Origin of the sequence: Pseudomonas sp. B21-041 (assembly GCF_024748675.1) — a bacterium.
GTDB lineage: Bacteria > Pseudomonadota > Gammaproteobacteria > Pseudomonadales > Pseudomonadaceae > Aquipseudomonas > Aquipseudomonas neuropathica.
Map to the genome: position 1 here is coordinate 2,428,405 of NZ_CP087175.1, position 112,430 is coordinate 2,540,834.

Annotated in this window: 108 protein-coding genes and 1 pseudogene (2 of these 109 only partly in view); 52 read left to right on the forward strand and 57 right to left on the reverse strand. The window is 58.9% G+C overall.

The annotated features are described in order from the left end of the window. Window positions 1-507, forward strand: partial view of a DUF2063 domain-containing protein gene (locus tag LOY43_RS10740; protein WP_258709601.1) — the 3' portion only. 246 nt of this gene lie to the left of the window's left edge; 507 of the gene's 753 nt are visible here — the last part of the coding sequence; its start codon lies off the left edge, out of view; its stop codon occupies window positions 505-507. Between the two features lies 1 nt (window position 508). On the opposite strand, the gene LOY43_RS10745 is transcribed toward LOY43_RS10740, so the two are convergent. From LOY43_RS10745 to LOY43_RS10760, 4 genes are all read right to left on the reverse strand, one after another. Continuing rightward, window positions 509-1,537 carry an NAD(P)/FAD-dependent oxidoreductase gene (locus LOY43_RS10745; protein WP_258709602.1) on the reverse strand — a complete coding sequence of 343 codons (1,029 nt, stop codon included), beginning with the start codon at window positions 1,535-1,537 and terminating at the stop codon, window positions 509-511. Beyond that, entirely contained in the window at window positions 1,524-3,704 is a 2,181-nt protein-coding gene (locus LOY43_RS10750) for a hypothetical protein (protein WP_258709603.1), read from the reverse strand. The genes LOY43_RS10745 and LOY43_RS10750 overlap by 14 nt, the downstream gene beginning before the upstream one ends. A 241-nt stretch (window positions 3,705-3,945) precedes the next feature. Then, a complete protein-coding gene (locus LOY43_RS10755) occupies window positions 3,946-5,253 on the reverse strand; it encodes a HAMP domain-containing sensor histidine kinase (RefSeq protein WP_095047502.1) in 1,308 nt (435 codons plus the stop codon). Continuing rightward, on the reverse strand, window positions 5,250-5,990 hold the full coding sequence (locus LOY43_RS10760) for a response regulator (RefSeq protein ID WP_007919579.1): 741 nt from the start codon (window positions 5,988-5,990) through the stop codon (window positions 5,250-5,252). Before LOY43_RS10760 ends, LOY43_RS10755 begins: the two co-directional genes overlap by 4 nt. A 297-nt stretch (window positions 5,991-6,287) precedes the next feature. On the opposite strand from LOY43_RS10760, the gene LOY43_RS10765 reads away from it, so the two are divergent. The 3 genes from LOY43_RS10765 to LOY43_RS10775 are packed head-to-tail and all read left to right on the forward strand — an operon-like array spanning window position 6,288 to window position 8,101. Then, a complete protein-coding gene (locus tag LOY43_RS10765) occupies window positions 6,288-6,551 on the forward strand; it encodes a DUF2790 domain-containing protein (RefSeq protein WP_236431798.1) in 264 nt (87 codons plus the stop codon). Between the two features lie 46 nt (window positions 6,552-6,597). Further along, window positions 6,598-6,852, forward strand: coding sequence for a hypothetical protein (locus LOY43_RS10770; RefSeq protein WP_095047500.1), 255 nt, complete (start codon window positions 6,598-6,600; stop codon window positions 6,850-6,852). Between the two features lie 37 nt (window positions 6,853-6,889). Next, complete coding sequence (locus tag LOY43_RS10775) at window positions 6,890-8,101, forward strand: cytochrome c biogenesis protein DipZ (protein ID WP_258709604.1); 1,212 nt, start codon at window positions 6,890-6,892, stop codon at window positions 8,099-8,101. A 16-nt stretch (window positions 8,102-8,117) separates the two neighbouring features. Here the strand turns inward: LOY43_RS10775 and LOY43_RS10780 are convergent, their stop codons facing one another. Next, a complete protein-coding gene (locus LOY43_RS10780) occupies window positions 8,118-8,579 on the reverse strand; it encodes a GNAT family N-acetyltransferase (protein ID WP_258709605.1) in 462 nt (153 codons plus the stop codon). A 225-nt stretch (window positions 8,580-8,804) separates the two neighbouring features. On the opposite strand from LOY43_RS10780, the gene LOY43_RS10785 reads away from it, so the two are divergent. Then, window positions 8,805-9,077, forward strand: coding sequence for a DUF4242 domain-containing protein (locus LOY43_RS10785; protein ID WP_095047497.1), 273 nt, complete (start codon window positions 8,805-8,807; stop codon window positions 9,075-9,077). Between the two features lie 33 nt (window positions 9,078-9,110). Next, entirely contained in the window at window positions 9,111-9,923 is an 813-nt protein-coding gene (locus tag LOY43_RS10790) for a class I SAM-dependent methyltransferase (RefSeq protein ID WP_258709606.1), read from the forward strand. 148 nt (window positions 9,924-10,071) lie between these two features. On the opposite strand, the gene pcsA is transcribed toward LOY43_RS10790, so the two are convergent. Continuing rightward, window positions 10,072-10,794, reverse strand: a complete 723-nt coding sequence (gene pcsA, locus LOY43_RS10795; RefSeq protein WP_007919592.1) for a phosphatidylcholine synthase — start codon at window positions 10,792-10,794, stop codon at window positions 10,072-10,074. Window positions 10,795-11,053: 259 nt separating this feature from the next. On the opposite strand from pcsA, the gene LOY43_RS10800 reads away from it, so the two are divergent. The 4 genes from LOY43_RS10800 to ligD all read left to right on the forward strand — a co-directional run bounded on the left by LOY43_RS10800 (window position 11,054) and on the right by ligD (window position 16,937). Next, window positions 11,054-11,824 (forward strand): tellurite resistance TerB family protein, encoded by a 771-nt coding sequence (locus tag LOY43_RS10800; protein ID WP_258709607.1) that lies wholly within the window; start codon window positions 11,054-11,056, stop codon window positions 11,822-11,824. 162 nt (window positions 11,825-11,986) lie between these two features. Continuing rightward, on the forward strand, window positions 11,987-13,363 hold the full coding sequence (locus tag LOY43_RS10805; protein WP_258709608.1) for an iron-containing redox enzyme family protein: 1,377 nt from the start codon (window positions 11,987-11,989) through the stop codon (window positions 13,361-13,363). A gap of 11 nt (window positions 13,364-13,374) precedes the next feature. Then, window positions 13,375-14,328, forward strand: a complete 954-nt coding sequence (locus LOY43_RS10810; RefSeq protein ID WP_258709609.1) for a class I SAM-dependent methyltransferase — start codon at window positions 13,375-13,377, stop codon at window positions 14,326-14,328. A gap of 17 nt (window positions 14,329-14,345) precedes the next feature. After that, window positions 14,346-16,937, forward strand: a complete 2,592-nt coding sequence (ligD, locus tag LOY43_RS10815) for a DNA ligase D (protein WP_258709610.1) — start codon at window positions 14,346-14,348, stop codon at window positions 16,935-16,937. Here ligD and LOY43_RS10820 read toward each other — a convergent pair whose 3' ends face one another. The 3 genes from LOY43_RS10820 to sodC form a co-directional block, all read right to left on the reverse strand. After that, entirely contained in the window at window positions 16,938-17,339 is a 402-nt protein-coding gene (locus LOY43_RS10820; protein ID WP_176471250.1) for a hypothetical protein, read from the reverse strand. Window positions 17,340-17,419: 80 nt separating this feature from the next. Next, complete coding sequence (locus LOY43_RS10825) at window positions 17,420-17,734, reverse strand: DUF2388 domain-containing protein (protein WP_095047491.1); 315 nt, start codon at window positions 17,732-17,734, stop codon at window positions 17,420-17,422. 160 nt (window positions 17,735-17,894) lie between these two features. Next, window positions 17,895-18,416, reverse strand: coding sequence for a superoxide dismutase [Cu-Zn] SodC (gene sodC / locus LOY43_RS10830; RefSeq protein WP_258709611.1), 522 nt, complete (start codon window positions 18,414-18,416; stop codon window positions 17,895-17,897). A 244-nt stretch (window positions 18,417-18,660) separates the two neighbouring features. Here sodC and LOY43_RS28830 point away from each other — a divergent pair. Together LOY43_RS28830 and LOY43_RS28835 are read left to right on the forward strand one after the other, a co-directional pair. Then, window positions 18,661-19,416, forward strand: a pseudogene (locus LOY43_RS28830) (MCP four helix bundle domain-containing protein); the annotation flags it as partial. Window positions 19,417-19,548: 132 nt separating this feature from the next. After that, the gene (locus LOY43_RS28835; RefSeq protein WP_371850956.1) at window positions 19,549-20,274 is read left to right on the forward strand and encodes a methyl-accepting chemotaxis protein; all 726 of its coding nucleotides are present in this window, start codon (window positions 19,549-19,551) and stop codon (window positions 20,272-20,274) included. Window positions 20,275-20,334: 60 nt separating this feature from the next. On the opposite strand, the gene LOY43_RS10840 is transcribed toward LOY43_RS28835, so the two are convergent. From LOY43_RS10840 to LOY43_RS10850, 3 genes are all read right to left on the reverse strand, one after another. Further along, window positions 20,335-20,610 (reverse strand): hypothetical protein, encoded by a 276-nt coding sequence (locus LOY43_RS10840; RefSeq protein ID WP_258709612.1) that lies wholly within the window; start codon window positions 20,608-20,610, stop codon window positions 20,335-20,337. A gap of 79 nt (window positions 20,611-20,689) precedes the next feature. Further along, entirely contained in the window at window positions 20,690-22,063 is a 1,374-nt protein-coding gene (locus tag LOY43_RS10845; RefSeq protein WP_258709613.1) for an ATP-binding protein, read from the reverse strand. Between the two features lie 159 nt (window positions 22,064-22,222). Then, entirely contained in the window at window positions 22,223-22,654 is a 432-nt protein-coding gene (locus tag LOY43_RS10850) for a nuclear transport factor 2 family protein (RefSeq protein WP_038369331.1), read from the reverse strand. 522 nt (window positions 22,655-23,176) lie between these two features. Here LOY43_RS10850 and mqo point away from each other — a divergent pair. Continuing rightward, a complete protein-coding gene (gene mqo / locus LOY43_RS10855) occupies window positions 23,177-24,823 on the forward strand; it encodes a malate dehydrogenase (quinone) (RefSeq protein WP_095047486.1) in 1,647 nt (548 codons plus the stop codon). A gap of 164 nt (window positions 24,824-24,987) precedes the next feature. Here mqo and LOY43_RS10860 read toward each other — a convergent pair whose 3' ends face one another. The 3 genes from LOY43_RS10860 to LOY43_RS10870 form a co-directional block, all read right to left on the reverse strand. Next, window positions 24,988-25,419, reverse strand: coding sequence for a nuclear transport factor 2 family protein (locus tag LOY43_RS10860; protein ID WP_095047485.1), 432 nt, complete (start codon window positions 25,417-25,419; stop codon window positions 24,988-24,990). Window positions 25,420-25,782: 363 nt separating this feature from the next. Further along, window positions 25,783-26,361, reverse strand: a complete 579-nt coding sequence (locus LOY43_RS10865) for a DUF4123 domain-containing protein (protein WP_258709614.1) — start codon at window positions 26,359-26,361, stop codon at window positions 25,783-25,785. Beyond that, the gene (locus tag LOY43_RS10870) at window positions 26,358-28,475 is read right to left on the reverse strand and encodes a type VI secretion system tip protein VgrG (protein ID WP_258709615.1); all 2,118 of its coding nucleotides are present in this window, start codon (window positions 28,473-28,475) and stop codon (window positions 26,358-26,360) included. The genes LOY43_RS10865 and LOY43_RS10870 overlap by 4 nt, the downstream gene beginning before the upstream one ends. Window positions 28,476-28,617: 142 nt before the next feature. Here LOY43_RS10870 and LOY43_RS10875 point away from each other — a divergent pair, with 142 nt between their 5' ends. Then, window positions 28,618-29,829: a helix-turn-helix domain-containing protein gene (locus tag LOY43_RS10875; protein ID WP_095047483.1), complete on the forward strand. Its 1,212-nt coding sequence runs from the start codon at window positions 28,618-28,620 to the stop codon at window positions 29,827-29,829. A 31-nt stretch (window positions 29,830-29,860) separates the two neighbouring features. Continuing rightward, a complete protein-coding gene (locus LOY43_RS10880) occupies window positions 29,861-30,493 on the forward strand; it encodes a PQQ-binding-like beta-propeller repeat protein (RefSeq protein WP_095047482.1) in 633 nt (210 codons plus the stop codon). 121 nt (window positions 30,494-30,614) lie between these two features. Here the strand turns inward: LOY43_RS10880 and LOY43_RS10885 are convergent, their stop codons facing one another. The 9 genes from LOY43_RS10885 to LOY43_RS10925 form a co-directional block, all read right to left on the reverse strand. Further along, complete coding sequence (locus LOY43_RS10885; RefSeq protein WP_095047481.1) at window positions 30,615-30,806, reverse strand: hypothetical protein; 192 nt, start codon at window positions 30,804-30,806, stop codon at window positions 30,615-30,617. 202 nt (window positions 30,807-31,008) lie between these two features. Next, a complete protein-coding gene (locus LOY43_RS10890) occupies window positions 31,009-32,397 on the reverse strand; it encodes an amidohydrolase family protein (protein ID WP_095126641.1) in 1,389 nt (462 codons plus the stop codon). A gap of 13 nt (window positions 32,398-32,410) precedes the next feature. Then, complete coding sequence (locus tag LOY43_RS10895; protein ID WP_095126642.1) at window positions 32,411-33,778, reverse strand: nucleobase:cation symporter-2 family protein; 1,368 nt, start codon at window positions 33,776-33,778, stop codon at window positions 32,411-32,413. A gap of 256 nt (window positions 33,779-34,034) precedes the next feature. After that, complete coding sequence (locus LOY43_RS10900) at window positions 34,035-35,078, reverse strand: GTP-binding protein (RefSeq protein ID WP_095047478.1); 1,044 nt, start codon at window positions 35,076-35,078, stop codon at window positions 34,035-34,037. A gap of 88 nt (window positions 35,079-35,166) precedes the next feature. Beyond that, window positions 35,167-35,796 (reverse strand): UbiX family flavin prenyltransferase, encoded by a 630-nt coding sequence (locus tag LOY43_RS10905; protein ID WP_095047477.1) that lies wholly within the window; start codon window positions 35,794-35,796, stop codon window positions 35,167-35,169. Further along, entirely contained in the window at window positions 35,793-37,178 is a 1,386-nt protein-coding gene (locus LOY43_RS10910; RefSeq protein ID WP_095047476.1) for a UbiD family decarboxylase, read from the reverse strand. Before LOY43_RS10910 ends, LOY43_RS10905 begins: the two co-directional genes overlap by 4 nt. A gap of 246 nt (window positions 37,179-37,424) precedes the next feature. Continuing rightward, window positions 37,425-38,330 carry an amidohydrolase family protein gene (locus LOY43_RS10915; RefSeq protein ID WP_095126645.1) on the reverse strand — a complete coding sequence of 302 codons (906 nt, stop codon included), beginning with the start codon at window positions 38,328-38,330 and terminating at the stop codon, window positions 37,425-37,427. Window positions 38,331-38,334: 4 nt separating this feature from the next. Beyond that, complete coding sequence (locus LOY43_RS10920; RefSeq protein WP_095047475.1) at window positions 38,335-39,264, reverse strand: amidohydrolase family protein; 930 nt, start codon at window positions 39,262-39,264, stop codon at window positions 38,335-38,337. Between the two features lie 422 nt (window positions 39,265-39,686). After that, window positions 39,687-40,592, reverse strand: coding sequence for a LysR substrate-binding domain-containing protein (locus tag LOY43_RS10925; RefSeq protein ID WP_095047474.1), 906 nt, complete (start codon window positions 40,590-40,592; stop codon window positions 39,687-39,689). Between the two features lie 118 nt (window positions 40,593-40,710). Here LOY43_RS10925 and LOY43_RS10930 point away from each other — a divergent pair, with 118 nt between their 5' ends. The 6 genes from LOY43_RS10930 to LOY43_RS10955 all read left to right on the forward strand — a co-directional run bounded on the left by LOY43_RS10930 (window position 40,711) and on the right by LOY43_RS10955 (window position 48,495). Beyond that, window positions 40,711-41,175: a (2Fe-2S)-binding protein gene (locus LOY43_RS10930; RefSeq protein WP_258709616.1), complete on the forward strand. Its 465-nt coding sequence runs from the start codon at window positions 40,711-40,713 to the stop codon at window positions 41,173-41,175. Further along, entirely contained in the window at window positions 41,175-43,388 is a 2,214-nt protein-coding gene (locus tag LOY43_RS10935; RefSeq protein ID WP_258709617.1) for a xanthine dehydrogenase family protein molybdopterin-binding subunit, read from the forward strand. The genes LOY43_RS10930 and LOY43_RS10935 overlap by 1 nt, the downstream gene beginning before the upstream one ends. Window positions 43,389-43,394: 6 nt before the next feature. Beyond that, window positions 43,395-44,285: a LysR substrate-binding domain-containing protein gene (locus tag LOY43_RS10940; protein WP_258709618.1), complete on the forward strand. Its 891-nt coding sequence runs from the start codon at window positions 43,395-43,397 to the stop codon at window positions 44,283-44,285. Window positions 44,286-44,482: 197 nt separating this feature from the next. Continuing rightward, on the forward strand, window positions 44,483-45,979 hold the full coding sequence (locus LOY43_RS10945; protein ID WP_095047470.1) for a helix-turn-helix transcriptional regulator: 1,497 nt from the start codon (window positions 44,483-44,485) through the stop codon (window positions 45,977-45,979). A 136-nt stretch (window positions 45,980-46,115) separates the two neighbouring features. Then, window positions 46,116-46,373, forward strand: a complete 258-nt coding sequence (locus tag LOY43_RS10950; RefSeq protein ID WP_093438847.1) for a DUF1652 domain-containing protein — start codon at window positions 46,116-46,118, stop codon at window positions 46,371-46,373. Window positions 46,374-47,844: 1,471 nt separating this feature from the next. Further along, window positions 47,845-48,495: a trimeric intracellular cation channel family protein gene (locus tag LOY43_RS10955; protein ID WP_256579862.1), complete on the forward strand. Its 651-nt coding sequence runs from the start codon at window positions 47,845-47,847 to the stop codon at window positions 48,493-48,495. A gap of 130 nt (window positions 48,496-48,625) precedes the next feature. Here LOY43_RS10955 and LOY43_RS10960 read toward each other — a convergent pair whose 3' ends face one another. The 6 genes from LOY43_RS10960 to LOY43_RS10985 form a co-directional block, all read right to left on the reverse strand. Next, window positions 48,626-49,393, reverse strand: coding sequence for an SDR family oxidoreductase (locus LOY43_RS10960; RefSeq protein ID WP_034152479.1), 768 nt, complete (start codon window positions 49,391-49,393; stop codon window positions 48,626-48,628). A gap of 22 nt (window positions 49,394-49,415) precedes the next feature. Beyond that, a complete protein-coding gene (locus tag LOY43_RS10965) occupies window positions 49,416-50,483 on the reverse strand; it encodes a phosphotransferase family protein (protein ID WP_095047468.1) in 1,068 nt (355 codons plus the stop codon). A 220-nt stretch (window positions 50,484-50,703) separates the two neighbouring features. Then, window positions 50,704-51,672, reverse strand: coding sequence for a 2-hydroxyacid dehydrogenase (locus LOY43_RS10970; protein ID WP_095047467.1), 969 nt, complete (start codon window positions 51,670-51,672; stop codon window positions 50,704-50,706). Between the two features lie 171 nt (window positions 51,673-51,843). Continuing rightward, on the reverse strand, window positions 51,844-52,272 hold the full coding sequence (locus LOY43_RS10975; protein WP_093437066.1) for a hypothetical protein: 429 nt from the start codon (window positions 52,270-52,272) through the stop codon (window positions 51,844-51,846). 15 nt (window positions 52,273-52,287) lie between these two features. After that, a complete protein-coding gene (locus LOY43_RS10980; RefSeq protein ID WP_095047465.1) occupies window positions 52,288-52,767 on the reverse strand; it encodes a DUF4822 domain-containing protein in 480 nt (159 codons plus the stop codon). A gap of 467 nt (window positions 52,768-53,234) precedes the next feature. Further along, the gene (locus tag LOY43_RS10985) at window positions 53,235-53,618 is read right to left on the reverse strand and encodes a tautomerase family protein (protein WP_095047464.1); all 384 of its coding nucleotides are present in this window, start codon (window positions 53,616-53,618) and stop codon (window positions 53,235-53,237) included. 241 nt (window positions 53,619-53,859) lie between these two features. On the opposite strand from LOY43_RS10985, the gene LOY43_RS10990 reads away from it, so the two are divergent. From LOY43_RS10990 to LOY43_RS11000, 3 genes are all read left to right on the forward strand, one after another. Then, on the forward strand, window positions 53,860-54,054 hold the full coding sequence (locus tag LOY43_RS10990) for a hypothetical protein (protein WP_258709619.1): 195 nt from the start codon (window positions 53,860-53,862) through the stop codon (window positions 54,052-54,054). Between the two features lie 529 nt (window positions 54,055-54,583). Then, entirely contained in the window at window positions 54,584-55,864 is a 1,281-nt protein-coding gene (locus tag LOY43_RS10995; protein ID WP_095047461.1) for an HAAAP family serine/threonine permease, read from the forward strand. Between the two features lie 80 nt (window positions 55,865-55,944). Continuing rightward, window positions 55,945-57,591, forward strand: coding sequence for a SulP family inorganic anion transporter (locus tag LOY43_RS11000; protein WP_258709620.1), 1,647 nt, complete (start codon window positions 55,945-55,947; stop codon window positions 57,589-57,591). Window positions 57,592-57,795: 204 nt separating this feature from the next. Here LOY43_RS11000 and acnB read toward each other — a convergent pair whose 3' ends face one another. Continuing rightward, window positions 57,796-60,405, reverse strand: coding sequence for a bifunctional aconitate hydratase 2/2-methylisocitrate dehydratase (gene acnB / locus LOY43_RS11005; protein WP_095047459.1), 2,610 nt, complete (start codon window positions 60,403-60,405; stop codon window positions 57,796-57,798). 468 nt (window positions 60,406-60,873) lie between these two features. Here acnB and LOY43_RS11010 point away from each other — a divergent pair, with 468 nt between their 5' ends. Further along, window positions 60,874-61,344 (forward strand): DUF1289 domain-containing protein, encoded by a 471-nt coding sequence (locus LOY43_RS11010; protein WP_064117650.1) that lies wholly within the window; start codon window positions 60,874-60,876, stop codon window positions 61,342-61,344. An 87-nt stretch (window positions 61,345-61,431) separates the two neighbouring features. Here the strand turns inward: LOY43_RS11010 and LOY43_RS11015 are convergent, their stop codons facing one another. Continuing rightward, window positions 61,432-62,295 carry a universal stress protein gene (locus LOY43_RS11015; RefSeq protein ID WP_095047458.1) on the reverse strand — a complete coding sequence of 288 codons (864 nt, stop codon included), beginning with the start codon at window positions 62,293-62,295 and terminating at the stop codon, window positions 61,432-61,434. Window positions 62,296-62,454: 159 nt separating this feature from the next. Here LOY43_RS11015 and LOY43_RS11020 point away from each other — a divergent pair, with 159 nt between their 5' ends. The 3 genes from LOY43_RS11020 (at window position 62,455) to LOY43_RS11030 (ending at window position 65,270) form a co-directional block, all read left to right on the forward strand. Further along, on the forward strand, window positions 62,455-63,063 hold the full coding sequence (locus tag LOY43_RS11020) for a tRNA-(ms[2]io[6]A)-hydroxylase (protein WP_095047457.1): 609 nt from the start codon (window positions 62,455-62,457) through the stop codon (window positions 63,061-63,063). A gap of 212 nt (window positions 63,064-63,275) precedes the next feature. Continuing rightward, a complete protein-coding gene (locus tag LOY43_RS11025) occupies window positions 63,276-63,983 on the forward strand; it encodes a winged helix-turn-helix domain-containing protein (protein WP_095125763.1) in 708 nt (235 codons plus the stop codon). Then, window positions 63,984-65,270 (forward strand): ATP-binding protein, encoded by a 1,287-nt coding sequence (locus tag LOY43_RS11030; protein ID WP_095047455.1) that lies wholly within the window; start codon window positions 63,984-63,986, stop codon window positions 65,268-65,270. It abuts the gene before it with no gap. A gap of 162 nt (window positions 65,271-65,432) precedes the next feature. Here the strand turns inward: LOY43_RS11030 and LOY43_RS11035 are convergent, their stop codons facing one another. Continuing rightward, window positions 65,433-65,921, reverse strand: a complete 489-nt coding sequence (locus LOY43_RS11035) for a GFA family protein (RefSeq protein WP_095047454.1) — start codon at window positions 65,919-65,921, stop codon at window positions 65,433-65,435. A 138-nt stretch (window positions 65,922-66,059) separates the two neighbouring features. Between LOY43_RS11035 and glsB the strand changes: the two genes are divergently transcribed. Further along, window positions 66,060-66,968, forward strand: a complete 909-nt coding sequence (gene glsB, locus LOY43_RS11040; protein WP_007911001.1) for a glutaminase B — start codon at window positions 66,060-66,062, stop codon at window positions 66,966-66,968. 199 nt (window positions 66,969-67,167) lie between these two features. After that, window positions 67,168-68,670, forward strand: a complete 1,503-nt coding sequence (locus tag LOY43_RS11045; RefSeq protein WP_258709621.1) for an aldehyde dehydrogenase family protein — start codon at window positions 67,168-67,170, stop codon at window positions 68,668-68,670. A 122-nt stretch (window positions 68,671-68,792) separates the two neighbouring features. On the opposite strand, the gene LOY43_RS11050 is transcribed toward LOY43_RS11045, so the two are convergent. From LOY43_RS11050 to cynS, 3 genes are all read right to left on the reverse strand, one after another. Further along, the gene (locus LOY43_RS11050) at window positions 68,793-69,452 is read right to left on the reverse strand and encodes a carbonic anhydrase (protein ID WP_077573391.1); all 660 of its coding nucleotides are present in this window, start codon (window positions 69,450-69,452) and stop codon (window positions 68,793-68,795) included. A 12-nt stretch (window positions 69,453-69,464) separates the two neighbouring features. Further along, window positions 69,465-69,701, reverse strand: coding sequence for a DUF2790 domain-containing protein (locus tag LOY43_RS11055; protein WP_258709622.1), 237 nt, complete (start codon window positions 69,699-69,701; stop codon window positions 69,465-69,467). Between the two features lie 80 nt (window positions 69,702-69,781). Continuing rightward, window positions 69,782-70,249, reverse strand: coding sequence for a cyanase (gene cynS / locus LOY43_RS11060; RefSeq protein ID WP_093437115.1), 468 nt, complete (start codon window positions 70,247-70,249; stop codon window positions 69,782-69,784). A gap of 120 nt (window positions 70,250-70,369) precedes the next feature. Here cynS and cynR point away from each other — a divergent pair, with 120 nt between their 5' ends. Next, window positions 70,370-71,257, forward strand: a complete 888-nt coding sequence (gene cynR / locus LOY43_RS11065; RefSeq protein WP_258709623.1) for a transcriptional regulator CynR — start codon at window positions 70,370-70,372, stop codon at window positions 71,255-71,257. Between the two features lie 333 nt (window positions 71,258-71,590). Here the strand turns inward: cynR and LOY43_RS11070 are convergent, their stop codons facing one another. The 3 genes from LOY43_RS11070 to LOY43_RS11080 form a co-directional block, all read right to left on the reverse strand. After that, window positions 71,591-71,920 carry a hypothetical protein gene (locus LOY43_RS11070; RefSeq protein WP_093437124.1) on the reverse strand — a complete coding sequence of 110 codons (330 nt, stop codon included), beginning with the start codon at window positions 71,918-71,920 and terminating at the stop codon, window positions 71,591-71,593. Window positions 71,921-72,430: 510 nt separating this feature from the next. Continuing rightward, window positions 72,431-72,934: a GNAT family N-acetyltransferase gene (locus LOY43_RS11075; RefSeq protein ID WP_095047450.1), complete on the reverse strand. Its 504-nt coding sequence runs from the start codon at window positions 72,932-72,934 to the stop codon at window positions 72,431-72,433. A 48-nt stretch (window positions 72,935-72,982) separates the two neighbouring features. Next, entirely contained in the window at window positions 72,983-74,926 is a 1,944-nt protein-coding gene (locus LOY43_RS11080; RefSeq protein ID WP_258709624.1) for a DNA topoisomerase III, read from the reverse strand. 277 nt (window positions 74,927-75,203) lie between these two features. Here LOY43_RS11080 and LOY43_RS11085 point away from each other — a divergent pair, with 277 nt between their 5' ends. Together LOY43_RS11085 and LOY43_RS11090 are read left to right on the forward strand one after the other, a co-directional pair. Next, window positions 75,204-76,610 (forward strand): serralysin family metalloprotease, encoded by a 1,407-nt coding sequence (locus LOY43_RS11085; protein WP_258709625.1) that lies wholly within the window; start codon window positions 75,204-75,206, stop codon window positions 76,608-76,610. 289 nt (window positions 76,611-76,899) lie between these two features. After that, entirely contained in the window at window positions 76,900-77,268 is a 369-nt protein-coding gene (locus LOY43_RS11090) for a DUF427 domain-containing protein (RefSeq protein WP_116255400.1), read from the forward strand. Window positions 77,269-77,323: 55 nt separating this feature from the next. On the opposite strand, the gene LOY43_RS11095 is transcribed toward LOY43_RS11090, so the two are convergent. Beyond that, window positions 77,324-78,946, reverse strand: a complete 1,623-nt coding sequence (locus LOY43_RS11095; protein ID WP_095047447.1) for an MFS transporter — start codon at window positions 78,944-78,946, stop codon at window positions 77,324-77,326. 170 nt (window positions 78,947-79,116) lie between these two features. Then, complete coding sequence (locus LOY43_RS11100; RefSeq protein ID WP_258709626.1) at window positions 79,117-80,763, reverse strand: GMC family oxidoreductase; 1,647 nt, start codon at window positions 80,761-80,763, stop codon at window positions 79,117-79,119. A gap of 133 nt (window positions 80,764-80,896) precedes the next feature. Here LOY43_RS11100 and LOY43_RS11105 point away from each other — a divergent pair, with 133 nt between their 5' ends. The 7 genes from LOY43_RS11105 to arsH all read left to right on the forward strand — a co-directional run bounded on the left by LOY43_RS11105 (window position 80,897) and on the right by arsH (window position 85,757). Beyond that, entirely contained in the window at window positions 80,897-81,802 is a 906-nt protein-coding gene (locus LOY43_RS11105) for a LysR family transcriptional regulator (protein WP_095047445.1), read from the forward strand. A gap of 74 nt (window positions 81,803-81,876) precedes the next feature. Next, window positions 81,877-82,329 carry a GNAT family N-acetyltransferase gene (locus LOY43_RS11110; protein ID WP_095125754.1) on the forward strand — a complete coding sequence of 151 codons (453 nt, stop codon included), beginning with the start codon at window positions 81,877-81,879 and terminating at the stop codon, window positions 82,327-82,329. Next, window positions 82,292-82,750, forward strand: a complete 459-nt coding sequence (locus tag LOY43_RS11115) for a VOC family protein (protein ID WP_258709627.1) — start codon at window positions 82,292-82,294, stop codon at window positions 82,748-82,750. The genes LOY43_RS11110 and LOY43_RS11115 overlap by 38 nt, the downstream gene beginning before the upstream one ends. A 148-nt stretch (window positions 82,751-82,898) precedes the next feature. Continuing rightward, window positions 82,899-83,246, forward strand: a complete 348-nt coding sequence (locus LOY43_RS11120; RefSeq protein WP_095047442.1) for a metalloregulator ArsR/SmtB family transcription factor — start codon at window positions 82,899-82,901, stop codon at window positions 83,244-83,246. Between the two features lie 23 nt (window positions 83,247-83,269). Continuing rightward, window positions 83,270-84,553 carry an arsenic transporter gene (locus LOY43_RS11125; protein ID WP_258709628.1) on the forward strand — a complete coding sequence of 428 codons (1,284 nt, stop codon included), beginning with the start codon at window positions 83,270-83,272 and terminating at the stop codon, window positions 84,551-84,553. Between the two features lie 28 nt (window positions 84,554-84,581). Further along, window positions 84,582-85,052, forward strand: a complete 471-nt coding sequence (locus tag LOY43_RS11130) for an arsenate reductase ArsC (protein WP_095047440.1) — start codon at window positions 84,582-84,584, stop codon at window positions 85,050-85,052. A 9-nt stretch (window positions 85,053-85,061) separates the two neighbouring features. Continuing rightward, window positions 85,062-85,757 carry an arsenical resistance protein ArsH gene (arsH, locus tag LOY43_RS11135; protein WP_095047439.1) on the forward strand — a complete coding sequence of 232 codons (696 nt, stop codon included), beginning with the start codon at window positions 85,062-85,064 and terminating at the stop codon, window positions 85,755-85,757. A 29-nt stretch (window positions 85,758-85,786) separates the two neighbouring features. On the opposite strand, the gene LOY43_RS11140 is transcribed toward arsH, so the two are convergent. Further along, on the reverse strand, window positions 85,787-86,713 hold the full coding sequence (locus LOY43_RS11140) for a universal stress protein (RefSeq protein WP_095047438.1): 927 nt from the start codon (window positions 86,711-86,713) through the stop codon (window positions 85,787-85,789). Between LOY43_RS11140 and LOY43_RS11145 the strand changes: the two genes are divergently transcribed. Both LOY43_RS11145 and LOY43_RS11150 read left to right on the forward strand, forming a co-directional pair. Then, window positions 86,712-86,927 carry a hypothetical protein gene (locus LOY43_RS11145; protein WP_095125752.1) on the forward strand — a complete coding sequence of 72 codons (216 nt, stop codon included), beginning with the start codon at window positions 86,712-86,714 and terminating at the stop codon, window positions 86,925-86,927. The two genes, LOY43_RS11140 and LOY43_RS11145, sit on opposite strands and share 2 nt — an antisense overlap. A gap of 34 nt (window positions 86,928-86,961) precedes the next feature. Then, window positions 86,962-88,035: an NAD(P)-dependent alcohol dehydrogenase gene (locus LOY43_RS11150; RefSeq protein ID WP_134173893.1), complete on the forward strand. Its 1,074-nt coding sequence runs from the start codon at window positions 86,962-86,964 to the stop codon at window positions 88,033-88,035. A gap of 49 nt (window positions 88,036-88,084) precedes the next feature. Here the strand turns inward: LOY43_RS11150 and LOY43_RS11155 are convergent, their stop codons facing one another. The 8 genes from LOY43_RS11155 to LOY43_RS11190 all read right to left on the reverse strand — a co-directional run bounded on the left by LOY43_RS11155 (window position 88,085) and on the right by LOY43_RS11190 (window position 95,145). Beyond that, window positions 88,085-88,648: a GNAT family N-acetyltransferase gene (locus LOY43_RS11155; RefSeq protein WP_095047435.1), complete on the reverse strand. Its 564-nt coding sequence runs from the start codon at window positions 88,646-88,648 to the stop codon at window positions 88,085-88,087. A gap of 154 nt (window positions 88,649-88,802) precedes the next feature. Further along, window positions 88,803-90,218, reverse strand: a complete 1,416-nt coding sequence (locus tag LOY43_RS11160) for an ATP-binding protein (RefSeq protein WP_258709629.1) — start codon at window positions 90,216-90,218, stop codon at window positions 88,803-88,805. Next, window positions 90,215-90,877, reverse strand: coding sequence for a response regulator (locus LOY43_RS11165; RefSeq protein ID WP_007910671.1), 663 nt, complete (start codon window positions 90,875-90,877; stop codon window positions 90,215-90,217). The genes LOY43_RS11160 and LOY43_RS11165 overlap by 4 nt, the downstream gene beginning before the upstream one ends. An 11-nt stretch (window positions 90,878-90,888) precedes the next feature. Then, complete coding sequence (locus tag LOY43_RS11170) at window positions 90,889-91,533, reverse strand: tetratricopeptide repeat protein (protein WP_095125749.1); 645 nt, start codon at window positions 91,531-91,533, stop codon at window positions 90,889-90,891. After that, a complete protein-coding gene (locus LOY43_RS11175; RefSeq protein WP_258709630.1) occupies window positions 91,530-92,339 on the reverse strand; it encodes an SDR family oxidoreductase in 810 nt (269 codons plus the stop codon). Before LOY43_RS11175 ends, LOY43_RS11170 begins: the two co-directional genes overlap by 4 nt. Next, window positions 92,326-93,000 carry a TenA family transcriptional regulator gene (locus LOY43_RS11180; RefSeq protein WP_093437183.1) on the reverse strand — a complete coding sequence of 225 codons (675 nt, stop codon included), beginning with the start codon at window positions 92,998-93,000 and terminating at the stop codon, window positions 92,326-92,328. Before LOY43_RS11180 ends, LOY43_RS11175 begins: the two co-directional genes overlap by 14 nt. After that, on the reverse strand, window positions 92,997-94,478 hold the full coding sequence (locus LOY43_RS11185) for an AMP-binding protein (protein ID WP_258709631.1): 1,482 nt from the start codon (window positions 94,476-94,478) through the stop codon (window positions 92,997-92,999). The genes LOY43_RS11180 and LOY43_RS11185 overlap by 4 nt, the downstream gene beginning before the upstream one ends. Then, complete coding sequence (locus LOY43_RS11190; RefSeq protein ID WP_258709632.1) at window positions 94,468-95,145, reverse strand: thermostable hemolysin; 678 nt, start codon at window positions 95,143-95,145, stop codon at window positions 94,468-94,470. The genes LOY43_RS11185 and LOY43_RS11190 overlap by 11 nt, the downstream gene beginning before the upstream one ends. Before the next feature lie 209 nt (window positions 95,146-95,354). On the opposite strand from LOY43_RS11190, the gene LOY43_RS11195 reads away from it, so the two are divergent. The 7 genes from LOY43_RS11195 to LOY43_RS11225 all read left to right on the forward strand — a co-directional run bounded on the left by LOY43_RS11195 (window position 95,355) and on the right by LOY43_RS11225 (window position 100,871). After that, the gene (locus LOY43_RS11195; protein ID WP_258709633.1) at window positions 95,355-95,903 is read left to right on the forward strand and encodes a cytochrome b; all 549 of its coding nucleotides are present in this window, start codon (window positions 95,355-95,357) and stop codon (window positions 95,901-95,903) included. Window positions 95,904-96,133: 230 nt separating this feature from the next. After that, window positions 96,134-96,346 (forward strand): DUF4287 domain-containing protein, encoded by a 213-nt coding sequence (locus LOY43_RS11200; protein WP_093437198.1) that lies wholly within the window; start codon window positions 96,134-96,136, stop codon window positions 96,344-96,346. A 13-nt stretch (window positions 96,347-96,359) separates the two neighbouring features. Beyond that, window positions 96,360-96,839, forward strand: a complete 480-nt coding sequence (locus LOY43_RS11205) for a GNAT family N-acetyltransferase (protein ID WP_258709634.1) — start codon at window positions 96,360-96,362, stop codon at window positions 96,837-96,839. Window positions 96,840-97,480: 641 nt separating this feature from the next. Beyond that, window positions 97,481-97,843 (forward strand): DUF6124 family protein, encoded by a 363-nt coding sequence (locus LOY43_RS11210; protein ID WP_108226440.1) that lies wholly within the window; start codon window positions 97,481-97,483, stop codon window positions 97,841-97,843. Window positions 97,844-97,982: 139 nt separating this feature from the next. After that, window positions 97,983-99,524 (forward strand): DUF2235 domain-containing protein, encoded by a 1,542-nt coding sequence (locus LOY43_RS11215; RefSeq protein WP_258709635.1) that lies wholly within the window; start codon window positions 97,983-97,985, stop codon window positions 99,522-99,524. Beyond that, entirely contained in the window at window positions 99,524-100,183 is a 660-nt protein-coding gene (locus LOY43_RS11220) for a DUF2931 family protein (protein WP_258709636.1), read from the forward strand. Before LOY43_RS11215 ends, LOY43_RS11220 begins: the two co-directional genes overlap by 1 nt. A gap of 31 nt (window positions 100,184-100,214) precedes the next feature. After that, entirely contained in the window at window positions 100,215-100,871 is a 657-nt protein-coding gene (locus tag LOY43_RS11225; protein WP_212622382.1) for a DUF2931 family protein, read from the forward strand. Between the two features lie 413 nt (window positions 100,872-101,284). Here the strand turns inward: LOY43_RS11225 and LOY43_RS11230 are convergent, their stop codons facing one another. From LOY43_RS11230 to LOY43_RS11260, 7 genes are all read right to left on the reverse strand, one after another. After that, the gene (locus LOY43_RS11230) at window positions 101,285-102,028 is read right to left on the reverse strand and encodes a hypothetical protein (RefSeq protein ID WP_258709637.1); all 744 of its coding nucleotides are present in this window, start codon (window positions 102,026-102,028) and stop codon (window positions 101,285-101,287) included. 110 nt (window positions 102,029-102,138) lie between these two features. Continuing rightward, entirely contained in the window at window positions 102,139-103,104 is a 966-nt protein-coding gene (locus LOY43_RS11235; RefSeq protein ID WP_258709638.1) for a hypothetical protein, read from the reverse strand. 126 nt (window positions 103,105-103,230) lie between these two features. Continuing rightward, window positions 103,231-104,703: a hypothetical protein gene (locus tag LOY43_RS11240; protein ID WP_258709639.1), complete on the reverse strand. Its 1,473-nt coding sequence runs from the start codon at window positions 104,701-104,703 to the stop codon at window positions 103,231-103,233. Between the two features lie 250 nt (window positions 104,704-104,953). Beyond that, the gene (locus tag LOY43_RS11245) at window positions 104,954-106,486 is read right to left on the reverse strand and encodes an SIR2 family protein (protein WP_212622376.1); all 1,533 of its coding nucleotides are present in this window, start codon (window positions 106,484-106,486) and stop codon (window positions 104,954-104,956) included. A gap of 306 nt (window positions 106,487-106,792) precedes the next feature. After that, a complete protein-coding gene (locus tag LOY43_RS11250) occupies window positions 106,793-107,899 on the reverse strand; it encodes a DNA alkylation repair protein (RefSeq protein WP_258709640.1) in 1,107 nt (368 codons plus the stop codon). A gap of 2 nt (window positions 107,900-107,901) precedes the next feature. Then, window positions 107,902-108,507, reverse strand: a complete 606-nt coding sequence (locus LOY43_RS11255; protein WP_258709641.1) for a glutathione S-transferase — start codon at window positions 108,505-108,507, stop codon at window positions 107,902-107,904. Between the two features lie 61 nt (window positions 108,508-108,568). Beyond that, complete coding sequence (locus tag LOY43_RS11260) at window positions 108,569-109,477, reverse strand: MurR/RpiR family transcriptional regulator (protein ID WP_095049993.1); 909 nt, start codon at window positions 109,475-109,477, stop codon at window positions 108,569-108,571. A 401-nt stretch (window positions 109,478-109,878) separates the two neighbouring features. Between LOY43_RS11260 and LOY43_RS11265 the strand changes: the two genes are divergently transcribed. The 3 genes from LOY43_RS11265 to LOY43_RS11275 all read left to right on the forward strand — a co-directional run. Then, on the forward strand, window positions 109,879-110,283 hold the full coding sequence (locus LOY43_RS11265; protein WP_003225981.1) for a TraR/DksA family transcriptional regulator: 405 nt from the start codon (window positions 109,879-109,881) through the stop codon (window positions 110,281-110,283). Window positions 110,284-110,892: 609 nt separating this feature from the next. Beyond that, a complete protein-coding gene (locus tag LOY43_RS11270; protein WP_371917972.1) occupies window positions 110,893-112,116 on the forward strand; it encodes a methyl-accepting chemotaxis protein in 1,224 nt (407 codons plus the stop codon). Between the two features lie 111 nt (window positions 112,117-112,227). Continuing rightward, window positions 112,228-112,430, forward strand: the 5' portion of a protein-coding gene (locus LOY43_RS11275; RefSeq protein ID WP_258709643.1) for a hypothetical protein. Its footprint extends 1 nt past the window's final position; the window shows 203 of its 204 coding nt (coding positions 1-203); its start codon is at window positions 112,228-112,230; only part of the stop codon is in view: it crosses the right edge, with 2 bases visible at window positions 112,429-112,430.

Below are 112,430 nucleotides of genomic sequence, written 5' to 3' on the forward strand. Positions count from 1 at the left end.
GAGATTGCCGAAACGTTTCTCGACTATCTCGCGTCGCCACCGCAGGTGTTGCGCGATGGCGAGTGGCCGGCGTTTCTGCTGGAGCTGGCGCATTACGAATGGGTCGAGATGATCTTGCAGCAGTCCGATGCTCAGGCGCTGCCGCCAAGCGATCCGGCGCTGTTGCTGGAGCGTCCGCTGCAGATCTCGGCACTGGCCTGGCCATTGGCGTATGTGTGGCCGGTGCATGCACTTGATCCGAACCATCAGCCCGCCACACCGCCGGCGCATCCGACCCTGTTGCTGGTGCGGCGCACGGCAGACTGGAATGTGCAGTTTTCCGAGCTGAGCCCGCTGGCCTGGCGCCTGTTACAGCGCATTGAAGCGTTTCCTGACCTTGATGGCCGCCAGCAATTGCAAGATCTGGCAGTAGAAGCAGGGGTGGCCGACACCGAAACGTTCATAGACAGCGGATCGGCGTTGTTGCGGCAGTTTCACCAAGAGGGCGTGCTCGCCAGCGTCCTGTAAGTCATGCCGCAGGCAGCCACGACGGCGGGCAGGGATGCAGACGATAGAAGTCGCGCAGGTGCGCCACATCGCGTGCGAATCCAGCGTTCAGCCATTGGCGATATTGCGCCTGCGCCGCTGTTTGCAAGGCCGGTTGGCGCAGACCATCCGTTACGGCTTGCGCGGCTTGCATACCGCTCATCAACGCTTTGAGCACGCCGTGGGAGGACGCCGGGTCGAGCCGGTTGGCAGCATCGCCCACCAGAAAATAACCAGCACCGGTGACGGCCGGGGTGATGCGCCAGGTTACATCGGCGCCGCGTATCCGCCCTACGGCTGGCAATGCTTGCAGGGCCTCGGGAAGCCTCGTCGATCGCCTGTTGTTCTCGAACGTCAGGTGCGTCCAGTGCAGCAACTGCGGCTCGACCTGGGCGATCCAGGTCCATCCGTCAGGATCGGCCAGCAAGTGCGCGGTTGTTGCATAGGTTGCGCTGTGACCTTGCAAATAGCCGTAACGCGCCACCAGCGGCGGTGAACAGTGGCGAACCGGCAGACCGAGTTGGCGAGCGAGCCAGTCGCAAGCGCCACTGGCATCGATCAGGCAGGTCGCGTAAAGGCGTGCGCTGTCGGTCTCCACGCCGATCACCCGACTGGCCTGAGTCAGCACTCGCCGTGCCCGGCAGGGCTGACTGATCTCCACCCCCAACGTCGCCGCTTGCGCCAGTAACGTCGCGTCCAGTTGCGCCCGCTCCAAATGAAAGCCCTGCCAGGCGCCGCGATCATCGGCGCCAAAGGCATTGAAGCGCGGCACACCGTTCCAGTGCACCCAGTGGCCGTCAAAGCGCCGTGCCGCGCGGCCACATAGCTGCTCGGCGACCCCCAGTTGTCGTAGCAGCGGTTCGATGCCCGGATGCAGGCTTTCGCCGGGGCGAAACCGGGGGAACGCCTGCCGTTCGATCAAGGCCACGCGCAGCCCGTGACGGGCGCAACTGATTGCCGTTGCGCAGCCCGCAGGGCCGGCGCCGACGACCACAACATCAAAATGTTTCATGGGCGACCCGCCATGGCAGGGTGTCGCGTTTGATCAGGATTGCATCGGCGCTGAGCAGCAAGATCACCAGCTCTTCGACTTCGACGTGGCGCAACCTGAAATCACTTGCAGGGATCTGCACGGCGCCGCGCTTGTACAGCAAAAAGCGCTGCACCCAGCCGTCGAGGAGCTGCCCTGCTTGCGCCTGCGCGCTGTCCAGTTCCGCGTTCGGCCGCTGCACGTCAACGAACGACAACAGTGGCCAGGCATTGCGCATGGGTTTATCGCTGGCGGCGCCGAGCGCACGGTACACGCGATACATCGAGCGCACGCGCTGCTGATACACGGTTTGCGCCGTGTGGCCGGTCGTGCTCAGGGAGAACTGGCCATCGAGGGCCACCTGTGTGTAATCGGCATGGGCGTACGCGTGGTACTGGACGATCAGCCGATCGTCTTGAGTGATGAGTTGAGGGCCGCGCTGATTATCCCAGGCCAGGCCGCCCATGCCGATTTCTTCATCGGTCAGGGGAATGATGCTGTGCAGCGTCGAGCGCGGCTCAAATACCCGTGCCGAATCCGGTGCCACGCCGGGCCAGAAAGAACCTAGCGCTGCGCAGATCTTCGCATCCTCGGGAAACGGGCTGGCCATCTGATAGCCGGCGAGGACGTTGATCCACTCGTCGTCTGCCGTGCGCTGGCGAACCCAGCCGACCTCCCAGCCAGGCCCGAACACCCCGGCGGCGCCGTCGGGCAGCGAGGTCGGCCGCGATGACGGTGGTAGCGGGGCAGTGGATTGCACCGTGTCGGTTTGATCGGCGAGGGCAACGATGGCGCTCACCCCTCGGTCAGTCGGGGAGAACAGTTGATCCTGCAGATCGAGGTTGGCGCAGTAGCGTACGTTGGAGAGCGCTTCAAGTCGGGCGTGCCAGAGACCGGCACTTGGTAACGCTGGTTCGTCGCTGACCCAGTGCAACAGCTTGCGTTGACTGCATAACGGATAGAAGTCCGGGGGGCCGATCAGCGAATAGGCCGCGACGGCCGGCAAATGGTTTTCCAGCATCGGGCAGCGTGGCAACACCCAGCCATCGGCAGTGCCGTCCTGATAATGCAAGGCGCGATAACCGCCCTGACGCACCAACGCCTCGACACCTTCATGCTCGTTCAGGTCTTCGATGCTGCCATCCGCTTCGACCCGATGACGTCCGTGCACCATGCCGCCGGTATTGGCCGGCAGCATAAAGGACAAGGGCTGCCCCTGATATTCGACGGGCGCCACCAGCCGGGCTCTGGCTTCAGGCACCAGCAGACCGGGGCCGAGATCTACAGTCGAGGCCCAATGCGCAAGATTTTCCGTGACGACGAAGGGTGGCTGGCTGATCTGCGGTTCCTGCCAACCGGTGCCGCTGTGGCGCAAATGGACATGCCGCAGTTTTTCGTTGATCTGGTGGTTGCCCAGCGTCACCGTCAGGTTCAGACCCTCCAGGCACTGCGAACCATTGAACAGCTTGTGCACGGGCACCCAGAAATCCAGTCCGGGGTCGAGGTCCATCTGAAAATCCATCGGTCCGAAGCGCTCGGCATCGCCCTTGAGTTGCACGGCAATGTAGGCGCTGTAGCGCACTGGCATCACCCGGATGCCGTGCGGATCATCGTCGACGAAGGGCAGGAAACTGCGCAGCGTTGCGTCATAGCACGGGGGGGCGGTGCCGACGCGGGCGATTCCGGTACGCGAGAAGCACAGGTCGGCATGCCGGCCATGCACGGTGTCGGCGGCGCAGCGATATTCACTGGCAAACGCGACCACCGCCAACGGCGCGCCCCGGGCTTTGTGGCGCAGGCTGTCGAGCGTGGGCGGACTGACGCTGTAGACATAGTCGAGCACGGTCTCGATCTCGGCGGCAGTGGGGAACAGCTGTAATGTCTGGCCGTTTTCATCGCTGAGCACGTTTGGCGAGGCCAGCGCGTGATACAGCAGGCTGTGCGCCGGTGCGCCTGCCTCGATCGCCCGCCTGCCGGTCGTTGCGAAATCAGTAAATCCGGGTATTGACCGGTCGATTTTCAGGGGCTTGTGCAGTTCCGCCGCCAGCGGTTCAGCCAGCAAGTCCAGGCCGTGGGCGAGCATCAGTGAATGCCAGCCGCCAGGCGCCAGGCGCGTACACACGTGGGTAACGGATTCGAGCAGAGTCATGTTGCGCCTCGACAGGTTGGGCCAATTGTCATGGAACCGTAGCCCGGCGCTGACTTGCTACTGTCAGATCTGACAGTGGCGACCAATGGTGAACAGTGCGAAACGGGCAACACAACCATAAGCGCATCAGCCAAGGCGCACAGTCAGTGGATTCTGATGAAGTTGTAGGCATTGGCGCGGCGGTGTGCAGGCTACCGACCGGTATTGGTGCGTAGCGTTTAAACAGGCGCCGTTAAAGCGTTTATGGATGCAGCGGCAGCTTCAGTTCAGCGCACAGCCCGCCACCCTCGCGATTGCTCAACGTCAGCGAACCACCGAGCGCCATGGCCAGTTGCTGGGCGATCGCCAGTCCCAGCCCGGTGCCGCCGGTATCGCGATTGCGCGAGTTTTCCACGCGGTAGAACGGTTGCAGCACCTGCGCCAGTTCGGCGTCGGCGATGCCCGGGCCGCGGTCCATGACGGTGATCGCCAGGTTGCCTTTGTTGGCTTCGACCCAGACTTCGGCGGCGCCGGCGAATTTCAGTGCGTTGTCGGTCAGGTTCACCAGCACCCGGCGCAACGCATGAGGACGGGTGTCGATGACCGCCGCACTCTTGCCGACCAGTTGCACCTGCTTGCCCATGTCCTGATAGTCGAACACCAGGCTTTCGAGGAAGGAATCCATGTTGGTGCGGCGGCTTTCTTCGGTCGAACCATGGATGCTGCGCGCATACGCCACGCCTTCGCGCACCAGGTGTTCCATCTCGCTGAGGTCATTCCACAGTTTGTCTTTCTCGGTGCAATCGTCCATGAGTTCGGCGCGCAGTTTCATCCGCGTGATCGGGGTTTGCAGGTCATGGGAAATCGCCGCCAGCAGTTGCATGCGTTCCTTGAGATAAGCGGCAATGCGCGCCTGCATCGTGTTGAACGCCCGTGCTGCGTAGACCACTTCGTTCGGGCCGCTTTCGTCGAGGTTGATCGGGTGGGCGTTGGGGTCGAGTGTTTCCACCGCGTTAGCCAGCCGGGTCAGGGGGCGAACCGCAATGCGCACCGCCAGCCAGGTGCAGACGAGCATCAGCGCCAATTGGCCGAGCAGTACTACCGGCAACCAGGGTGACAACGGGACCATGGCGGGGCGCACGTCGATGGTCACCGGGCTGCCGTCGCTCAGGCGCAGATGACCCTGAAAGTGTTTCTTCGGCCCGGGAATATCGGTGAAGGTCAGCGGATAGCGTTCACCAATGGCTTCGGTGATCGAGGTGACCGCCACCGGCACATCACTGGCCTCGATCGGTGTGCCCGGTTCGCCTTCGCTCAACAGGTAGCCATAATTTTTTCGCGCCAGACGCTCGAGCCAGGCAGGGCGCTCTTCGGCAGGCAAGCGATCAAGGATCGCAATCGAGGTCGAGACGTCGGTTTCCAGATTGCCGAGCATGGTGTTCTTGGCGCTTTGGTAACGCTCGTAATACTGCGCACCGAACGACAGCGCCTGAGCGAGCAACAGGCCGATCAGGAAAATCAGCGACAGGCGCGAGGCGAGGGTGCGCGGCCAGTGCAGATTGACGCTCATGCCGGGGCCCCGAGAATCTCGACCGGCAGTGAGAACACGTAACCTTCGCTGCGCACGGTCTTTATGTAGGCCGGCTCGCGCGCATCATCCAGCAGGCGCTGACGCAAACGGCTAACCAGCAAGTCGATCGAGCGGTCAAACAGATCGGCATCACGACCCTGGGTCAGATTGAGCAGTTGGTCGCGGCTGAGCACCCGTTGTGGGTGATCGAGAAACACCCGCAGCAATCGATATTCGGCGCCGCTGAGGGCGACCATGGTGCCGTCCTTGTCGAGCAGGTGACGGGCCGAGGTGTCCAGTTGCCAACGACCGAAGGCCAGCAAGCGACCGGCCTCGGTGACCACCAGATTCGGCGGCAGCATGCGCGTGCGGCGCAGCACGGCGTTGATCCGCGCGAGCAATTCGCGGGCGGCGAATGGTTTGGTCAGGTAGTCGTCGGCGCCCATTTCGAGGCCGATGATGCGGTCGGTTTCATCGTTGCGCGCGGTCAGCATCAATACTGGCGTGGCCTTGTGTTTGCCCACCCGCAATTCGCGGCACAGCTGCAGGCCATCGTCGCCGGGCATCATGATGTCGAGCACGATCAGGTCGACGGTGTTGGCCTCGAGAAAGCTGCGCATCTGCCGGCCATCGGCGACCACCGTGGTGCGCAGGCCGTTTTTCTTCAGGTAGTTGCCCACCAGTTCACGGATCTCGCGGTCGTCGTCGACGATGAGAATGTGATCGACATGATCCATCGGTGCAAACCTCTATCAAAAGGGACTGCCGTGCAGTGTATCGAGCCTGCGGTGGCCCGCCTGCCTGCCTTTGTATTGCAGTGTATCTGCCGTATCGGCGGATACACGGGAACGCAAAAACGCGATTTTTCCAGGGTTTTGTATCGCTGTGTATCCCCCGATGGCAAAGATACACAGCGATTGAAACGCGCCAGTTCCTGACACAGACGCGATACCTCGCGAGCCTCAAATAGGCTCCATCGAGGCCCACACAGATCGCCTCGGCTCAAACCCCACTGAAGCCTTGAGGAACACGCCATGAACAACAAATCCGTAATCGCCGCCTGCCTGTTTGCCGCCCTGAACATCTGCACGCTCTCGGCCCGGGCCGAAGCCGCTGTTACCGCGCAAACCTACACCTACGGCACCCACCTGGATATCCAGAAAGTGATCTCGCTGAAACAGGACAACTCGGTGTCCTGCGGCATCGTCGAGGCGCGCATGACCTACCTCGATTCTGCAGGCAAAACCCGCGTACTCGATTACAGCAAATTTGCCGACGGCTGCAACAACGACAACTGAGTCATCAACGGCAACCAAGCCAACTCTTTATAGAAGGAACAACACCATGAACAACGTCGCGCGCTTTTTCACCGCCATCGCTTTCTCCCTGGCCGGCGTCGCCGCCCATGCCAACGCTGCGGTTGAACAGCATAGCTGCCACAGCAGCACCTGCTTCCAACTGACGCCGGGGGCCCAGCAGGGCAGCGACGGCCTGATTGCAGCGGACGGCTCCAGCCGCACGCCACAAGGGCAGATGTTCGCCGAGAACGGCGCCAGCCGTACGCCGCAGAGCCAATGGCTGGAAAGCCAGAGCGTCTGAACGGCTCGCCACAATCATTGATCAAGGGTGACTCACTATGTACCTCATCGCATTTCTCGGCGGTCTGCTGACCGTGCTCAGCCCCTGCATCCTGCCGGTGGTGCCGTTTCTGTTTGCCGGCGCCCAACGCAGTCGCGCTTCGATACTGTTGACCCTCGGCGGCATGGCCCTGACCTTCGCGCTGATCTCCAGCCTTGCCGTGGTCAGCAGCGAATGGGTGATCCAGGCCAGCAACAGTGGCCGTTACGTTGCGCTGATCGTGATGAGCGTGTTCGCCCTGTCGCTGATCTCGGCGCGCATCGGCGGCTGGCTGACACGCCCCTTCGTGATGCTCGGCAATCGTCTGGACCCGGACACCCGGAAAAAGGCCGGGCCGATGGGTTCGGTCATGCTCGGCGTGGCCACTGGACTGCTTTGGGCACCGTGCGCGGGACCGATTCTCGGGGTGATTCTCACCGGTGCCATGCTGCAAGGCGCCAACGCGCAGACCAGCCTGTTGCTGCTGGCCTACGGCGCCGGCAGTGCATTGTCGCTGGGCACGTTGATCTTCACCGGGCGCGGGTTGGTCAACCGTTTGAAACCGTCGATCCCGTTCACCGGTTGGTTGCGTCGTGGTGCCGGGGTTGCGGTACTGGCGACGACAGCGGTGATTGCCACCGGCTTCGATAAAACCTTGTTGGCCAACACCTCCTCCGAAGGCGTCGCCAGTGTCGAAAAACGCGTGTTGGAAAACGTGCCGAAAGTGGTCGACTACTTTGTCAGCAAAGTCCGCGCGGACTCGCCGATGGAGGAGGGCAAAGGCGCGATGCCGTCACTCGCTGGCGCCGTGCAATGGTTGAATTCGCCCGAGCTGAGCGCTGAAGCCCTGCGCGGCAAAGTGGTGCTTGTGGACTTTTGGACCTACGACTGCATCAACTGCCAGCACACCCTGCCGTACGTCAAGGACTGGGCGAAGAAGTACGAGAAGGACGGCCTCGTGGTGATCGGCGTGCACACCCCGGAATACGGCTACGAGCGGATCATCGAGAACGTCAAGGATCAGGTGAAAAAGCTCGGCATCACCTACCCGGTGGCCATCGACAACAACTACGCGATCTGGCGCAACTTCGACAACCAGTACTGGCCGGCGCATTACCTGATCGACGCCAAGGGGCAGGTGCGTTACAGCCACTTCGGCGAAGGTCGCTACGAGGCGCAGGAGCAGATGATCCAGCATTTGCTGGAGGAGGCTAAGGCGCCTGCGGCGTGATCAGCAAACCACTGGCTCAGAGGTCGCGGACCATGAGCCATTGTTCATTGCCCCAGGCGCGAAAACGCTCCAGGACTTGCCAGCCGCGTTTGGCGTAGTAGTCCTGCTTGGTCTGCGTATGCAGATACAAACGCGCAAAGCCGCAGTCTTTTGCCTCCTGACAAATCCCTGCAATCAAGCGTTCCGCCAACCCTTGCCCGCGTGCTTCAGGGCTGACGAACACGCAGGCCAGCCAAGGTCCGAGATTGGGGCGCAAGGCGAGGTCATCGCGTGCTAGCGCCGCGCCGCCGACCAGATGTTCACCGTCCATGGCGATCAGGCAAGACCAGTCGCCATTGCCTTGGCCCTCGGCAAATTCACGCTGCCATTCAGCCAACGGTTGGTCGATGTATTCGTAGGGGAATTGCTGATGGATCCATTGAGCATAACGGTCGCTGTGGTGCATGTGATGCGCGAGCCAATCGAGTTTCAGTGACATCGGTAGAGTCCGTTCCAGAAGCGAGCGGGCATCAGAAACCAATCCTCGAACGTTGGCAATCTTCCAGGTGTTCCAGACGCTTTACAGATTTCCACCGCTCATCGGCAAACCCCCGGTTTTACGGGGTTGCCAGACGATTGGCAGGGACGCCGAGCGGTCTCGGCGCGATAGTGCTTGAGCAGGGTCACTGCCGGCCTTGCCCCATAACAAGAGCGCGAGGTTGCCATGCCGAAATTCGTGATTGAACGCGAGATTCCAGGGGCCGGGAAGCTGTCGGAAGCAGAACTCAAAGCTGTGTCGAAAACGTCCTGTGATGTCTTGCGCGAACTCGGTCCGCAAGTGCAGTGGCTGCAGAGTTATGTCACCGCTGACAAGATCTATTGCGTGTACATCGCGCCTGACGAAGAGCAGGTACGCGAACACGCCAGGCTTGGAGGATTTCCTGCCAACAGTGTGGCGCGAGTGATGACGGTCATCGATCCGACGACGGCCGAATGATCACCGACCCCACCCGCAGCGGAGTTCACTCTTATGAGTACCCCGATTGATTTGACTGCCTTGAAAGAACGCCAGAAAGTCGCCTGGGCCAGTGGCGACTACGCCGTGATTGGTACGACGTTACAAATCGTCGGCGAAAACCTTGCCGAAGCCTGTGACCTGCGTTGCGATGAAGAGGTGCTGGATGTCGCTGCCGGCAACGGTAATGCGACGCTGGCGGCGGCGCGCCGTGGCTGCCAGGTCACCTCGACCGACTACGTTGCGGCTTTGTTGGAGCGCGGCCAGGATCGGGCCCGAGCAGAGCATCTGGACGTGACGTTTCAGGTTGCCGATGCTGAGGCACTGCCGTTCGCCGATGAGAGTTACGACGCTGTGCTGTCGACCTTTGGTGTGATGTTCGCGCCGGATCAGGACACGGCTGCGGCCGAGCTGGGGCGGGTTTGTCGCCGTGGTGGGCGGATAGGTCTGGCCAACTGGACGCCGGAAGGTTTTGTTGGGCAGATGTTCAAGACGCTCAGCCGTCATCTGCCGCCGCCTGCCGGCGCCCAGCCGCCCTCGAATTGGGGCTCCGATGCCTGGCTGCACAAACATTTCGATGACCGTGATTTTCTGCTGCGTGTGACACGGCGCGATTTCAATTTTCGCTATCGCTCGGCCGCGCATTTTATTGATATTTTCCGCCATTGGTATGGGCCGGTGCACAAGGCCTTCGCGGCATTACCGCCGGAGAGCGGGCAGGCGCTGGAGAGTGATCTGGCGGATTTGCTAAATCGGTTGAATCGGGCGGGAGAGGATTCGCTGGTGGTGCCGAGCGAGTATCTGGAGGTGGTGATCACCAAGCGCTGATTCACCCCCGACTTTCGAATCTATTGCGACCCCTGTAGGAGTGAGCCTGCTCGCGAAAGCGCTGTGTCATTCAACAAAAATGTTGTCTGACACTCCGTCTTCGCGAGCAGGCTCGCTCCCACAGGGGTAGGTATTTTGGTAGTTGAGCCTATTTCACCTGCGGCCGATCAAACCACTCCAGCGCCGTGCGCCAGATGCAGATCCCCAGAAAGTACGCCGACATCAGCAACCACAACCCCATCACCAACGGGTTGATCACCGGATGGTTGAGCACCAGCGACAGACTGCATAGCAGCCAGATCGCCGTCACTGCAATGTTGATCGGCATGAACCGGCGTACCCGAAACGGGTGCAGGAACTTCATCCGCGTCACGGTCAACAGCGCCAAACCGATAACCGTCAGAAAAGTGATCCACGGTCCCGGTCCGATGATGTACAGGCACAGGGCGACCACATTCCACGCCGCCGGAAACCCGACAAAGTAGTTGTCCTTGCTCTTCATATTGACGTTGCAGAAGCAGAACAACGACGACACCAGAATCAGCGACACGGTCAGCAGCAGGGTGTAATCCGGCAGCGGAATGTAGCGATAGATGAACAGCGCCGGGATGAACACGTATGTCAGGTAATCGATCACCAGATCGAGGATCGAACCGTCGAAGCTCGGCAGCACCGATTGCACGTTGACCTTGCGCGCCAGTGCGCCGTCGAGGCCGTCGACAATCAGCGCCACGCCCAGCCACATCAGGCAATGGGTCGGCTGGTTTTCCAGCAGGGCGAGGGTGGCCAGGAAGGCTGTGACCACGCCAGTCGCGGTAAAACCATGGGCGCCCCATGCTTTGAGCCTGGCGATGTGTACGGTCGATATCACGGGGGCGTTCTCCAGAAAGTGAAGCAAGCCGGGTATCACCCTTGAGTAGCAGGGCGCCGGCAAACCGGGTCGGGGTTGCAGCTATCGACCGGTCTGGCCGGGATAAGGTTCACCACTGATCAATCTTAGCTGGCCGGCGAAAAAATACGCGGGCGAAATCCGTCAGGGCTTCGAGCGTCAGCCAAACGGTGCTGGCGCTATGGCTTAAGGGGTCTATCGTTGCCAGACGCAGTCACTGCCAATGCCTGAGGATAACGTCATGAACACCAGCGATTTGCTCGAAAAACTGCTGCGAGGCCAGGCCTCGACCGGCCAACAATCTTCAGCGTCTGCCGGCGATGGTTTGGGTGGTTTGGGTGGGTTGCTGGGTGGACTGCTCGGTGGCGGCTCGGGCGCGGCCAGCGGCGGCGGATCTGCCGGTGGACTTGGCGGCTTGGGCGGCTTGCTCGGTGGTTTGCTCGGCGGCGGTGCCGGTGGTGGTCTTGGCGGCGCTTTGGGTGGGGCGCTGGGCGGCGCGGGCAGTACGCAAAGTCGTTCCGGCGGGACCAATTATGCGGCGCTGGCGTCGCTGGGCATGATGGCGTTCCAGGCGTATCAGGCGTGGCAACGCAGCCAGGCGAGTTCGGCACCGCAACAAACGCCGCAAACAGCTAACCTCCTGGCCGGCCCGGAGATTGAAGAACACAGCCACGCGGTGCTGCGCGCTTTGATCGCCGCTGCCAGGGCTGATGGGCGTATCGATGATGCCGAGAAACACCTGATCAGCAGCGAAATCGGCAAACACACCGATGATCCACAGTTACAGCAATGGCTTGACGATGAAGTTGCCAAGCCGCTGGATCCCGCCGAAGTGGCGCAGTCGGCGAACGGTGACCCAGCTGTTGCCGCCGAAATGTACCTGGCCAGCGTGATGCTGGTAGATGACCAGCAGGACGCCGAGCGTCGTTATCTGGATGAACTGGCAGCAGCCTTGCGGATCGACCCGGATTTGCAGGTGCATCTGGAGCAGCAGGCCAAAGGCCAGGCCTGATGTAACGGCAAAAAATCATAACCACCCGCAGCTCCGTCAAGGAGCTGCTTCGCCGTCCGTCCGGGCAATTTTCACGTCGATTGAATTTTTCGCAGGCGCCGCCTCTCTGCTGCTGTAGAGGCGTGTGGAACAGCGCCCTGCCAACCGACCGAGAATTTTGCCATGACTGTCCTGACACCTCTGCAAGCCGCGCCTGCCCAACCGCACCTGATGAACGCCGCTGGGAACATGCGGCAGGTCTATGAAGCGTTGTTGCGCAATGACGATTCCCAGGACCTTGCGCAGGCGTTTTTGCAGGAGCAACTGCAACACGCCGCGCAACTTACCGATTCGTTGCCTGAAGACCCGGCAACGTGGCACGCCTGGGTGGCCGAACATTGCGCCGATGTCGCCCGGCAATACGCCGACTATCTCCAGCAGCGCAAGGCCGGCGGGCCTCGGCAATTCTTCCGTGGCAAGGCGCAGGCGCTGTATTTCCTGCAAGCGGTGGCACCGACCAAACTGGTCGACGGCGCTTGGCTCTATGGTCTATTGCCGCGCTGGCAAGACCCGCGTTTCCAAGGGCTGCTGCGAACCTTTCTGGAAGAGCTGGGCGAAGGCAATCCGGCGCAGAACCACGTGGTGATTTACCAGAAATTGCTCGCCGAGCACGATCTGCAGGACAGCAGCGCCATCGACGATGAACGCTACCTGCAAGGCGCGATACAACTGGCCCTCGGTGTCTGTGGTGCTGACTATCTGCCCGAGGTGATCGGCTACAACCTCGGCTATGAACAACTGCCCTTGCACCTGTTGATCAGCAGTTACGAACTCAGTGAACTGGGGATCGATCCGTACTATTTCACCCTCCATGTGACCATCGACAACGCCAGCACCGGCCATGCGCAAAAAGCCGTGCAGGCGGCGCTTGACCTGCTGCCGCTTGAGGCCGATCGCGCTGAGTTTCTGCGCCGGGTAGCGCTGGGCTATCGGCTCAACGATCTGGGGCAGGGCAGCCGCGCAATCATTGAAGGCTTCGACCTTGAGCAGCAATTGCTGGCGATGCTCGAGCGCAAGTGCCCATTCGCCCAACACATGCATTCTGATTACTGCCGTTTCGAAGGGCAGACCGTCAATCAGTGGCTGGCTGCACCCGAGCAATTGCCCGGTTTCCTCCAAGCGTTGCAGAACAAGGGCTGGATCAAGCGCCACGAAGACCCGCAGGCCAGTCGTTTTTGGCAACTGATCGCGGGCGACGGTGCGGCGATGTTTGGTGTGTTCAATGCCTACGAAAAACAACTGGTGCACGACTGGATTGCGGGTGACTGGACCTCTTCGGATAAGACGAAACCCGCTCGACGGCACAGTCAGACCGCAGCGGCCATCGAAGGGCTTGAACAGGATCCCGACGTACAGGCGCTCAACGCGGCGCTGCAAGGCCAGGACGAACTGGCGCAGATCGCGACTCTGATCCCGTGGCTTGCTCCGGCACGCCATGCACACCCCGCCGGACTGCTCGCCACCCGGCGCTTTATCGAACTCAAATCCCGCTTGCCTTAAGGACATCACCGATGAATCAGGAAGAACAACTCTGCCCCAACGACCTCGTGCTGCTGCAATTGGGCCGGCGCTTGTTGGCAGACGGATATCGGTTCACCACGCCGACGCCGTTGACCCATCAACGGGTCAACCAGCGTGACGAAGGCCAGATGGCCGACTCTTTGCGTGATGTGTTCGGCTGGTCGCGTCCGTTCGCGCCGGGATTGTTGTCCGCCGATGAACAGCGACAACTGCAAGACGCACAGATCATTGATACCTACGAAGGTGAGCTGAAGAGTCGGGTGCGCTGGTCGAGCCTGGATGATTTGCTGTTCGTCCATTCGGCATTTCCCACCGAGGCCGCTGACGCGGTGTTTTTCGGCCCCGACACCTACCGTTTTGCGCAACTGATCCACGCCCACCTGCAGCAGAACTTCGCGCCGATTCATCGCGCGGTGGACATCGGCTGTGGCGCTGGCGTCGGTGCGATTCTGATCGGCCGCGCCCGTCGCGAGGCAGAGGTGCTGGCGCTGGACATCAACCCTGCGGCGTTGCGTCTGACTGCGATCAATGCGGCACTGGCGGAAGTCGCCAACGTTGAAGTGCGCGCCAGTGATCTGTTGCAGGGCGTCGACGGCGAGTTCGACCTGATCGTCGCCAACCCGCCGTACATGGCCGACCCGGCGGAGCGCGCCTATCGCCACGGTGGCGGGACGCTGGGGGCAGGACTGTCACTGCGCATCGTCGAACAGGCCTTGAATCGATTGGCGCCTGGTGGCTCGCTGCTGCTCTACACCGGTGTGGCGATGGTCGATGGTCGTGATCCGTTTCTCGACACCGTGCTGCCGCGCCTCGATGAAAAACGCTTCGGCTGGACGTACCGCGAACTCGACCCGGATGTTTTTGGCGAAGAACTGCTCAACCCCGGCTATCAACGGGTCGACCGCATCGCAGTGGTGGCGCTGACCGTGACCCGAATGGGCTGAAACAAGGCAGGTGCACGATGAACAGGAACCTCGACGACTACAACCGCATGCGCGATTTTTCGGCGACCTCGGAACCGGCTGCCGTCAAGCGCTCGGGACGTAAAACCGCTGCCGAGCATGCTTTGCAGTTCTGCATCCAGAAGCACGACGCTTCACACCTGCATTACGACTTTCGCCTGGAACTCGATGGCGCCTTGAAAAGCTGGGCGGTGCCGAAAGGGCCGTCACTCGACCCCAAGGTCAAGCGGCTGGCGGTGCATGTCGAGGATCATCCGCTGGATTACGCGACATTTGAAGGCAGCATTCCCGAAGGGCATTACGGCGCCGGGGATGTGATCGTCTGGGATCGTGGCGTGTGGATTCCGCTGGAGGATCCGCACAAGGCCTACGAAAAGGGCAAACTCAAGTTCGAGCTGCAAGGCGAAAAGCTCGGCGGTGTCTGGAATCTGGTGCGCACGCACATGCCGGGCAAGAAGGAACAATGGTTTCTGATCAAGCATCAGGACGATGCCGCGCGGCCGCAGGATGATTACGACGTGCTGCTGGCCGAGCCGGACAGTGTCCTGAGCGAACGCACGATAGTGGGCAAACCCAAACTGGCCGCCGAGCAAAGCAAACCGCTGAAGAAACCTGCGGCGAAAACCCGCAAGCCCGCGAGCGGCAAGCTCACCGGCGCGCACAAGGCCAAATTGCCGACGCAACTCAAGCCGGAACTGGCCACGCTGGTCGACAGCGCGCCGGAAGGGCAGTGGAGCTACGAGATCAAGTTCGACGGCTACCGGATCATGGCGCGCATCGATCATGATCAGGTGCAACTGTTCACCCGCAACGGACATGACTGGACGCACAAGTTGCCGCAACAAGCCAAAGCAGTGGCCGCGCTGGGGCTGGAATCCGCATGGCTGGACGGTGAAATGGTCGTCGCCAACGAACAGGGTGTGCCGGACTTTCAGGCCCTGCAAAATGCTTTCGAAGCCGGACGCAGCGGCAACATTCTCTACTACTTGTTCGACCTGCCTTATCTCAACGGTGTCGACCTGCGTGAAGTGCCAGTTGAAGAGCGGCGCGCCGCGCTGGCCACGGTGCTCGGCAGTCATGAGCAACCCTTGTTGCGTTTCTCCGAAGCCTTCGACGAAACCCCGGATGCACTGCTCAACAGCGCCTGCCAGATGCAGATGGAAGGCCTGATCGGCAAACGCCTCGGCTCGCCGTATGTGTCGCGGCGCAGCAGTGACTGGATCAAGCTCAAGTGCAAACACCGTCAGGAGTTTGTGATCGTCGGTTACACCGATCCGAAAGGTTCGCGCAGTGCCTTCGGCGCGTTGTTGCTGGGGCTGCATGACCGCGACAGCGGTGAATTGCGCTATGCCGGCAAGGTCGGCACCGGTTTCAACGAATCGACGTTGAAAAGCATTCTGGCCCAACTCAAGCCCTTGCAGGTGAAGAAGGCGGCGGTGGTCAATCCACCCAGCGGCTTCGAGGTCAAAGGCGTGCACTGGCTCAAGCCGAAACTGCTGGCGGAAGTCGCATTCGCCGAAATGACCAAGGACGGTTCGGTACGCCACGCCGTGTTCCATGGCTTGCGCGACGACAAACCGGCCAAGGGCATCACAGAGGAGCGAGCGAAACCGGTGAAGACTGCAGCGAAGAAACCAGCCACGAAAAAACCGCCGCAAAAAGCCCCGGCGAGCAATCCGGATACCGCGCCGTCACAGCTCGGACTGGCCAACGGCAAGGTGCGCATCACGCACCCGGATCGGGTGATCGACGCGGTCAGCGGCACCACCAAGATGCAGCTGGCCGAGTATTACGCCAGCGTCGCCGAATGGATCCTGCCGCAGCTCAAGGATCGCCCGGTGGCTCTGGTGCGCGCTCCAGACGGTATTGCCGGCGAGTTGTTCTTCCAGAAAAACGCCGAGCGCCTGGCAATACCCGGCATCACCACGCTGGACAAAGATCTCACCGGGCAACCGGTGATGCTGATCAATAACGCCGAAGCGCTGATCGGCGCGGTGCAGATGAGCACGGTCGAACTGCACACCTGGAACGCCACCACGGTCGATCTGGACAAGCCCGATCGCTTCGTCCTCGACCTTGACCCGGATCCGGCGCTGCCGTGGAAAAGCATGGTCGAAGCGACGGCGCTGACATTGACCGTGCTTGATGAATTGGGGTTGAAAGCATTCCTGAAAACCAGTGGCGGCAAGGGGATTCATCTGGTGGTGCCGCTGACCCGCAAACTTGGCTGGGACGAGGTCAAGGACTTTAGCCACGCCATCGTCAGTCATATCGCCAAACTTTTGCCGGACCGTTTTTCGGCGGTGTCGGGGCCGAAGAATCGCGTCGGGCGGATCTTCATCGATTACCTGCGCAACGGTCTGGGCGCCACCACCATCTGCGCTTACGCCGCGCGCACCCGCGAAGGTCTGCCGGTGTCGGTGCCGCTGTTTCGCGAGGAAGTCGCCGAGATCAAGGGCGGCAATCAGTGGAATGTGCATAACGTTCACCAGCGACTGGTTGAAGTCGGTGACGAACCGTGGGCCGACATGAAGAAAACCCGGCAAAGCATTACCGTCGAGATGCGTAAACGCTTGGGGTTGAAAAAGTGATCAGGTGTCGCGCAGCAAGTCGTGGGCGTTGAGCAGTTCGAAAGCGATCTCCGGGCGATTTTCCAGTCCGCGGCGAATGGCCGCCGGAATCGCTGCGCGGGTCTTGCGGCACAGGCCCGGCAACTCGTCGATCTGAATGGCAATGCCGCGCATTGTGCGCACTTCGTTGAAACCGGGGGCGACGTCGACGCGAACGCCCAGTTGCTCGAACATGCGCTGTTGCAGGTGTTTGAGGTCATTCAGGTCTTTGAGCATTTCGAGGCGAGCGAGCAGGCGTTTTTCTTCCTCTCGGGTCAGACGCAGGATGCGCAAATCCGCGCCGGGCGTCTCCAGCAACGGATCGCGCCCGCAAATGCAGGCGCCGGGCGGGCAGGGGGAGCGCAAGGGCACAGAAGTCGTCATGGCCTCCATCATAGAGGCCGTCGGACAGTTTTGCCTATGCGCCTTCAGCAGCCATCCATCGGCTGCGTTTTCCGTGACGGCTACTGATTCAGGCCTTCGTAATGCACCAGAATCGCGTTGGCCAGATCTTCATCACTGGCATTGAGTCCAGGATTTTCCTGGCGAGCCTGTTGCAGCACCGATTCAAGATAAACCCCACGAATGGCCCCGCCACTGGCGACAAATGCAGACAAGTCGTCACGGGCCGGAATCACCATTTTGTGATCCTTGAAGGTCGAGTACAGCGACGCGGAGACACCGGCCGAAGTGGCGACATCTCCGGCATCGACTTTGGCCAGAGCGGAACCAACGGGCAGGCATAGGAGTAAAGAAGAAACGAGCACTAACTTGCGCATGACGGTGTTCCTCCACAAGCGCGAAGCAAAAAGGGAAGGATTACATAATGTGAGAGGGGCGCGCGCGGCGGGAGTTCCGTGGCGCAGCAAAGTCTGCGTTATTGCAAAACAGACGCGGGCAACGCCATGGCGGGTTGCCCGTCTTTCACGCTGGAATGAGTCAGATCACCCCGCAGGCCATACGATCACCGCCACCGCCCAGTGGTTTGGGCATATCGGCGTGGTTGTCGCCGCCGGCGTGGATCATCAGGGCGTGGCCCTTGATCTCGGAGATCTTTTTCAGGCGCGGCGCCAATACCGGGTAGTTGGCGATGCCGTCCGCCGTCACGTAAACCGCCGGAAGATCACCCAAATGGCCGTCGGCGTAAGGGCCGAGGTGCTTGGCGGTTTTTTGCGGATCGAAATGCCCGCCCGCCGCCAGTGCGGCGCCTTTCACGCCATCCTTCATGCCGGCCTCGCAGCTGGCGTTTTCATGCACGTGGAAACCGTGCACGCCGGCCGGCAGAGATTTCAAGTCAGGCGTGAACAACAGGCCATACGCCGTTTCACTGATGGTGACCGAGCCGATCGCCTGCGGCGCGCCGTCAGCGCTGACCAGATTGATCGCGACTTTTTCCGTCGCCGCGTGTGCGGTACCGATGGCGAACGTGCCGAGCAAACCCAACCACAATGCGCGTTTCATAGCGTTTCCTTTTGCTGCATGAGAATTCAGAACGACGGACTCAATAGCCTGCCGGCATTAACCGGTGATGAAGGCGTTGGCCGTGCGCGTTGAAAAGTGAGACTTGCCGCGCAATCCGAAAGTTTTGCTGCCTTTGGCCAGCACGCCGACACCGGCTGACACGCTCTGGCGCGGCAGACCTGCGCAAATAGGCTTAACTGAAGGCTGACAAGCGCTTACGGGCGTAACGAGAGAGGAAAATCCGGTGTCGATCAAACTGCGTTTAGTGTTGCTGATTGTGACAAGTCTGCTGACAGCCTTGATCGTGAGTCTGGTCAGTTACGTCGGCAATCAGCGGATGGCCTCGGCGGTCAGCGATAACGCGGTCAGCATGAGCGCGCTGCGCAACCACATGGAAGCCGACATGATGCACGACGCCCTGCGCGCCGATGTCTACTCGGCGATGCTGGTCGGGCTGGGCAAAAGCACCAGCACGGCAAGCGAGGTACGCGAATCGATCAACGAGCATGCCGGGCATTTTCATGAAGTGCTCGAGGAAAACCTCAAATTGCCGATCAATCCGGCATTGCGCACGGCCCTGGAGCAGATCAAACCGAGCCTCGATACCTACATCAGCGCGGGCGAACGGATTGTCGGGCTGGCGCTGGACAACCCTGATGCGGCTCAACAGGAACTGGGCACCTTCAACACGGCGTTTGGTCAGCTTGAAGAGCAAATGGCCGCGTTAAGCGAGTTGATCGAGTCCAATACGCTGCAGACCAGCGCAGGCACCGAGTCAGCCATCCGCAGCGCCAACATCGCGCTCGGCGTGGTGTTGATCGCCAGTCTTGTGCTGCTCTTGATCCAGGGGCGCTGGGTCATTCTGAGCATCATGGCGCCGTTGAAGACCGCCAGTCGCATCGCCGAAAGCATCGCCCACGGCAACCTCAGCGAGCCGATCGCCGAGCCATCCGGCAAGGACGAAGCCAGTACTCTGATACGCACACTGGCAACCATGCAGCGCGACTTGCGCAACATGATCGATGTGGTGCGGCGCAATGCTCACGGCGTCAGTGGCATGAGCGAACAACTCAGCCACGGCTGCCATCAGGTCGCCGACAGCAGTCAGCAACAAAGCGTCGCTGCCGGCACCATGGCCGCTGCCGCCAGCCAGATGACCGCGAGCATCGAGGAAATCACCCGCCACGCCGAACGAGCCCTGAGCATGGCCAGTCAGGCCGAAACCCTGGCCAAGGAGGGCGGCGGTGTCATTCATCAAGTGGTCAGCGACATGGACGATATCGCCCGATCAGCACAACAGTCGGCGCAGGTGATCCGCACGCTGGATCAGGAATCCGAAGCCATTTTCAACATCATTCAGGTGATCAAGAGCATTGCCGACCAGACCAATCTGCTGGCGCTCAATGCCGCCATTGAAGCGGCCCGTGCCGGTGAGCAGGGTCGGGGTTTTGCGGTGGTCGCGGACGAAGTGCGCAGTCTGGCGGCGCGCACCAGCGCCTCAACCCAGGAAATCGCCGCGATGGTCGCGCGCATTCAACACAGCACCCGCGAGGCGGTCAGCAGCATGGAGGCGGGTGTCGCGCAGGTCGACAAGGGCATGGCGGTGACGGCGGATGTCGAGCGGGCCATCCGCGAAATCCTCGAGGCGACGTTGAGCACGACGCAACTGGTCAACGACATCACTCGCACGATTGGCGAGCAAAGCCAGGCCAGTAACGAGATCGCCCATCAGGTGGAAATGATTGCCGGGATGTCCGAAGGCAACAGCCGGGTGATCGGGCAAACGGCGAATACCACCGATGAGTTGTCGAGCCTGGCGGGGCAGTTGGCGCAGTCGGTGGATCGGTTTCGGTTGTGAAAGCGGGGGAATGACCCGAACCTGAGTTGAATGTCAGGCAAATAGGTAACAGGAATGCTTTCAGACGATAAGTACCGTCGTTTGTATGTCCAGTTTGAATTTATATGTTCTGAAGAAATGTTGTTTTTTATCTGTTTCAATGGTGACAAAGGGCTTTTTCTTGCGATTGCAAACGAACGCTTTTTTAGGACTGAAGTTATCCAGATACTCCTCACCATGCGTTGTCTGCAGAAATTGAATTGTCGACTCGAGCTGCTCAATCGCATGATTTTTCCATGCGCTACCGCCTCTTTCTTTCAACTCGACCAAGTAAAGCTGCTTATTTGTGGTCAGCATGCAGTCACATCGACCTCGCCCCGGTTCTTCAGTGTCACCAATCACGCATTTGTCGATGGCTGTGAAAAGGACCGCTTTACTATCCGGGTTTTTGACTGTGGCGATCCAGGTCTCTTCTGACTCTGGATCGGCGTAGGCGACAGGACGCGATGTGTTGTCGCACAGGCCAAACCGTTCTTGGTGGTAAGGGCCACTTTGACATTGAGCATTGAGGAAATTCACGCCTCCAATGCCTCCTCGATATCGAGAAGTTGATCGAACAAATCATTACCTTCACGAAGTGATTCGTTGAGGTAGTTATGGTCCGACGGAATGCCTCCCGACATGGGCAATTTTCGATGCTTCCAGTTGTTTCATCGGCTTGATAAATCGCCAGTTCATTAGCGTCTACCAACGCGTGCAGGGGAATTACTTTGGCGAGGCTGGTTAGCAGGGCCTCTGCGCGCTTCTCCAATATACTGTCGTGCAGATGTTTGCCCTGCACAGCGATCGTCAGATAACTCACCACATAAGGGCTATGAGTTGTCAGTACCAGACGGTTGTTTTGCCCTTGGTTATTGAACTGAAGAAGGCTTTGCAGAACGCTCCATTGTGATCGTGGGTAAAGGTTCTGTTCGGGTTCTTCAACAATGTTTATAAAAGCAGTTTTGTTAAACCTGGCTGACAATGCAGAGAGAGCAATACGGCGTTGTTCCTCTGTCAGTGAGTCGATGGAAAAAATCTCCACAACCTCCTTTCTGAAACGCTCCAGCTCTTCGGTACTCATGGTTTCCTGCCGCTCTTCACTTCGCTCTTGAACGGTGTTGGCTAAGTAGTGGCTCACGAGATGTAGCGGTACAGCTGATTGAAAACCACTGGACGCATCAGCCAATCTCAGTTTGTAGTCTGATTCGCGGATGTTGAGTATGTCATTCAGTTTGTCGTATTCGAGTTCCGCCTGATTGATCGGTAGGCGTAGTGCCCCCTTCATATTGGCTTTCGCCGCGTCGAACTCAGTCAAAAACTCTTTCAGCGAATCAGAAGAAAGCTTCAATTCCCGGGGGTGCCGGACGTAGGCGATGAAATTGCGTTCTGCAGGCACATACATAATTTGAGGCAGGTGATATTTTCTGCCTTTCAATTCACTGACATGCAGCTGTCCGCGCAAATAATGGATTACGTAGGCTTCACCTTCGTATTCGATCTCAGTATCCGCAGAAAGATAATTTTCGAGCCTGTGATACATGAGGTAGGGCTTGATGAATTTATTTTTTCGTTCAAACCATTTTGCGTCGTAGTCGCCGCGCACCAGTGCCTTTTCAATCCACGAGAAGGTTGAATACAGTTTGGCCAATGTGCTCTTCCCCGAGCCCTGATTGCCCACAAATACGGTCACACGTTTGAACTCTATCCAGCCATTGTTCTTCACACCGTTACGGATAGGGCCAAAATGCTTGACGCGTAGTCGGGTCATTGATTACTCCATAGAGACGAGCTGATGCGGTATAGCGGTGCAGCATATCAGGGCGGGATGGAAACAGGAGTGGGAAATGCGACGACTCAGGTATAGCGCCAGTTTTTTGTGGGAAAGGACTCTGCCTCTACTCATTTCAGGCGGAGTCCTTTTTATCAATCAGAACTTGAACGCCTGCCGCCCCACCAACAACCACTTGCCGTCCTGCTTCTGCCAGATCTGAAAGTTTTCGATCTCGGTCGGCACCACCTCGGTTCCCTTCAACGCCTGCGCGGAAAAGTGGTGGCGGACCAGCGCGGTGTCGCCGGACAGGGTGATGGTCTGGTTCTGCATTTCCAGGGTCTTGAACGCGCTCTTGCCGGTTTCGATGTCGGCGATGAACTCCTTCTTGTCCTGGATCTTGCCGCTGGAATGGCCATAAGTCAGGTTGGGCGCGGTGAGCGCGTTCAGTTCGGCGATGTCCTTGTGCAGCATCGCCTGGGTCAGATGGTCCACCGCTTGGGCAACGTCTTTTTCCGCCGGGGCAGAGGCGGCCATCGCGTAACCGTTGAAGGCACAGAGAAAGCCGATCAGGAGTCGGGTCTTGGTCATTGAGGTTGTTTCCTTGTTGTTATGGGGTTGACGACTAATTTGTCAGTCGTCGTACAACGTAGCAGATAATGCTTGAGCAAGGCACTGCCCAAAAGTGCTCAATCTCTGGGCAACTACACTTGAATGCAGGATGGTTTGCGTCGACGCACTCATCAGAGGGTCATGTTCAGCGACTGGCGGCCGATAAGTCCCTGAGTGGAAAAAGACTCTCAAGTCGGGAACAGACGCGCGGGTTTGCCCTGACGTGATATTCTTCGCGCCAACTTGGTTTGACCTTATTCGGTTTGCCTGCCTTCGGGCGGGCCGACGGAATCCCTGTCGCTCAAGTAGCTGAGCCAATAATGATAAGAAGTCAGTTCAGAAGGGACATTAACTGAGGTCGATGCAGCATGTCGGCCTTGTGTGCCCACCCGTCAAAATTGAAGTGTGCCGGAATCTGCGACGCTAGCCTGAGCGTCATCAAAGCGGATCGCATACAGATAACAGCGGCGGGCGGAAGGCGTTTTATCATAGGTGCAACAGATGTTTAAGAAAGTGAACACAGCCCTGCTGGGTCTGGCTTTGGCGATGGGGATGACATCCGCCAATGCTGACGAAGCAAAGAAAGTCGACGTCCTGCTGATCGGCGGCGGCATCATGAGCACCACCCTCGGTGTGTGGATCAATGAGCTGGAGCCAAGCTGGTCGATGGAAATGGTCGAGCGCCTCGACGGCGTCGCCCTGGAAAGCTCCAACGGCTGGAACAACGCCGGTACCGGTCACTCGGCGCTCGCTGAGCTGAACTACACCCCGGAAGACGACAAAGGCAACGTGACGATCCCGAAAGCCGTCGAGATCAACGAAGCGTTCCAGGTCTCCCGTCAGTTCTGGGCCTGGCAGGTTCAGCAAGGCGTTCTGAAGAACCCTCGCTCGTTCATCAACACCACGCCGCACATGAGCTTCGTGTGGGGCGATGACAACATCAAGTTCCTGAAAAAGCGCTACGAAGCCCTGCAAGCGAGCCCGCTGTTCGCCGGCATGCAGTACTCCGAAGATCCGGCTGTGATCAAGAAGTGGGTCCCGCTGATGATGGAAGGGCGTGACCCGAACCAGAAAATCGCGGCCACCTGGAGCCCGCTGGGTACCGACATGAACTTCGGCGAAATCACCCGCCAGTTCGCGACGTACCTGCAGACCAAGCCTAACTTCGATCTGAAACTGTCGAGCGAAGTCCAGGACATCACCAAGAATGCCGACGGCACTTGGCGCGTCAGCTACAAAAACCTGAAAGACGGCACCAAAACCGAAACCGACGCCAAGTTCGTCTTCATCGGCGCGGGCGGCGGTGCACTGCACCTGCTGCAGAAGTCGGGTATTCCTGAAGCCAAGGAATACGCTGGCTTCCCGGTTGGTGGTTCGTTCCTGGTGACCGATAACCCGGCCATCGCTGAACAGCACCTGGCCAAGGCCTACGGTAAAGCATCGGTTGGCGCACCACCGATGTCCGTTCCGCACCTGGACACCCGTGTCCTGGACGGCAAGCGCGTCATCCTGTTTGGCCCGTTCGCGACCTTCAGCACCAAGTTCCTGAAGGAAGGCTCGTACCTGGACCTGCTGACCAGCACCACCACCCACAACATCTGGCCTATGACCAAGGTCGGCATCAAGGAATACCCGCTGGTCGAGTACCTGGCTGGCCAACTGATGCTGTCGGATGAAGACCGTCTGAACGCGCTGAAGGAATACTTCCCGAACGCCAAAGCCGAAGACTGGCGCCTGTGGCAAGCCGGCCAACGCGTGCAAATCATCAAGCGTGATGAAGCCGCTGGTGGCGTGCTGAAACTGGGCACCGAAATCGTTGCTGCACAAGACGGCTCCATCGCCGGCCTGTTGGGCGCATCGCCAGGCGCGTCGACCGCTGCACCGATCATGCTGAGCGTGCTGCAGAAAGTCTTCAAAGACAAAGTCGCGACCCCAGAGTGGCAAACCAAGCTGCACCAGATCGTTCCAAGCTACGGCACTCAGCTGAACAACGATCCAGCCAAAGTGGCTGCAGAGTGGGCTTACACCGCCAAGATCCTCGAACTGCCGACACCTCCAGTGATCGGTCAGGCTGCTGCCCCGGCCGCACCTGCAGCTGAAAAAGCTGAAGCTCCGAAGGAAAACGCTGCACGTGACATGGCGCTGTAACTAGACGCCAGACGCACAAAGCCCACTGAACCGGCGACGGTCAGTGGGCTTTTTTGTGGCAAAGCGTTTTGTAGGAGCTGTCGAGTGAAACGAGGCTGCGATCTTTTGATCTTGATCTTGCTTTTGAAAGATCAAGATCAACAGATCGCAGCCTGCGGCAGCTCCTACATGGCTTTGGCGGACGCCAGATAAGCACCCAGTCGCCGCCCCATCTCTTCGCCCAAGGCCTGCAATCCACTGAGTGGCCGCACCATCACTTCAAACTCGACAATCTTCCCTCTTTCATCAAAGCGAATCATGTCGATACCTTTCAGCTCCTTCGAACCCACCTTGGCGCTGAACTCCAGAATCACATTCAGGCCATCGGCAGTCGCCAGTTCACGGTGATAGCGGAAATCCTCAAACACCTCGAATACGGTGTTGAGAATCATCGACACCACCGGTGCGCCCGGATAAGGCGTGTGGGCCATCGGCGAGCGGAACACGGCTTGCGGATCAAGCAGACCGGGCAGGGCGCTGAGGTTGCCGGTGCGGATCATTTCGTGCCACTGCTTCAGGGATTCGGCGACGCTGGGTTGCAGGTTCAGGTCAGTCATGTTCACTCCGGGATTTTTGTTGTTGTACTCGCGACGGCAATGACTCTAGTTCAATCGCTCGGAAAGTGAACCCTTGTGCGGCGATCTGAATGTCGGCCAATGGCTCAAGCGGTTCAGATGCGCATCTGATCCGTATTTTTTCGCTGGATCTGCCTCTGTTACCGGTTCAGTCATCCGCTCAAAATAGCCCCACAGTTCGGTCACTCGCGACGAGCCTTCATCCCGAAGCATCCGGTGCACCGCAAGCTGAGCATTGAGGAGAGCAACATGAACAAGATGGCGATTTTCCTGGGTGGTTTTCTGGCTCTCACTATTTTGATCGGCTTGCTGGCAACGATTTCTCCAGTCTGAAGAACCGCAGACTCAGCCCAGCGCTTGCGCCGAGGGCCAGCCACTGACCCGCGCCGCCGGGCCGCCCGCAGGATCTGCCGGGTAAACAATCAATGACTGGCCAGTTCTGGTTTCGGCGATCAGCTTGCTCGCCGGGCCGAATATTGCAGCGCGCTCCGGGGGCGTGCAGGTCGGCAGGTAAACGCGCAGGACTCTGGGGTCGTAGAAGCGGAACACCAGCAGGTTGCCATCCGGGTCACTTACACGCAGCAACGTGCGAAAGTGGCCGCGTAATTCGTCCAGGGAAACCTGCGCAGGGGCGATGACGAAAATGCCCCAACTCTGTCCCCAACTGTCTTCCAATAATCGCCAGGTGTAGGCCTGCTGCGGATCCAGGTGCAGCAGATAAGGTGCGGCCGCCGACAGGCTAGGGGCGAGTTCGCCTGCGTACAGGCAGGAGAATTCAGCGCCGCTGGTCCGCACCAGCGGTTCGATGCGTGGGTCGCGGGCGCCGTCGAGCAAGGCGTAGACCTTGGCGGCGCCCGGGCGCGAACCCAGGGGCCAGAGTTCGGCGGTCAACCATTCGTTGAGGCTGGGACGAAACTGGCTCATTGGTTGCAGATCTGGCAGAAGGCCTTGCCGGTTTCTGAGGCGGTCACCAATGTTTGCGCCTGCATGTTTTGCTGTACGAGCCGGAAGTCTGCAGTGGTCGCCGATGTTGGTGCTGCAAGCGGTGCCGCTGTTGGTGGTGCATTGATGGGGGCTGCACTGAGGGTTTTGCCGGCCGTGTCGGCATCTGCGGGTGTCAATGCGATCGGCAGTTTGATTGCGATGCCGGTTCCTGATCCCGGAGATCCGCCGGAGTTGGTTTTCACTTGCGCACCGCTGATGGTCACGCCACCGACATCGACTTTGACAAAACTGCCGCCAGCCTTGGCGGTAAGTTCCATGCCTCCCTCGACTACCACTTTGTCACCGGCGTAATAGTGGATTTCGGACCCGGCTTCAACAAACAGTGCAGTGCCGACCTTCAAGTGCCGGGTGGCACCGACGGTCAAATGGTCATCGGCCCGCGCTTCGGTCTTGCGATCGAGACTGGTGATCCGGTGTTCTTCAACTTTGAACTCGCTGAGGGCGTTGGCTTCAACGGTGTCGTGCCGTTCATTGCCGACGCGAATCTTCTGATCGTGCTCAATGTTCTCGTCCCAATCGCGCTGGGTGTGGATGTAGATCTGCTCGACGCCTTTCTTGTCTTCAATGCGGAATTCGTTGTAGCCCTTGCCGCCCGGTGAACTCAGGGTTTTGAAGGTGCTGCGGGTCTTGTTGGCCGGCAGGTCGTAGGGGACGACGTTTTCCTTGTGGTACAGGCAACCCGTGACCAGCGGCTGGTCGGGATCGCCTTCAAGGAAGGTAACGAGGACTTCCATGCCGATGCGTGGGATGGCGATGCCGCCGTAGGCTGCGCCGGCCCAGCCGCTGGCGACGCGCATCCAGCAGGTGGTTTTGTCGTTGGACTGACCGTCGCGATCCCAGTGGAATTGCACTTTGATGCGGCCGTATTGGTCGCAGTGGATTTCTTCGCCTGCGGGGCCGGTGACGACGGCGGTCTGGCTGCCGAGGACTTTCGGTTTCGGGTGTTCAAGGGCAGGGCGGTAGTGCGCGTCCCACGGGGTGGCGAGGAAGCTGTTGCGGTAGCCCTGGTGGAAATCGCTTTTGTTGTCGGTGACGTCGCTGGTGACGTTTTCGCCGAGCACTTGCGGTTGTTTGCCTTCGTGGAAAACTTCCAGCAGCAGCCACAGTTCATTCCACTCGGCGCGCGGGTGTTCAGCGAGGGTGAGGAAATGGCCGCTGGTGAGGGTTGGTTCGTCACCTTTGCCTTCGGCGAGTTTGTAGTCGCTGCGATGGCGTTCCAGCGCGCGGGTGGAAAGGAACTTGCCGCGCTCGCGGGTGGTGAAGCGGCCGGGGTAGTCGTAGTCCTCGAGGTCCGGGGCGAACTCGGTTTTGACCGCGCCTTCGGGGAGGATCTTCGGTTTTTCGAAGTCGTAATCGCGGCGGCTGACGCGGGTGGTGCGGGTTTCCAGGCGCAGGTTGAAGCGTTTGATCACCGGTTTGTCGGCGGCCATGCCGGAGTCTTGCTGGTAGCTCACCGGTTTCAGCTTGCGGAACACGGTCTGGTCGTCGCCGAACACCAGTTTGTGGCCGCTGCTGCTGTGCTGGAAGTGAAAGTGGATACCTTCTTCCTCGCACAGGCGCTGGATGAAATGCAGGTCGGATTCGTCGTACTGCACGCAGTAGTCGCGTTGCGGGTACTCGGCGCCGAGCTGGAAGCTGTAGGCGTCGGCAAGTATGCCGCGATCTTCCAGCACCTGAGCGATGATCTTCGGTACGGTCAGTTGCTGGAAGATCTGCTGATCATGGTTGTGCCGCAGGTAGGCCAGTTGTGGTACCAGGCTGAGGCTGTAACGGGTCAGGGTCTTGCCGGAATCGCCTTGCTCGATGCGATAGACCAGGCCGTGGATCTTGCCTGCACCGGTGGGGCCGAAGGTCAGGACGCCGGGCTTGTGCAACAGCTCTTCGAGTTTGAGGTCGGGGCGCGCGCTGATCATTTCGAGGTCGAAACGGAAGGGCTGGTTGATGGCTTCACGACCAACAAAGCTCAGCACCTGCAGGTCGCAGGAACTGCCTTCAAGGGAAAAGGTAATGTGGGTAGCGTTTGCGTCCAGCATGCCTGACTCCTTCCGTGGAAAAGCTTGGCTGATGGTGCAGCAATACCAAAGTGCTATCAAGGGATTTTAAACACGCTTGAACCCCTGCATTAAACTCGATCTCAAAGCACTGTACCGAGGTGTCTGCCGGGATGAATTCACCATGGACTCGTTGATTACTGCCGCTGGTCGGGCGCTGAGCGCTGGTGATCCGCTGGGTGCGTTGAACTACGTTGCTTTGCGTGAAGACCCGCCTGCGCTGGCGTTACGTGGCATTGCCATGGCCCAGCTCGGTGATCTGCCCCGCGCCAAAGCGTTGTTGCAGCGCGCGGTGAAAGCCTTTGGCAGCAACGAACCGCTGTCGCGGGCGCGTTGCGTGGTGGCCGAGGCGGAAGTGGCGCTGGCGACGCGGAACCTGGGCTGGCCGGTGAAGGCGCTGGAGACCGCCCGGCAATTACTGCTCAGCCACGGTGACCGGTTGAACGCAGCGCACGCGCGATACTTGCAGATTCGCCGCCTGCTGCTGATTGGTGAACTGGATGCGGCCGAAGCGCTGCTTGCCGAAGTGGACCGCGCACCATTGCCGCCGGCGCTGCATGCCGCCCATGAACTGACGGCCGCCGGGATTGCCCTGCGCCGGGTACAGGCGCACAAGGCCAGCGCCGCACTTGCCCGGGCGCAGCTAGCGGCACAACAAGCGGGCATCGCGAGCCTGATGGCAGAGGTCGATCATGCCATACGAGTCCTCAATGCGCCGGCCGCGCGGTTGACCAGCGCGGGGCACGCGCAAGCGGTGAATCTGGCGCAGGTTGAAGCGTTGTTCGCGTCGTCAAGCCTGGTGATCGATGCCACGCGCTACAGCGTGCGCGGAGCCGGGATGACCGTGGCACTGGCAACCCGGCCGGTGCTGTTCAACCTTGCCCGATTGCTTGCGCAAGCCTGGCCGGGCGATGTGTCTCGGGAGCAACTGATTGCGACGGCATTCCGCCTGCAGCTCAGTGATGAAAGCCACCGCGCTCGGTTGCGTGTCGAAATCGGTCGGCTGCGATCAGCGTTGCAACCGTTGGCGAATATCACCGCCACTTCGCGCGGCTTTGCACTGGTAGCGGCCGATGTGGCGTTGCTCACGCTGCCGATTGAAGACAGACAGGCACAGTTGTTGGCCTTGCTGGCTGACGGTGAGGCCTGGTCGAGTTCAGCCTTGGCGCTGGCGTTGGGGCGCAGCCAGCGACAGGTGCAGCGGGCACTGGAGGCCCTGGCAGTGGAGGACAAGGTGCAGGCTTTTGGCGTGGGCCGGGCGCGGCGCTGGATGACGCCACCGCTAACGGGTTTCGCGACGATCTTGTTACTCCCGGTGTCGTTGGGCAATGGTTAGGCTGGACCCACACATCCATGAGGAAGCCGACATGAAACAGGCAAACGCAGAAATCCTTCGCGAGTACGGTCCTTTTGACGACATCAAAGGCGTTCACGGCGTGACCTTCGATGGCCAGCAGGTCTGGTTCGCCAGCGACGGCCAGCTCAATGCACTCGACCCGGTCAGCGGCGAAACCGTGCGCACGATCAAGGTTGGCGCTGATGGTGGCACCGCGTTCGATGGCCAACATCTGTATCAGATCGCCGATCGCCACATCCACAAGATCGATCCAGCCACCGGCCGCGTGCTCCACACCATCCCGGCACCGGGCAATGGCGGTGATTCAGGCATGGCCTGGGCGGACGGCTCGTTATGGGTGGGGCAGTATCGCGAGCGCAAGATTCATCAGATCAATCCGCAGACCGGCAAGATCCTGCGCACGCTGGAGTCGAACCGTTTTGTCACCGGGGTGACCTGGGTGGATGGCGGGTTGTGGCATGGCACTTGGGAAGGGGATGAGAGTGAACTGCGGCATATCGATGCGCAGAACGGTGAAGTCATCGCGGCGTTGAAGATGCCCGAGGGCTCGGGTGTTTCGGGGCTGGAAGCCGACGGGGCCGATCGATTCTATTGCGGTGGTGGCGACAGTGGCCGGGTGAGGGCGGTGCGTCGGCCCAAATGATGGAGGCGTCTACACGGCCTCTTCGCGAGCAGGCTCGCTCCCACAGTGATTGCGGGTGAACACAAGCTTTGTGAGTTACCCAAAACCCTGTAGGAGCGAGCCTGCTCGCGAAAGCGCAGTATCAGCCACCGCTGTTGCGACGACGTTCAATACCCTCCGGGCCGCCGATGTCCAGCAACCTTCTTTCCACCAGAACATTCTCAAGTGCCTGGCGCTCGACCGGCGCCATTTGGTGCTCACGCTTTTTCAGCTCCAGCAGAATCGGGCTGGACCAAGTACGGTAGGTCTGTTCGATGTTGCGACGCGACGTCATCAGTCTCTCCTTGAAAAAGAGCCGGGTGTTGCGGGCAGGGACTCTATCCGATGAGGTAATAACGTTAGTCGAGAAAGCCAATACGCGCTAATCCACACGCCGGATGTAGGAGCTGCCGCAGGCTGCGATCTTTTGACTTTGTTTTTTAAAAGACAAGATCAAAAGATCGCAGCCTGCGGCAGCTCCTACAGGGGGGGCGAGGTTAGTCGTCGACGTCCATCAGTTGCTGCACACCTTCCCACGCTTCGGCGCGCATGCGTTCAATGTCCAGGCCCGGAATCACGCCGTTCTCCACGACCACGCGGCCGCCGACCAGACTGTATTTGACGCTAATCGGCTCACCCGCCACCACGGGCGCGACGGCGCTGTCGTGGAAGCCATAGAACCGCGGGTGGTCGAGGCTGTAGATCACCAGATCTGCCGCCTGACCGACTTCAAGTGTGCCAACTGCGCCGAGTCCGAGGACTTGCGCGCCGCCTGCCGTGCCCCAGTGGATGACATCTTCCGCCGTGGTCGCCGAGGCGCCTTGTTCAGCGCGGTGGATCAGCCATGCGGTGTTGGCTTCGCCGACCATGCTTCCGGACTCGTTCGAGGCTACGCCATCCACCCCCAGGGAAACCGGCACGCCGGCCTCATACATCTGCGGCACAGGCGCCACGCCGCTGCCCAGCCGAGCGTTGCTCACCGGGCAGTGGGAGACGCCAGTGCCGGTCTGCGCGAGCATGCGGATTTCGCCGGGTTGCAGGTGTACGGCGTGGGCGAACCAGACGTCCGGGCCGAGCCACTCGTGTTCAGCGACGAATTCCACCGGCAGGCAGTTGTACTTGTCGCGGCAGAAATTCACGTAGTTCTGTGTCTCCGACAAGTGCGTGTGCAGGCGCAAGCCGAGGCCACGGGCGGTGTGCGCCAGTTCGCGCAGCAGCGTCGGTGGCAGCGAGAACGTCGGTGTAGTCGGGGCGACCACCACGCGGCGCATCGCGTCCGGGGTGTCCTGGTGGTACAGCGATTTCAACCGTTCGATATCGCCGACCATTTGCTCAAGGCTTTCCGGTTGCAGCGCGGTTTTCGAGAAGCCCGGATGGGCGCTGGCCGATTCCAGCGCGCCGCCACGGCACAGGACAAAGCGCAGGCCAAACTCATCCGCCAGATCGAACAGCAGATCACCGGTCTCGGTGCTGCCGTGGGCGTGGTAGAGATAATGGTGATCAGCGCACGTCGTCACGCCAGACAGCAACAATTCGACCATGCCCAGCCGTGCAGCGATTCGCGCCAGTTGCGGGGTAAACCGGTTCAGACGCGGGTAGGGCACGCTGGCCAGCCAGCCTTGCAGATCCTGATTCAAGCCTGCGGGTACGGCTTTGAGCAGGTTCTGGAACAGATGGTGGTGAGTGTTGATCCAGCCCGGATAGACCACGCAGTTTCGCGCGTCGATCACCCGTTCACCGGGTTGTGCTTGCAGGTCGGCGGCCATCGCGGCGATGCGCCCGTTGACCACGCGGATGTCCACGGCGCCGGCCCGCGCGCGGGGGCCGCGCAGGCCGGTCATCACCGCAACCGGGTTCTTGATCAGGATGTTCTGAAGTTGAGTCATGGGCAGCTCCAAACTAAAGGATGTGCGAGGCGGATTTGTTGGCGGTGGTTTCCGGCACGCTGACGCCATTCAGCGCGGCGTTGAGCAGCACCGACACCAGGCAGGCGATGACCACGCTGCTGTGCAGGAACGGCTGCGACCACTCGGGAAGTTGTTTGAACAGGGTTGGCGCGAGCACCGGTACCAGCGCGGCGGCGATGGTGAAACCGACGATCAGCACGTTGTAGCGATTGCGCTCGTAGTCGACTTTGGCGAGGGTCTGAATGCCTGCCGCTGCGACCACGCCGAACATGGCGATGCCAGCGCCACCGAGGGCAGCGGTCGGCATCGAGGCGATGATCGCGCCGGCCTTTGGCACCAAGGCAATCGAGCACATCAGCAAACCGCTGACCGCGACCACCCAACGGCTGCGCACGCCGGTGAGGATCACCAGGCCGACGTTTTCCATGAAGGCGATAAACGGAAACGCGGCGAACATCCCGGCGATGGTGCTGGCCAGGCCGTTGGCGCGCAGGCCATTGATGACCTGTTTGTCTTCCACCGGTTTTTCGACGATGTCGCCGATGGCCACGAACAGCCCCATCGACTCGACCATCTGCACGATCATCACCACCACCATGGTCGCGATGGGGATCAGGCTGAAAGTCGGCAGACCGAAATAGAACGGATAGGGAACGGTTAGCCACGGCGCCTCTTCGACGCTGTGAAAGCTGCCCATGCCGAGGCCATACGCGAGGCCTGCACCGATCAGCATGCCGATCAACACCGCCATGTTGCGCAGTAGCGGGCTGCCGTAGCGGTTGACCAGCAGAATCGTCAGCAACACCACCACCGCCACACCGAGAAACGCCGGGGCGCCGAAGTTGCTCGCGTTGCGCCCACCTCCGACCCATTCATAGGCAATCGGGAACAGCTGCAAGCCGATCACGGTGACGATGCAACCGGTCACCACCGGCGGAAAAAATCGCCGCAATCGACCCACGAACGGCGCTATCAGCATGGTGAAAATCCCCGCGCCGATCACCGCCCCGCAGACCCCGGCAAAGCCCACCTCCGGGTTGCTGCCGATGGCGATCACGGGGCCGACGCTACTGAACGCCACGCCTTGCAGAATTGGCAGGCGCACGCCGAATTTCCAGAAACCGACGGTTTGCAACAGGGTGGCAATGCCTGAACAGAACAGCGTGGTGCTGATCAGCACCACCGTGTCGGCATGGGACATTTTCAAGGCACTGGCGACAATCAACGGCACGGCAATGGCGCCGATGTACGACACGGCCATGTGTTGCAGGCCGAGGGTGAGCATCTGTCGCACCGGTAAAATGCGGTCGACGGGATGCACGGTGGCGGCGGATTGCGTTGGAGATGGGGCTGACGACATGGGGAAACACCTCTGGCTGTTTTTATGCGGTAGAGAGGGGTATTCGTCTGATGCCGATCAGCTCAAGAACACAGTGGAACCCTGTGGGAGCTGGCTTGCCAGCGATGGCGATTTAGCAGTCATCATTTTTATAAACTGACAGTCCGCTATCGCTGGCAAGCCAGCTCCCACAAGTTTTGTGTTGTGTAAAAAACTGGCATCAGTCATTCGTACACATGTGCCCGAAGCCGCCATCCACCGGCTCCGATGCCTTGTTTCAGCCTGCTAGGCAGGCGGCGAAGCCCTGGTTCAGCGCCGCGCGGTCGAGGTCGCGGCCGATGAATACGATCTTGCTCGAGCGGGGCTCCGTGCCCCACGCGGTCGAGGCGCGGAATTCCACCAGGCTGTGCACGCCTTGCAGCACGTAGCGCTGATCTTCGTTGGCGACGGCGAGCACACCTTTCATGCGGTACAGGTTGTCGGCCTGGGAAGAGCGCAGTCCGCTGATCCAGCGGTGGAACGCCATCAGATTGACCTCGCCGTCCACGGCGATGCCCACCGATGACACGCTTGGATCGTGTTCGTGATCGGGCGCTTCGTGATGATGATCGTGGTGGTCGTGGTGCTCAGGTTCAGCACCGATTTCCATGAGCTTCTGCGTGCATTCGAATGCGCCGATGCCGAGGATTTTCGTCAGGTCGATTTGCGCATGGGTCGAGGTCACCAGATCCGCTGTGGCGTTCAAGCCACGGATCTTGCCGCGCAGAACGTCCACCTCGTCGCTGCTGACCAGATCGACCTTGTTGATGACGATCCGGTCGGCGCAGACAATCTGATCCACCGCCTGATTGTCGACGCCATCGAGTTGCAGATCCTCCAGATGCTGAGCGATGTGTTTGGCGTCGACCATGGTTACGATCGCGTCGAGTTCGACTTCTTCGGCGATCGGGTCATTGATGAAGAAGCTCTGTGCCACCGGATACGGATCGGCCAGGCCACTGGTTTCGATGAGGATGTGATCGAGGCGCACCGGCCGCGCCACCAGTTCGCGGACGATGCGCACCAGGTCCTCACGAACCTCGGCAGTGCAGCACACGCAGCCGTTGACCATCTCGTAGATTTCTTCGGTCTCGGAGCTGAGGACGAGGTCGCCGTCGATACCGACTTCGCCGAACTCGTTTTCGATCACGGCGATCTTGCGGCCGTGGTTTTCCTTGAGGATGTAATTGAGCAGGGTGGTTTTACCCGCGCCGAGGAAGCCGGTGAGGATGGTCACGGGGATTTTCGTGTTGCGGGTTGGGGCGTTGAATGGGGTGTTCATGGTGAGGCTCCTTTGATTGACCGGTGCACACTGAATTCGGGTGATGCTGCTTCATTGTGGGAGCGAGCCTGCTCGCGAAGGCGGTGTGTCATTTAGCAGTGATGGCGACTGATCCATCGCATTCGCGAGCAAGCTCGCTCCCACAGGGTTTTTGGTGTTCTTGCCAGCGGGTGGCAACGCCCGCATCGAGACCAAACAGGTCGAGCACGCGGCCGAGGCTGTGGTCGACCATTTGCGCCAGGTTCTCCGGGCGGGCGTAGAAGGCGGGCACCGGCGGGGCGATGATCCCGCCCATCTCGGTGACGGCGGTCATGTTGCGCAAATGGGCGAGGGTCAGCGGCGTTTCCCGGGCCATCAACACCAGCGTGCGGCGCTCCTTCAGCGTGACGTCAGCGGCACGACCGATCAGCCCCGAGGACGTGCCGGTGGCAATCTCCGCCAACGTCCTCATCGAGCACGGCGCAACCACCATCCCGAGGCAGCGAAACGATCCGCTGGCGATCCCGGCGGCGACGTCATCGGCGCGGTGGTAATGACTGGCCAGCGCAGTCACGTCGGCGAGTTTGTAGTCGGTTTCGTGGGCCATGGTCAGCAGCGCGGCGCGGCTGACGATCAGGTGACTTTCGATGTTCAACTCGGCGAGCAATTGCAGGAGTCGCACGCCATAGATAAACCCGGACGCACCGCTGATGCCGACCACCAGCCGTTGCCGGTTCACGATTGCAGACCTTTGAGCAAAACCCGCGCGCGCTCCAGAACTTCCTGATCGAGCTGCGCCTTGATCCCGTCAAAACCCGAACCGCGTGTGGCATCCAGGCCCATCCGCGACGTGGTGCCATTGACCGACGATGAAGGATCGAGCGGACTGCCCGGCAAACCATCAATAGTGAAAATATCCAGGTGCGGCTGGAAGTGCGTGGCCAGTGCCCACAACACCTGGCTGTCATCGCTGATGTCGATATCGCTGTCCACTGCGATCACTGTTTTCAGGTACGGATCCCAGCCGAGCAGCGCCAGCATGATCTGCCGCGCCTCGCCGTCACGGCTTTGGTCCAGCGCGACGTAGCAGTGAAAATGCGTGCCGGAATTGGGGTAATGCACGGCAGTGACCGCGGGGAACCGCGCTTTCAGCTTCTCGCTCATTTCCGCTTCGCGCGGCAGGCGGGCAAGGGTCAGGTGTTCGGCGTAGCGGCCGCCCATGACGTCGACCAGCCAAGCGTCTTTGCGCTTTAACAGCGTATCCACGCGCAGCACGTTGTTGGTCGAACGATCCGAGGAGTAACCGCTGAATTCACCGAACGGACCTTCCTCGGCATACGCCGCCGGGTCAATCGCGCCTTCCAGAACAAACTCGGCATACGCCGGCACACCGATGCCGTAGCGTGGGGTTTTCACCAGTTCCAGCGGCGCGCCGAACAGCCCGCCAGCGACGGCACGCTCATCGGCGCCATAAGGCAAGCGCGCAGCAGCGGCGAGCATGAACAACGGATGCGCACCGACGACCATTGCCACGCGCAACTCTTCGCCACGCTCGCGAGCGGTCTGCAACATTCGCCACAGGTGCCCGCGTGAATGCAGACTGGTCGCAAGCGCTTGGCGGGCGTGGCGCATCGAGCGGTGATAGCTCATGTTGGCGATGCCGGTCAGCGGGTCTTCGGCGATGATGATTGCGTTAGTGATGTATGGGCCGCGATCGCTGGCGAAATGCTTGAGCATCGGCAGCAGCGCCAGGTCCAGCGCTTCGCCTTCGAAGACCTCATCGAGGATCGGACCGCTCTCCACATAGCGTGGTGCGATGGGCTGGTTGGCGCGGGTCTGGAAGGTTTCGTGCAGTTGCGCCGCAGTGACGCCGAACAGCCGGGCAATGCGGGTACGGGATGCAAACAGATTGGTCGCCACCGGCACACCGAGGTTGCCGACGTGTTCGCAGATCAGCAGTGGATCGCGGCCTTGGGCGGCGAGGGCATCGACCAGGGCGGTGACGTCCTGATCGGCGGAAATCGCTGGGGTGACAGTCAGCACATCGTCCGGGTACTCACGGCGATAGGCGTCGATGAACACGTGAAAGTCCTGAGAATCGCCGAGCGTCGAACGGGTCATGGTGTCACCTCGTAAAAAGCAGGCACGCAGGGGTGAGAGGGCGATCGCGCGGCCAGCCGTTGGCCTGCCGGTCGAACGAACGCCGGGTCATCTTCGTGCCTGTAAAGTCGCTGTGTGCCTGGGTTGAACACTGATCCCCTGTAGGGGTGAGCCTGCTCGCGATAGCGGTGTATCAGTCACTATCACCGCTAAATGACACTCCGCTATCGCGAGCAGGCTCACTCCTACAGTGGGATATGTGTGTGGCTACAAGTACGTGGTGGTCAGGCGTATGTCGGCCTCGACCAGATCCTTGGGCGGTGGCGTCGGTTCGATCCCGCACAACCGGGCGATGTTGTTGCCCAAGTAGTCCTCGAGATGATCCTCATTGATGCCCAAACCCTGCGGCGCCGGTGAGCACAACACCTCAAGTTCGCGCAGCCACATACCCGGTTCGTTCGGCGGCGAATCCGTACCGAACACGATCTTGTTGCGCGGCAGTTCCTTGGCGAATTCGACGATCCGCGACTGGAAGCACCAGCCCGATTCGCAGTACACGTTCGGCGTGTCCATGGCCATCCAGAACGCCTCGAACGAGTAGTTGCCGCCGGTCTGGATGCCGAAGTGGCCGATGATGAAATTGACCATCGGGAACTCGCGGATGATCGGGTAGAACATCGTCGGAATCGTGTACGGGCCGTCGCCAGTGTGGATCAGCACAACGATGTTGTACTTGGCGCAAACCTTCATCGCCGGGCGCAACCAGTCGAGTGCGCGATCCGGGCGATAGCCGTGCATGTTGGCGTGCAGCTTGAGCATCTTGAAGCCGTATTCCTTGATGTGGAATTCCAGCTCCGCCGCACCGTTTTCCGGTCCCCAGCGCGGGTTGAAATTGAAGTTGCCGATGAAGCGATCTGGGTACTTCACGCAGAGTTCAGCGACGTAGGACATGTAGTCCCGCACGCCCTCGCGGCCCCGGCGGTTGCCGTCGCGATAACCGGTGTTGCCCGGTGGCGGCTGGATGAAACCCATGTCGATGCGGCGCGGTTTGCCGTTGATCATGTACGGGCCGTCCATCAACTTGAGCATGCGCTCACCGGTGAACGGTTCGCCGGTGTGGCGCCAGGCCTCGTCGACCAGATTGGTGGGGTGCAGATGGGTGTCGATGATCATCGGTTCAGCTCCTGGCCAGTTGAGTGGTGACGGGACGCTTGAGTTGCGCCTCTGCTTCGGAAACGGAACGCGGTGGCGGGGTTGGCTCAAGGCCGATCATCCGCGCGGTGTTGTTGCCCAGATACTCTTCGAGGGTGTCCTCGTCGAGGTTCAGGCCTTGCGGCGGCTCGTGGCAAAGCACTTCGAGCAGGCGCAGCCACATGCCCGGTTCGTTCGGCGGGGTGTCGGTGCCGAAGAGGATCTTGTGCGTCGGCAAGACCTTGGCGAATTCGACGATCCGCGATTGCAGGCACCAGCCGGATTCGCAGTAGACGTTGGGCAACTCCATCGCCCATTGCATCGGTTCGAACACATAGACGCCGCCGGTCTGCACGCCGAAGTGGGCCATGATGAAATCGACGTTGGGAAACTCCTTGATCATTGGCACCCATTCCGACGGGATGCTGTACGGCCCGTCGCCCGTGTGCAGCTTGACCGGAATGCCCAGCTCGGCGCATTTCTCGAAGCATGGGCGCACCCAGTCAAGTGCACGGTCAGGCCGGTAGGCATGCATGTTGGCCTGCATCTGGACCATCTTGAAGCCGTGTTCCTTGACGTAGCGCTCGATCGCCTCGACGCCGTTTTCCACGCCGCAGCGCGGGTTGTAGACGAAGCAGCCGATGAAGCGGTCCGGGTAGGTCTGGACCATTTTCAGGGTGTAGGCCATGTAGGCGTCGATGGATTCGCGGCCCGAGAGTTCGCCGTCGGTCCAGGTGTAAATCGTGTTGCCCTGCGGTGGCTGGATGAAGGCTTTGTCGATACGGCGCGGCTTGCCGTTGACCATGTACGGGCCATCCATCATCTCCAGCAGACGCTCGCCGGTGAACGGGTCACCGTCATGCCTCCAGGCGAGGTCCACGAGATCCGTGGGATAGCAGCTGATATCGATGATCATTGCAGTCGATCTCCTGATAGCGGGGGAAGGGAGCCTTGCGGCTCTCGGCATCCACGTCCCGGGCAATCGGCCGTTGCTATGCGCAAGACACGCGCATTCCCTCGCCTGTTCGCATCCGGCCCGGGTGGGTGGTTGCTGAGGGCGAGTATTGGAAGGCGGGGTTGGGTTCGTACAATATTAATTGGGCGCGGTGGTGATACTTGGGCGATATGGGCAGATCAAGAGCTACCCTCACCCCAGCCCTCCCGAAACGTCGGACCGCCCGTAGGGAGAGGGGGCCGACCGAGGTGTTTTTCGCGATGCATCGACCTGAAAGATCGAGTCGATTATGGATTCAAGGCTGATCTTTCAAGTCGGCGTAATTCGTCAATATCCCCCAATCAGTCCCCTCTACCTCTGGGCGGTCCGACGTTTCGGGAGGGCTAGGGTGAGGGCTGGATTTCAAGCGTACGCAAAGCCAACTGTTTGATCACCTCAACCACCGGCGCCACACGTTCGGCCTGCCCATGCGGCCACACCGCATAAAGGTTGTAATGCGCCGCAATCTGCGCCTCGTTCAACGCCACCAATCGCCCACTGCGCAACGCATCAGCCGCCAGTAATCCACGCACCAACCCCGCACCAACGCCAGCCTCAGCCGCCGCAATCAAATTCGCCGCATTATCAAAAATCACCCGCGTCGACGGTTCGGTCGGTGTCATCCCAGCGGCATCCAGCCATGGAATCCACGAGCGCCGCGTATACCCCAACAAAGGCAATTGAAGAATCTGCGCGGGACTCAACGGCGCCTGCAAACCATAGCGTTCCAGCAATTCGGGCGAAGCCACCGCCAACACCCGATCGCCACAAATCTGCGTCATCTCGCAGTCGTCCCAATCGCCATAGCCATAACGCAACGCCAGATCCACTCGCTCAAACGTACTGCGATCACTGCGCGGCATCGACAGCAGCGTCACCTCGTAATCCGGCAGCTCATCGAGCAGCTGCGGCAGGCGCGGATTGAGCCAGCTCTGTGCCAGTTCACTGTCGACATCCAGGGTCAAACGTTGCGCCATGCTGCGGTTTTTCACCGACGAAATCGCCCGATCAATCTGCGCCAGACCGTCCGACAGCACACTGGCAAACAACTGCCCGGCGTCGGTCAGATTGCTGCCGCCACCTTCACGCACGAACAGCGGCTGGCCGATGAAATCTTCCAGCGCGCGGATCTGCTGACTGATCGCACTGTGCGTGAGGTCGAGCTTGCGCGCAGCACTGGAGAAACTGCCGCTGCGCGCCGCGTGGATAAACGCGCTCATGGACTGCACCGACGGGTATCGCTTGTACATGTTGTTAGTCCTGCTTACAGCGGTTGGCAGAAATCGTCGCTGGCCGCGTTTTGCCCGGGGTTCCAATAATCGGTCACCAGGCCCGCACAAAGACGGGCCGCTCTTTTGGAGCCTGACAATGATTGCATTCACGGTTAACGGCGAACGACGCGAGCTGGATGAAGCGTCCTCCTCCATGCCCTTGTTATGGGTACTGCGTGATCAACTGAAACTCACCGGCACCAAGTTCGGTTGCGGCATGGGCCTGTGCGGTGCCTGCACCGTGCACCTGGACGGCGTCGCGGTGCGTTCCTGCCAATTGCCGGCGGCCGCCGTCGCGGGCCACCGCATCACCACCATCGAAGGCTTGTCACCGACGCAAAACCACCCGTTGCAATTGGCCTGGATCGCCGAAGATGTGCCGCAATGCGGTTACTGTCAATCCGGGCAGATCATGTCCGCCGCCGCGTTGCTCAACACCGGTGCGGCGGTGACCGATGACTCGATCCGCAATGCGATGTCCGGGAATATCTGCCGCTGCGGCACTTACGGGCGCATCAGCAAAGCGATCAAACGCGCGGCGAATGCGCCGAAGGAGGCGTGATGAGCCTTATCGACGACAGTCGCACAGAATTGCCGCGCCGAGTGTTTCTCAAGCAAGCGGCGACGGTTGCTTCGGGCCTGGCGATTGCCCTTTATCTGCCGAGTGGCATGGCGGCTACTGACCCAAAAGCGCCAGCACCGGCGAGTGAATTCGAGCCGAATGCCTGGGTGCGCATCTTTCCCGACGGCACGGTGAAACTGGTGGTGCACAAGCACGATTCCGGCACCGGCACGCAAACAGCGCTGGCCGCGTGCGTGGCGGAAGAACTGGACGTCAATCCGATGACCGTGCAGGTCATCACCCCGGAAGATCCGTTCTTCGAGACCTACATTCATCCGGTCTGGAAGGTCTTTTCCACTGGCGGCAGCACCAGTGTTTCCCTGGAATACGAGCGCCTGCGCATGGCCGGTGCCATGGCGCGGGCGCTACTGATCACGGCAGCCGCCAAGCAGTGGAAAGTCAGCCCTGACAGTTGCACCACGGAAGAAGGTCGGGTCGTTCACATTGCGAACAAACGAAGCCTCGGTTACGGCGAACTGGTCGGCGTCGCGGCGAATCTGCCAGCCCCGACAAACGTCAAGCTGAAGGATCCGGCGCAGTTCAAATACATCGGCAAACTGCGCCACAAACGTGATGCGGCAGCCAAGGTCTGCGGGCAATTCAAGTACAGCATCGACGTGCAACTGCCAGACATGCTGGTCGCCGTGATTCAGCGCGCGCCGGTGGTTGGATCGACAGTGCTCAGCGTCGACTCAGCGGCCGCATTGCAGGTGCCGGGCGTGCGCAAAGTGCTGGCGATTGCGGGGCGCCCTGATGTGCTCGGCGGCAATCAGGAAGGCGTCGCTGTGTTGGCGGATACGTTCTGGGCCGCGCAGCAGGGGCGCAATCTGCTGGCGATCAAGTGGAGCGATTCGCCGTTGGCCGGGTTCGACAGCGAGCAACTGTCCAGCGCGCAAGCCAAGGCCATCGGCGACCCGCAAGCACAAACCGTCAAAGCCATGGCCCAGGGTGATGTCACCGGGCAATGGTCAGGCGCGGCGAAGCTGATCGAAGCCGATTACACCATGCCCTACAAGGTGCAAAACCCGCTGGAACCGATCTGCATCACCGCACACGTCAAGGACAAAGCGATCACTTACTGGGGCGGTGTGCAGGTGCCGTCCTCGGCACTGGAAGCGGCGCAAACCGTGTGCGGCATCGACAAGGCCAACGTGACCATTCATGAATTGGTCTCCGGCGGCAGTTTCGGCGCGCGGGAGGCTAAGTACTGGTTGTTCGAAGTCGCGTATCTGGCGCAGAAAACCGGCGTGCCGGTGAAACTGCTCAACAGTCGCGAGGACGAAATGCACGCGCTGTTCAATCACCCAGCGACCTTGCATCGAGTCAAAGGCGCGCTCGACGCCCAGGGCAAACTCACCGCGCTGCAACTGCACGCGGTGTCGCCGGCCTCGCCGGAGCAGTGGGAACCGGGTTACTTCGAACGGCCGGACCATATGGATTACAGCACCACCGAGGCGATCACCGCGTGGGACTTCGCTTACCGTCCGCCGCACCTGGAGCTGAACTGGGTCAAGCATGAAAGCCACGTGCCCAGTGGCTGGTATCGCTCGGTGAGCTTCATCCCCAACGTGTTCGCCGTGGAAAGCTTCATGGATGAACTGGCCCACGCCGCAGGCGAAGATCCATTGGCATTCCGGTTGGCCAATATGCAGGAGCGGCCACGGCATGTGGCCGTGCTCAAGCAGGCTGCCGAGCGCGCCGGTTGGGGCAAACCGTTGCCGCCGGACACGGCGCTGGGGATCGCGACCAATCAGGGTTACACCAGTTTTATTGCGGTGGTCGCGCGACTGGCAACGGTTGATGGCAAGGCCCAGGTCGAGAAGCTCACCTGTGTGGTCGATTGCGGTCTGGCGGTTTCGCCGGGCGGTGTCGAGGAGCAGATCTACGGGGGTCTGATGTGGGGACTTGGCCATGCGTTGTTCGATCGGCTCGACATCAAACAGGGCCGGGTGGTGCAGAGCAATTTCCACGATTATCGGGTGATGCGCATGTCCGACATGCCGGCCACCGACATCGTCGTGTTGAATGGCGAGCCGAGTAAGCCCGGTGGCGTCGGCGAGTTGGGCAGCCCTTCGGTAGTGCCGGCCATCGCCAATGCCTTGTTCGCGCTGACCGGCGTACGCCAGCGTTCGACGCCGCTGAGTCTGGGGTAAGCCGCCATGGACTTGCGTCTGCTGCGGTATTTCATGACGTTGGCCGATGAGCTGCACTTCGGTCGCGCCGCCGAGCGCCTGCATATCTGCCAGCCGCCGCTGAGCCAGCAGATTCGTTTGCTGGAGGAAGAACTCGGTACGCCGTTGTTCGAGCGCAGCCATCATCGGGTCGAACTCACGGCGGCGGGGCAGATGCTCAAGGAGCAGGCGCCGCTGGTGTTTGAACAACTTGAGCGGGCGCTGGACCTGACGCGGCAGACCGGGCGCGGACAACTTGGTGAGCTGGAAATCGGCATGATCAGTTCGGTGATGGTCGGCGTGCTGCCCAAGGCCTTGCACCTGTTTCGCGAGCGTTATCCGCAGGTCAACTGGCGTTTGCATGAAATGACCCCGGCGGCGCAGGTCAAGGCGTTGAAGGAGAAACGCATCGACGCTTGTGTGTTTCGCGTCGGCTATGACGATCCGCTGTTGCGCAATGAATTGCTGATCTATGAGCCGATCCATGTGGTGATGCCGGCGGATCACCCGTTGGCTGACCGCGAGGTGCTGGCGCCGGCGGATCTGGCGCAGGAGCCGTTTGTGGCGCTGGAATTGAAACAGTCGCGGTTCGCTCATTTTCTGTTTCAGTGCTGCATTCAGGCCGGGTTCACGCCGCAGATTCGTCAACAAGTGATCGAGGTGCAGACCTTGCTGAGTCTGGTGCGCGCCGGGTTTGGCGTGGCGCTGTTGCCGGCGTCCATTGAGCAACTGGCCCCGGCGGGGTTGGTGTTCCGGCGCCTGACCCCGGCGTTGCCGGAGGTGCCGCTGTATGCCACTTATCGGGCGGATGATGCTTCGCCGGTGCTCAAGCTGTTTCTCGACACCCTCCGGGAACTCAAGACGCAAAATTCGAACTGAAATCCAATCCCCTGTAGGCCTTCGCCTGCTCGCGATAGTGATGTGTCATTCAACGGATCTGCTGGCTGACACACCGCTATCGCGAGCAGGCGAAGGCCTACAAAGGGATTTGTGCCGTTGCGAACATTTATGCTCGGCACGATCAGAGGTGGCTGCGGTCGTACTCTTCACATGGGCGTATCACTTGTGGAGATCCAATGAGCCAGGAAGTCCTGACCACCGAAACCAACCGCCGCCAGTTGCAGCAGATCATCGCCGGGCTGTCCGACGGGGTGATCCTGTTGGAGCTGGATCAGAGCATTCTCTGGGCCAACGAAGCCGCGCTGGCCATGCACGGTGTCAAGCGGATCACCGATCTGGGCCACAATGCCGACGAATACGCCAAGAAATTCAACCTGCGCTATCGCAATAATCACTCGATCACCGCCGAAAACTACCCGATCAGCCGAGTAGCGCGCTGTGAGAGTTTCAATGACGTACTGATCGAAGTGTCGCCGAGCGACGACCCGGAACGCATCTGGGTGCACAGCGTACGCAGTATGATTCTCACGGACCGCGAAGGGCAGCCCGAGTCGCTGGTGCTGATCATGAGCGATGTCACCGATTGGGCCAACGCCGAGCAGCGCTTCGAAAGGACGTTTAATGCCAACCCGGCACCGGCGGTGATCTGCCGGCTCAGTGATCTGCGTTACATCAAGGTCAATCCGGGGTTTCTGGAAATGACCGGGTACACCCGTGAGCAGGTGATTGGCACGACCTCTTATGAAATCGACATTTTCGAGCAGGCCGAACACCGCGACCTGGCTATTCAGCGCCTGCGTGACGTTGCGACCATCCCGCAGATGCAAGCCGAGCTGCGCCTGCCCGATGGCAGCAGCAAGCAGGTGATCGTGGCCGGCCAGCCGCTTACGCTCAACGATGAGGATTGCATGCTGTTCTCCTTTGTCGACATGGAGCTGCGGCACAAGGCCGAGGTGGCGCTGCGTCAGAGTGAGGAGCGTTTTGCCAAGGCGTTTCGCCTGACGCCGGTGCCGATCCTGATTTGCAGTGCCGACGAACAGCAGGTGATCGACGTCAATCAGGCGTTCCTCGAAACCCTGGCTTATGACAGCGACGACGTGCTCGGCAAAACCGTGCCGCAGCTGGACTTTATCGATGACAGCGGCGCGCGCACGCGGTTGCTGGCGGCGCTGGCGAAAAACGGGCGGGTGGATCGGGTGGATGTGCGGGTGCGCAAGAAAGATGCGGATCTGCTCGAGTGCGCGCTGTCCGCTGACACCGTGAATATTCAGGACACACCGTGTTATTTGCTGGTGTTGATGGACATCACCGAGCGCAAGCGTACCGAGCTTGAGTTGGTGGCGGCGATTGAGGAGGTGATGAAAGATGCTTCCTGGTTCAGTCGTACGTTGATCGAGAAACTGGCCAATGTGAAAAAGGTCAACTCGCCGCAACTGCCTAGCGTTTCGTTCACCGATCTGACGGCGCGTGAGCGCGATGTGCTGGGGTTGATCTGCGAAGGGCTGGCGGACAAGGAGATCGCGGCGCGGCTGAAACTGGCGCCGAACACGGTGCGTAATCATGTCGCCACGGTGTATTCCAAGCTCGATGTGCACAGTCGCAGCGAGGCGATTGTCTGGGCGCGCGAGCGTGGATTGTTTTCCGGGGAGTGGGGCGCCAAGGGCCAGCGCTGAGGTGCAAATGCACTAGTTCATCAGGTGCATATTGAGGTGTTGGCGGTCGACGGCTGTTCTTAGTCTGGCGGGGTGCGATACGAGTTTTTTCTGGCTCGGGATCGCGGCCCTTCGCAGTCGTTATAGGAACAGTCTGATGATGAATCTTGCGCAGTTGCGCACGCAGCTTGAACGCAGTTTTTCGCCGCTGGCGTGTGAGTGTCTGGTGGATGGCGATCATTCGCTGACGGTGAAGCTTTATCACCCGGTGTCGGGGCAGGTGGATCTGGTGATCAGTGGGTTGAAGCTTGATGCGCTACGGACGCCGGAGTCGGTTGAGGCTTTGATTGAAGAATTGCGGTATGAGTTGGAGAGCAACACTTTGCGTTCTTTTCGGGATCCTGATTTGGCTTAGGGCTTTTAGGCTTGGCGGCCTTTGGGCCGACCATGCTCTTGGGGGGTGGGTGTATATCCGTTTATTTGGGTGCTGCGGCTGGCGGTTCCGCTCTTACAGCGGGTCACTTTTGCAGACGCCCAAAAGTAACCAAAACGCTGGGCCCCGGCGTTCGGCCCACTCGCTAAAGCTCGGGGTTCCTTCGCTCCGGGATCGATCCGGGGGCAGCGCCTACGGTTTGCTTCGCTGCACCTCCTCTCGCTGTGTTTGGCTTCGCCAAACGGTCGCTGCGCTCCCACCCCCGGATCAATCCCTCCACTCAGCCTGCCGAAGGGGCCAGCACGGCAAGATCAAGAGCTGCAGCCGAGCTAACGCTCATCCTGTTGAGTGGTGAGAAGCACAAGCGATGCGCGATTTGTGCTGTTTTGCTTTGGCTGTTCTGTGGGAGCGAGCTTGCTCGCGAAGGCGGCCTGACAGCCGACCAATCTCTGCCAGATGTACTCTGTTCAATTGTAGGAGCGAGCCTGCTCGCGAAGGCGGCCTGAAGCCGACCAATCTCTGCCAGATGTACTCTGTTCAATTGTAGGAGCGAGCCTGCTCGCGAAGGCGGTCTGACAGCCGACCAATCTCTGCCAGATGTACTCTGTTCAATTGTAGGAGCGAGCCTGCTCGCGAAGGCGGCCTGAAGCCGACCAATCTCTGCCAGATGTACTCTGTTCAATTGTAGGAGCGAGCCTGCTCGCGAAGGCGGCCTGAAGCCGACCAATCTCTGCCAGATGTACTCTGTTCAATTGTAGGAGCGAGCCTGCTCGCGAAGGCGGCCTGACAGCCGACCAATCTCTGCCAGATGTACTCTGTTCAATTGTAGGAGCGAGCCTGCTCGCGAAGGCGGCCTGACAGCCGACCAATCTCTGCCAGATGTACTCTGTTCAATTGTAGGAGCGAGCCTGCTCGCGAAGGCGGCCTGACAGCCGACCAATCTCTGCCAGATGTACTCTGTTCAATTGTAGGAGCGAGCCTGCTCGCGAAGGCGGCCTGACAGCCGACCAATCTCTGCCAGATGTACTCTGTTCAATTGTAGGAGTGAGCCTGCTCGCGATGAGGCTCTATCAGGCAAAGCACATTTCAATTTGGCAATCCTCTCGAATCCGAACGCAAAATCGACAGCCACTTCCTCCCGATCCGGCCGATTCACTGGCGCTTGCGGGGGGCTCGGCTATAAAGAATGAGTGGTCAGGTCTTCCGTGGTCGGTTCGGTCGCGGGAGTTGCTCTTCCATTTGTCGCGGGTCGTCCTATGAACAATCTTGGGAAACGCGTGTTGCCGTTGGCTTTCTTTACAGTGTTGTTGGCGGGTTGCGCCAGTCCTCCACCCCCTCCACCGGCAGCGCCGCCGCCACCGCCGGAGCGTACGTGTCAGGTGCTCGAAAACACTGAGGTCGCCGGTGACGTGTACGCCGACGGGCAGGTTACTCGACACATCACGACCACCCGTTGCGTCACGCAATAGCGCCGGCGGGGCGGCAGTCCCGGGTTGAGCGGATTGTGCTGGTAGCCGACCTGGCCGGCACTGCGGTGTTTGCCGTGGAAGGCGCTATTGCGGCGATGCGCAGTCAGCTCGACTTGCTCGGTGTGATGGTGATTGCGTTTATCGTCGCCCTCGGTGGCGGGGTGACTCGTGACTTGTTGATCGGTGCGACGCCACCCAATGCCGTGGCCGATTGGCGCTACCCGGCACTGGCGTTTTTCATGGGCGGGCTGGCGTTTGCCTTTCATGAGCAGGTGCTGGGCTGGTCCGGTTCAACCTTGATTGTGCTGGACGCTGCAGGCTTGGCGCTGTTTGCTGTGGCCGGTGCGCAGAAAGCGTTGAATTTCGCGATTACGCCGTTTGTGGCGATGCTGATGGGCACCATTACCGGCGTCGGTGGCGGGGTGATACGCGACATTGTGCTGGCGCGGATACCGGTGGTGTTGCAGGCGGATTTGTATGCGAGTTCGGCGTTTGTCGGTGCGGCGGTGTTGATCATCGGCCGCAGGCTGGGCGTTTCACCGGTAGCGGCGGCGTTGCTGGCGGGGGCGGCGTGTTTGCTGTTGCGTTTGCTGTCGGTGCATTTCGGTTGGCAGTTACCGAAAGTCATTGCCTGATACACAAAAACCTGTAGGCGCTGCGGAAGGCTGCGATCTTTTGATTTTGATTTTTTTACAAATAAGATCAAAAGATCGCAGCCTTCGGCAGCTCCTACAGGGACAAGATCAGTTCAAGTCCCGAGTCGAATCAGGACAGAAACCCACCGTCCACATTCAGCGCAACCCCGGTGGTGTAGCTCGACGCATCGCTCGCCAGGTACAGCACCGCACCGGCCATTTCGCTTGGATCAGCCACACGCTTGAGCGGGATCTGCGTCAGCGCTTGCTTGAGAATCGCATCATTCTTCACCAGTGCCGAGGCAAATTTGGTGTCGGTCAAACCCGGCAGCAGCGCGTTGCAGCGGATGCCGAACTGCGCGCACTCCTTGGCGAAGACCTTGGTCATGTTGATCACCGCCGCTTTGGTCACCGAGTAGATGCCCTGGAAGATCCCCGGCGAAATGCCGTTGATCGACGCGACGTTGATGATGCTGCCGCCACCGTTTTCGCGCATCAGCTTGCCGGCTTCGACCGACATGAAGAAGTAGCCACGGATGTTCACGTCAACGGTTTTCTGGAACGCACTCAGATCGGTGTCCAGCACATTGCAGAATTGCGGGTTGGTCGCGGCGTTGTTGACCAGAATATCGAGGCGGCCGAACTGTTCCTTGATCCCGGCGAACACCTGGCTGATCTGTTCCATTTCACCGATGTGGCAGGCCACGGCCGTGGCTTTGCCGCCGGCGGCGATGATCGCGTCGGCGACGTGCTGGCAGCCGTCGAGCTTGCGGCTCGACACGATCACATGGGCGCCTTGCTGGGCCAGCAGTTTAGCGATGGCTTCACCGATGCCACGGCTGGCGCCGGAAACGAAAGCAATTTTACCGTCGAGGTCGAACAACTGAGTCTTGGACATAAGGGTTCCTGGGTGTGGGCCGTCAGAGGCTCGATTTCGCAATGACCTGCAAGCTCATCTGCTCCAGCAGTTTGTTCATGTGAATGAACTGCGCGAAGCGTTTGTCCTGGGTCTGGCCGTGGTAGAAGCGGTAGTAGATCTGCTGCACGATGCCGGCCAGACGGAACAGGCCGTAGGTGTAGTAAAAGTCGAAATTGTCGATCTGGATGCCCGAACGTTCGGCGTAGTAATCGACGAACTCGCGGCGGGTGAGCATGCCCGGCGCGTGGCTTGGCTGGCGGCGCATCAGTTGCACCGGCGCCGGATCGTCCGCCTGAATCCAATAGGCAAGGGTGTTGCCCAGATCCATTAACGGATCGCCGAGGGTGGTCAGTTCCCAGTCGAGCACGCCAATGATCTGCATCGGGTTGTGCGGGTCGAGGATGACGTTGTCGAAGCGGTAGTCGTTGTGGACGATACTTGAGGTCGGGTGGTCGGCCGGCATCTTGTCGTTGAGCCAGGCTTTCACTGCTTCCCAATGCGGCGCATCCGGGGTCAGGGCTTTTTCGTAGCGCTCGCTCCAGCCTTTGATCTGACGGGCGACGTAGCCTTCCGGTTTGCCCAGATCGCCCAGGCCGCAGGCGTTGTAGTCGACGCGGTGCAGTTCGACGAAGCGCTCGATAAAGCTTTTGCACAGGGCTTCGGTCTTTGCCGAATCAAGGCCCAGCTCCGGCGGCAGCTCCGAGCGCAGGATGATCCCTTTGACTCGTTCCATGACGTAGAACTCGGCGCCGATCACCGATTCGTCGGTGCAGTGCACGTAGGCTTTCGGGCAATACGGAAAACCGTCGCGCAATTGATTGAGGATGCGGAATTCACGGCCCATGTCGTGGGCGGACTTGGCCTTGTGGCCGAACGGCGGACGGCGCAGGACGAATTCCTGTTCCGGGTATTCCAGCAGGTAGGTCAGGTTCGACGCACCGCCAGGAAACTGGCTGATCGCAGGTGTGCCGCTCAGGCCGGGAATGTGCGCCTTGAGGTACGGATCGATCAGGCTGGCATCGAGTTCTTCGCCAGAGCGGATACGGGTGGACTGGTCAGTAAGCGCCATGCTTATCCCTTCTGCTTATTTTGGAGGCCAGACATCATTGGCTAATCTAATAGCGCGCTCGGGTCGCCACAAGCGCGAGTCGGTCTTATAGGCTAGCGTGTTGCCCGATAATCACCTTTGGGAATGTGCGCGAAAGGTCGCGGTGAACCAAGGTTTAGCGGATATGCCGTGGCCGAAAAGGAGGGCTGGGACGAGCGCTCGACACGTCGTCCGGTGTGCTTCAGTGCACGCGCTGGTTGTTGAGTTTCGGAGGCAAGGCAATGGGCGTCAGTACCGGTTCGCCCGAAAAAAACGCCACGAGATTTTTGCCCACCAACTCCACCGTGCCTTGAGTGGCTTCCGGTGACAGACCGGCGACGTGTGGCGTCAGAAGCACGTTGCTCAGGGTTTTCAGCGCATCCGGCACTTGCGGCTCGTGGTCGAACACATCCAGTGCGGCGCCGGCAATTTTGCGTTGCTCAAGCGCCGTGATCAGATCCGCCGTGGCGATCACACTGGCGCGGGCGATGTTGACGATAAAGCCTTTCGGCCCAAGCGCATCGAGCACCGGGCGAGTCACCAGATGCTGTGTACCGATGCCGCCAGGCGTGGCGATGATCAGGAAATCCGAGGCCCGTGCCAGTTCGGTTGGCGTCGAGCAGAATGTGTAAGGCACATCGCTGCGCATCTGGCGGCTGTGATAGCTGATCTCCATGTCGAAGCCAAGGTGGGCGCGTTTGGCTATCGCCATGCCCACGGCGCCCAGTCCGAGAATCCCCAGGCGTTTGCCGGCCAGCGACGGGCGCATGATCTTCGGCCATTCACCGCGGCGTACCGCCGCGTCACAACGGGGTATATCCCGGACCAGCGCCAGCAGCATCGCCATCGCATGGTCGGCCACCGACGAGGCATTGACCCCGGCGCCGTTGGTGACGGTAATGCCACGGTTACTGGCGGCTTGCAGGTCGACCTGCTCGTAACCGGCGCCGATTACCGTGATGATTTTCAGCGCCGGCAGGGCGGTGATTTCATCGGAGGTCAGGCCCAGCGGGCCGCGGGTCAGCACCGCGTCGATGCGGCTGCCGTGAGTGGCGATGGCTTGCGCACGCTCGGCCGGCGTGGGGGCGAGGATCAGGTGAAAACCCTGATGTTCGAGGATCGGCAAATAGTCATTGATGGTTTCAACCAGTACCAGAACGGTTGCGGGCATTGCGCGGCTCCTGTGAACGTCGGCGGGTCGGTCGCGAAAGTCGTTTCAGAGTGCTGAATCCGCAGCGGCTTGGCAATCGTTGTCATTCGCGCAGTGGTGCTTTGATTCTGGACGGCTTCGGGCAAGAAGCAAGGGTAGGCAGCACACCGGTGATCCGGTGTGCTGTCGGCATCATTGGGCTGCTTGGGCTTTGGTTTGTTCTGCGAGGGCAATCGGCTTGAAATCATAGGTTGGATAAAACTCGGTTCGGTAACTGCCCCATGCGGTGTTTTCCAGGGCAAGGTTCACTTCTGCCAGCCGTGAGGCGGGGAAGCGTACGGTCACCACTTGGCCAATGCCCATCATGATGTTCCAGCTCACCACTTCGACCCCGGCAGGGGGGAAGGTCTTGTAGAAGCCTTGTTGTGTGAGCTGGGCCTTGAGTTCGCTCAGCGGGCGGGTCTGATCATGTTTCAGAAATACGGTCAGCATCATTGCATTGTCGGCGGTGGCAACAGTATTTGTGGCGGGTTGGGTGGCGGCTTGCGCACTGACTCCGGCGCAATACACCGTGGAGGCCAGCAACGTCGACATCAGCAGGGTTTTGACTGTCTTTTGCATGTTGAACTCCAGGTTTTATTGTTTGATGGCGGATTTGGTTTCTACGGTGCCGGTATACGGCGCGTGAACGACATGAATACGTACAAGTGGATTGTTGTCGATCATGTCGCGGGGGACTTCCCGAGAGTAAGTGAATTCACTGTTGTTCAGTGTTTCCAGGCGCCTGACAATTGTTTTGGTCGGACCGACATCGGGTACCAGAATGTGCTGTTTCTGGTTACCGGTGACAAAGAAATAACCGCCTCCGCCTTTGTTGTACTTTGACTCGCCCGTGTCGGTGTAAAAGAACTCGTATCGATTACTCTCGGGATCCCAGGTCGATATACCTACGACGCCGGGATACTTCGCCTTGACGTCTGTTTCAGGAGCGCCATCGATGTAGACCTTGGTAGTCAGCCATCGCGGCGAAGAAGCCAGCTCGCGGACATCAGCGCTGGCAAGCGGGGTGAAAAGCAGTCCGGTCAACAGCAGGCCGGTGATCGTGCGCTTTTGCATGCTTTTTCCTCTTTATCAAACTTCGAAGGTCGTTTGCGATTGGTCTTTCGTCATTCAGGGCGTGAAAAATATAGGCCTGAAAAAGAGGAATGTTCAATGGCTGCGTAGTTGCTTGTAACAAATGACTGTTATTCGGATTTCGGTAATATTTCGTCGTGGTTTTATTAGGTGTTTTTGGTTGTAGGAGTATTCTGAAGTATCGATAAGCGAAGGGCTTTTTATTGGTGTTTTCTGTAATTCATAGCGCAGATGACATTAGAGAAGTACACGCAGTTGTAGGACGGAGGATAAGGTTACAAATTCGTGATTGACGCAACCGCAGACAGCGAAGTTGCGTCAATTTCAAGGAGCGTTTCTTTTAAAACCTGAAATGAGCACTGTCGATTACTCGTGCGAAGGCAGCGCCGAGGGTTGCGTTGTGATGTTTGATGATCGCTTCGGCCGGTAGCTGGCTGTCAATTGCGTGGTCAGGTGACGTACTGGGCAATGCCATTGCCGAATGACCAGTTCTCTTTTTTTACCTCGACCAGATTGATGAACACGTCTTCCAGGCGCACCGCCAACTGCGCGTGCAGGCGCTCGGCGATGGTTTTGAACAGCAATTGCTTTTTCTCCACCGTGCGCCCTTCGCTGATGGTGATCTGAATGAATACCACGCCGTCGCTGCGCTGGATCCCCAGGTATTGCGGGTCGTAGACCAGGTGCTGGCCATCGTGCTCGGTCAGGATCTGAAAGTTGTCGTGCTCGGGCACATCGATACAACTGCGCAGGGCGGCGTAGATCTGCTCGCCGATGCGTTTGGCGAAGTTGGGGTCGGGGTTTTGTCTGATGTCGACGCGAACCAATGGCATGGGAAGGCTCCGCAGGGCAGGGGGACTCATTTCACGCTAGATCATGTGGGCCAAATTGAAAGGCACGGGTACTTGATCGCGAGGTGTTTTCTGAAAGGTCTCTGTATGAGGCTGCCTACCTGACTCGCGGATTTTGCCTACGAATTCGACAGATCCGTCCGCTATCGGGCAGTTGATGAATGCGAAATCATGAGGGCACAAAGCAGCCCGGGCACTCAGTGCTAAACGCCAAGGAAGGCACATGGTTCAGAATGATCGAGAAAACCTGGAACTCGAAAGACTACAAAACGAATCCCGCAAGCTCATTGTCGAGAGGCGCAAGCTCATGGCTGAGGAAAACAAACTCAAGCGAGAAAGGTTCTGGTACCCGGTGGCCGTAGGCACGGGACTGCTAACTGCGATTACGGCTGTATTCGGGATATTGACCAAGCTTTGAATGAAACGCTGCAAGCATCATGGTTTGCGATCAGGCGTATCGGATGCTCAACAACGATTTGCATAGCAGATTGATCTCTTGACTTCGCAAAGGACAATAAACATGTACACAGAAGATCCCAAGGCCAGAGTCGAACGACTTCGACGAGAGGACGCCGAGTTCGCTGAAGAGGCGAAAGGACTGTCCCCCGCGGAGATTCGCTCTGAATTATTCAGGTTCGCCATGGGGGCAATATTTGCGCTGGTCGTCATCACAATCGGAACCCTGGTTCTTCGTTTGGTCTGAAATGTGTTCTTGAACTCGCACGGTCATACTAAAAACGACATTCGGCGTGTCTTTGTACGACAGCCATTTTTCCGAAAACGACACTCGACTGATCTGCTCCGCACAACCATTCCTCAGCTAAGTCTTTGCTTCTGCTCATTTATCGCGGAGAATCGCGCCCCTGTTTCGGCCGGAGCATGTCTGTCGGTTTTTTCCGACGCGTCTGACCGAGTGGCAAGTGACCGGAATGCGGAGATCCGACCGGATGAATGATCAGGCCAATAGCGTCGAAGAACGCTTTGATGCAGCAGCACCCGCTGAACTTTCGAGCTGGAATCGCCAGGACACCACCTGGATGTTGGGGTTGTTTGGGACGGCCATCGGCGCCGGTACCCTGTTTTTGCCGATCAACGCAGGACTGGGTGGCTTCTGGCCGCTGGTGGTCCTTGCGCTGCTGGCCTTCCCGATGACGTTCTACGCGCACCGTGGTCTGACCCGCTTTGTGCTTTCCGGTCGTGAAGGCGCCGACATCACTGAAGTGGTCGAGCAGCATTTCGGCATCAAGGCCGGCGCGCTGATCACCTTGCTGTACTTTTTCGCGATCTTCCCGATCCTGCTGATCTATAGCGTCGGTCTGACCAACACGGTCGCCAGTTTTCTCGAACATCAACTGCACATCACGCCGCCACCGCGCGCTCTGCTGTCGTTCGTGCTGATCCTCGGTCTGCTGGCCGTGGTGCGTTGCGGTGAGCAGGCGATCGTCAAGGCGATGAGCCTGATGGTGTATCCGTTTATCGTTGCGCTGCTGTTCCTCGCCGTTTACCTGATTCCACACTGGAACGGCGGCATTCTCGCCACGGCTTCGCAGGTGCCGGCACCGTCTGCGTTGCTGCACACGCTGTGGCTGGCGATTCCGGTGATGGTGTTCTCCTTCAACCACTCGCCGATCATCTCGGCGTTTGCGGTCGATCAGAAGCGTCGTTACGGCGTCCACGCTGAAGAGCGCAGCTCGCAGATCCTGTCCCGCGCACACCTGTTGATGGTGGCGATGGTGCTGTTCTTCGTCTTCAGCTGTGTGCTGACCCTGTCGCCGGCACAACTGGCCGAGGCCAAAGCGCAGAATCTGTCGATCCTGTCGTACCTGGCCAATCATTTCAGCAATCCGACCATCGCTTTCGCAGCACCGTTGATTGCGTTTGTGGCGATCTCCAAGTCGTTCCTCGGTCACTACATCGGTGCCAGCGAAGGTCTCAAAGGCCTGATTATCAAGAGCGGCAAACGCCCGGGCGCCAAGGCGCTGGATCGCATCGTGGCGGCCTTCATGTTGGTGGTTTGCTGGATCGTGGCAACCCTGAACCCGAGCATTCTGGGCATGATCGAAACCATCGGCGGCCCGGTGATCGCGGCGATTCTGTTCCTGATGCCGATGTACGCAATCCGTAAAGTGCCAGCGATGGCCCGCTATCGCGGCCAGGCGTCGAACGTGTTTGTAACGGCTGTCGGCCTGGTAGCGATTTCGGCGTTGATTTATTCGCTGACCGCGTAAGCTACAACTCCAGATACTCAGCTACAGTGGCCGCTGCATACGACGTATGCAGCGGCTTTTTTTCGTCTGGAGACAGTGGATTGTCGAGCGCCCCGCAACCTGTAGAGCAACGCAATCGCTGGCGGGATGTACTCGCCGGTCTATCGATAGCCGGTCTCTTGCTGCCCGAAGCGGTGGCGTATTCGACCATTGCCGCGCTGGCGCCACAGGCCGGGGTAATCGCGCTGTTTGCTGGGCTGTTCTGCTACGGGGTGTTCGGTACGAGTCGCTTTGCGATTGTCTCGGCGACGTCTTCTTCGGCGGCTGTGCTGGCGGCGGCGACGGCGACACTGGCCAATGGTGATCCGCAATTGCGCTCCGCTTTGGCGGCCGGTCTGGTGCTCATCACCGGTGCGCTGTTTTTGCTGGCCGGGGTGTTTCGTCTGGGCAGTGTCACGTCCTTCATCGCCAAACCGGTTTTGCGCGGATTCGCCTTCGGCCTGGCGCTGACCATCATTCTCAAGCAGGTCGCCACTGTGGTGGGCGTGCATCTGACCGAGGCCAATCTGGTGCGCTTCGCCCCGCAACTGCTAGAACAACTGCCGCATTGGAACTGGATGGCCGCGGCTGTTGCGGCCGTCGCGCTGGTGTTGCTCGCGGTGTTTTCACGATTCCCGCGGGTGCCCGGTGGCTTGCTGGTTGTAGTGATCGGCATCGCCGCCGGGCAATGGTTGAATCTGTCGGCGTACGGCGTGCCGATGATCGGCATTATCGACCTGAGCCTGGAAGTTCCTAACCTGCCGGTGCTGCCATTCGCCGACTGGCTACGGCTGGGGGAGGTGGGTTTTGCGCTGGTGATGATTCTGTATGCGGAGTCTTACGGGTCGATCAGTGCGTATGCGCTCAAGCATGGCGATCGCGTCACCTCAAACCGTGATCTGTTGGCGTTAGGCGCATCGAATCTGCTCTCCGGATTGTTTCATGGCATGCCGGCCGGGGCAGGGTACTCGGCGACCTCGGCGAATGAAGCAGCAGGTGCGACGTCACGCTGGGCCGGCGGTGTGGCGGCGTTGGTGGTGTTAATCATCGTGCTGACGGTGTTGCCGTGGATCGCCCTGACCCCGGAGCCGATCCTCGCCGCGATTGTCATGCATGCGCTAGGTCGCGGTTTGAGTCTGCAGCCGCTGGGCCGCTACTTCATCTGGCGCCGGGATCGTGTGCTGGTGATCTGCGCGGTTTCGGCCGTGTTGGTATTGGGCGTGCTGGACGGTCTGCTGGTTTCGGTGGCGATCAGTGTGCTGCTGATGCTCAAGCAGATGTCAGCCGCGGACATTCAAGTGCTCGGGCGGATTGATGGCGGGCACGATTTTGTCGATGTGCAGCGTCATCCCGTTGCGCGAACGGAGCCTGGCGTACTGATCATTCGGCCCAGTGAGGCGTTGTTCTTTGCCAACGTTGAGCGGATTCTGGGCGCGGCGTTACGGCTGATCCGCCATGCAGAAATGCCGGTGCATACGGTGATTCTGAGTCTCGAGGAGACGCCGGATCTGGATGGCACCAGCATTGAGGCGATGCAGGAGTTCTTTGTGCGGGTGCATCAGGAAGGCAAGCGTTTGATTCTGGCGCGGCTCAAGCATGAGGCGCTGGCGGTGCTGGAGGCGTTGCCCGAAGTGCAAGCCAACGCTGTGATCCTCAGCGGTTTGAGCGTCGATGGCGCCGTGCAGAAAGCCCTCAAGCTCAACCCGTAACCCTATCGGGAAATGCAGGTCTCTTGTCTGGTAAGAATCAAACGTGGGAGCGAGCCTGCTCGCGAAAGCGATTCATCATCCAATAGTTACATCGACTGACACACCGCTTTCGCGAGCAGGCTCGCTTCCACAGGGTCTATGTGTGAGGCATAAAAAAACGCCGCTCATCTCACGATGGGCGGCGTTTTTCAGTGCGTTGTAACGTTAGGCTTGAACGACCGGGATATTGGCGTTCGCAGCAGCTTCACGGAACTCGGCGATCTGGTCGAAGGACAGGTAGCGGTAGATATCAGCCGCCATGCTGTCGATCTTGCCAGCGTATTCCATGTACTCCTCGACGGTCGGCAGGCGACCCAGGATCGAAGCCACGGACGCCAGCTCGGCCGAAGCCAGGTAGACGTTCGCGCCGTCGCCCAGACGGTTCGGGAAGTTACGGGTCGACGTCGACACCACGGTGCTGTTCGGCTCAACGCGTGCCTGGTTACCCATGCACAGCGAGCAGCCTGGCATTTCCATGCGCGCGCCAGCCTTGCCGTAGATGCCGTAGTAGCCTTCTTCGGTCAGTTGGTGAGCGTCCATTTTGGTCGGCGGCGACAGCCACAGACGGGTTGGCAGCTGACCCTTGACCTGATCCAGCAGTTTACCGGCAGCGCGGAAGTGACCGATGTTGGTCATGCACGAACCGATGAACACTTCGTCGATCTTCTCGCCAGCAACGCTGGACAGCAGACGGGCATCGTCCGGATCGTTCGGCGCGCACAGTACCGGCTCGTTGATGTCGGCCAGATCGATTTCGATGACTTCGGCGTATTCGGCGTCGGCATCGGCTTCCATCAGTTCCGGGTTGGCAACCCAGGCTTCCATCGCTTGGGCGCGACGTTCCAGGGTGCGCGCATCGCCGTAACCTTCACCGATCATCCAGCGCAGCAGGGTGATGTTGGAGTTCAGGTACTCGGTGATCGACTCTTTCGACAGCTTGATGGTGCAACCGGCAGCCGAACGTTCGGCCGAGGCGTCGGACAGTTCGAACGCCTGCTCCAGGGTCAGACCTTCCAGACCTTCGATTTCCAGGATGCGGCCGGAGAAGGCGTTTTTCTTGCCTTTCTTCTCGACGGTCAGCAGACCGTTCTGGATAGCGAAGTAAGGAATGGCATGAACCAGGTCACGCAGGGTGATGCCAGGTTTCATTTTGCCTTTGAAGCGCACCAGGATCGATTCCGGCATGTCCAGCGGCATAACGCCGGTGGCTGCGGCAAACGCAACCAGACCGGAACCGGCCGGGAACGAGATGCCCATCGGGAAACGGGTGTGGGAGTCACCACCGGTACCCACGGTGTCTGGCAGCAGCATGCGGTTCAGCCACGAGTGGATGATGCCGTCGCCCGGACGCAGGGAAACGCCGCCGCGGGTCATGATGAAGTCAGGCAGGGTGTGGTGGGTGGTCACGTCGATCGGCTTTGGATACGCCGCGGTGTGGCAGAAGGACTGCATCACCAGGTCAGCCGAGAAGCCCAGGCACGCCAGGTCTTTCAGTTCGTCACGGGTCATTGGACCGGTGGTGTCCTGAGAACCCACGGTGGTCATCTTCGGTTCGCAGTAGGTGCCAGGACGAACGCCTTGGCCTTCTGCCAGACCGCAAGCCTTGCCGACCATTTTCTGCGCCAGGGTGAAACCCTTGGTGCTTTCAGCTGGTGCTTCTGGCTTCTTGAACAGGTCGAACGGTGGCAGACCCAGTTCGGCGCGAGCCTTCTCGGTCAGGCCACGGCCGATGATCAGCGGGATACGGCCGCCAGCACGGACTTCGTCCAACAGCACCGGAGTCTTCATTTCGAAGGTGGTCAGGACTTCGTCGGTGCCGTGTTTGCAGACTTTGCCAGCATGCGGGTACAGGTCGATCACGTCGCCCATGTTCATGTTGGAAACGTCGAACTCGATTGGCAGTGCGCCGGCATCTTCCATGGTGTTGTAGAAGATCGGAGCGATTTTGCTGCCGAAGCAGAAACCGCCAGCACGCTTGTTCGGCACGTAAGGAACGTCGTCGCCGAAGAACCACAGCACCGAGTTGGTGGCCGATTTACGCGACGAACCGGTACCGACCACGTCACCGACGTAGGCGATCGGGAAGCCTTGACCGCGCATTTCTTCGATCTGCTTCATCGGGCCGATGGCGCCCTGCTGATCAGGAACGATGCCGTCGCGGGCCATTTTCAGCATGGCCAGGGCGTGCAGCGGGATGTCTGGACGCGACCAGGCATCAGGAGCAGGGGAGAGGTCGTCGGTGTTGGTTTCGCCGGTTACCTTGAACACGCGCAGGCTGATCTTGTCGGCCAGGGTCGGACGGTTTTTGAACCACTCGCCGTCAGCCCAGGATTGCAGCACGGCTTTAGCGTGAGCGTTACCGTTCTTGGCTTTTTCCGCGACGTCGTGGAACGCATCGAACATCAGCAGGGTGTGCTTGAGTTGCGCGGCAGCGACCGGCGCCAGCTCGGCGTCGTCCAGCAGGTCAACCAGAGTGACGATGTTGTAGCCGCCCTGCATGGTGCCGAGCAGTTCTACAGCGCGTTTTTTGTCCAGCAGAGGGGAGGAAACTTCGCCCTTGGCCAGTGCAGACAGGAAGCCGGCTTTGACATAGGCCGCTTCGTCCACGCCTGGTGGAATGCGATTGGTGATCAGGTCAACGAGAAATTCTTCTTCGCCAGCCGGAGGGTTTTTCAGCAGCTCGACCAGGCCTGCTGTTTGTTCGGCGTTAAGCGGCTGGGGAACGATACCCAGGGCTGCACGCTCTTCGATATGTTTGCGGTAGGCTTCAAGCACAGTTATTACCCTCATCAGTGGTCCCAAATGGGTGTCCGGGACGCTCATCCCGAAATTGCCGTACTCATGCTCCTCACGACGTTGTGGGTCGTTCGGCCAGAATTACCGGCAATTCCTTACAGAAGCTGCTTTCAAAGTTTTACGCCTGCAGAACGGGGAGCTGATGAGGGTTGGCGCTGGATTTTTCCCCGCTGGAAAAATCCCTCGCCAACACCGCTCTGAAGGAACGACTGTGCTCGTGACGCTTTGAAAACAGCTTCTAACGGACATTGGCGCCTTAAAAGGCTGGCTGATTCTACGGCAAAAAAAATTTAAAGGTAAGTCGGGCTCTATTGGACTTTCGTGGCAATGCGCGTGGCCAGGGCAAACGCCGCGCGTGGCTGTGACCCTGAAGTTTGAGGGGTGATCAATGCCCGACAAAGGGCTAACATGCCGACCTGTTCCGCGTTTCAGTGTTTTACCTATCTTATGCCCAATCAGACCATCAAGACCCCTTGCGTCGGCCTCTGCTCCACTGTTTACGGTGATCTGGTGTGCCGTGGCTGTAAGCGTTTCCACCACGAAGTGATCCACTGGAATGGCTACAACGAGGAAGAAAAACGTGCGGTATGGTTGCGTCTGGAGCAATTGCTGTCACAAGTGATGGCGGCCAAGGTCGAGATTTTCGATTCGGCGCGCCTGCGCGAGCAACTCGAGCAGCGCAAGATCCGCTTCGTGCCGCATCAGTCGGAATATTGCTGGGCGTATCAGCTGATTGCCCGTGGGGCGCGGGTGATCATTAATCTGGAAGCGTACGGGATGGTGTTGCTGCCGGAGTTTCGCGACTGGAACCTGCCGGAATTGCGCGATGCCATTGATCGGGAATTCTTCCTGCTGTCGGAAGCGCACTATCAGCGTTACATCGCCCCCGGATTTCTCAAAGACGCCTTTGGCGCCTGAAGGTCAAAAGATCGCAGCGTGCCGCAGCTCCTACATGGGAATGCGTTCTACCTGTAGGAGCTGCCGAAGGCTGCGATCTTTTGATCTTTAATGTTTCACCGCCAACTCCACCAGATGATCCTCAACCTCCTGCGGTTTGAGCACCAACACATCACTTTCCAGCGCATCCAGCACCACTTCCGCGGTATTGCCGATCAGCGCCCCTGATAACCCGGTGCGCGCCACCGTGCCAATCACGGTCACCGCCGCTTGCAGCTTGTGCGCCATGAACGGAATCAAAACGTCCGCCGGGCCTTCCTCGATGTGCAGATGCTCATCATCGACATCGAATTCCGCCTGAAACGCTCGACATTGCTCGCGATAACGCGCCTCGATGGTTTCGCTCAGTTGCAGCGTCGGGTCTGCAGCCGACAGCATCGGTGATGGATGCGCAGCGATCACATGCAGATGCGCCTTGGCCAGGCTGGCGATGTCGTAGCCATGATCAATGATCGTCGTGTGCAAATGCCGATGTTCACCATCGGCATTGCCCACGTCCACGGCTGCCAGAATCACCTTGTCCTTCCACGAACCGGCGGTTTTCACCAGCAGCACCGGGGTAGGGCAGTGGCGCAGGAGCTTCCAGTCCGCCGGGGTCAGCAGGGCTTTTTTCAGTGAGCTGTCGGGGAAATGCTGCTTGATCACCAAACCGCAGCCCTCGGCCTGCTGCACCTCGATGATGGTTTCATGCAGGCTCTCGTTCCACGCCTGTTCGGTGGTCACGCTGTAGCCGTCGGCCACTAGTGCGGCTTTGAGCACACCGAGCATGCCGGCGTGGTCGTGCTTCTTGTCGCACACCAGCAGGTGCAGATGGGCCTGGGTTACGCCGGCGATCAATTTGGCGCGCTTGAGCGCCAGGCTTTCCGAATGTTCGGGTTCGATGACCACCAGAATGCTGCGAATGGCTTGCATGAGCGGAGTCTCCAGCAAAGAAAAGGCACGGCGTTGCACAACTATAGTTGCTGTCCGATCGTGCGCGACTTGATGCATATCAACGCCAGCCGCTGGTGGTCTGCGGACAGGCCGGTATAATCGGCGCCCTTCGCTCGAACACCTTTTACCGTGAGCCCCATGATCCTTCCCGAAATCCACGAATTCCTTGGCTGCCGCACCCCCGACGCCTGGGTTCAGGCTGCACTGGCCGATCAGGAAACCCTGCTGATCGACCACAAGAACTGTGAGTTCAAGGCTGCCAGCACCGCCCTGAGCCTGATTGCCAAGTACCATTCCCACGTCGACCTGATCAACATGATGTCGCGTCTGGCCCGGGAAGAACTGGTGCACCACGAGCAGGTCATGCGCATCATGAAGCGGCGCAAGATCGAACTGCGCCAGCTCCACGCCGGTCGTTACGCTTCGGGCTTGCGCAAGGTAGTGCGCAGCCACGAGCCGGTGAAGCTGGTGGATACGCTGGTGGTCGGCGCGTTTATCGAAGCACGCAGTTGCGAGCGTTTCGAAGCACTGGTGCCGCATTTGGACGAAGAACTCGGCAAGTTCTACTTTGGCCTGCTGAAAAGCGAGGCGCGGCATTTTCAGGGTTATCTGAAACTGGCCTATCAATACGGCGATGCGAAGGATATTGCTCAGGTCATCGAGAAAGTCCGCGCCGCCGAGCAGGAACTGATCGAGTCGCCGGATGAAGAATTCCGCTTCCACAGCGGTGTGCCTGTCGCGGCATAACCCTGTTCGAAAAAACAACGTCAAAAGATCGCAGCCTCCGGCAGCTCCTACATTTGGAATGCGTTTCCCTGTAGGAGCTGCCGAAGGCTGCGATCTTTTGCGTTTGAATGTTAAAAACTCTTAAGAGTATGAAACATTACCGATAACGGACCTCCGCCTGCGATTGCCGCCATAATGCCGACCACTTCACACATGGGCGGCAGACGGTCGTTATGGAAAACCTGGGTTTTGGCAAACTCCTGCTGGTGGAAGACGATGAGCGCCTCGCCGCGCTGATCGCCCACTTTCTCGAACAACACGGCTACGAGGTGCGCACGGTGCATCGCGGTGATCTGGCCGTGGCTGCCTTTCTCGAGTTCAAACCGAAAGTCGTGGTGCTCGACCTGATGTTGCCGGGGCAGAGCGGTTTGCACGTGTGCCGCGAGATTCGCAGTGTATCGGACACGCCGATCGTGATTCTGACGGCCAAGGAAGATGACCTCGACCATATCCTCGGTCTGGAGTCCGGCGCCGATGACTACGTGATCAAACCGATCAAGCCACCGGTATTGCTGGCCCGGCTGCGAGCGCTGCAGCGGCGGCAGGTGCCGGATAGCAATGTCGTCAGTTTTCTGGAGTTCGGCCAGTTGAGCGTCGACCGCAGTTGCCGTGAAGTGCGGCTGGCGGGCGAGGTCATTGAAATGACCACCATGGAATTCGAGCTGCTGTGGTTGCTGGCCAGCGCGGCGGGCAAGGTGCTGTCGCGGGATGACATTCTCAATCGCATGCGCGGGATTGCCTTCGACGGGCTCAATCGCAGCGTCGACGTGTACATCAGCAAATTGCGCAACAAGCTCAAAGACAATCCCCGCGAGCCGATGTGCATCAAAACCGTGTGGGGCAAGGGGTATCTGTTCAATCCGTTCGCGTGGGAGCTGTAGATGCTGCGGTTATTTCTCGGGCTGTTTCTGGTCATGACGATAGGTCTGGTGCTGGCGCTGCAAACGGTCGAGCGTACTTTTGATGCCTTGCTCGATTATCAGATGCAGGACTACAACCGTGAGGCCGTGCGCGGCCAGGCCTGGACGTTGGGCCAGCAGCTGCGCGACCTCGACAGACCGGCCCGGGAGCAACAGCTGGAAACGATCCGCCCGCATTACGGTTTGGGGCTGACGCTGGTCGACGCCTCTGAACTGGCCCTGAGCAACGAGGAAAAAGCCGAGCTGGCCAAAGGGCTGCTGGTGATCCGCGACAAGTACAACCAGTACATTTCTGCGATTGACGAGGGGCCGCAGTTGCTCAGCATTCGCTTGCCGGCCGAGCCGAGCCTGATGCCGTTCTACATCGCCAGTGCCTACCTGATGATTGCCGTGTTGATCGGCATCGTCCTGTTTTTCTGGGTGCGCCCGCACTGGCGCGATCTGGAAAAACTGCGCCTGGCCGCCGAGCGTTTCGGCGATAACGACCTGTCGGTGCGCATTCAATTGTCGAAACGCTCGAACATTCGCGATCTGGCCGAACACTTCAATCTGATGGCGGCGCGCATCGAAGGGCTGATCGCCAATCAGCGTGAGCTGACCAATGCCGTGTCTCACGAACTGCGCACGCCGATTGCGCGGCTGTCGTTTGAACTCGACCAGCTTAAGCAACAGCCGGACGCCAGCCAGAACCGCGAGCTGATTGCCGACATGTACGCCGACCTTGGTGAACTGGAGGAGATGGTGTCCGAGCTGCTGACCTACGCCAGCCTTGAGCGCGGCGCGACGGTGATCAAGCGCGAAAACATCCAGGCTGCCAATTGGCTTGATAGCGTGGTTGGCAGCGTGGCGCTGGAGGCCGAAGCGGCGGGGGTGCAGTTGCTGATCGCGGATTGCCGGATCGACACAGTGCGCATCGAACCGCGATTCATGGCGCGGGCGGTGATCAATCTGCTGCGCAACGCGATTCGTTATGCCGAACAGCGGGTGGAAGTGACGCTGGAACGCACGGGCGATTATTACCAGGTGCGGGTTAACGACGATGGGCCGGGGGTGCCGGTGGACGGGCGCGAGAAAATCTTTGAACCGTTTTCGCGGCTGGATGCCAGTCGCGATCGCCGCACCGGCGGGTTTGGTTTGGGCCTGGCGTTGGTGCGACGGGTCTCGCAATCCCATGGCGGGCAGGTTGAGGTGGGCGATTCGCCCTGGGGTGGGGCGTCGTTTCGCATGACCTGGGCGCATCTGGATTGAATGCGTTGCCCTGTGCCGCCCCCTTCGCGAGCAGGCTCGCTCCCACAAATGGAATGCGTTCTCCTGTGGGAGCGAGCATGCTCGCGAAAGCGTCGGGTCAGTCAGCATGGGTGTGCCTATCCACCGCTATCGCGAGCAGACTCACTCCTATAGGGGCACTGTTCAGCGGGTCAAGCCGAGGCGCTCATGCCACTGGGCAATCGATTCTTCGGGATATTCGTCAAATTGCTGGTCCTTGGGTTTCACCTCGACTTCCACCCAGGTTGCTTTCGAACCGAGCATCAGATGCGTATGTTCCGGCGGCACCGGCAACGGCGTGTCGATGGCCGAGGCAAACGGGTGGATCAGTTCCGGCCATTCCGGGCTGAACAGCCACAAGCCGCTGCCGCACAGTGAACAGAAATGTCGTTCGGCGCTGCTGCGATGGGCGCGCTGGTCGCCTTCGTCTTTCATCTTCGCGTGGTAAATGCTGATGTGTTTGCGCCCGCGCACCTTGAGGCTGGTCGCGTCGCCGCCAAGGTTGATCGCACAACCGCCACCGCCCTGAGTCTTGCGACAGATCGAGCAATAGCAGCGTTGATAAGGGTAGGGATGGGCGCTGGTGAGACTGAACGTGACCTCGCCACAATGGCAGGAGCCTTCGAGTTGCATGGTTGCTCTCCCGTTTTTGAATGTGCGGTTGAGCCTAGAACATTCAGTACGATGGCGGCCGGTGTGATTCGACGGGCGGGCGCAGCGTCTAGCCCCAGTGTCCCCGCAATCCCATGGGGCGAGACTTCGGAACCCGGCATGCAAGCGCTGTTGAACGAGATTCTTGACGCTGTCCGCCCGTTGATCGGGCAGGGCAAGGTGGCTGACTACATTCCTGCCCTCGGCACCGTGCCGGCCAATCAGCTGGGCATCGCCGTGTACGGCAACGACGGCGAGATGTATTGCGCCGGTGACGCCGAGACGCCGTTCTCGGTGCAGAGCATTTCCAAGGTGTTCAGCCTGGTGCAGGCGATCGATCATTCCGGCGAAGCGATCTGGGAACGCCTCGGACACGAGCCGTCCGGGCAACCGTTCAACTCGCTGGTGCAACTGGAATTCGAGCGCGGTCGGCCACGCAACCCGTTCATCAATGCCGGCGCGCTGGTGATCTGCGACATCAACCAGTCGCGCTTTGCTGCACCAACCCTGTCGATGCGCGATTTCGTCCGCCGACTGTCGGGCAATCCGCAGATCATGATCGACGGCAAAGTCGCCGACTCCGAATATCAACACCGTGCGCGCAATGCAGCGATGGCGTATCTGATGCAGTCGTTCGGCAACTTCCACAACGACGTCGAAGCGGTGTTGCGCAGCTATTTCAGCCACTGCGCGTTGCGCATGAACTGCATTGATCTGGCCCGGGCTTTCTGCTTTCTGGCCAACGACGGTTTCTGCAAACACAGCGGCGAACAGATTCTCACGCGTCGGCAAACCCAACAGGTCAACTCGATCATGGCTACCAGCGGCTTGTATGACGAAGCGGGCAACTTCGCTTATCGCGTTGGCTTGCCGGGCAAGAGCGGTGTCGGCGGCGGGATTGTCGCGGTGGTGCCGGGGCAGTTCACGGTGTGCGTGTGGTCGCCAGAATTGAATGCGGCGGGGAATTCGTTGGCGGGCATGGCGGCGCTGGAGATGCTTAGCGCGCGGATTGGTTGGTCAGTCTTCTGACCCGATCACACAGACACCACAAAACCCTGTGGGAGCTGGCTTGCCAGCGATGAGGGTCTGTCAGTCACTATAAATTGACTGAACCACCGCTATCGCTGGCAAGCCAGCTCTCACAGGTTTCTTAAGTGTTTGAAGAGGTGTATTTCATCGAGTAATCCGCTACATTTTCCGGCCGCTCCCTGCATGGTGAATCCGCTTCATGTCTCTCGCGCTCGAACGTCTAGTCGCTGGCACGCCGATCCCTTTCGCTGGTAACCGCGTCACCGTGGTCAGCCCCGAACTGGCCGCGCGCTTTCAGCCCGGAGACCATCTGCTGGTGGAGCAGGTCAGTGGCGAGTTGCTGTTGATTCCCGTGGCGGATCAGCAAGCGGCGTCCGTGGCGATCGAGCGTGCGGCAGCGGCATTCACTGCGTTGTCGGCGGTGTCCGATGAGGCCATCAGCCAGTTTTTCGACCTGTTTGCGCAACGTCTGGAAACCCCTGCGTGCTGGGCACACATCGAAACCGCCAACCGCGCGGACATCGAACGGGCCAAGGCGCGCGGTCGTTCCACCACCCGATTGCTCGCCGATGAGCGCATGCGTGGCGACATGATCGCCGGCCTGCGCGCCTGGCGAGATGCCGCAGCCACGCGCGGCAAAGTCATCAGCAGCGTTGAGCATGATGGCTGGAAGGTCGAGCAAGTGGTTTCGCCGTTGGGCATCGTCGCGTTTGTCTTTGAAGGCCGGCCGAACGTGTTCGCCGACGCAGCCGGTGTCTTGCGCACTGGCAACACCGCCGTTTTGCGCATTGGCAGCGATGCGTTGGGCACCGCGCAGGCCATCGTCACTCATGCGTTGAACCCGGCACTGTCCGATGCCGGTCTGCCGGCTGGTGCGGTGTCGTTGGTGGAAAGTGTCAATCATGCCGCCGGTTGGGCGATGTTCGCTGACCGGCGTTTGTCGCTGGCCGTCGCGCGTGGTTCGGGTCGTGCGGTCAGTCAACTGGGCAGCATTGCCCAGCAGGCCGGCACCGCCGTCAGCCTGCACGGCACGGGAGGTGCGTGGTTGATCGCTGATCGTGATGCGGATGCCCAACGTTTCGCCGCCGTGGTGCGCAACTCGCTGGATCGCAAAGTCTGCAATACGTTGAACGTCTGCCTGATCCAGCGTGATCGCGCGGCGGAACTGGTGCCGTTGTTTCTTGAGGCATTGCAACAGGCCGGCACCGCGCGTGGTCAGGGTTGCAAACTGCACATCGTCGAAGGCAGCGAAAGTTGCTTGCCGAGCGAGTGGCAGAACGCGACGGTCGAGGTCTATCGCGCCGAGGGCTATCAGACCGAAGCACTGGCCGAACCCTTGGCAGAGTCCGAGTTGGGCCGCGAGTGGGAGTGGGAAGAAACCCCGGAAGTCAGCCTGATGATCGTTGACGATCTGGATCATGCGATTGCGCTGTTCAACCGCTACAGTCCGCAATTTACCGTGTCGTTGATCAGCGAGGATGCGCAGGTTCAGGAGCGCTTTTACAACGCGGTCAACGCGCCGTTCGTGGGCAACGGCATTACTCGTTGGGTCGATGGGCAGTACGCGCTCAACAAACCAGAGTTGGGGCTTTCGAACTGGGAGAGTGGGCGCTTGTTTGCGCGCAGTGCGATTCTTTCGGGGGATGGCGTGTTCACTGTTCGTAGCCGCATGACCCAAGTAGACCTCACGGTAAAACGCTGATCTGGCGGACAATGATCGTTCCCACGCTCCAGCGTGGGAACGCAGCCCGTGACGCTCCGCGTCACTGGACGCAGAGCGTCCCCTGAGGCATTCCCACGCAGAGCGTGGGCACGAACAGATGCTCAGGCGGCGTGGGTGGTTTGTGCGTGGATCGCGCAAGTCGCCGGCTGTTCAGCCAGCGGCACAAACGTGCGGCGGTCGGCGGACAGCGCATCGATCGAGCCGGTCTCGATGTCATACACCCAGCCATGCAGATTCAGCAGGCCTTTCTCCTGAGCCAGACGTACGCTCGGGTGGGTCTGAATGTTTGCCAGTTGCGCGATCACGTTTTCGCGCACCATCGAACTCAACTTCGCCGCGTCATTGGCATGCGGCCGCGCTTCATTCACCACTTTTGCCGACTCGGCATGCTGCAGCCAGCCACTGACGGCGGGCAGGTGATCCATGCATTTGCACTGGGCAATCGCGGTCATCGCGCCGCAGTCCGAATGGCCGCAGATCACAATGTCGGTCACGCCGAGCACCGCCACCGCATATTCCACCGTTGCCGAAACCCCGCCCGGATGCGGGCTGTAGGACGGCACGATATTGCCGGCATTACGGATCACGAACAGCTCGCCGGGTTCTTGTTGAGTCAATAATTCTGGCACTACACGGCTGTCGGAACAGGTGATGAACAAGGTGCCGGGCTGTTGCGTGGTCGCCAGGTGTTTGAACAGTTCGGTGCGTTGCGGAAACGCTTCGTTCTGGAATTTCAGGAAGCCATCAATCAGGTTTTTCATGGTGTTGTCCTCTTAGTTCGAGCAACCGCTGCCGAATTCGCTGTATTGAAGAACGTGTTTGCCACCGTGGCTGTCCAGATACGTCATCTCCACCGGCACCACGCCACACACATCGGCAACCGGGGTAATGCTCAGCACTTGGGCGATATCCAGCTGCATGCCGTAGCGGTAGGCAACGGCCTCGTCAGCGGCAAATGCCTGGACGGAAAAGCCGCCGAGCAGGGCCAGGATCAGTAGAATTTTTTGCATGGGGCAGCCTCCAGACGCAGTGGTGACGGGTAACCATTTGGGGTGGGTTGGCCCGCACGCAGGGTGCGGGCCGGTGCGGATCAGAACGGACGCAGGGGCAGGAACTTGCCGTCGAGGGTGACCACAGCGCGGGAGCCGCCTTCCGGGTCTTCAACTTTCTTGATGTCGAGCTTGAAGTTGATCGCGCTGATGATGCCGTCGCCGAACTGTTCGTGAACCAGGGCCTTGAGGGTGGTGCCGTAGATCTGGATCATCTCGTGGAAGCGGTAGATGGTCGGGTCGGTCGGCACGCCGCTGAGGCTGCCACGCAGCGGGATGATCTGCATTGCCGCGACGTCTTCAGCGCTCAGTTCCAGCTTGTCACCGACCACTTGGGCGGCGTTTTCCGGCAGCGGGTGCTGACCGAGCAGGGCAGCGGTGACGTACGCCAGGCTCAGGCCGGTGTCGTCGGCGAGATCCTGCCACGACAGATCTTTGCGTGCCTTGGCGTCGAGAATGCGGGTGGTCAGGGCCAGGCTGGTGTCGTTGTAGGCGTGGGACTGTTGCATGGTGTCACTCCTTTCAGGGGTTGGCTTGCTGTGTGGGATTGATCTTCTGCCGATTCATCCATAGCGTCCAAGACCGATATACAATGCTTGGCATAAGTCCTGCCTATAGATGGTGTTCCCATGCTGCTGCGACATTTGCGTTACCTGCTGGCCGTTGCCGATCACGGCGGCTTTACCCGTGCCGCCGAGGCATTGCATGTTTCACAGCCGACCTTGTCGCAGCAGATTCGCCAACTGGAAGAGACACTGGGGGTCAATCTGTTTGATCGCACCTCGCGGACGGTCAAACCCACCGATGCTGGCGAGGCCTACATCGAATGCGCGCGACGGGTGCTGGTGGAGCTGGAGGCGGGCAAGCGCGCGTTGCATGACGTGAAGGATTTGTCTCGCGGGACGTTGCGTCTGGCGATGACACCGACGTTCATGGCGTACCTGGTCGGGCCGTTGGTGCGCGACTTTGCCGCGCGCTATCCGGGAATTCATTTGCAGATTTTCGAGCTGTCGATGGACGACATCGAGGCGGGGTTAGCGGATGACTCGCTGGATATTGCGATTGCGTTTACGCCGGTGCGCAATGCTGATATCGAATGCATTCCGGCGTTTACCGAAACGTTGGGGATCATGGTCGGGCGTGAGCATCCGCTGTATCACAGCCACTCGTTACTGACGTCGGAAGATATTGCTTCACTGGATTTCGCCTTGTTGGCGCCGGACTTCATCACGCGGTTATCGGTGGATGAATATTTCCGTCAGCACGCAATTACGCCGCAGGTGCGGATTGAGGTGAATTCGGTGAGTACGTTGCTGGAAGTGGTGCGGCACTCACCGCTGGCGACGATGCTGCCGCAGGCGATTGCGACGGAGGATCGGGCATTGCGCCGGTTGCGCGTGGAGAGCGAGGCGCCGCAGCGTGGAGCGGCGTTGTTGCGGCGGCGCAATAATTATCACAGTGCGGCGGCGGTGGCGTTTGTGGAATTGGTGTTGGGCATGGGAAGCCCCTCACCCTAACCCTCTCCCAGTGGGAGAGGGAACTGACCGAGTTGCTTGGGCGATTTACGCCGACCTGAGAAACCTGAGCCGAACTCTGGTTCTGAAAGCACCATAAATCGGCTCCCTCTCCCTCGGCAGAGGGGACTGACCGAGGTGTTTGTGCGATTTACGCCGACCTGAAAGTTTTGAGCCGAACTAAAATTTTGAGCGCAGCACAAATCGGCTCCCTCTCCCTCGGGAGAGGGCTGGGGTGAGGGGCTACAATTCCAGTCACGCCAAATCAATGCAAGCGAACAAAAAAAGGCCTGCTTCCTTTAAGGAAGCAGGCCTTTCAATTATTTAATTACTAGCTCAGCAGAACCGATCAATCACCCGAACTTCATTCTTATTCTGCATCGAATCCCACGCCTGTTTCAGCGTTTGCAGAACATTCCCGATGAAGTCCTTGTCGGCCGCGGCTTTCTTGCCAACATAACCGTGGCCGCGGCGGTACATCTTCAAGCGGGCCAGCAGGTTCTGATGATTGCGGTCGAACTCGTCTTCGTCAGCATGGGTCGCCAGGCAGTCGATATGCACCTGACCCGACTTGCTGATCCAGAGAATATGGCTGTCATGGCTGTCTTTCTGCGCAGCGAACATACGAGCCAGTTCTTCGATAGTAGGTTGATTGTTCAGATTCATGATATTGCCCCTTGACCAGTCTGGTGATCTTTCAAAGTTGATTCGCTAATACAGGTAGCCCATCGGTTAGTTGATCCCTGGCACCGAAACCAGGACGTCAGCGCTCGCCCGTGTGAAGTACGGGGTCGTGCATCTGTTGCATGTAGTCGTGTTGAATAACTGCTACGCAATAGCGTCACAACGAGGAGAAGCAGCGAAAACCGGGAGGCTCCTTGACGACATTTACCGTGTCGACCACAAGCGTCTTGAGAATTTTCGCCAGCGCTTCTCGTCCTTGTACTGGACGTTCAGGCCAGGTCAGCTTCTTCAATCTGCCTTGTGGGCAGCGTGTATCCGGAAAAAACAACTCGGCGGTCAGACGAGTTTGCTCAAGCGTGTTACCGATGTTCCCGATCGGGGAACGTCTTCATCATGCAAAAGCAAAACGACGCCGTCAACGGTTTTGTAGTGATTATTTTTGCTCACTACATATTGTCGGACAAAGCTGTTTTGGAATGAGAAAGAATCCGTTCAGGCAACGGAAAAAGGCGTTCGCAGCACGTAGAAGGTGCACGGATAGCCGTCCACTTCACGCTGCTGCAGGGTGAAGTGGCCGTCGCTCAATAAAGGAATCAGCCTGGCCCAGAAGCGCTGTGCCGGCAGGTTGGCGTCGATATGGAAAATCTGCCATTGACCGGGGATGCGGCTCAAGAGGGCAGAGACGACAAACTGCGCGACGCCTTGGCCACGAAAGCGTCGGGCGATGAAGAAGTAGCCGATGTTGTGTTCGGCCCCGGCGATGTGGATTTCGTTATCGACGGTCACGAAACCGGCGAGTTCGCCATTGACGCGAATCAGGAACGGTTGGGTGGTCGGGTGACGCCAATAGCCGATTTTCGGCTGGATCGAGAAAAAGCCGTGCTCGGCGAGCTTCAGCGGCAGCCATTCGCTGAAGTCGTACATGTAGAACTGCATGAGGTTTTCGATGATATCCAGCTCATCGCGCTGAGCGGGGTGCAGTTCGATATTGGCCATGCGCAGGGTTCCTGAAAGTGCTGAGCCTTGCAGAAACACTAGCGGGTTTTATTTGCCTGACGGTTTCGCTGTGCGTTTTGTCGTACCCGTGGTTTTGCTGCGGGTCGATTTGCGTTTTTTCTTCCACGGGGCCGCCGCTTTACCGGCTGGTGGCGGGCCGCTGATGGTCAGGCTGAGACTGGAACAGCGCGTCACCTGTTTGCTCATCCACGCTGCCTGTTTGGTGACGAACTCTTCCAGACTCATTTCGCCACTTTGCACCATGTCCAGCGCCTGCTCCCAGATGGCCGTGGTGCCGGGGTCGGCAATTGCGCGGGGCACCGCGTCGATCAGGCTGAACGCCGCCGGGGTAGCGGCGAGGGCCTTGCCGTTTTTCACCAGATAGCCACGGTCAAGCAAGCCCTGAATGATCGAGGCGCGGGTCGCTTCTGTGCCGATCCCGGTGGTGTCCTTGAGCTTCTGTTTGAGCAGCGGATCTTCCACCAGTTTGGCGACGTTTTTCATCGCCTTGATCAGATCGCCTTCGGTGTAGGGTTTGGGCGGTTGCGTCCACAGATCCTTGAACTTGACGTCAGCCACCGCGCACTCAACGCCTTGCGTAAGTGCCGGCAAGGTTTGCGGTACCGGTGCCTCGCGGCCCTTGGCCGCTGCCAGCGCCTCGGGCAGTGCGCGTTTCCAGCCCGGTTCGATGATCTGCTTGCCGACCGCACGCAACGCTTCACCAGCGCAATCGAAATCGGCCTGGGTGCGATCGTATTCGTGATTGGGCAGGAACTGCGCCAGATAGCGCGCACGTATCAGTGTGTAGACCGCGCGGTGTTTGCCGGTCAGGCGCTCTAGATTCTTCGCTGCAGCGGTGGGAATGATGCCGTGGTGCGCGCTGACCTTGGCGTCGTTCCACGCGCGGGATTTGCGTTGCGGCTCCAGAAACCCGTTGAGCGCCTCAAGGCCCGGATCGGCCTGACGCAGCGCGGCGAGAATCCCCGGCGCCTCACTGTGCTGGCTCAGCGGCAAATAACCGCAATCACTGCGTGGATACGTGACGACTTTGTAGGTTTCGTAGAGAGCCTGGGCGATGTCGAGGGTTTCCTGCGCGCCGAGGCCGAGTTTCTTCGAGCAGACTTCCTGCAAAGTGCCGAGATCGAAGGGCAGGGGCGCCACCTCGCGCAGGCGCTCGGTTTTCAGCTTGATCACCCGGGCACTCGCAGCGCTGCTGATCGCAGCCGCCGCTTGCTGGGCCAACGCCTGATTCAGGCAGCGATCCTGATCGTCACAGGTATCCGACGGCGCACGCCACTGCGCAGTAAACGGTATGCCGTTGTGCAGCAGATCGACATCAATCGCCCAGAACGGCACTGGCACGAAATCGGCGATGCTGCGGTCACGATCCACCACCAGGCGCAAGGTCGGCGTCTGCACCCGGCCCACCGGCAACACGCCCTGATAACCCGATTGCCGACCCAGCAGCGTGAATAGCCGGCTCATGTTCATGCCGATCAGCCAGTCCGCCCGCGAGCGGCCCAGCGCCGAGTGATACAGGCTGAAGGTTTCGGCCCCCGGCTTCAATGCCGCCAGGGCTTTGCGGATCGAAGCTTCGTCCAGCGCCGACAGCCACAAACGCCGGATCGGCCCGCGATAGCGACAGTGCTCGACCAGTTCCCGGGCGATCATCTCGCCCTCACGGTCGGCGTCGGTGGCGATGATCAGCTCGCTGGCTTCACCGAGCAGGCGTTTGACCGCTTTGTACTGGCTGGCGGTGCGCGGTTTGACGGTCATTTTCCACTTGTCCGGGATGATCGGCAGATCGGCCAGGACCCAGCGCTTGTAGCGGGGGTCGTAGGCGTCCGGCGGGGCGGTTTCGAGCAAGTGGCCGATGCACCATGTCACCGTGACGTCTGTTCCCAGCCAGCAGCCGTCACCCCGACGCCTGGCGCCGAGCACGGCCGCAATGTCTTTGGCCTGAGAAGGTTTTTCACAGAGGTACAACCGCATAACCACCCACGTCGATCAAGGTCCGCACAGGTGCACAGAATGGCCGGACTTGGCGTCAGCGGCAACTTTTATCTGTATGGATATACAGATAAAAAGCATTGCAGCACATGACGGGTAATACAGGGACGCAGCCCGGGCTATCGAGAAATTGATTAGCCTGCGGTTTACACCTGTGTCAGGTTTTTCAGCGATTCAAACACGCGAGTGACAGGACGATCTCGCCAGAAGATCGCCGTGGTCTGTCGACACTGACTACTCAGAAACAAGGAAGTCCACCATGGCTCAAGCCAAATCCAAAACCACCAGCGCCTTCGACGAAATCGATACGTTCAGCCACCTGTATGACCGTGGTGTCGGGCTGGTCAATGGCAAACCCTCATTTACCGCTGACCAGGCCGCTGATGAAATCCTGCGTAAAGGCCTGTCGTGGGGCGACAAGAATGCTGATGGCAAGATCGACCTCAGCTACAGCTTTCTGACCGACAAACCGGCGAACTACAACGTCAAGCTGGGCAACTTCAGCGAGTTCAGCGCCCAGCAAAAAGCCCAGGCTGTGCTGGCCATGCAATCCTGGGCCGACGTCGCCAACGTCACCTTTAGCGAAGGCAAGGGCGGCGATGGCCACATGACGTTCGGCAACTACGACGTCAGCACCGGTGGTGCGGCATTCGCTTATCTGCCCAGCGGCGGTGGCTATGACGGCCAGTCGTGGTACCTGATCAACGATCAATATCAGGTCAACAAAACTCCGGACACCAACAACTACGGGCGCCAGACCCTGACCCACGAGATCGGTCACACCCTCGGCCTGTCGCACCCGGGTGCGTACAACGCCGGCAACGGCAACCCGACTTACAACGATGCCAAGTACGCTGAAGACACCCGTGGCTACAGCCTGATGAGCTATTGGAACGAAGCCAATACCGATCAGAATTTCAGCAAGGACGGCAGCGGCGCATACGCCTCGGCGCCGTTGCTGGACGATATCGTTGCGGTGCAAAAACTCTACGGCGCCAACTACGCGACCCGCGCCGATGACACCACGTACGGTTTCAATTCCAATGCCGAGCGCGATTTTTACAGTGCCACTTCGACATCTTCCAAAGTGGTGTTTTCGGTGTGGGACGGCGGCGGCAACGATACGCTGGACTTCTCCGGCTTCAATCAGAACCAGAAGATCAACCTCAATGAAGGTTCGTTCTCCGATGTTGGTGGCTTGGTGGGCAACGTCTCCATCGCTCACGGCGTGACCGTGGAAAATGCCATCAGTGGCTCAGGCAATGACCTGCTGATCGGCAACGCCGTTGCCAACGAGCTGGTCGGCGGTGCCGGTAATGACATCATTTACGGTGGTGGCGGTGGCGACACCTTGTGGGGTGGTGAAGGTGCGGATACTTTCGTGTTCGGTGCTGCCAGCGATTCAACTATGACTGCGCCGGACTGGATCATGGATTTCACCAGCGGCCTGGACAAGATCGACCTGTCGGGGATCGCCGGTTTCGCCACGGGCGCGGCGTCGCTGAATTTTGTCAGCGGTTTCACCGGGCATGCCGGCGATGCGATCCTGACTTACTTCGCGCAGACCAATCAGACCAGCCTGATGGTTGATCTGACGGGGCAGGGTTCGGTGGACTTTGCTGTGGGTGTGGTGGGGCAAGCGGTGGCGACTGATATTGTTGCGTGATGCCTGAAAGCGGCCCTCACCCTAACCCTCTCCCAGTGGGAGAGGGGACTGATTGGGGGATGCTACAGAAATACATCGACCTGATAGCGCGATGCCGAATCCATAATCGACACTGCAATATCAGGTCGATGTAGAACGAAAGACACCCAAGTAGGCTCCCTCTCCCTCTGGGAGAGGGCTGGGGTGAGGGGCTTTTGATGTTGAAGGGCCGTTCGGCTGCAAACCCACCCCAACCAGAACCAATGAGCTATACCTGAACCGGTCTCTTCGCCGTATCCAGGAGAACCCCATGAAAAGCTCCGGCCCTAGTCCCGTCATTGCCCTCGAACAACTTCCCGGCTGCCTGATAGTGAAATTCCACGGCATCCAGGTCGCGGCCTCGTCCCACGTACTGATCCTCAACGAAGCCAACTACCCGCCGGTCTATTACATCCCCCGCGAAGACATCGACGAAAAGTACTTCGCCCGCACCGACCACACCAGTTATTGCCCGTACAAGGGCGACGCCAATTACTTCAGTCTGCAAGTGCCGGGGCATGAAGGGGCGAATGCGGTGTGGACTTATGAGAAACCGAAAATCTCGGTTGGTCCGATCAAGGACTACGTGGCGTTTTATCCGGATCAGGTGAAGTTCGAAGTGATCAAGGCTGATGCCTGAGCAAAAAAAACGGCGAGGGTCAAAGCCCTCGCCGATTGAGTTGTCAGGTTGAGTTTCAGTTCTTGTCGAGATCTATATTCTTCGTCTCACGCAAACAGATCATCCCCACCACCAAGCTCACCCCGGTAATCAGCACTGGATACCACAGCCCATAAAAGATGTCCCCGGTGTACACCACCAGCGCAAACGACACCGTTGGCAGAAACCCGCCAAACCAGCCGTTGCCGATGTGGTATGGCAGCGACATCGAGGTGTAGCGAATGCGTGTCGGGAACAGTTCGACCATCAGCGCCGCGAGCGGGCCGTAGCACATGGCCGAGATGATGATCAGCGCCACGATCAGGGCAACGATCATTGGCTTGTTGATCTGCTGCAAATCGGCCTGTTGCGGGTAGCCGGCCAGGGTGATCGCGCCGCGCAGTGCGGCCTCGTCGAAGCCATCGAGTTTGACGTCGCCGACGCTCACTTGCACGGCGCTGCCGGCCGGGGCGGCGGCGCTGGAGTAGGGCAGGCCCTGTTTGACCAGGAAGGTTTTGACCTTGTCGCACGGGCTGTCGAATTTGGCTTTGCCCACCGGGTCGAACTGAAAGGTGCAGGTCGCCGGATCCGCCAGTACGGTGATCGGTGCCTGACGGCTGGCCTGATCGATCGCCGGGTTGGCGTAGTGCGCGAGGGATTTGAAGATCGGGAAGTACAGCGCCGTGGCCAGCAGCAAGCCGAGCATCAGCACTGGTTTACGGCCGACCTTGTCCGACAGCCAGCCGAAAAAGATGAAGAACGGCGCGCCGATCACCACGCTGATGATCAGCAAGGTGTTGGCCACCGCCGGGTCCATTTTCAGGAACTGGGTGAGGAAGAACAGTACGTAGAACTGCGCCGCGTAGAAGGTCACCGCTTGCCCGGCGTTGATGCTGAACAGGGCGATCAACACGACTTTGAGGTTTTCCCATTTGCCGAAGGATTCGCGGATCGGCGCTTTCGAGGTTTTGCCTTCCTCTTTCATTTTCAGATACGCCGGCGACTCGTGCAGGCTCAGGCGGATCCAGGTGGAAATGCCCAGCAGCACGATCGACAGCAGGAACGGAATACGCCAGCCCCACACCTCAAACTGATCGCCGGTGAAGTAGCGGCAACCGAGCACCACCAGCAGCGACAGCAACAGGCCGAGAGTGGCGGTGGACTGAATCCAGCTGGTGTGGAAACCGCGTTTGCCGATTGGCGCGTGTTCTGCCACATAAGTCGCAGCACCGCCGTATTCACCGCCGAGGGCTAGGCCCTGAAGCATGCGCAGCACCACCAGAATGATCGGTGCGGCGATGCCAATGCTGGCGTAGGTCGGCAGCAGGCCGACGCAGAAGGTCGCCACGCCCATCAGAATGATCGTCGCCAGAAAGGTGTATTTGCGCCCGATCATGTCCCCCAACCGACCGAACACCAGCGCCCCGAATGGCCGCACGATAAAGCCGGCGGCGAAGGCCATCAGCGCAAAGATGAACGCCGTGGTGTCGTTGACCCCGGCGAAAAACTGCTTGCTGATCACCGCCGCGAGGGCGCCATAGAGGAAGAAGTCATACCACTCGAACACCGTACCGAGTGATGAAGCGAAGATGACTTTGCGTGTATCCGGGCTGGTCTCCGCGCTGCGCACGGCGTCCAGCGGCTGAACGTGTTCTGACATATCGGTATCCCTCACAGTGATTGTTTTTGTTGTTCCACTGGTGTTGCGTGTCCGGGTGATGCCTTGAATTAAACGCGGTCCCTTGTAGGAGCTGCCGCAGGCTGCGATCTTTTGATCTTGCTTTTGATCTGGAAAATCCAAAGTCAAAAGATCGCAGCCTTCGGCAGCTCCTACAGGGTTTGGGCCAGCTCCAATTTCGGGGTGCTGCTCCTGGTGTTGGGGTTGAGGATCAGTTGTGCCGCTTTCTCGGCAATCATCAGCGTAGGCGAACAGGTGTTGCCCGAGGTAATGCGCGGCATGATCGACGCATCGGCGATGCGCAAACCGGGCACGCCGTGGACGCGCAGTTGCGCATCGACCACCGCATCGCCGTCATTGCCCATGCGGCAGGTACCGACTGGATGGAAAATCGTCGTGCCGATCGTCGCCGCTGCTTGCTGCAATTGTTCTTCACTTTGCAGGTTGGCGCCGGGTAGGTACTCCACCGGTTTGTACGCTTGCAGGGCAGGGGCGCTGACGATGCGCCGGGTCAGGCGAATCGCATCAGCCGCGACGCGCAAATCCTCTGGATGACTGAGGTAGTTGGGCTGAATCAACGGCGCCTCCTGCGGATCCGCCGAACGAATGTCGATGCGTCCACGACTCTGCGGACGCAAATCACACACCGACGCGGTAAACGCCGGAAAGCTGTGCAACGGCTCGCCAAAACGCTCGAGCGACAGAGGCTGCACGTGATATTCCAGATTCGCCGAAGTCTGCTCCGGCCCCGACCGCGCGAACGCGCCCAACTGACTCGGCGCCATCGACAGCGGCCCGCTGCGGTCATACAGATAACGCAGGCCCATGCCCATCTTGCCCCACACGCTGCCAGCGATCTGATTTAGCGTGCGCGCATTTTCCAGTTTGTAGATCAGGCGCAGCTGGAGGTGATCCTGAAGATTGCCGCCGACGCCCGGCAGCTCATGAATCACGCCGATTCCCAAGCGTTCGAGCAGCGGCCGAGGACCAATCCCGGAGCGTTGCAGAATGCTCGGCGATCCAACGGCACCGGCGCACAAGATGATCTCCTTGCGTGCCTTGAACTGTTTGATTTGACCTTCGTGACGCGCGCTGACTTTCGAGGCGCGACCGTCTTCGAGCAGCACCCGATCCACCTCAACCCCGGTCAGCACTGTCAGATTCGCCCGGTCGCGCACCGGTTTCAAAAATGCCTTCGCTGCGTTCCAGCGTACGCCGGATTTCTGATTGACCTGAAAGTAGCCGCAACCCTCGTTGTCGCCCTGATTGAAGTCATCGATGCTGGCGATGCCGCTTTGCTCAGCCGCACTGCGAAAGGCATCCAGAATCGGCCACGACAGACGCTGCTGCTCGACCCGCCACTCACCCTTGGCGCCGTGAAATTCAGCCGCACCGGCAAAGTGGTTTTCGCTTTGTTTGAACAGCGGCAGCACGTCGTTCCAGGCCCAACCCGGGTTGCCCTCGGCCGCCCAGCCATCGTAGTCGTTGGCCTGGCCGCGCATGTAGATCATGCCGTTGATGGACGAACAACCGCCCAGCACTTTACCGCGCGGATAGCTCAGCGCGCGGCCGTTGAGGCCCGGTTGTTCTTCGGTCTTGAAGCACCAGTCGGTGCGCGGGTTACCGATGCAGAACAGGTAACCGACAGGAATGTGAATCCACGCATAGTTGTCGCGCCCGCCGGCTTCGAGCAACAGCACGCTCTGCTGCGGATCTGCCGACAGCCGATTGGCCAGCAAACACCCGGCAGGGCCGGCGCCGACCACGATGTAGTCGTATTCATCGAGGGAAGTCTGCATTCCCTGACCTCGCTTTTTGTTTTTATTGTCGGACACTCTAGTTGTTAGCTTTCGTTAAAAGAATGTTAGTTTTTGCGCAGCCGCTGTGCGTTTTCAAACAGCGTGCATTGACCATAGCCGACAAGGACACGCCATGTTCGACTGGAACGACCTGCGGTTTTTTCTCGAGCTGCAACGCAGCGGCCGCCTGCTCACCGCCGCCCGCCGCCTCAACACCACCCACGCCACCGTCGCCCGCCATATCGAAGCCATCGAAAAAAGCCTCGGCACCGCGCTGTTCGTCCAGCACGCCCAAGGCTACGAAATGACCCCGGCGGGGGAGGCGCTGCTTAAACATGCTGAAGCGATGGAAAACGTTGCGTTGCTGGCGCAGGAGGAAATCACCCAATCCACTGCGCCGTTGGGCAAGATTCGTGTTGGCGTCACCGAAGGGCTAGGCATCAAGTTTCTCGCCAGCCGCATGATCGGCTTGTTCGAGCGCTATCCGGGATTGGAAGTGGAACTGGTCGCGGTGCCGCGCTTTGTCAGCATCCTCAACCGTGAAGCGGAAATCAGCATTCACCTGGAGCGCCCGGCGGCGGACATGCTGGTCACGCGCAAGCTCACGGACTATCGCTTGGCGCTGTACGCCAGCCAGCGCTATCTCGATAAAGCCCCGCCCCTGCACAGCCGCGAGGACCTTGGGCGGCATGCGTGGATCGGTTATGTCGACGATTTGCTGTTCAGCCAGGAATTGATGTTTCTCAACAGTTTCTGTCGCAGCCCTCGGGTTGTGTTTCACAGCACCAGCGTCATCGCGCAGCAGGAGGCGGCGCGGTCGGGATTGGGCATTGCGGTGTTGCCTTGCTACATGGCCGAGTCGGATCCCGATCTGGTGCCGTTGCTGCCGGATGAAAGCATCGAGCGCAGCTACTGGATCAGTACGCGGCGCGAGTTGCACAAGTCGGTGCGGCTGCGGGTGGTCTGGGATTATGTGGTGGGGTTATGTGAAGCGGAGCAGGGGTTGTTGCTGGGCAGATCGCAGGCCGGCATCCGTTAATCCTTTTGGCTGTGCTGCTGTTGGCGCCGCTTTTGCTTGAATAGCTTCAAAGCCTTTGGCAATGGAGAGCAGCAATGAGGGAATGGCTTAGCGTTCGCGACATCAATGCGGACACCTTGAAGGCCATCAGTGACGGCGTCTTACGGCATGGCCGAGCCTTGTCTGAGGCTCGCGGCGGGCACGCTGAAGCCATCGCCTGTGCGCTGATGGAGGAGGGAACACTGATCGGCGGCGCTACCGGCAGAACCGAATTCCGGCGCCTGTTTGTCAATTACCTGTGGATCGACGTGCAATGGCGCGGAACCGGGCTGGGTACTCAGGCGTTGCACAAGCTTGAGGCGCTGGCCGTTGAAAGGGCGTGCGTGGATGCCTTGATCGAAACGCTGGATGACGACGTCGCCCGTTGGTACACCCGCTGCGGCTACCGATTGATCGCGCACGTGCCTGAGTACTGCGGCCCGTGGAGTCGTCATACGCTGTTGAAAACCCTTGGCGCAACCCAAGGAAATGCCGCCGATGACCAATAGCGATCTGGGCAGTACACCCAAAACCGGCAGGCTTCATCACGTTGAAATCAACGTCTCATCGCTGGAAGTCTCGCTGCGCTTTTGGCAGCCGTTGCTCTTGATGCTGGGTTATACGCAGCATCAAAACTGGCCCGCCGGGCGCAGCTTTATTCTCAACGGCACCTACCTGGTGTTCGTTCAGGCAAGCGATCTGCAACAGGGCTTTAACCGCCGGGGCGTGGGCTTGAATCATCTGGCGTTCCAGGCGGGTTCACAGGCGCAAGTGGATGAAATGGCGGATTGGCTGCGAACGTCCGGTTTTCGTCTTCTCTACGAGAGCGCCTATCCGCACGCCGGCGGCCCGGAGCACTACGCCCTCTACTGTGAGGATCCGGACAAGATCAAAGTAGAGATCGTCGCGCCGGTGGACACGCACCTGTAGTCCCGTTTGCAGGGCTGGCACGAATGACGTTGCGTGCGGCATTGAAGACTGTGCCTTCTACAGCGCTTTGGCAAAAAGGAAATTCTTGGGGTTGATTAATATATGGATATCCGTATATTCGAATTTCCATATGTGCAGAGCCCATTCCATGATCACTCCCACCGAAGTCTTCAAGAGCCTCGCTGACGAAACCCGTGTCCGCGCCATGCTGCTCATTTCCGATCAAGGTGAACTCTGCGTCTGCGAGCTGATGTGTGCGCTCGACGACAGCCAACCGAAAATCAGCCGCCACCTCGCGCAACTGCGCAGCAATGGCTTGCTGCTCGATCGCCGTCAGGGCCAGTGGGTCTATTACCGGCTCAATCCGGAGCTGCCGGCGTGGGTGCGCGAGATTCTGCAAGTGACGTCCAAAGCCAACGCCGATTGGCTCAAGGACAACGCCGCCCGCCTGCAGAACATGGACGGGCGTCCGGTGCGCGAAGCCGCCTGCTGCTGAATCCGGATTTAGAGAGTTCTGACATGTTGCTGGCTTTCGCTGTTTTCGTCTTCACCCTCGTACTCGTCATCTGGCAACCCAAAGGATTAGGCGTCGGTTGGAGCGCCACGTTCGGTGCCCTGATCGCCCTGGCTGTCGGTGCCGTTTCGCTGCAGGACATTCCCACAGTGTGGGCCATCGTCTGGAACGCCACCGCCACGTTTATCGCGGTGATCATCATCAGCCTGCTGCTGGATGAAGCCGGCTTCTTTGAATGGGCGGCACTCCACGTTGCACGATGGGCAAAGGGCAGTGGTTATCGATTGTTCGCGTTCTGCGTGTTGCTCGGCGCGGCGGTGGCGGCGGTGTTCGCCAACGACGGTGCGGCGCTGATCCTCACACCCATTGTCATGTCGATGTTGCTGGCGCTGCGCTTTTCACCGGCGGCGACGTTGGCATTCGTCATGGCCGCCGGGTTTATTGCCGACACGGCCAGCCTGCCGCTGGTGGTATCAAATCTGGTCAACATCGTCTCCGCCGACTACTTCGGCTTGGGCTTTGCCGAATACGCATCAGTGATGGTGCCGGTGAGTCTGGTCAGTGTCGCGGCGACGTTGCTGGTGCTGTTTGTGTACTTCCGGCGCGATGTGCCACAGCGCTACCCGGTTGAGGCGCTTCAGGAACCCAAAGCAGCGATTCGCGACCACGCCACCTTCGTGGTCGGCGGCTGGACACTGCTGATACTGCTGGTCGGACTGTTCGCACTGGAACCGCTGGGGATTCCTGTCAGTGCCGTCGCGGCAGTGTGTGCGGCGATCCTTTTTGCGGTCGCTGCCAAGGGCCACAAGATCGCTACCCGACGGGTTTTGCGCGATGCACCGTGGCAGATCGTGGTGTTCTCGCTGGGCATGTATCTGGTGGTGTATGGCCTGAAGAATGCCGGGTTGACTGACCTGCTGGCCGTCGTCCTCGACCGCTTGGCCGAGCAAGGTTTGTGGAGCGCCACCCTCGGCACTGGCCTGCTGTCCGCGCTGTTGTCATCGGTGATGAACAACATGCCCAGCGTGCTGATCGGTGCGCTGTCGATCCAGGCCAGCGACGCCCAAGGGCTCGTTCGCGAAGCGATGATCTACGCCACCATCATTGGCTGCGACCTCGGCCCGAAAATCACCCCCATCGGTAGCCTCGCCACGTTGCTCTGGCTGCATGTGCTGGAACGCAAAGGTCTGCGCATCACCTGGGGCTACTACTTCAAGGTCGGCATTCTGCTGACCCTTCCGGTTCTGTTGATCACTCTTTCGGCCCTGGCACTGCGCCTGAGCCTTTGATGTCCCCCAAAAGCGGTAGGAGCAATCCATGCGAGTTTTGTTCATGTGCACGGCCAACAGCTGCCGCAGCATCCTCTCTGAAGCCATGTTCAATCATCTGGCGCCAGCGGGATTCGAAGCGGTGAGTGCCGGCAGTTTTCCCAAAGGTCAGGTCTTGCCGCGCAGCCTGTCGACGCTGCAACAGGCCGGCATCGCCATTGATGGTTTGCACAGCAAAGGCAACGACGCTTTTGAAAGCAACCCGCCAGATATCGTCATCACCGTGTGCGACAAAGCCGCTGGCGAGACTTGCCCGGTGTATTTCGGCCCGGCGCTGAAATCCCACTGGGGGCTGGAAGATCCGTCCGAAGTGAAGGGCGACGAAGCCACTGTCGACGCGGCTTTTCACGCCACCCTTATGCGCATCGGCCAACGCTGTCAGGCCTTCCTCGATCTGCCTTTCCACTCGCTCAGCCGCGATCAACTCAAGGCTGAGCTCGACCGCGTCGGCACGCTTTAAGGAGGATTTATGTCCGAACTGCCCAACCTCGATCTCAATCTGTTCGATAACGCCAAACCGTCGCAAGCGGGCGCGCACAAACCGCGCATCCTGCTGCTCTACGGCTCGACCCGCGAACGCTCCTTCAGCCGTTTGCTGGTAGAGGAGGCCGCACGTCTGCTCGAACACTTCGGCGCCGAAACGCGCATCTTCAACCCATCCGGTCTGCCACTGCCCGACGACGTTCCAGTCGACCATCCCAAGGTGCAGGAACTGCGCGAGCTGGTGCTGTGGTCGGAAGGCCAGGTCTGGTGTTCGCCAGAACGGCACGGCGCGATGTCCGCCGTGTTCAAGGCGCAGATCGACTGGATCCCGCTGGAACTCGGCGCCGTGCGCCCGACTCAGGGTAAAACCCTGGCCGTAATGCAAGTCTGCGGTGGCTCGCAGTCGTTTAACGTGGTCAACCAGTTGCGCGTGTTGGGCCGCTGGATGCGCATGTTCACCATCCCCAACCAATCCTCGGTGCCGAAGGCCTACATGGAGTTCGACGACACCGGGCGGATGAAAGCGTCGCCGTTCTACGATCGTGTGGTGGATGTAATGGAAGAACTGGTGAAGTTCACCGTGCTGCTGCGTGATCAACAGGCGCATCTGGTCGACCGTTACTCCGAGCGCAAGGAAAGTGCCGAGCAATTGATGGCGCGGGTCAATCAGCGCTCGATCTGAGGCCGTCCCTCGGCGAGGGACGGCTGCGTTCAGTCGACCAGTACTTGCGGTGACACCACCCAGACGCTGCAGGGCATTTTGTACAGCAACTGTTCCACCGTGCTACCGATCAACCGACCGAGGCCGCGATGACCGATCCGGCCCATGACGATCACGTCGATGTCATAGGCATCGGCGTAGCTGCACAGCACTTTGGCCGGATTGCCCATGATCATGTGCTGGCGTTCCGGCGCGATGCCGTTGCGCTCGGCCAGTTCGCGGAATGCATCACCTTGCGCATCGAACAGGGTTTTCGCCTTGCCCGGGGTAAAAAACGTCGAGGCGTTGCCAAAACCGAACTCGTCGGCGCTGATCGATGACAGGTCGTAGGCGTAGATCACATCCAGTTCGGCATCGCAGAGGCTGGCCAGTTTCGCGGCCTCGCGCAGGATGCGGTCGTTGAAGTCAGCGTATTGCTCGTCGCGATGAAACGGATCAATCGCCGCGACGATCCGCCGAGGCCGGGCATGCTGAACATGGCTGACAAAGTGCAGCGGCACCCGGCATTCGCGCAGCAAATGAACATCGAGCGGGGTGAACATCAATCGCGACATGAACGAGGCGTGCTGCAGATCCTTGATCAGCAGGGCCATCGGCTGCTCCTTGAGGTGAATCTGGATTTCACGCAACGGATTGTCGACCCACACCACTTCCGTGGTCACGGTCACGCCGAGGTGGCGCATGGGCCGGGCCTGGTCCTCCAGCCATTGGCGGTGGCGCTCGACATAACCCAGGCGCATCTGTTCCAGGGCCTGCTCGTTGACCAATCCGGCGGTCGCCAGCCCTTCGAGGTAATCGAATGCCACGATATGCAGCGCCGCACCCGATGCCTTGGCCAGGGCAGCGGCCCGATCGAACGCAGGGCTGTGTTTCATCAGCGGTGAAGCTACCAGCATGAAACGTGCTTGCTCGGACATGACGAATCTCCTGTGGGTAGCGGCATTGGCCGGCCAGACGCAACGGCGTCAGTTCATGTTGCTCCGTGCCGCCGGGCGCGGCTTGATCTTTGTCAATGACGCAGCCGAGCAACGCCCGCGCCCGACGGGCGGTAACGGCGGGCGCAATCCTGCATTGATTGATCGTTATCAACCTTGTGTCGGTCAGTTCGGCGCAGCCTTGGAAAGGTGCTGAACTCACTGCAAACACCTGCACAGGAGTCTTGATCATGGCCATGATGAAAGCGGCGATATTCGTCGAAAAGAATCGCATCGTGCTGGATGACAAACCGATCCCCGAGGTTGGCCCGCTGGACGCACTGGTGCGTATCACCACCACGACGATCTGCGGCACCGACGTGCATATCCTGCGTGGCGAGTATCCGGTGGCCAAAGGTTTGACCGTCGGTCACGAACCGGTGGGCGTGATCGAGAAACTCGGCTCACAGGTGCGCGGATTTTTCGAAGGCCAACGGGTGATTGCCGGCGCCATCACCCCCAGCGGCCAAAGCTACGCCTGCCTGTGTGGCTGCGGCTCCCAGGACGGGCCGGACACTCGCCACGGCTTTCGCGCCACCGGCGGCTGGAAATTCGGCAACATTATCGATGGCTGCCAGGCGGAGTACGTCTTGGTGCCCGATGCCTTGGCCAACCTGTGCCCGATCCCCGACGGGCTGAGTGACGAACAAGTGCTGATGTGCCCGGACATCATGTCCACCGGATTCTCCGGCGCCGAACGTGGTGAAGTCAGTATCGGCGACAGCGTTGCGGTGTTCGCGCTGGGGCCGATCGGCCTGTGTGCGGTGGCCGGGGCGCGGCTCAAGGGCGCGAGCGTGATCATTGGCGTCGACGCGGTGGCCGAGCGCATGAGCGTCGCGCGGCAGTTGGGTGCGACCCATGTGGTCAACTTCAAGGATGGCGACGTGGTCGAGCAAATCATGGCGTTGACCGACGGGCGCGGCGTGGATGTGTCCATCGAAGCCTTGGGCACCCAAGGCACGTTCGAGTCTGCCTTGCGGGTGTTACGCCCGGGCGGACGCTTGTCGAGCCTTGGGGTTTACGCGTCGGACCTGCGCATTCCCTACGATGCCTTCGCGGCGGGGCTGGGCGATTACAGCATCGTCAGCACCCTGTGCCCCGGCGGCAAGGAGCGCATGCGCCGGTTGATGGCGGTGGTGCAAAGCGGTGGTGTCGATCTGTCGCCGCTGGTGACCCACCACTTCAAACTGGACGATATCGAAGCCGCCTATGAACTGTTCGCGCATCAGCGCGATGGGGTGATGAAGGTGGCGATCACGCCTTGATTGGCAATGCGCCCCGTACTGTTTACTGGTGCAGGGCGCAGGAATGGCGCTACAGACTCAGGCGATGAATGACCTGATGGGGATCATCAGGATCGCTGTGGGTTTCAAAGCCCAGTGATCGGGCGAGGTCGCGCATGGCCGTGTTGCTGGCCGAATCCACCGAATACAGATGTTTGAAACCGTTGAGCCGGGCGGCTTTGATCAGGTGCTCCATCAGCAACGTGGCCAGGCCCAGGTGCATCCATTCATCGGCGACCGTCACAGCGCATTCGCAGTCCTGTTCGCCCGTGGCGGCGTAGCGGCTGATGCCGATCTCGATCAATTCGCCATTTTCGTGAACCAGTGCGATGAAGGCCGCGCGTTGTTTGTAATCGACGTCCATCAACTGATCGAGCAACGCGGTGCCCGGCTCACTCATCTGCGCGAGAAAACGCAGGTGTCGGGACTCGGGCGACAAGCGCTTGATAAACGCGTACTCGCGTTCGCGATCCTTGGCGGCCAGTGCGCGGATCAAGACGTGGCGGCCATCCTTGAGCGACTCGATCCAGTATTCACCTTGGTGCGCGGCATAGGCCGGCGCCGCGCGGTCATTGTGGTCTTTGACAGTGAGCATGAGATGAGCCTCCATCGGGGCTGAACGAGCAACGCGCAGGAGAGTGCGCTGAGTCTGTTCTACACCGATGTCAGCCCCGGAAGCTGATCTGGATCAGATTCCGACGCGCGGCCACTGTTTTTTAGCGGGCGATGCTTTTGTTTCCGCAACAGGCTCAGCCCTGAGGTGGTTCGCGGGTGCTGCGTTGCGATGCGGGGCGCGGTTGCCCGTCGGGAATCGACAAGGTCGCACGAAGGCCGCCCTCAGCGCGGTTGACCAAAGTGATCCGTCCGCCCAACTGCGTGGCAATGGTGTTGACGATGGTTAGCCCCAGCCCCGCGCCGTGGGCATTGCCGCGACTGTAGAAGCGTTCGAACAAGCGCGCCCGGTCGGCTTCATCGATGCCCGGCCCCTGATCTTCAACGCTCAAGTGATAGAAACCCTCAGCCTGGCTGAGCAGCACGGTGATCACGCCGTGTTCCGGGGAGAAGTTCGCAGCATTGGTGATCAGGTTGTTCAGGGCAATGTCGATCGTGCCGGGGCTGGCCATGATGTTGAGCGGCTGGGCGCTGTCTTCAAAGGCCAGTTCCAGGTGTTTGCTCAGCAACCATGGCGTCAATTGCACCAGGCTGTTGCGCACGGTTTCGCTGAGGTCGATGGGTTGCAGCGGCGGCGGATTGGGTTTCGGCTCCAGACGCGCCATGGTCAGCAACTGGTTGACCAGGCGACTGGTGCGGTCGACCCCGGCGATCAGAAACGCCAGCGATTCGCGGCGTTCCTGTTCGGTGCCGGCCTCCTGCAGGTTCTGCGCATGCACCCGCAGCACCGCCAGCGGCGTACGCATTTCGTGGGCGGCGTCGGCGATAAAGCGCCGCTCGCGGCCGAGCACTTCCTGGATCTGCGCGAGCATACGGTTGAGCGCCGCCTGCATCGGTTCCAGCTCACTGGGCAGCGGCGCCAATTGCAACGGTTCCAGCGAACCGCTGTGGCGGGCGCGCAAGGTTTCGGCCATGTTCGCCAAAGGTTTGAGGCCCCAGCCAATCGCCAGCCAGACCATCGCTGCCAGCAGCAGGCTGCCGACCACGTTCGGCCACAGCGTGTGACGGACGATGCGGTCGACCAGATCGGCGCGCACATCGTCGCGCTCACCGACCCAGATGCGCAGGCCGTTCTGTTTGTCTTCAAGGAGAAAGGCGCGCCAGTGCCGATTGTTCAGATCCACCACATCGCTGAAACCGGGCTGAGTCGGCGGCGCCTTGAAGGACGGTGCGCTGGCGGTGTGCACCAACACATCACCGGCAGGATTCCACACCTGAAAGGCGATTTTGCGTTCGTAAGGATGACCCTCGCCGCGCGGCACCGCTTCGCCCAGCGCCGAGTTAAACGCCTGGTAAAGCTCTGCGTGCTGTTTGCTGGCCAGGGGCATGCGCATCACCCCTTGCAACAAGCGCGCGTTCTGCGCCAATTGTGCGTCGTAGACTTCGGCGATTTCGTGGTTGCTGTCGTGCAGGTTGAAGGTGCTGAGCACCGCGAGGCCGGCCAGCAACAGGCCGATGATCAAGGTCAGCGTGCGGCGGCGGATCGAGGTCATCGACGCTCCTCCACCAGATAACCCACGCCGCGAATGGTGCGGATCAGGTCGGTGGAAAACTTCTTGCGCAGGTGATGGATGTGCACTTCGAGGGTGTTGCTTTCGGCTTCTTCATTCCAGCCGTAAAGCAGCTGCATCAACTGATCGCGGGTCATCACCCGGCCAGGTGGCGACAGCAGTTCGTGGAGCAACTGATATTCCTTGGGCGTCAGGGCCACAGGCTGGCCCTGATAGCTGACTTGCTGGGTGCCGGGGTTAAGGCTGATGCCGGCATGCTCGATCAACGCCTGGGCGCGCCCGGCACTGCGCCGCAACAAGGCGCGCAAGCGTGCCTTGAGTTCATCCAGGTCGAACGGTTTGATCAGGTAGTCGTCGGCCCCGGCGTCGAGCCCGGCGATGCGGTCTTCAGTAGCGTCGCGGGCAGTCAGAATCAGCACCGGCAGATTCGAACCGCTATCGCGTAGGCGGCGCAGCACTTGCAGGCCGTCCATGCGTGGCAGACCGAGATCGAGCACGGCGACATCGAAGGTTTCACTGAGCAGCGCATGCAACGCGCTGCTGCCGTCCTTGAGCCAGTCGACGGTGTAACCCTCGCGGCCCAGCGCCTGATGAATGCCTTCACCCAGCGCCACGTCATCCTCAACCAGTAATAAACGCACGCGGACTCCTGTCAGTCGAGTTTCTTGTTCACGTCCACCAGAAGGGCGGCGATCTCTTTGCGACGCCCGGCATCGGCACTTTCCCGGCCCGGACGCGGCGCGGCTTGTTGGGCTTTGAGCAGGGCTGCTTTGGCTTCAGCGTAGCGCTTCTGACGGTAGAGGTGATCGCCCCAGAAGTACAGGCTGTCGATGCCGTTGGGGTTGAGTTGCAAGGCTTGCTTGAGCAGTTGCTCGGCCTTGTCGCTGTCGCCGAAACCGATGGGCCAGCCGGGCACGCGGTCATACAGCGCGGCGAGGCTGGTGTAGGCCGAGCCTTGCAGGGCTTTGGGATCGAGGGTCAGGGATTTTTCCAGATCGGCTTTAGCGTCCTTGGCTTTGCCCAGTGCGCCGAGTCCGCCCTCGGCACCGGCCCAACTGCTGGTGACGATGCCTTTCCAGATCCACGCTTCGGCCACCGCCGGGCGCTGCGTGGTGAACGTGTTGGTTTCGCTGGCCAATTGTTCGAACGCGGCGGCGCGCTGTTTTTCCGCCACTTCATATTGGATGTGCGCCCAGCTCTGCTGGATGCCCTCGAGACGTTGCTGGTCGGCCGGTTCCAGCGCCCAGACACTTTGACTCAAGGCGGCGAGCAACAGGCATGCGGATAGTTTTTTCATGGCTTTGGCGACTCGTGGTCAGGTTTTTCACTGAGACGGCGGATCAGCGGCAACTGCTTGCGCAGGCCTCGATCGACCAGATGCGGGAGCAGATTGTTCAGGCGGACGAAGAAGCGTTCCGGCCAGCCCAGGTAGAGGTCGCGACGATCACCGGCAATCGCATGGATCACCGCCGAGGCCACGGTTTGCGGATCGTCGACGTTGGCCTTGAGTGCGTCGTTCAACGCTTGTGCGGCGGCGCTGTTCATCGAGGTGCGCGTGGCGCGGGGCGCGACGTACAGCACGCTGACGCGGGTGTCGGCGAGCTCGCGGCGCAGCGCCTCGGAAAACCCGCGCAAAGCGAATTTGGTCGCGCAATAACTGGCGTAACCCGGGTAGCCGATCGAGCCATAGGTCGAACCGACGTTGACCACCATGGCGCTGTCGGCCAGCTTGAGCAGCGGCAACAGCAGTTTGGTCAGGCACATCGGTGCACTGATGTTCACCGCCAGCATCGCGTTGATGTCGCTGTCATCCAACTGTTCAAGCATGGCGAAGTGATTGACCCCGGCGGCGTTGATCAGCAGGTTGATGCCGCCGATGGCTTCGGCGGCGACCAGCACTTTGCGCCGATCGCTGAGGAAGGTCAGGTCAGCCGCGACCCAGCACAACGAGTCGGGGTAGCGCTTGAGCAACGGCAGCAGAGCCTCCTGATGCCGCGCCACCGCGAGCACGTGGGCACCGGCGGCGCACAAGGTTTCGGCGATGGCCAGGCCGATGCCGCCACTGGCACCGGTCAACACCACCCGCGCATCACGCAGCTGCATATTGAGCCTCCGCGTCACGCGGCAAGCCACGGAACATGTCGGTGTACAGGCGATAAACGACTTTCGAGGCATGGATCACGGCGGCTTGATCGGCAGGATCTTCCAACTGATTCATCAGGCGCCGATAGGTTTGCATGTGCTCGATGTCGAGTGAGCCGTGGGAACTCAAGTAACTGAACGCCGTTTCCGGCAACGCCAGACGTTCGCGAATGCTGCCCGCCGCGTGGGTGGCCAGGGCGATGCTGGTGCCTTCGAGCACGTTGACCATGCCGAACAGACCGACCGGATTGCCCCGGGCGATCAGGTCGTAAAGAAAGCTGACCATCAGTTCGATCGACAACGACGGCTGACCGTCGCGCACCGCATCACGATCACCGCCACATGCAGCGATGTCGTTGAGCACCCAGTGCTCGTGGCCGTATTCGTCTTCGATGTACTCGGCCACCGCTTTGCGCAGCCATTCCAGACGCGTCGGCAGGCGCGCACCGCAAGCCATCATCAGCGGCACGGTGTGGCGCACGTGGTAATACGCTTGCGCGAGAAACGCCCGATAGCTGTCGAGACTGACCTTGCCTTGCAGGGCATCGACGATGATCGGCAGGTTGAACAGTTCGTGGCGTTCCTGTTGCGTGGCTTCTTGCAGGGTGTCAAAAAAACTCATGATGCGGACTCCTCGGAAACAGCGGATTCGGTCAATTGCGCGTGGTACTGCGCGACGATGGCGTCGCGGCGCGGGCGGCCATTGGCGGTGAGCAAGCCATTGGCGGCGGTGAAGGGTTGCGGCAGGCGCGTCCACTGATGCACCTGGGCGTAATCGGGCAAAGCCTCGTTGGCTTCAGCGACGGCAGCGGCCAGTTCGGCATCGGTGCAGTCCGGGCGATGCGGCCAGAGCAGGGCGTGATTGCGCGGCAAGGCCTCGCCGTAAACGAAGGCCTGGGCGATGTGGCGGCGCTGGGTCAGCTCGGACTCGACCCATTCCGGGTTGACGTTGCGCCCGAAACTGGTGACGAACTGGTGCTTCTTGCGGCCCTTGAGATAGAGAAAACCTTCCGGGTCGAACTCGCCCAGATCACCGCTCGGCCACCATTCCTCGGCGTACGGCGCGTCACCCAGATAACCGAGCAGCGTCGTGCCCTTGATCAGCACTTCGCCGTCCTCGGCCAGGCGCACTTCGACATGCGGCAACGGTCGGCCGACGCTGCCGGGGCGGCGTGCGCCGGGGCGATTGAGGCACACCACCGAGGCGCATTCGGACAGGCCGTAGCCTTCGTAAACTGGCAGCCCGACCCGTTGCGCACGGTGCAGCAGATCCTCCGAGACCCGCGCACCGCCGACAGCGGCAAAGCGCAGGTTTCGCGGGTCGAAGGCTTTCTGTTCGGCGGCGCTGACCAGTAACAGCAGCAACTGCGGCACTAGGATCAGACTCTCCGGCGCGCGGCTGGCCAGATAACCGAGCAGGCGCGGAATCTCGACGCCGCTAGCGCCCTGAATGCCGAGGGTTTTCTGGCTCGGCAAACTGAGCATGGCGCCGGCATACAGCGCGGCGTAACAGCCGAGGTTCTCCAGCAGAATCGCCAACGGCAACAGCGCCAAGTGATGCTGCGGGCCGGTGGCTTCGCTGGCCTGATCCAGCTCCCGTGCCACCCGCAGCAGGCTCTCGGCGCTCAGGCACACACCTTTCGGCGTGCCGGTGGTGCCGGAAGTGAAGGTCAGTTTCGCGGTACCGGCCGGCATGCGACTCGGGCCGCTGAACGCGCGGCACCAGAACTCGCCACGTTGTTCATAGCCGACCGCGAGCAGTTCGGCGCCCAGCTCCGGCTCGGCAATCACCCGTTCGGCCTGGCTCTGTTGCAGACAATGAGCACGTTGCGCCGCACTGAAAAACGGCGGCAGCGTCACGCAGGTCAGGCCTTCAAACAGCACGGCCAGATCCCACAGCATCGCGTCGACGCCGTTGTCCAACGCCAGCGCAATCACCTGCGCTTGCTCATCGCGCAGGCGCTCCTGGCGATACAACACCTCGGCGTACAGCGTGGCGTAATCGAGTTTCAGCGTGTCGCCCCACAGGGCCGTCGCGTTGTCATTGCGCCGGGCATGGTCGCGCAGGGTTTCCTGGAAGCGTTGCAGTTCAAGCGACATGACAGGCTCCTTCAATCGAACCGGGCAAACCGAGGCGGGCAAACAGGCCGATATCGCGCAAATGGACGAACCCGGCGCGGATGTTGCCGACGTGCACCCAAGGTTTACTTTCGTAATAACTGCCCCAGTGTTGACGCTCGTCACCCAACCGTTCCGGATCAGCGGCGCACAATGTCACTGGCTTCAAACCCAGGCGATGGAAGCTGTTGACCAGGCCGATGTTGCCGGTGAACGTCACCCATTCCAGGCCGCCCATGGCCAGCAGGTAGGTGATGGCGATGATGCTCAGGCGCGCGCTGCCGGTGTCGCTGGCGGCGAGGTTGCCGACTTCGACGATGGCGCTGCGCTCGACCGCACGATCTGCCGCCGCGCTGATCAACGGCTCGATCGGCTCATCCAGATAGCGCTCAAGGAACAGTGATTCCAGATGCGCGCGACGCACCCCGGCCACGGCGCACAACTCGCCATCGCCGTTGTGCATGCCGAACAGCTCGGGCATGAAATGGCGGATGTCGGCGCCGTGGGCCTTGCGAAAGCGTTGCTGGATAAAGGCTTCGAAAGTCTCTCGCAGGGCATCGTCGGGCAGCGCACCGGTCAACGTCATCTGCGGTGTTTCGGCTTGACCGAAGCGCAGGGGCAGGGCGATGTTCCAGTCAAATTCGGGCATGGGCAGAACGCCTCCCTCAATAGGTTTGAGGCGAGTATCGGAGGCATTTCTTAACGAAGTCTGAAGGTGAAAAAAGGTTAACGTGAGGGTCTGTCTTCAGACTCTCTTAAGACTGGGCGGGCAGGGTAACGCCGTCGGTTCGCCCAACAACCGGAGCGAGGCAGTCGAACGAATCGGCCGTCACTCACGACAATCAAGAGGCGCAGCTTATGTCCCACGACATCGCCGTAACCCGTTACGGAAAACTCTCAATCACCCTGCACTGGCTGATGCTGGCGCTGTTTGTCGGCGTCTACGCTTGCGTCGAAATCAAGGGCTACCTGCCCAAGGGCAGCGAAGCACGCGGCTTGCTGATGGGCTTCCACGGCCTGTTCGGCGCGAGCATCTTCGCCCTCGTGTGGATCCGCCTGCTCGGCCGCCTCAGCCCACGCCCACCGATCACCCCCAAACCACCGGCGTGGCAGACCGGCATCGCGCACCTGACACACCTGGCGCTGTACGGCCTGATGATCGCCACCCCAATCCTCGCCTGGCTGATGCTCGCCGCCGCCGACAAACCGTTCCCGTACTTCGGCTTCCACGTCCCGGCACCCGTGGCCATCGACCCGGACTTCGGCAAACAACTGAAGTACTGGCATGAACTGATTGGCAGCACCGGTTACTGGCTGATCGGGCTGCACGCGCTGGCGGGGTTGTTTCACCATTATTGGGTGCGGGATAACACGCTGGTGCGGATGCTGCCGGGCCGCACCGAATAACCCTGATCCACTACAACCCCTGTGGGAGCGAGCCTGCTCGCGAAAGCGGTGTGTCAGCCTCTGATGATGTTGGCTGACACGGCCCCTTCGCGAGCAGGCTCGCTCCCGTAGTTTTTTGTGGTGTCTGGCAGAGCGGGGCAGTTGCCGGAACCGCACTTCGCGTCCACTCTATGACCTGCCGACAAGGAGCGTCCGCCGACCCTCCGTCGTGACCACAGGGAGCTTGCAGCATGAGCGAAGACAACAAGGTAAAAGGCCCGGCGTCATACTTCCCCTCCATCGAGAAAAAATACGGCCAGCCCATCGATCACTGGCTGAGCCTGCTTGCCGGCATCAGCGACAAGAAACACATGGAACTGGTGGCGTGGCTCAAGGAGGAACACGGCATGGGCCACGGTCATGCCAACGCCTTGGTTGCGCATCATCTGGCGGGAAAAAAGTGAGGGCAGGGCAGCGATGAATTTCACCCACCGGCCCGTGACGGCCGACGACGTCAACACCCTCTGCAGCTTTCCCCAAGGCGAACAAGAGCTGTTCTTCATGTTCCCGAAAGCCAACTTCCCGCTGACGGAAGAACAGATGCACAGCGCAATCAGCCAACGCTTCGACTCCACGGCTTTTCTGGCCAACGGCGAGTTCGTCGGCTTCGCCAACTTCTACCGCGCTGAGCACGATGGCATCTGCTGCATCGGCAACGTCATCGTCGCGCCATATGCCCGTGGGCAAGGTGTGGCGCGGTACATTGTCGAGACCATGACCGCGCTGGGTTTCGAAAAATACCAGGCCAAGGAAGTGCAACTGTCTTGCTTCAACGAAAATACCGCAGGCCTGCTGCTTTACCCAAAACTCGGCTTCGTGCCGTTCTCCATCGAAGAACGCCCGGCGCCGGGTGGCAAACGTTCAGCGCTGATCAACATGACACGCCACCGACCATAGCCATCCCCCAATTCCTGTGGGAGCCGGGCTTGCCCGCGATGACGCCAGCCCGGCCGCCGCGAACCCAGAAGCCCAACACAAAACCTGTGGGAGCGAGCCTGCTCGCGAAGACGCCAGCCCAACCACCCCAAATCCCAAGCCAGACTCAATCCCATGTAGGAGTGAGCCTGCTCGCGATAACGCCAGCTCAGCCACCACCAATCCCAACTCAACCACAAATCCCTGTGGGAGCGAGCTTGCTCGCGAAGACGTCCACCGAGTCACCCCATCAACCACTGACCGAAATAAACAGTAAAAACCACCACTGTTTAAACGAAGCCTCAAGTAACCACCGAAACCCTACAACGCCTTGCGCCGTTACCTACGACTAAGCCAGAATCCGCCGGCTTGTGCGTCTAGGTCGCGGGTTCTATCGTCTGTCGGTCGCTGAAAAACAGCGATCGGGTTTGGTAGCCCGGTGTTAGATGTACAGCTCCACCATCGCCGAAACTTCTTCGTTTCGAATTTATGGTGGTCATGTGCAGGGCGTCCTAGGGCGCGCCGGATCCTAACACCCGGTCTACCAACCTGCGCATGGCCGCCACCCTTCGTTTGGTAGCGAAAGGGTGAAGCCTCCTCTAAATGTGTTAGGAGCTTCATCTATGTTCAAAGTAACGCCGAACCCACCAGAAACCGACCCCACATCCCCCTACGAATCCCCCGATTCCAAGCGATTCCACGAAGCCGCCGAACGCGCCCTCGACCACTACCTCAAACCCGCCAGCCAAATCATGGCCAGCACCCAACAACCCGAACGCATGTACCTCGCCAACCCGAAGTACAACAGCGAATCCCTGCTCGCCAACGCCAGCGAAACCCTCGGCTCCGCCAGCGAAATGCTCCTCAACTTCGCCGCCATGCTCGACACCCCGCACCGCAAAACCGCACTGGGCATCGCCCAAGTCGTGATGCTCGGCGAAATCGCCGTCAATCAAGCGCTGGATAACGTCGAAATCGCCAGTTAACCAACCCCATCCCGACGAGGGGAAACCCTCGTCTAACCCCGCGGTCACACCCTGGCTGGCACACGGCCACGGCTTGCGCCCCCCAGCCACGGCTGTCACCCTTTGGGCCGTTCTCAAGGATCAGAACCAGGAATCACGGATGAGTGGCTACGTACCCAACCCCCCGAAAAACCACCGCTACGAAGAAGCCAAACCCGTTGATATTCATGCCCAGCGTTGGGCGGAATATGAGAAACACGGGAAAGAACCTGCGCGCGAGCCTGAGAAAATCGGAATCGCGTTGAGGATTGGGGTTTTCTTTGATGGCACTGGGAATAATGCGAATAACACGGCGGCGGGATTGCTGTGTGGGGCGCAGCATCCCATAGCTCCCGAGGATATCCCCGCCAGTTGTCAGCCCTATATGAGGGATCCGGACAGCAGCTACGCCAATAGCACCACCAATGTTCAGAAACTAAGCGAACTGTACTTCGCACCTCAAAGGGCCGAAGGGGATAGTTCGCAGAAGCAAGCGTTCCGGATGATTTACATCGAGGGAATAGGAACTGAGTCAGGCAAAAAGGACAGTACGTTAGGTGGTGGTACTGGCCGAGGCGAAACAGGCGTGGCGGGCCGTGTTCAGTTGTCGTTCGCAGAGATCAAAACGCGTATCAAGGACGTGTTGGACAACAATCCCAATAGTGAAATTACGTCCCTGACCTTTGATGCGTTCGGCTTCAGCCGTGGTGCTGCTGCAGCAAGACACTTTGCCAACGAGGTCGTACGTGGAAAGCAGGGGCCACTCGGGGAAGTGTTGCGCAGCAACGCCAATGCCCTCAGCCGGACCTTCATCGAAGAGTACAAAAGCAGCATCAACATGGGTTTTATTGGCCTTTTTGATACGGTGCCATCCATTGCTGGCTGGTCGAATCTGGGGGATATCAAAAGTCCCATCGCAACAGGAATCAAACTTTACCTCGACCGCCGCTTCTTCACTGATGTCGTGCAGTTATCCGCGCGTGACGAATATCGGGCTAACTTCGCTCTGAGCCGCGTTAAAGCGGATCACTTGGAAATAACTCTGCCCGGGGTTCATTCCGACATCGGCGGTGGCTACCGCGATGAAGTCCAAGAGTGCGTGCTCGTCAGTCCGATGCAAACACTTGAGGTGTCGCAATTTACCGACGTCTCCACTACTTCGATCTACCGTGATGCCGTGACGGTGAAGGCGCAGTGGCTCGCCAAAGGATGGCCAGCAGAGATGCTGGAGATCGTCACGCCTGATGCCCTTCTTCTGCCAATTGATCGGCAGGAACGGCTCAGCCCACGCATGAAGCGCGTATATGCCGCCGTGCAACTCAAGCGTCCTGTGAGTGGCATGCTCTCCAGGGTATATCTACGAGTGATGCACCGATTGGCGAAAGAGAAGGGCGTTCGGTTTCAAGACATTCCCGATACGCCTGAGTTGGCAGTGCCCGCAGAGCTTCAAGCGCTGTGTGATCGATTTCTGGCGGGTAATTACGACACCTCAATCCAAGAAGACCAATTGCTGAAGCTGAAGTACATTCACATGTCTGCAAATTGGAACCATCCTCTCGGGCGCAGAGATGGCAGTGGCGTCCGTGCCGTTTACATCAATGCCCCGACGCCGGACTCGATACGCGTACAACACCCTCATGTAGCTGACTGGAAACTTTGGTGATGAAAGTACTTTTTACCCTGCTATGCGCGCTGTTCATTACTGGGTGCCAGTCAGCGGATCCACTTTCAGCAAAAAATGACCCGAAATCCGAGTGGTGGGAGTTGGCGTTTACCGAGCCGGACTACATGAAGGTCTGGGTAGAGAACAGTTCTGTTCAAGACATTAACGGCAGGATTTTCTACAACACCGGCGGCGGCACCGCAGCGGGGGGAGAGCCTGAAGATGGCACGGAGTCCGCCCGAGGTTGGACAGGTGGGGTAGGCGGCAGCGGAAGGAGAGTGGTGGGAGCAGATTTGCCTGTTCGCATCTGGGTCCGTTGGCAATCGATTGTCGAACAGAAAACGTGGCAGGCATGGGTAGAAATCCCAGAGGAAGCCAGGCAGTTGATGGTGGCGTCCGTCAATCAACGTTGCCCGCAGACGCCTGATCAGGAAGCGAGATTTATGGCGTCGGTTTATCTAGGGTTGGCCCCCGGTGGTGTTGTGCAGGTTTGGGTAAGAGACTCTTGCCACCACCCGGTCAAAGTCGCTCGAGCGCAGGCAGAAATTGAACCACTGGGGCCGAGCCAAGGTAAGAACGAAGGGCGTTACGCTTATCCGGTGAGTGAAAAGGCCAAGCGGTATATAGACAAATATGGCATTCCGTACGGAAGTTGGTAGCCGTGACACTTAACTGAATGGATCTTTTGTAATGAACGCAAGGATTGCGCTGCTGGGCGCTTTATTGATATCTGGCTGCCAAATCGGAGGCACCGAAACCGGCGAAAATGACCCTAAATATCCATGGTGGGAGTTAGTGTTCGTTGAGCCGAATTACATGAAGGTCTGGGTAGAAGACAGCTCCGTTCAAGACATCAATAACAGAATTTTCTTTCGCGCTGGCAAGAGCACTGCTGCTAGCGGTGAGCCCGATATCCGCACAGAGTCTGCTCGTGGTTGGGGGAAAGTATCGGGTACCGGGAGACCTGTGACGGGCGCTGATCTTCCAAAACAGATCTTTGTCCGCTGGCAATCCATAACAGAGCAAAAAACCTACCAAGGTTTCATCGAAATTCCGGAGGAGGGCAGGCAACTGATGTTGAAGTCAACGCACCAGCGTTGCCCGGAAACACCGGAGAAAACCGCTCGGTTTATGGCGTCGCTCTATGTGGGTCTCGCTCCGGGCGGCGTGCTCAAAACATGGGTTAGAGATTCATGTCGAAATCCGGTTGAGATTTCTCGCGGTCAAGGAGAGATAGAGCCTCTGGGGCCGGAACAAGGGAAGCACGGTGGTCGTTATGCCTATCCGGTAAGTGAGAAGGCTAAACGATACGTCGAAAAGTACGGCATTCCGTATGGAAGTTGGTAGGAAAGAGGTAGGAGTCACTTCTCTTGCCTGCTTTCAGTGGCGTTGTCAGGAGTGAATCACATTTGACAGCCACCGCGTCAATGCTGAACTCAGCGAAGGTCCGCTTTCGGCCATTTGCTGCCCTTCGCAAAAAACAACAATCGGTCTCCTATGTGTATCGGCTCAGCAAGCATTCAACTGCGTACTAAGATGAAATCCTCGACAAAAAAAGCGGCTTGGCTAATGCGGTTAGCAGGTTCGATTCTGGGCGCCTTTCGCTACGAAAAGGGCAAGTTTCTTAATCAAAATGAATTGTGCCAGCAAACTAGCGATGCATATAATTCGCAACTTTCCGAATGCGGGTGGGTGTAAACGAAGATTTACGCTGTAATTCTCGCGGGCCCTCACATTGCGAGACCAAATCGGGGCGCTCGCTACCGCTTGCGCTCGAACCTACCGAGCCTCAATGTTTTTACTGTTTCAAATTTGGATATCGACAATATCATTTTTTCTGGTTCTAAGAAAAAAAAGAAATCACCAGCATGGCCAACGAAGCGAGTACTTTGAAGGGGATGCGCATCAGGCGTTATAGCAGTGTTATCTATTACATAGTCAAATGCTTTACCGTCCAATACGGCAGCCGCTCTTAATTGACCAGTACCAAAAGCGATAAAAGGCAGAACTGCAAGCAAGAACAAACATAAAGTCCGAGGCCCGTCCGCCGGAATTTGACGTTCTAAAACATTGCGTGCGCTTGCATATAAAGCGATAGGAGCCCCGAACAAAACTGGCAATGCCCCCTGCCACTTCTCAACTGGCCCATAAATCGCAAATAACAAAGTCCCGGCGAGATATAGAAAAATCAATAAACGTTTATGCCTCGTTATAAATTGTGCTGGAGGACTGTTTCTGCCTCCGCCAGGCGGTAGGTCTGGCCCCACACCTACCAGCTGACCTATCATTACTCCAAGAGCCATAAAAACAAAGGTTGAAGCGATGGGGTATATTGTTGACTTCACTATATCTGTGAAGTTTACATACTCTAGAATATTAACACCGAATGGCGACCAATAACCCCATAGATAAAGAGCTCCCGTTGCCACAGAATATAGAGACAGAAAGTAAATGTAGGCACTTGGCGGCCCTCCCAACTGCTCTAAAGACAATTTTTCACTCATGAAACCCCCTTGTTTCATTGATTTGAGCTAATAGTAAAACTGGCGCGCCATGCAACAGTGGTTATTTCTTCCTCCAGCGGTGCAGATAATCTTCGTTATCAAACAAATATTTATTGCTCGGAGACCGAAAACACCTTCATAAGTTTGGCTTTGAGATTTTTATCACATATCTGATAAATGTCTACCGCCCTAATCAAAGCATCCACCTGTTTTTCACTGTGCATGGGATGAGACAACACCGATTCAATTTGAGAGATTGAAAGAAATTTCGCCAAATATTGATAGGGGTTTGTATCATTTTTTGCATGCGAAAGAAGCATGTTCCATTTCTGATACTGCCTCAGACCCTCATGAATCCTTGTATACTCAAAATATAGTTGTAGAGACTGCGCGTTTTGTTCAATCACGACTCCTTTGTGCCATGTGTAATATGCTTGTGCTTGTTTTTTGTATGTTGTGAGAATTTCGTACACGTCAACACTGCCATCTAAGCTTTGGATGTAATGTTTCGCCTTGGCAGTCCATTTTCTCCATGCGAGCAAATCTTCCTTGCTTATCTGAAAATGAACTGTCCGCGTCCCATTTTCCATGTCGTAGTTTATTGACCAGTTGGCTTCAGCAATGCGCCAATGTGTATTGAAGTTGCGTAAATCCTGTAGGAAATCGTGCAATCCAGACGTGGTGAAGAATTCAGCTCTTTTTTTTTCTACCCCATTTGTATCATATCTTTTGTCAAAGTTTCTCGCGATGTCTACTAGGGTCATAAGCGAGGAAGTACAATAGTAAAGTTTTCGTTTCACCTCTCTTGTATAGTGCTCTGCCGTTTTTTCATTGCTTTCATTCCAGAATTCTGGATCCTTGCTTCGCTCGCCAAAAACACAAATTTCATCAATAAGTTCGGAAATGCTTGTATAGAAGATCCATACCGTATCATCCAGCCCCTTCAAATCATTCCAAATTTTACCGCCGGGAGTTCTTTGAATTGAGGGATAAACTTCCGTAAATTTGTGCGTCATCGCAGCCATAATCTGCTTCCGATTCCACGGATGAGGAACAGAGTCTAAATAGCCAGTCATATAAAACTCCAACAATGAACTTGTGGTTGCTCTTTATCTGTCTTTTCGGTTCCACAAAACGACGTAAGGAGTCTTTAGCGTAGCGCTTTCTTGGTCGCAGACAAGATCAGCAGTGCACTTGAATCGCTATTTGTTTCTTACTAATTCCAGAAGTTTCTTTAGCTCGTCCAGATTAACCTTCTCTAAAAGCTGCATCATGGGTAGCTTTTCTTCATGTTTCCCGTCTAATGTTTTTGAAGCATTAAAAGCGATTGCTTCGATAGCTTTAGCGATCAACTCTTGCTGCAACAAATCTGCATCTATCTTAAGTTCTTGCAATTGTTTCTTATAGCTTTCATATGATGATGCAAACGCTTCTTTATGTGCGTACTCTTGTTGCAGTCGTTCATATTGGCTACGACGCGTCGCTGAGAATATCGCAAACCAGACTACTGGTATTATTACTGGAAGGCGGGTGAGCAACGTACGGAGCATCTCCTCCCAATCTGCAGCCCTAGAAAGTTCTATGTGAAACGGCCATAACGTGAAGCTATCTATAACTAGTGCTAGCCCGCCCAGCAGCAATGCAAGCATTGCTCCATAGAAGGCCCGTGTATAATTGGATATAGGTTTCTCAAAATTATCTTTGAGAGTCTTGTATGATGAGGCCAACCCAGCACTGGTAGCGCCGGGAAGTAGAGACTCAATACGCGTAAATAGTGCCTCTTGACGTGTTGCTTGTTCTGTTTCGTAAGTAGCAAGCTGTTCAAATCTGAGGTCTAGTTCTCGCTTCAAACCGTCATCTTGGATTTCATCATCATCCGCTGAAGTACGACCAAAAACGCGCTCATAAAAATGTTCCAAATCCTTGTGCTTAGATACTGACTCTTTGGTCAACTCATTCTGCGCATTTCTGAACTCTGAAATTTCCTGTTCGAAATTTGTGATTTTTTCAGACACCGAGCCAGGATTAACCAGTAACTTCTGATGCAAGTCACTTATAGATTGATGTTGACTTTCAGCATTAGAAAGCGCTCGTGCAAAAAATTTCTCTGCAGGATCGTTGCCATCTACCCCGTCGAACAGATACGCGTCAAAATTCTTTACGCGTTGTTCAATCTCCTCAATTACCCTGACCTGCTCCACAGCTTTGCGCACAGATATATCTAAGTTAGATTGGGTCTCCGATGTTTTCGACTGAAAGGCGCCGATGTAATCTGAAACTTGATCGGAGAAAGCTTTGACGGCCACACCGTATGCCTTAATTGCATCTTTAGGGTGTACCATGTAAGGTCGAACATAGGTAAGAAGATTATCGGCATGCTCGTTTGCTTGAATAAGATGCGCCACATTCCGATTGCTGTCATAATGCTGCACTTGACCTAAACATGCATCTGCTTGGCTATAACTGCTTGCCCATATTGACTTGGGTGTGAGCTCAAGGTCGGCACTACTAAATATGCCATCAATGAAGAATAGGGCTTTTTTTAACCTTGCTAACTCCTGTACAGTAGTCGCAACAGTAACGTCGTCAACGACTACAGATTTGACTGCTGCCAGCAGATCCTTCCATACATGATTGAACGGGTGTTGGTTGAACTCTTGAATCCATCTAGTCATTTCGCTTTCCTTTTCCACAATCCTCTATACTACATTAGGCGGAAGTGTTTCGCCTTAGACCGGCAACAAGATTTTTCAGTTAGCATAGACAGATTTGCTTTAACGTCTCGACCCTTTTGATTTGGTCGCAATATATCCTCCAAAAAATAGAATCACGAGCATAGCAGTCGCTATCTGACTGACTGTTTTTGGCCGTAAGCTGCTACTCACTAACGACTGCTATTGGCCAAAGCGGGCCTTGAAATTAATTTCACTCGACATCATCAAGTACTGCAATCATTTCATCCAGTTTGCTTTCGCACCCCTCGTTGAATGACTTGCTTTTTCTTAGTTTAACCAGCCATCTCATGTCCGCTTCTAGATGATGACTTTGATTAGGTTGCCCTAAAATATCTAATATCCCAAGGATATCCGAAGTAGAAAACCAGTTTAAGTTTCGGAGATACACGTTCCAGGTAGACCAACATTTACCTAGCTGAGATGGGGCAGACCAACGAAGCACCTTAATAATATGAGTTAACCGAGCCTCAAAAAACTCACTATCTTTAGCTGGGGAAATGCGCAACACATTCCGAAAAGGGCTTTCTGCAGTATAAAAATCCCAGACGCCCTCAGTGTTTGCGCAGACATCTAGCACTGCTCTGTGGAAATTGGACTTTACATCAGGCGACGGGTGGCCAGCCTTGTTAACCAACCAAATAACAGCACCTACGACCAGATCTATTATGCTATATGGCATCCGATTTTCTGGGGCAAGCAAATTTCCACCAAATTTTGTATAGAGATTCTGATCATTGAGGATTTCGACTAGTGCTGAAATTGCTTGATGTCGAGCTTCCTTGGTCTTGAAAACGCCGATTTTGTTATCGGCCTCTACATCTTTCTTTTTGTTTATGTCAGCAAATACAGTATTAAGTCGAGGTATTATGTTTTTATACTCCTCATCAAAGCTCTTGTTTGAGATTAAGTATTTTTTATATTCGACGGATAAGTCATTGATAAACTCTCCGATTTCTGCCTGGATAATATGTATATTCTTACTAGAGAATAATAGGCGCGTTTCTTCGAGCACTTGATCGCTTTCGCTTGGATGTACCACCATGTATGCTGGTGGCTTTTCCTCGCCCATATGAGCATAAACTTCATCATACAGAAAGCTTATATTAGGATCGGTTAGGCTGTAACCTAGGAAAATAGGAGATGCCTCGGAAAATAATGTATAAATCTTTCTATTAAGATATGTATCTTCTCTCTGAAAAGAAAAGTACTGGCTTTGGGTTACAACAATACTGGCGGGACGACCGACATCTCCATGTATCTTTAAAAGGTTTTTACCCTTACTTGAAATTTGTGGGGACTTGTCCTTTCTAACGACTACATTGATCAGGCCATCGAAAATCCTCTCCAATTGATCATCCCAATTGGTTGTAACAATCATGCCAGGAGAGAAACGTCTAAATCGATCTGTCCATTCAGGATCTTTTTGCTTCTTCCTGGAGTCCTGTAAGCATTTTGCAACGAGAGAGTTAAACTGATACTCGCTCCATTCCAACTTTGTTCTGGCGTATGAACATAGTAGTTCAGCCGCCCTGAGCGGACTGCTTAAGTCAAGATCGAGAGGGTACTCAATTTCTTTTCCGATTAGTCTTAATACCTTACCCCAACTTACATATCCAAAATTATAGGAAAATCCAGAGCCAACCCATAAAAAATAATTTCTTGAAAACATTGATCCAAGTAGTTTGGATTTTGCAATATCGTCCAGCTGATCTATGCAGTTCATTACATTCCTTTTTCTGAAGTCGGCTGCGCTATATTTGTCGGCTTGTATTTTTCAGTGATTTTGGAAGAGCCATCAACGTATTTCTCACATTGGAAGGCAACGTCACATATTATTATATTATCGCTGATTTCACTGAAAATTCAGAGAAAACGCTTGGTAATGGTCAAGGGCTAGAGGACGCGGCCTTTTACGTAATAAAGCCCAAGCTTTTCATGCCGCGAATGTCCGCTTCTGGCCGAAAGCTGCCCCATCCGTAATTTCCTATCAGTCCGAGTACTGCCAGATCAGCGGAATCCATTAGCGGTATCAATCAGCGACGATGTCGAATTTGGCACTCCCCAACACCTCCCCATTAACCATAACCCGCACCCCATGCCGTCCCAAAAAATGCTTCCGCGTCGTAAAGTCCCTAATCACCTGCCGCCTTCCCACAACCACACTCTCAAATCCCGCCAACACCACCGTCTTCAACTTAAAAACCTTCCCCGAAACCCCGCCATTCGCCTTCACATAGTCAATCGCATAATCAATCACCAACCGCTGCTCATGCGCCACCGTCGACTTCACCACAAACGACAACGTAATCGCTTCCCCCAACCTAACCACCGCCGGCTCAACCCGCACATCCAACATCTCAACCTCAGCCTTCGCCCCGGCACCAATCACCGTCAGCGCCCGTAAATCCCCCTGCTTAATCAAACTCCGCAACGCATGCTTCGCAATCCACGCCGTGTGCTTGTTCTCCAATGACCAACCTTCAATCGTGTCCAACACCCACTCCGGATGCACTTTCGTCACGTCATTCAAATGATTCGCCACGGACTTGCCCACGTACAAACTCTCATCCGCTTTCAACCGATCGAGTATCCCGGCGGCCAACTGCGGATCGGCCTGAACCGCTTCCAACCGAAACGACCAAGGCAGCCGAGGTCGGCTGCCTTCGCTGGCGAGTCGTCGGACGTGGTGGTTCTCATCGCGGGTCCAGTCGTGCATCAATTCCAGCGAGCGTTCCAGATCGCTGCGCAAAAAGTGGCGGATGGCGAATTCGGAGGAGCCGAAGGTGGTGAAGTACTTCAGGGCGTCCATGGAGGTGTCGAAGGCGTGACCGCCGTAGCTCGCGACGTAGTGCGGCAAACACATGCTGACGAATCCGCTGTTCAGCCTTGGCGCGAGTTCACGCAATACATCGAGGGAATCTTCGTAGTCCAGCGGCAGCACGGCGTGCAGGCTTTCGCTGACGCGGGCCATGCGTTGCATCACTGATAATTCAGCGAGTCCGTCCTGGGCATGTTTGAGAAACGCTTTGGCCTTGAACGCCGGGTACACGGCGCTCATTTCGCGGGCGATGTGCTGCAAGCGCTCGGCGTTGAAGATTTCCTTTAACGCCGGGGCGGCGGTGTCGGTGGTGCTCATGGTCAGGTCATCGGGGTGCTGACGAACGCTTCGAGGGTTTCGGCGTAGGCGGTGTATTGGGCGATGTGGGGGTAGCGGCGGGTGTCGATCTGGTCGGGGACGACGAGGCCGGTGAAGCTCCAGGCGACGGCGAGGTTGATGCCGGCCTGGGTGAGGGTGCCGTCGGTGGGCAGGCCGGTTTTTTCCAGTTCTTGCTCAAGGGCGGTGAACGCGGCGGCGAGTTGGCCTTCGACGCGTTCGACCCACGGTTGGTATTGAATGTCGGCCGGGCGCAGGTTGCGTTCGTAGTAGAGCTGTACGGCTTTTTCGCAGGCGGCGAGGCTGAGGCCGATCAGGCGTAGGGCGTGGGCGCGTTGTTTCAGGTCGGTTGGCAGCAGGCTTTTGCCGGAACTGGCTTCGAGGTAGTCGAGGATGAGGGTCGAGTCCATCAGGACCACGCCGTCGTCGAGGATCAGCGTGGGGGCTTTGACCACCGGGTTGATCTGCTGGAATTGCTCGAAGTGGCGGAACACCGAGACCGACTCGTGTTCGAGGTCAATCCCCAAGCGTTTGGCGGAGATGGCTACGCGGCGTACGTAAGGGGAGTCCAGCATGCCGATCAGTTTCATGACGCGTTCCTTCAAGTCAAACCGGTGGGAAGGCATAACCTAGCCGACGTTGAGGCAATTGTCAGTCGTCGAAGCCGGGTTGTTCGTGAATCTCATCAACATTCAGTTCCAGCCGATACGCCACTGCCACAAACAGCGCCTGACACAAACACAACGTCGCACTCAGCGAACGAAAGGCGAGGGCGCTGCCTTCGTTGACCAGCAATACGCTGTTGGCGAGTTTTGCCAGCGGCGAGAGCTGGCTGTCGGTGAGGATCAGGGTGTTGGCCTGTTGCTGGCGGGCGAAGCGCAGGCAGTGTTGGGTCTCCTTGGCGTAGGGCACGAAGCTGATGGCGATGACCAGATCGTTGGCGCGCACGCTGCGCATTTGCTCGCGATAGCTACCGCCCAGCCCCGAAACCAGGTGAATGCGCTTCTGAGTGTGTTGCAAGTTGTAAACGAGGTAGTCGGCGACGGCGAAGGAGCGGCGCACGCCGACGACATAAATGTTGTCGGCGTTGACGATCAGCTCGACGGCTTTTTCGAAGGCGGCGTCGTCGAGTTCGCGGCCCAGGCGTTCGATGCCGGAGCGGGTGGCGTCGATGCATTCGCGGGCGAGGTCGCCGGCGCTGGCTTGCTGCGACTGGTCGGCGATCATGCTGCGGATGCGTTGCTGGTAGTTTTGCACCGGCGAGGCTTTGTGCGTGTAGGCGCTGCGGAACAGCGCCTGCATTTCGCTGAAGCCGCTGAAACCGAAGCGTTGCGAGAAGCGCACGATGGCGGACGGGTGCACTTCGCACTCGCGGGCGATGTCGCTGATGCGGTCGACCATGATCCGGTCGCTCTGTTGGCTGATGTAGCTGGCGATGCGTTTGAGCTGGCGCGGCAGGGCGTCGTATTCGTCGGTGATCAGTTGCAGCAGGCGCTCGGCATTGATCGGGGGGCTGGCGAGTGAAACCTCGTCGGTGGCCGGCAGATCGGGGCGGGGCATAGGTCATCCTTCAGGCTGATTGATCACACGGTGGGCCTGATATTAGGGGGGCTTTTGCGGTTCTGCTTTGCTGAAACGATGCAGTGCGTGGTAAAAAACTGCGTCTGGGCGCTGCGTGGTTAGCCGTTTGTCTTCTATATACAGCCGCTCGACTGAATTTCTTGCTATAAACGCACTCCGATGGCCGTGTGAACCCTGTGTCAGAGCAGTTTCCGGGCGTTGTCGGACAAATTCCCTGTATTTACAGTTGCTGAGGCCTCGATCGGGCCTTAGACTGCCGCCCCTCGTAAATTGAGTGCCGGGTGGCATTTGCAATAAACGATGCCTTTTCGCCGACCGCACGCGGTTCGCCGAAACGCTCCCTAATTCGCCTTAATGCACGTTTTTTTATAGAGATATCAATGACAAAGGACAAGTTGCTGGCCATGCCGGCAGATGACTACATGAATGCAGAGCAGCACGCTTTCTTCACTGAGCTGCTGCAGAACATGAAAGTCGAAACCCACGAGCGCATTGAGCAAAACCGTATCGCCATCGAAAGCCTGGACACCCCGGCTGACCCGGCGGACGCGGCTTCGGTTGAAGAAGAGCGCACTTGGCTGGTGAACGCGATCGATCGCGACCAGCGCATGCTGCCGCAACTGGAACAAGCCCTTGAGCGCATCAAGGAAGACAGCTTTGGCTGGTGCGACGATAGCGGCGAGGCCATTGGCCTGAAGCGCCTGCTGATCAGCCCGACCACCAAGTACTGCATCGAAGCTCAAGAGCGTCACGAGCAGATCGACAAGCACCAGCGTCAGGCCTGATTCTGTGGGGTGACCCTTTCAACAGGGGCACCTTGAAAAGATCGCAGCCTTCGGCAGCTCCTACATGGGCGTTGCTGAAGGCTGCGATCTTTGTTTTTGCTCGTCTGCAATAAGCCCGCGCCGTTCCATTGACCTGCCACAGACCCCACGACTAACGGACCATGGATAATGGCGTTGTAGTGGCGTTTAATGCAGTCACAATAATGAGAACAAGCGTGGGGTGTTGATATGACGAGAGACGGATCTCTGGTTGGGGCTTTGCCTGCACCAGTGCTTTTGCCGAAAAACCGCTGGATTGCGCCGACCCTGCAAAGCATCGCCCTGATGCTGTTGCTGGCCGGCATGACGCTGGGTGGATGGTCGCTGTACATCGGCATGCCGCTGGCGGTGCTGATTGTCTGGCTACCGCGCTTGCGTTCCCGCGCCATCCCCGATGTTCAGCCTGCCGACAGCGGCAGCGCCATTTCTGAGTTGACCCGAGACCTTTCCTACACCACCAGTCATAACGCCTTGTCGGCGGCTGGCGTGGCATTTTCGGTCAAGGAACTGGCGAGCAAACTTGAATCGCAACTCGATGCGGCGGCGCAGATCGTCAGCAACGCCGAGGTGATGATCGCGACTGAACACGCCACTTCACAACTCAGCCGTGCCGCGCTTGAGGCGGCCAGTCAGGCGCATCACAGCAGCGCGGCGGGGCGCACGGAACTGGTGGATTCGATCGCGCGCATGCATCAGCTCAGTCAGCGCGCCAATGCCAGCCGTGAGTTGATCGAAGCCTTGAGCCTGCGCAGTGACGATATTCAGCGCGTGACCCTGGTGATTCAGTCGATTGCCAGTCAAACCAATCTGCTCGCATTGAACGCGGCGATCGAGGCAGCGCGAGCCGGAGAGCATGGTCGCGGTTTTGCCGTGGTCGCGGATGAGGTGCGTGGATTAGCGGCGCGCACGGCGTCGGCCACCGGTGAAGTGGGTGAGATGGTCGCCGACATTCAACAACGCACGGCGCAGGTGGTGGAGCAGATTCGCGAGTTGTCGAGTGATCTGCAGATCGGTGTCGAGCAGGTCGAACACACCGGCCAGCATCTGCAGAACATCGCGCGACTGGCAGCGGGGGTGGAAAGCCAGGTCGGTGAAATCGCTCATGGTGCAGAAACCAATCGCGAACAGCTCGACAGCCTGTTCAAGGCCATCGAGCAGATGCGCAGCGATCTGGCGATCAGCGATCAACAGACTCGCCGCCTCGCTGAAGCGGCGGTGCAAATGGAAGGGCAGGCGGAAACCATCAGCGAGCGGCTGGCCGAAGTCGGTCTGGATGACTATCACCAGCGCATCTACGATCTGGCCCGCGAAGGGGCGAGCCAGATTGCCGCGCGTTTCGAAGCGGATGTCGAGCAGGGAAAGATAAGCCTCGAGGATCTGTTCGATCGCCAGTATCAGCCGATCCCGAATACCCAACCGGCGAAGTTTCAAACCCGTTTCGACCGTTACACCGATCAGGTGCTGCCGGCGATTCAGGAGCCATTGTTGCCGCGTCACGAGGGGTTGGTGTTCGCCATTGCCTGCACGCAGCAAGGTTATGTGCCAACGCACAATCAGCTGTTCAGTCAGCCGTTGACTGGCGATGCGCAGGTCGATGCGGTGAACAATCGCACCAAACGCAAGTTCGCGGATCGCACCGGTATTCGCTGCGGCAACCATCAGCAACCGGTGCTGTTGCAGACTTACACCCGCGACACCGGTGAACTGATGCATGACCTGTCGGTGCCGATCATGATCAAGGGCCGGCACTGGGGTGGATTGCGCCTGGGCTATAAGCCGGAGAAACCGCGCTGAGAGATTGTTACTTGCGGTGCAATGAATCTGTGCACGGAGCTTGCTGTTTCCGCTCGAAAGAAACCATTAATCTGCCCGCTTAGTTAGGTTGCTAATGATTTCGGGGGCTGCATGCAGTGCAGAGTTGATGTTGCCGTGATGATCGGCAGTGGCGTACCGGCCGGTTTGCGCGCGTTGGGGCAGAGCGTGTGCTGGGTGGTTTTGCTCAATGGCGAGCGTCGCGGCACCGCGTTTGCCAGTCGTAACGAGGCCGAGGAGTGCAAGGCTGCGTGGCTCGCGCAATTGCAAGCCGAGTGTGCTGACAGCCTGCACTG

Bases quoted from the DNA above. Each gene is read 5' to 3' on its own strand.
- LOY43_RS10745 (WP_258709602.1), bottom strand. From the start codon at position 1,537: ATGAAACATTTTGATGTTGTGGTCGTCGGCGCCGGCCCTGCGGGCTGC.
- LOY43_RS10750 (WP_258709603.1), bottom strand. From the start codon at position 3,704: ATGACTCTGCTCGAATCCGTTACCCACGTGTGTACGCGCCTGGCGCCT.
- LOY43_RS10755 (WP_095047502.1), bottom strand. From the start codon at position 5,253: ATGAGCGTCAATCTGCACTGGCCGCGCACCCTCGCCTCGCGCCTGTCG.
- LOY43_RS10760 (WP_007919579.1), bottom strand. From the start codon at position 5,990: ATGGATCATGTCGATCACATTCTCATCGTCGACGACGACCGCGAGATC.
- LOY43_RS10765 (WP_236431798.1), top strand. From the start codon at position 6,288: ATGAACAACAAATCCGTAATCGCCGCCTGCCTGTTTGCCGCCCTGAAC.
- LOY43_RS10770 (WP_095047500.1), top strand. From the start codon at position 6,598: ATGAACAACGTCGCGCGCTTTTTCACCGCCATCGCTTTCTCCCTGGCC.
- LOY43_RS10775 (WP_258709604.1), top strand. From the start codon at position 6,890: ATGTACCTCATCGCATTTCTCGGCGGTCTGCTGACCGTGCTCAGCCCC.
- LOY43_RS10780 (WP_258709605.1), bottom strand. From the start codon at position 8,579: ATGTCACTGAAACTCGATTGGCTCGCGCATCACATGCACCACAGCGAC.
- LOY43_RS10785 (WP_095047497.1), top strand. From the start codon at position 8,805: ATGCCGAAATTCGTGATTGAACGCGAGATTCCAGGGGCCGGGAAGCTG.
- LOY43_RS10790 (WP_258709606.1), top strand. From the start codon at position 9,111: ATGAGTACCCCGATTGATTTGACTGCCTTGAAAGAACGCCAGAAAGTC.
- LOY43_RS10800 (WP_258709607.1), top strand. From the start codon at position 11,054: ATGAACACCAGCGATTTGCTCGAAAAACTGCTGCGAGGCCAGGCCTCG.
- LOY43_RS10805 (WP_258709608.1), top strand. From the start codon at position 11,987: ATGACTGTCCTGACACCTCTGCAAGCCGCGCCTGCCCAACCGCACCTG.
- LOY43_RS10810 (WP_258709609.1), top strand. From the start codon at position 13,375: ATGAATCAGGAAGAACAACTCTGCCCCAACGACCTCGTGCTGCTGCAA.
- ligD (WP_258709610.1), top strand. From the start codon at position 14,346: ATGAACAGGAACCTCGACGACTACAACCGCATGCGCGATTTTTCGGCG.
- LOY43_RS10820 (WP_176471250.1), bottom strand. From the start codon at position 17,339: ATGACGACTTCTGTGCCCTTGCGCTCCCCCTGCCCGCCCGGCGCCTGC.
- LOY43_RS10825 (WP_095047491.1), bottom strand. From the start codon at position 17,734: ATGCGCAAGTTAGTGCTCGTTTCTTCTTTACTCCTATGCCTGCCCGTT.
- sodC (WP_258709611.1), bottom strand. From the start codon at position 18,416: ATGAAACGCGCATTGTGGTTGGGTTTGCTCGGCACGTTCGCCATCGGT.
- LOY43_RS28835 (WP_371850956.1), top strand. From the start codon at position 19,549: ATGGCCGCTGCCGCCAGCCAGATGACCGCGAGCATCGAGGAAATCACC.
- LOY43_RS10840 (WP_258709612.1), bottom strand. From the start codon at position 20,610: ATGCTGACCACAAATAAGCAGCTTTACTTGGTCGAGTTGAAAGAAAGA.
- LOY43_RS10845 (WP_258709613.1), bottom strand. From the start codon at position 22,063: ATGACCCGACTACGCGTCAAGCATTTTGGCCCTATCCGTAACGGTGTG.
- LOY43_RS10850 (WP_038369331.1), bottom strand. From the start codon at position 22,654: ATGACCAAGACCCGACTCCTGATCGGCTTTCTCTGTGCCTTCAACGGT.
- mqo (WP_095047486.1), top strand. From the start codon at position 23,177: ATGTTTAAGAAAGTGAACACAGCCCTGCTGGGTCTGGCTTTGGCGATG.
- LOY43_RS10860 (WP_095047485.1), bottom strand. From the start codon at position 25,419: ATGACTGACCTGAACCTGCAACCCAGCGTCGCCGAATCCCTGAAGCAG.
- LOY43_RS10865 (WP_258709614.1), bottom strand. From the start codon at position 26,361: ATGAGCCAGTTTCGTCCCAGCCTCAACGAATGGTTGACCGCCGAACTC.
- LOY43_RS10870 (WP_258709615.1), bottom strand. From the start codon at position 28,475: ATGCTGGACGCAAACGCTACCCACATTACCTTTTCCCTTGAAGGCAGT.
- LOY43_RS10875 (WP_095047483.1), top strand. From the start codon at position 28,618: ATGGACTCGTTGATTACTGCCGCTGGTCGGGCGCTGAGCGCTGGTGAT.
- LOY43_RS10880 (WP_095047482.1), top strand. From the start codon at position 29,861: ATGAAACAGGCAAACGCAGAAATCCTTCGCGAGTACGGTCCTTTTGAC.
- LOY43_RS10885 (WP_095047481.1), bottom strand. From the start codon at position 30,806: ATGACGTCGCGTCGCAACATCGAACAGACCTACCGTACTTGGTCCAGC.
- LOY43_RS10890 (WP_095126641.1), bottom strand. From the start codon at position 32,397: ATGACTCAACTTCAGAACATCCTGATCAAGAACCCGGTTGCGGTGATG.
- LOY43_RS10895 (WP_095126642.1), bottom strand. From the start codon at position 33,778: ATGTCGTCAGCCCCATCTCCAACGCAATCCGCCGCCACCGTGCATCCC.
- LOY43_RS10900 (WP_095047478.1), bottom strand. From the start codon at position 35,078: ATGAACACCCCATTCAACGCCCCAACCCGCAACACGAAAATCCCCGTG.
- LOY43_RS10910 (WP_095047476.1), bottom strand. From the start codon at position 37,178: ATGACCCGTTCGACGCTCGGCGATTCTCAGGACTTTCACGTGTTCATC.
- LOY43_RS10915 (WP_095126645.1), bottom strand. From the start codon at position 38,330: ATGATCATCGACACCCATCTGCACCCCACCAATCTGGTCGACGAGGCC.
- LOY43_RS10920 (WP_095047475.1), bottom strand. From the start codon at position 39,264: ATGATCATCGATATCAGCTGCTATCCCACGGATCTCGTGGACCTCGCC.
- LOY43_RS10925 (WP_095047474.1), bottom strand. From the start codon at position 40,592: ATGTACAAGCGATACCCGTCGGTGCAGTCCATGAGCGCGTTTATCCAC.
- LOY43_RS10930 (WP_258709616.1), top strand. From the start codon at position 40,711: ATGATTGCATTCACGGTTAACGGCGAACGACGCGAGCTGGATGAAGCG.
- LOY43_RS10935 (WP_258709617.1), top strand. From the start codon at position 41,175: ATGAGCCTTATCGACGACAGTCGCACAGAATTGCCGCGCCGAGTGTTT.
- LOY43_RS10940 (WP_258709618.1), top strand. From the start codon at position 43,395: ATGGACTTGCGTCTGCTGCGGTATTTCATGACGTTGGCCGATGAGCTG.
- LOY43_RS10945 (WP_095047470.1), top strand. From the start codon at position 44,483: ATGAGCCAGGAAGTCCTGACCACCGAAACCAACCGCCGCCAGTTGCAG.
- LOY43_RS10950 (WP_093438847.1), top strand. From the start codon at position 46,116: ATGATGAATCTTGCGCAGTTGCGCACGCAGCTTGAACGCAGTTTTTCG.
- LOY43_RS10960 (WP_034152479.1), bottom strand. From the start codon at position 49,393: ATGTCCAAGACTCAGTTGTTCGACCTCGACGGTAAAATTGCTTTCGTT.
- LOY43_RS10965 (WP_095047468.1), bottom strand. From the start codon at position 50,483: ATGGCGCTTACTGACCAGTCCACCCGTATCCGCTCTGGCGAAGAACTC.
- LOY43_RS10970 (WP_095047467.1), bottom strand. From the start codon at position 51,672: ATGCCCGCAACCGTTCTGGTACTGGTTGAAACCATCAATGACTATTTG.
- LOY43_RS10975 (WP_093437066.1), bottom strand. From the start codon at position 52,272: ATGCAAAAGACAGTCAAAACCCTGCTGATGTCGACGTTGCTGGCCTCC.
- LOY43_RS10980 (WP_095047465.1), bottom strand. From the start codon at position 52,767: ATGCAAAAGCGCACGATCACCGGCCTGCTGTTGACCGGACTGCTTTTC.
- LOY43_RS10985 (WP_095047464.1), bottom strand. From the start codon at position 53,618: ATGCCATTGGTTCGCGTCGACATCAGACAAAACCCCGACCCCAACTTC.
- LOY43_RS10990 (WP_258709619.1), top strand. From the start codon at position 53,860: ATGGTTCAGAATGATCGAGAAAACCTGGAACTCGAAAGACTACAAAAC.
- LOY43_RS10995 (WP_095047461.1), top strand. From the start codon at position 54,584: ATGAATGATCAGGCCAATAGCGTCGAAGAACGCTTTGATGCAGCAGCA.
- LOY43_RS11010 (WP_064117650.1), top strand. From the start codon at position 60,874: ATGCCCAATCAGACCATCAAGACCCCTTGCGTCGGCCTCTGCTCCACT.
- LOY43_RS11015 (WP_095047458.1), bottom strand. From the start codon at position 62,295: ATGCAAGCCATTCGCAGCATTCTGGTGGTCATCGAACCCGAACATTCG.
- LOY43_RS11020 (WP_095047457.1), top strand. From the start codon at position 62,455: ATGATCCTTCCCGAAATCCACGAATTCCTTGGCTGCCGCACCCCCGAC.
- LOY43_RS11025 (WP_095125763.1), top strand. From the start codon at position 63,276: ATGGAAAACCTGGGTTTTGGCAAACTCCTGCTGGTGGAAGACGATGAG.
- LOY43_RS11030 (WP_095047455.1), top strand. From the start codon at position 63,984: ATGCTGCGGTTATTTCTCGGGCTGTTTCTGGTCATGACGATAGGTCTG.
- LOY43_RS11035 (WP_095047454.1), bottom strand. From the start codon at position 65,921: ATGCAACTCGAAGGCTCCTGCCATTGTGGCGAGGTCACGTTCAGTCTC.
- glsB (WP_007911001.1), top strand. From the start codon at position 66,060: ATGCAAGCGCTGTTGAACGAGATTCTTGACGCTGTCCGCCCGTTGATC.
- LOY43_RS11045 (WP_258709621.1), top strand. From the start codon at position 67,168: ATGTCTCTCGCGCTCGAACGTCTAGTCGCTGGCACGCCGATCCCTTTC.
- LOY43_RS11050 (WP_077573391.1), bottom strand. From the start codon at position 69,452: ATGAAAAACCTGATTGATGGCTTCCTGAAATTCCAGAACGAAGCGTTT.
- LOY43_RS11055 (WP_258709622.1), bottom strand. From the start codon at position 69,701: ATGCAAAAAATTCTACTGATCCTGGCCCTGCTCGGCGGCTTTTCCGTC.
- cynS (WP_093437115.1), bottom strand. From the start codon at position 70,249: ATGCAACAGTCCCACGCCTACAACGACACCAGCCTGGCCCTGACCACC.
- cynR (WP_258709623.1), top strand. From the start codon at position 70,370: ATGCTGCTGCGACATTTGCGTTACCTGCTGGCCGTTGCCGATCACGGC.
- LOY43_RS11070 (WP_093437124.1), bottom strand. From the start codon at position 71,920: ATGAATCTGAACAATCAACCTACTATCGAAGAACTGGCTCGTATGTTC.
- LOY43_RS11075 (WP_095047450.1), bottom strand. From the start codon at position 72,934: ATGGCCAATATCGAACTGCACCCCGCTCAGCGCGATGAGCTGGATATC.
- LOY43_RS11080 (WP_258709624.1), bottom strand. From the start codon at position 74,926: ATGCGGTTGTACCTCTGTGAAAAACCTTCTCAGGCCAAAGACATTGCG.
- LOY43_RS11085 (WP_258709625.1), top strand. From the start codon at position 75,204: ATGGCTCAAGCCAAATCCAAAACCACCAGCGCCTTCGACGAAATCGAT.
- LOY43_RS11090 (WP_116255400.1), top strand. From the start codon at position 76,900: ATGAAAAGCTCCGGCCCTAGTCCCGTCATTGCCCTCGAACAACTTCCC.
- LOY43_RS11095 (WP_095047447.1), bottom strand. From the start codon at position 78,946: ATGTCAGAACACGTTCAGCCGCTGGACGCCGTGCGCAGCGCGGAGACC.
- LOY43_RS11100 (WP_258709626.1), bottom strand. From the start codon at position 80,763: ATGCAGACTTCCCTCGATGAATACGACTACATCGTGGTCGGCGCCGGC.
- LOY43_RS11105 (WP_095047445.1), top strand. From the start codon at position 80,897: ATGTTCGACTGGAACGACCTGCGGTTTTTTCTCGAGCTGCAACGCAGC.
- LOY43_RS11110 (WP_095125754.1), top strand. From the start codon at position 81,877: ATGAGGGAATGGCTTAGCGTTCGCGACATCAATGCGGACACCTTGAAG.
- LOY43_RS11120 (WP_095047442.1), top strand. From the start codon at position 82,899: ATGATCACTCCCACCGAAGTCTTCAAGAGCCTCGCTGACGAAACCCGT.
- LOY43_RS11125 (WP_258709628.1), top strand. From the start codon at position 83,270: ATGTTGCTGGCTTTCGCTGTTTTCGTCTTCACCCTCGTACTCGTCATC.
- LOY43_RS11130 (WP_095047440.1), top strand. From the start codon at position 84,582: ATGCGAGTTTTGTTCATGTGCACGGCCAACAGCTGCCGCAGCATCCTC.
- arsH (WP_095047439.1), top strand. From the start codon at position 85,062: ATGTCCGAACTGCCCAACCTCGATCTCAATCTGTTCGATAACGCCAAA.
- LOY43_RS11145 (WP_095125752.1), top strand. From the start codon at position 86,712: ATGACGAATCTCCTGTGGGTAGCGGCATTGGCCGGCCAGACGCAACGG.
- LOY43_RS11140 (WP_095047438.1), bottom strand. From the start codon at position 86,713: ATGTCCGAGCAAGCACGTTTCATGCTGGTAGCTTCACCGCTGATGAAA.
- LOY43_RS11150 (WP_134173893.1), top strand. From the start codon at position 86,962: ATGGCCATGATGAAAGCGGCGATATTCGTCGAAAAGAATCGCATCGTG.
- LOY43_RS11155 (WP_095047435.1), bottom strand. From the start codon at position 88,648: ATGCTCACTGTCAAAGACCACAATGACCGCGCGGCGCCGGCCTATGCC.
- LOY43_RS11160 (WP_258709629.1), bottom strand. From the start codon at position 90,218: ATGACCTCGATCCGCCGCCGCACGCTGACCTTGATCATCGGCCTGTTG.
- LOY43_RS11170 (WP_095125749.1), bottom strand. From the start codon at position 91,533: ATGAAAAAACTATCCGCATGCCTGTTGCTCGCCGCCTTGAGTCAAAGT.
- LOY43_RS11175 (WP_258709630.1), bottom strand. From the start codon at position 92,339: ATGCAGCTGCGTGATGCGCGGGTGGTGTTGACCGGTGCCAGTGGCGGC.
- LOY43_RS11180 (WP_093437183.1), bottom strand. From the start codon at position 93,000: ATGAGTTTTTTTGACACCCTGCAAGAAGCCACGCAACAGGAACGCCAC.
- LOY43_RS11185 (WP_258709631.1), bottom strand. From the start codon at position 94,478: ATGTCGCTTGAACTGCAACGCTTCCAGGAAACCCTGCGCGACCATGCC.
- LOY43_RS11190 (WP_258709632.1), bottom strand. From the start codon at position 95,145: ATGCCCGAATTTGACTGGAACATCGCCCTGCCCCTGCGCTTCGGTCAA.
- LOY43_RS11195 (WP_258709633.1), top strand. From the start codon at position 95,355: ATGTCCCACGACATCGCCGTAACCCGTTACGGAAAACTCTCAATCACC.
- LOY43_RS11200 (WP_093437198.1), top strand. From the start codon at position 96,134: ATGAGCGAAGACAACAAGGTAAAAGGCCCGGCGTCATACTTCCCCTCC.
- LOY43_RS11205 (WP_258709634.1), top strand. From the start codon at position 96,360: ATGAATTTCACCCACCGGCCCGTGACGGCCGACGACGTCAACACCCTC.
- LOY43_RS11210 (WP_108226440.1), top strand. From the start codon at position 97,481: ATGTTCAAAGTAACGCCGAACCCACCAGAAACCGACCCCACATCCCCC.
- LOY43_RS11215 (WP_258709635.1), top strand. From the start codon at position 97,983: ATGAGTGGCTACGTACCCAACCCCCCGAAAAACCACCGCTACGAAGAA.
- LOY43_RS11220 (WP_258709636.1), top strand. From the start codon at position 99,524: ATGAAAGTACTTTTTACCCTGCTATGCGCGCTGTTCATTACTGGGTGC.
- LOY43_RS11225 (WP_212622382.1), top strand. From the start codon at position 100,215: ATGAACGCAAGGATTGCGCTGCTGGGCGCTTTATTGATATCTGGCTGC.
- LOY43_RS11230 (WP_258709637.1), bottom strand. From the start codon at position 102,028: ATGAGTGAAAAATTGTCTTTAGAGCAGTTGGGAGGGCCGCCAAGTGCC.
- LOY43_RS11235 (WP_258709638.1), bottom strand. From the start codon at position 103,104: ATGACTGGCTATTTAGACTCTGTTCCTCATCCGTGGAATCGGAAGCAG.
- LOY43_RS11240 (WP_258709639.1), bottom strand. From the start codon at position 104,703: ATGACTAGATGGATTCAAGAGTTCAACCAACACCCGTTCAATCATGTA.
- LOY43_RS11245 (WP_212622376.1), bottom strand. From the start codon at position 106,486: ATGAACTGCATAGATCAGCTGGACGATATTGCAAAATCCAAACTACTT.
- LOY43_RS11250 (WP_258709640.1), bottom strand. From the start codon at position 107,899: ATGAGCACCACCGACACCGCCGCCCCGGCGTTAAAGGAAATCTTCAAC.
- LOY43_RS11255 (WP_258709641.1), bottom strand. From the start codon at position 108,507: ATGAAACTGATCGGCATGCTGGACTCCCCTTACGTACGCCGCGTAGCC.
- LOY43_RS11260 (WP_095049993.1), bottom strand. From the start codon at position 109,477: ATGCCCCGCCCCGATCTGCCGGCCACCGACGAGGTTTCACTCGCCAGC.
- LOY43_RS11265 (WP_003225981.1), top strand. From the start codon at position 109,879: ATGACAAAGGACAAGTTGCTGGCCATGCCGGCAGATGACTACATGAAT.
- LOY43_RS11270 (WP_371917972.1), top strand. From the start codon at position 110,893: ATGATCGCGACTGAACACGCCACTTCACAACTCAGCCGTGCCGCGCTT.